The following is a 94,324-nucleotide window of genomic DNA, read 5'->3' as shown; positions in this document are numbered from 1 at the left end:
GCCGAGCCCGCACGCCCCGAGCTCTACCTCACCGCCTGACCATCACCCACCATCAGGATGCAACGGAATAACACCACACCACGGGACTTGACCGCCGTCCGCCGCGCGACCGGCTGGGAAGTGAGTCGCTGGGGCTGGGATCAGGCGCCGAGCTTCGCGTCCTTCGCCGCGCTCATGCGTCGGCTGCGCTTCACAATCTGACTGCTGTCCCCGCCCGGCCTCCCGCCGACATGGTTGCTTCTGCGCCGAGATGGTCGTTCTTCCCTCGAGATGGTCGTTCTTCCCCCGAGATGGTCTGCACGATCTCGAGGGGAAACCCACCATCTCGAGGGGAAACCCACCATCTCGGCGAGAAACCCACCATCTCGCGAGGAAACCCACCATCTCGGCGGGGAGGGGCGGAGGGGGGGACGTGGGGTGGAAACGCGACACGCCCGAGTTTGCGACACGCCCGGGGTGCACGTAGACTAATGAAGTTCCACACTCCGGGCCCCTTCGGGCGTGCCCGGATCACTGCCAGGCAGTGCATAGGCGGCGCGAGAGCGCAGGGTCCTAGGCCGCAGGCAGGAGAACGAAACTTCCCACACCAGCATCCCGGAGACGGGAGCGCATCCGTGCGCGGGCGGGCGGGGGAACCGGAGGCTCCGGCCGTCGGGTTGACAGCAGAACAGTGGTGCAGCATCACCGCCGCAAGACGGTGAGCGAAGTGCCCAGGGCGAGGGAAGAACCCTTCCACGCCTTCGTGCGTCCAATGCGGTTCGGATCCCGAGCACGTAAGACGCGTAAAGAGAGAGAGCAGACAATGGCGGGACAGAAGATCCGCATTCGCCTGAAGTCGTACGATCACGCCGGCCTGGACTCGTCGGCCCGCAAGATCGTCGACACCGTGACCCGTGCCGGTGCCACGGTCGTGGGCCCCGTGCCCCTGCCGACCGAGAAGAACGTGATCTGCGTGATCCGTTCCCCGCACAAGTACAAGGACAGCCGCGAGCACTTCGAGATGCGCACCCACAAGCGTCTGATCGACATCATCGACCCGACGCCCAAGGCCGTCGACTCGCTGATGCGCCTCGATCTGCCGGCTGACGTCAACATCGAGATCAAGCTCTGAGGTCCGACATGGCTGACATCAACTCCAAGATTTCCAAGGGGATGCTGGGCACCAAGCTCGGCATGACCCAGGTCTGGAACGAAAGCGGAAAGCTCGTTCCCGTCACCGTCATCGAGCTCGCGCCGAACGTGGTCACCCAGGTTCGCACCCCCGAGCGCGACGGCTACAACGCGATCCAGATCGCGTACGGCCAGATCGACCCGCGCAAGGTCAACAAGCCGCAGACGGCCCACTTCGAGGCCGCCGGCGTGACCCCGCGTCGCCACCTCACCGAGGTCCGCACCGCTGACGCCTCCGACTACACGCTCGGCCAGGAGATCACGGCCGAGGGCACGTTCGAGGCCGGCCAGCTCGTCGACGTCGTCGGCACGAGCAAGGGCAAGGGCTTCGCCGGTGTCATGAAGCGTCACAACTTCAAGGGCGTCTCGGCATCGCACGGTGCGCACCGCAACCACCGCAAGCCCGGTTCGATCGGCGCGTCGTCGACCCCGAGCCGCGTCTTCAAGGGCATGCGCATGGCCGGCCGTATGGGCGGCGAGCGCGTGACCGTCCTCAACCTCACGGTGCACGCCGTCGACGCCGAGAAGGGTCTGCTGCTCGTCAAGGGCGCCGTCCCCGGTGCTCGTGGCCGCATCGTCTTCGTCCGCAACGCAGTGAAGGGGGCTTGAGTCCATGGCTGACCAGACTCTCGCGCTCGACGTGCGAAGCGCAGACGGCAAGAAGGCAGGCTCGGTCGAGCTGCCCGCCGCGCTCTTCGACGTCAAGACGAACATTCCGCTGATCCACCAGGTCGTCGTCGCCCAGCGCGCCGCCGCCCGTCAGGGAACCCACTCGACCAAGCGTCGCGGTGAGGTCTCGGGTGCCGGCCGCAAGCCCTTCAAGCAGAAGGGCACGGGTAACGCCCGTCAGGGCTCGATCCGCGCGCCGCACATGACCGGTGGTGGCATCGTCCACGGGCCGAAGCCCCGCGACTACGCCCAGCGCACCCCCAAGAAGATGATCGCCGCAGCACTGCTCGGATCGCTCAGCGACCGCGCCCGCGGCGACCGCCTTCACATCGTCGACTCCTTCGGGATCGACGGTGCCCCCTCGACCAAGGCGGCGGCATCCGTCCTCACGGCGTTCGGCGCCGTGAAGAACGTGCTCGTCGTCATCGAGCCCGGTGACGAGATCACGGTCAAGAGCGTGCGCAACCTCGCGTACGTCCACGTGCTCCCCGTCGGCCAGCTCAACGCCTACGACGTGCTCGTCTCGGACGACATCGTCTTCACCAAGGCCGCCTACGACGCGTTCGTCGCTGCGAAGACGGTCACCGAGGAGGTCTCGGCATGAGCACCCTGCAGAACGCCCTGAACAAGGACCCGCGCGACATCATCCTCAAGCCGGTCGTCTCGGAGAAGAGCTACGGGCTCATCGACGAGGGCAAGTACACGTTCCTCGTGGACCCGCGCGCGACCAAGACCGAGATCAAGCTCGCGATCGAGAAGATCTTCGGCGTCAAGGTCGCCGCGGTCAACACGATCAACCGCGTGGGCAAGTCGCGCCGGACCCGCTTCGGCACCGGCAAGCGCAAGGACACCAAGCGCGCGATCGTGACGCTGCGCTCGGGCACCATCGACATCTTCACGGCCGTCGGCTGACGACCGGGACGAAGGACTAACAACAATGGCAATTCGCAAGTACAAGCCCACGACCCCGGGTCGCCGCGGCTCGTCGGTGGCGGACTTCGCTGAGATCACCCGATCGACGCCCGAGAAGTCGCTCCTCCGCCCGCTCGCCAAGACCGGTGGTCGCAACAACCAGGGTCGCATCACGACCCGTCACATCGGTGGTGGCCACAAGCGCCAGTACCGCGTGATCGACTTCCGTCGCAACGACAAGGACGGCATCGACGCGAAGGTCGCGCACATCGAGTACGACCCCAACCGCACGGCGCGCATCGCGCTGCTGCACTACGCGGACGGCGAGAAGCGCTACATCATCGCGCCGAACAAGCTGTCGCAGGGTGACGTCGTCGAGTCCGGCCCCGGTGCCGACATCAAGCCCGGCAACAACCTGCCGCTGCGCAACATCCCGACCGGTACGGTCATCCACGCGATCGAGCTCCGCCCCGGCGGCGGCGCGAAGATGGCCCGCTCCGCGGGTGCATCGGTGCGTCTGGTCGCCAAGGACGGCCCGTACGCCCAGCTGCGTCTGCCCTCGGGCGAGATCCGCAACGTCGATGCGCGCTGCCGCGCGACCATCGGCGAGGTGGGCAACGCCGAGCAGTCGAACATCAACTGGGGCAAGGCCGGCCGCAACCGCTGGAAGGGCATCCGCCCGACCGTCCGCGGTGTCGCGATGAACCCGGTCGACCACCCGCACGGTGGTGGTGAGGGCAAGACGTCCGGTGGACGTCACCCGGTGACCCCGTGGGGCCAGAAGGAAGGCCGCACGCGTCACGCCAACAAGGAAAGCGACAAGTACATCGTCCGTCGTCGCAACGCCGGCAAGAAGCGCAAGTAGGAGTAGAGGAAGATGCCACGCAGTCTCAAGAAGGGCCCCTTCGTCGACGATCACCTGCTTCGCAAGGTCGTCGCTCAGAACGAAGCGGGAACGAAGAACGTCATCAAGACCTGGTCGCGCCGGTCGATGATCGTGCCGGCCATGCTCGGCCACACGATCGCCGTCCACGACGGTCGCAAGCACATCCCCGTGTTCGTGACCGAGACCCTGGTCGGTCACAAGCTGGGCGAATTCGCGCCCACCCGCACCTTCCGCGGCCACGTGAAGGACGACAAGAAGGGCCGTCGCCGCTAAGGCGGCGCGAGAGGAGAGAGAAATGGTGGAGTCCATCGCACGTGTGCGACACATCCGCGTGACCCCTCAGAAGGCTCGTCGTGTCGTCGCCCTGATCAAGGGCAAGCAGGCTCAGGAGGCTCTGGCCATCCTGAAGTTCGCGCCGCAGAGCGCGAGCGAGCCGATCTACAAGCTCGTCGCCTCGGCGATCGCGAACGCTCGCGTGAAGGCCGACAAGGACGGCGAGTACCTGGACGAGCAGGACCTGTACGTGGCCAACGCGTACGTGGACGAGGGCACGACGCTCAAGCGTTTCCAGCCCCGCGCCCAGGGTCGCGCATTCCAGATCAAGAAGCGCACGAGCCACATCACGGTCGTGCTCGCAACGCCCGAGGTGGCCGAGTCCGCCCCGGCAGCCAAGACCAAGAAGGCGAGCAAGTAATGGGCCAGAAGGTAAACCCGTACGGCTTCCGCCTCGGCATCACCACCGACCACGTGTCGCGCTGGTTCTCCGACTCGACGAAGCCCGGACAGCGCTACGCCGACTACGTGGCCGAGGACATCAAGATCCGCAAGCTCCTGCAGTCGAACCTCGACCGCGCAGGCGTCAGCAACATCGAGATCGAGCGCACGCGTGACCGCGTCCGCGTCGACATCCACACCGCCCGCCCGGGCATCGTGATCGGTCGCCGCGGCGCCGAGGCGGAGCGCATCCGCACCGACCTCGAGAAGCTCACCGGCAAGCAGATCCAGCTGAACATCCTCGAGGTCAAGAACCCCGAGGCCGACGCTCAGCTGGTCGCGCAGGGCATCGCCGAGCAGCTCTCCGCACGTGTGGCGTTCCGCCGCGCGATGCGCAAGGGTCTGCAGGGCGCTCAGCGTGCCGGTGCCAAGGGTGTCCGCATCCAGGTCTCCGGTCGCCTGGGCGGCGCCGAGATGAGCCGGTCGGAGTTCTACCGCGAAGGCCGTGTGCCCCTGCACACCCTGCGCGCGAACATCGACTACGGCTTCTACGAGGCCAAGACCACCTTCGGCCGCATCGGCGTGAAGGTCTGGATCTACAAGGGCGATCTCACCGCCAAGGAACTCGCGCGCGAGCAGGCCAACGCTCCGAAGGCACCCCGTGGTCGCGATGACCGCGGTGGCGACCGTCGTCGTGGGCCTCGTGGCGACGCGCCCGTCGCAGAAGGAGCGTCTGCCTGATGCTTATCCCCCGCAAGGTCAAGTACCGCAAGCAGCACCACCCGGGTCGCTCGGGCCAGGCCACCGGCGGCACCAAGGTGACGTTCGGTGAGTTCGGCATCCAGGCGCTCACGCCCGCTTACGTGACCAACCGTCAGATCGAGTCCGCTCGTATCGCGATGACGCGTCACATCAAGCGTGGTGGAAAGGTGTGGATCAACATCTACCCCGACCGTCCGCTGACCAAGAAGCCCGCTGAGACCCGCATGGGTTCCGGTAAGGGCTCGCCCGAGTGGTGGGTCGCGAACGTCAAGCCGGGTCGCGTCCTCTTCGAGGTCGCCGGCGTCAACGAGGAACTCGCTCGTGAGGCCCTGACCCGTGCCATCCACAAGCTGCCGCTGAAGGCACGCATCATCAAGCGCGAGGAGGGCGACGCGTAATGGCGATCGGCACCAAGCAGCTCGCCACGAGCGAGCTCGACACGTTCGAAGACCAGCGCCTCGTCGAGGAGCTGCGCAAGGCCAAGGAAGAGCTGTTCAACCTGCGCTTCCAGTCGGCCACCGGCCAGCTCGAGAGCCACGGGCGCATCCGCGCCGTCAAGCGCGACATCGCGCGGCTCTACACCGTGATCCGGGAGCGCGAGCTCGGCATCCGTGCCACGCCCGCCCCTGTGGAGGTCGCGACGAAGGCGAAGAAGACGAAGGCCAAGAAGGCGGATGCCGCTGACAAGGCCGAGAAGGAAGAGGCCGAGTAATGGCTGAGACCAAGCCCGCCGCCCCCAAGAAGGCGGCCCCGAAGAAGACCGCTGCCAAGGCCGAGGCCGTCGAGGCTCCGGTCGCGGCCAAGGGTCACGAGTCGGCCGCGCACGACGTGCGCGACGCCGACGCCCGCGGGTACCGCAAGGCGCGCCGCGGTTACGTGACCAGCGACAAGATGGACAAGACCATCGTCGTCGAGGTCGAGGACCGCGTGAAGCACCCGCTGTACGGCAAGGTCATCCGCCGCACCTCCAAGGTGAAGGCGCACGACGAGACCAACTCCGCCGGCATCGGCGACCTCGTCCTCATCAACGAGACCCGCCCGCTGAGCGCCACGAAGCGCTGGCGCCTGGTCGAGATCCTCGAGAAGGCCAAGTAAGCCCCCGGGCCTACTTGGAACCCAAGGAGTAACAAGTGATTCAGCAGGAATCCCGCCTCAAGGTCGCCGACAACACCGGCGCGAAGGAGCTGCTCACCATCCGCGTGCTCGGCGGCTCGAAGCGCCGTTACGCGGGCCTCGGTGACACGATCGTCGCCACGGTCAAGGACGCGATCCCGGGCGGCAACGTCAAGAAGGGCGATGTGGTCAAGGCCGTCATCGTCCGCACCAAGAAGGAGACGCGCCGTCCCGACGGCTCGTACATCAAGTTCGACGAGAACGCCGCCGTGATCCTGAAGAACGACGGGGAGCCCCGCGGCACCCGCATCTTCGGACCCGTCGGTCGCGAGCTTCGTGACAAGAAGTTCATGAAGATCGTCTCGCTGGCGCCGGAGGTCATTTAAGTCATGGCGAAGATCAAGAAGGGCGACCTGGTTCAGGTCATCTCGGGCGCCAAGCCCGAGCGCGGCGGAGACCGCGGCAAGCAGGGCAAGGTCCTCGAGGTCCTGGCCGGGCAGAACCGCGTCATCGTCGAGGGCGTCAACTACGCCACCCGCCACAACCGCGTGGGCCAGACCCAGCGCGGCACCAAGACGGGCGGCATCGAGACCTTCGAAGCCCCCATCCACATTTCCAACGTCGCTCTCGTCGACCCCTCGACCAAGAAGCCGACCCGTGTCGGTCACCGCGTCGAGGAGCAGACGAAGGACGGCGTGAAGCGCACCGTGCGCGTCCGTTACGCGAAGAAGTCAGGCAAGGACCTCTGATGAGCACCACCACTGCCGTGGAGGCTGGCAAGATCCAGCCCCGCCTGAAGCAGAAGTACAACAGCGAGATCAAGAAGGCGCTGCAGGACGAGTTCGGCTACGCCAACGTCAACCAGATCCCGAAGATCGTCAAGGTCGTCGTGAACACCGGTGTCGGCGAGGCCGCTCGCGACAGCAAGGTGATCGACGGCGCCGTGGACGACCTGACCAAGATCACCGGTCAGAAGCCCGTCGTCACCGCCGCCCGCAAGTCGATCGCGCAGTTCAAGCTGCGCGAGGGCCAGGCCATCGGCGCGCACGTCACCCTCCGCGGTGACCGCGCGTGGGAGTTCCTGGACCGTCTCGTCTCGCTCGCGCTGCCCCGCATCCGCGACTTCCGGGGCCTCTCGCCCAAGCAGTTCGACGGCAACGGCAACTACACGTTCGGTCTGCAGGAGCAGTCGGTCTTCCACGAGATCGACCAGGACAAGATCGACCGCGTGCGCGGCTTCGACATCACCGTGGTCACCACGGCGAAGACGGATGCCGAGGGTCGGGCGCTGCTGCGTGCGGTCGGCTTCCCCTTCCGCACCGAAGAGAACCAGTCCTAATCGGGACACTCGCCACCACAGGTCGGCCGTCTTGTAAAGGCGTACGAAACCTGGTGAACAAAGGAACAACCTCATGACAATGACAGACCCGGTCGCAGACATGCTGACCCGTCTGCGCAACGCGAACTCGGCGCACCACGACACCGTGTCGCTGCCGAGCTCCAAGCTCAAGACCAACCTGGCCGAGATCCTCAAGCAGGAGGGCTACATCGCCGACTGGAGCGTCGAGGACGCCCGCGTCGGTCAGACCCTCTCGATGACGCTGAAGTACGGCCCGAACCGCGAGCGGTCGATCGCCGGCATCAAGCGCGTCTCCAAGCCGGGCCTGCGCGTCTACGCGAAGTCGACCGAGATCCCCACGGTCCTCGGCGGCCTCGGCGTCGCGATCCTGTCCACCTCCTCTGGCCTCCTCACGGACCGCCAGGCCGAGCAGAAGGGCGTGGGTGGGGAAGTCCTCGCCTACGTGTGGTGATCTGACATGTCGCGTATTGGACGCCTCCCCATCGACATCCCCGCGGGCGTGACCATCTCGGTCGACGGCCAGGACGTCGCGGTGAAGGGCCCGAAGGGCGAGCTGGTGCTCACCGTTTCGCGCCCGATCGAAGTCAAGGTCGAAGAGAACCAGGTTCTGGTCAGCCGGCCCGACGACGAGCGCGAGTCGCGGTCGCTCCACGGCCTGACCCGCACGCTCATCAACAACAACATCATCGGTGTGACCCAGGGCTACACGAAGGGCCTCGAGGTCGTGGGCACCGGTTACCGCGTCGCGCAGAAGGGCAGCTCGATCGAGTTCGCCCTCGGCTTCTCGCACCCCGTGCTCGTGGACCCGCCCGCGGGTATCACGCTCACGGTCGAGGGCAACAACAAGGTCACCGTGAGCGGCATCGACAAGCAGGCGGTCGGCGAGGCCGCCGCGAACATCCGCAAGATCCGCAAGCCCGAGCCGTACAAGGGCAAGGGTGTGCGGTACGCCGGCGAGGTCGTTCGTCGCAAGGCCGGAAAGAGTGGTAAGTAACCATGGCTGTCAAGACCAAGTCTCAGGCGCGTTCGCGCCGCCACGCCCGTCTTCGCAAGAAGATCGTCGGCACCGAGCAGCGTCCGCGTCTCGTCGTGACCCGCTCGGCCCGTCACGTCTTCGTCCAGGTGGTCGACGACGCGAAGGGTCACACCGTCGCCTCGGCGTCCACCCTCGAAGCGGACCTGCGTTCGTTCGACGGTGACAAGACCGCCAAGGCCCGCAAGGTCGGCGAACTCGTCGCCGAGCGCGCGAAGGCCGCCGGCATCGAGGATGTCGTGTTCGACCGCGGTGGCAACCGCTACGCGGGCCGTGTCGCGGCGATCGCCGACGGCGCCCGCGAAGGGGGACTGAACCTGTGAGTGAAATCAAGGAGACCGAAGTGACCACCGAGCAGACCGCTCCCGAGGCTCAGGCGGCCGCCACCGAGGCGCCCGCCGAGCGCGAGCGCGAGCCGCGCCGCGGTGGCCGCGAGCGCAACGCCAACCAGCGTGACCGTGGTTCGCGCGATGCCGACAAGAGCCAGTTCCTGGAGCGCGTCGTCACGATCAACCGCGTGTCCAAGGTCGTCAAGGGCGGTCGCCGCTTCAGCTTCACGGCGCTGGTCGTCGTGGGCGATGGCAACGGCGTCGTCGGTGTCGGCTACGGCAAGGCGCGCGAGGTTCCCCTCGCGATCTCGAAGGGTGTCGAAGAGGCCAAGCGCAACTTCTTCCGCGTGCCCCGTGTCGGCGTGACGATCCCGCACCCCGTCCAGGGTGAGGCCGCCGCCGGTGTGGTGCTGCTGCGCCCCGCCGCCGCCGGTACCGGTGTCATCGCCGGTGGACCGGTGCGTGCCGTGCTCGAGTGCGCCGGCATCCACGACGTCCTGTCGAAGTCGCTCGGCTCGTCGAACACGATCAACATCGTGCACGCGACGGTCGCGGCCCTGAAGCAGCTCGAGGAGCCCCGTGCGGTCGCCGCGCGTCGCGGCCTCGAGTTCGACCAGGTCGCTCCCGCCCGTCTCGTGCGTGCGGAGGCCGACGCCGCCGCTGCTGCGAAGGTAGGTGCCTGATGGCCGCGCGACTGAAGGTCACGCAGACGAAGTCCAAGGTGAGCGAGAAGCAGAACCAGCGTGACACGCTGCGTTCGCTCGGTCTGAAGCGGATCGGCGACTCCGTCGTCCGTCCCGACGACGCGCAGACGCGCGGTTACGTCAAGACCGTCGCGCACCTCGTCAAGGTTGAGGAGATCGACTAATGGCCGAGAAGGCTGAGAAGGCGACCGAAGAGGTCACCGAGAAGAAGGCGGCCCCCAAGAAGGCCGCTCCCAAGAAGGCTGCTGCGGAGAAGTCCGCCGCGCCGAAGGCCGCCAAGGCTGACTCCGCCGCGAAGGCGGACAAGGCTGAGAAGGCCGCGCCGAAGGCCAAGCCCGCCGCGAAGAAGGCTGACGCTCCGGCGTCGCGCCCCGGCGTGCTGAAGGTGCACCACCTGCGTCCGGTCCCGGGCTCGAACACCGCCAAGACCCGCGTGGGTCGCGGTGAGGGCTCGAAGGGCAAGACCGCCGGTCGTGGCACGAAGGGCCAGAAGGCCCGCTACCAGGTCAAGGCCGGCTTCGAGGGTGGGCAGATGCCCCTCCACATGCGTACGCCCAAGCTGCGCGGGTTCAAGAACCCGTTCCGCGTGGAGTACCAGGTGGTCAACCTCGACAAGCTCGCCGAGCTGTACCCGGCCGGTGGCGATGTCACCGTCGGCGATCTCGTCGCCAAGGGCGCCGTGCGCAAGAACGAGAAGGTCAAGGTGCTCGGCACCGGCGACATCGACGTGAAGCTCACCGTGTCGGTCGACAAGGTCTCGGGTTCTGCCGAGCAGAAGATCGTCGCCGCGGGCGGTTCGGTCAAGTAGTTCACCCAGCGGGGGCCGGAGAGAAGTCTCCGGCCCCCTCTGCGTTACCCTGGAGGTTGATGCGCCTCGTCGCATCGGCATCCCCTCTGGAGGCATCCTCTTGTTCAGCGCCATCGCGCGGGTCTTCCGTACACCCGACCTCCGTCGGAAGATCGGCTTCACTCTGGCGATCATCGCCATCTATCGCTTCGGCGCGCACATCCCGGCGCCGTTCGTCGACTTCCCCAACGTGCAGTCCTGCCTCCGGCAGAGCGCCGGCACCGAGGGGCTGCTGTCGTTGGTCAACCTCTTCTCGGGCGGCGCCCTGCTGCAGCTGTCGATCTTCGCGCTCGGGGTCATGCCCTACATCACCGCGACGATCATCGTGCAGCTGCTGCGCGTGGTCATCCCGCACTTCGAGACCCTCTACAAAGAGGGCCAGGCGGGCCAGTCCAAGCTCACCCAGTACACCCGTTACCTGACGATCGCGCTCGCACTGCTGCAGTCGACGACGCTCGTGACGGTCGCCCGCAGCGGCCAGCTCTTCGGCACCACCGGCATCCCCGAGTGCGAGCAGCTCCTCACGAACGACGTGTGGTGGGCGCAGCTGCTGATGATCATCACGATGACCGCCGGCACCGGCCTGATCATGTGGTTCGCCGAGCTCGTCACCGAGCGCGGCATCGGCAACGGCATGTCGATCCTGATCTTCACCTCGATCGCGGCGGCCTTCCCCGCGTCGATGTGGGCGATCTGGCAGTCGCGTGGGTTCGAGACGTTCCTGCTGGTCCTCGCGGTCGGCATCGTCGTGGTCGCGCTCGTCGTCTTCGTCGAGCAGTCCCAGCGCCGCATCCCGGTGCAGTACGCCAAGCGCATGGTGGGCCGTCGCACGTACGGCGGCACGAACACGTACATCCCGATCAAGGTCAACATGGCCGGCGTCGTGCCCGTGATCTTCGCGTCGTCGCTCCTGTACATCCCCGCGCTGATCGCGCAGTTCAACCAGCCGCAGGCGGGCCAGGCGGCGCAGCCGTGGGTCGCGTGGATCGCGCAGTACCTCACGACCGGCGACAGCCCGCTGTACATGCTCGTGTACTTCCTGCTCATCGTCGGATTCACGTACTTCTACGTCGCGATCACGTTCAACCCGGTCGAGGTCGCCGACAACATGAAGAAGTACGGCGGCTTCATCCCCGGCATCCGAGCGGGTCGTCCCACCGCGGAGTACCTGGACTACGTGCTCACGCGCATCACGCTGCCCGGTTCGCTGTACCTCGGCTTCATCGCCCTGCTCCCGCTCATCGCCCTGGCGGCGGTCGGCGCGAACCAGAACTTCCCGTTCGGCGGCGCCTCGATCCTCATCATCGTCGGTGTCGGTCTCGAAACCGTGAAGCAGATCGACGCGCAGCTCCAGCAGCGCCACTACGAAGGGCTCCTCCGATGACGCGTCTCCTCATCGTCGGCCCGCAGGGCTCGGGCAAGGGCACGCAGGGCGTGCGCATCGCCGAGGCGTACGGCATCCCCGCGATCTCCACGGGCGACATGTTCCGCGCGGCGGTCAAGAGCGGCTCCGAGCTCGGCACGAAGGTGACCGAGATCATCGAGGCCGGCAATCTCGTCCCGGACGAGCTGACGAGCGCCGTCGTGCGCGATCGCCTCTCGCAGGCGGATGCCGAGGGCGGCTTCCTGCTCGACGGCTACCCCCGCAACCTCGGCCAGGTCGCCGACCTCGATGCGTTCCTCGGTGGACGCGGCGAGAAGCTCGACGCCGTGATCGAGCTTCTCGTGCCGCGCGCGGAGAGCATCGAGCGCCTCACGCTGCGCGCGAAGGAGCAGGGGCGCACGGACGACACCGAGCAGGTCATCGAGAACCGCCTGGCGATCTACGAGCGCGAGACCGCTCCGATCCTGGATGTCTACCGCGCGCAGGGCATCGCGCTCGAGGTCGACGGCGTCGGTTCGCTCGACGAGATCACCGCCCGCGTCATCGCCGCCCTCGAGGGTCACGGTCTGACGCGCTCCGCCGCCGCGTGAGTCCGCTGCTGCCGGGGCGCCGGTCGATCTACAAGACGCCGGCGCAGCTGCGCGCGATGATCGAGCCCGGGCTCATCACCGCCGCCGCCCTCGACGCCGCCCGGGCGCTCATCGCCCCCGGGGTCACCACGCTCGAACTGGACGCCGCGGCATCCGAGGTCATCGTCGCCCGCGGCGCGATCTCGAACTTCCAGATGGTGCGCGGCTACCGCCACACCGTCTGCACGTCGGTGAACGAGCAGGTCGTGCACGGTATCCCGTCCGGCCGCGTCCTCGAACCCGGCGACATCGTGTCGGTGGATGCCGGGGCGGAGCTGCGCGGCTGGAACGGCGACTCTGCCTTCACGTTCGTCGTGCCCGATGACACGCGTCCCGAGCTCGTCGCGGAGCGCGAAGAGCTCTCCCGCGTGACCGAGGGGTCGCTGTGGGCGGGGATCGCGGCGCTCGCGACCGCGTCGCACCTCGGCGAGGTGGGCGCCGCCATCCAGGACCACATCGACGCATCGGGCCACGGGTACGGCATCCTTCGCGAGTACGTCGGCCACGGCATCGGGCGGAAGATGCACGAGTCGCCCTCGGTGTTCAACTACCGCACACCCGACCGCGGCGCCGAAGTGCGCCCCGGCCTCGCGGTCGCGATCGAGCCGATGGTCGTGATCGGCGACCAGGCGACGTTCGTGGAGGACGACGACTGGACCGTGTCGACCCTCGACGGCACAGCCGGCTCACACTGGGAACATAGCGTCGCCGTGCATGATGACGGTATCTGGGTGCTCACCGCGCCCGACGGCGGCGCAGCGGGCCTGGCGCCGTTCGGCATCACCCCGCGCGAGATCGGATAGGAACCTCCATGGCAGCCCCTGCACGCAAGACGAACTGGTTCGCGATCTGGGTGAGTGTCGCCGTGGTCGTGCTGCTGGTCGCGGTCGCCGGTCTCGTGGTGTGGATGAACAACACCGCCACCGCACCCGACCCGGTCAACACGCCGGACGCCGCCGTCATCAACCAGGAGACCGGTGCGATCACCGTCGGCGACGGCGCGGGGACGATGGACACGTACATCGACTTCATGTGCCCGGTGTGCAACCAGTTCGAGCAGGCGTACGGCGAGGCGATCCAGTCGCTCGTGGACGACGGCACGATCACTCTGAACATCCACCCGATCTCGATCCTGGACCGCGCGTCGCAGGGCACCGAGTACTCCACGCGCGCGGCGAGCGCGATGTACTGCGTCGCGGCCGCCGACGGATCGGCCGCGGTGCCGTTCATGCAGGCGATGTACGCCAATCAGCCCGCCGAGGGATCGACCGGGCTGACCGACGAGCAGATCCTGGCGATCGCCGCCGGTGTCGGCGTCACGGGCATCGACTCGTGCGTGAACGACGGCACCTATAAGGGCTACGTCACGGCGATGACCGAGAAGACCCCCGTCGCGCCGAGCGCACAGGGGATCGGCACGCCGACCATCGCGATCAACGGTCAGGTCATCGACAACTCCTCGCTGCCGGCGCCCGCCGACCTGGCGACGCTGTTCCCGTAGGACGGGAACCGCGACACGCCCGGTTTGCCGGGTGCTGCAATATCACGTATGCTTGATCTTTGGTGCGTTATGCCTTATCGGCGTGTCTGCGCACCGACTCCCACCCAAACCGCAGACCGACCGGTTTGCTGAGCGTTAGCGAGTGTATGGCGAAGAAAGACGGTGTCATCGAGATCGAAGGCGTGATCTCCGAGGCCCTGCCCAACGCGATGTTCCGCGTCGAGCTGAGCAACGGGCACAAAGTCCTCGCCACGATCTCGGGCAAGATGCGGCAGAACTACATCCGCATCATTCCGGAGGACCGCGTCGTCGTGGAGCTGAGCCCCTACGACCTCACGCGCGGCCGCATCGTCTACCGCTACCGCTAGGCCGGTCGAGAAGTAACACCCCAGGCTCCGGCCTGCCCGGTGAAGACAGCGAACAGGAAACATCATGAAGGTCAACCCCAGCGTCAAGCCCATCTGCGATCACTGCAAGGTGATCCGCCGTCACGGCGTCGTCATGGTCATCTGCAAGTCGAACCCGCGCCACAAGCAGCGCCAGGGCTAGTCCACAGATTTCATTCCGGATGCCGGTGCCCCGGCATCCGGAACATCACACAACTGAACACACACTCGGCAGGACCAGAACCTCTTCGGAGGGGACACCTCGGGCTGGAGGCCCGGGCACCGGCTCTGCTCCACACCTCCACTTCACTCTCAGGAGAACCGCATGGCACGTCTTGCCGGCGTTGACATCCCGCGCGACAAGCGCGTGGTGATCGCCCTCACCTACATCTACGGCGTTGGTCCGAACCGCTCGAAGGACATCCTCGCAGCGACCGAGATCAGCCCCGACATCCGGGTCAAGGACCTCACGGACGACCAGCTCATCGCGCTGCGCGACCACATCGAGGGGACCTACAAGGTGGAGGGTGACCTGCGCCGCGAGGTCGCCGCCGACATCCGCCGCAAGGTCGAGATCGGCTCGTACCAGGGCCTGCGTCACCGCCGCGGCCTTCCCGTGCACGGTCAGCGCACGAAGACCAACGCCCGCACCCGCAAGGGACCCAAGCGCACCGTCGCCGGCAAGAAGAAGGCGCGCTAAGCGCGGCCCCGGTTTAGGAGAACCAGAACATGGCACAGGCCAAGACCGCCGCGCGCAAGCCGCGTCGCAAGGAAAAGAAGAACATCGCGCTGGGCCAGGCCCACATCAAGTCGACGTTCAACAACACGATCGTCTCGATCACCGACCCCGCCGGCGCTGTCATCAGCTGGGCGTCCTCGGGCGGCGTGGGCTTCAAGGGCTCGCGCAAGTCGACGCCGTACGCGGCCGGCATGGCTGCGGAGTCCGCCGCCCGCCAGGCGCAGGAGCACGGCGTGAAGAAGGTCGACGTCTTCGTGAAGGGTCCGGGTTCGGGCCGCGAGACCGCGATCCGTTCCCTCCAGGCCGCCGGCCTCGAGGTGGGCTCCATCAACGATGTGACGCCGCAGGCGCACAACGGATGCCGCCCGCCCAAGCGCCGCCGCGTCTGACGCACTCCGCTGCGCCGGTCTGCTCGCGCCCGTTTCGGCTCGAGCAGGCCGCGCAGCGGTCATCATGCACGCCGGATGCCGCGCCGCCTGGCTGACGGCATCCCGAAGACAACTCAACACTCTCACCCATTGCACGTGTCATATAGCGGATACGTGATCGAAAGGAACACATAGTGCTCATCGCACAGCGTCCCACTCTGACCGAGGAGAAGATCGGCGAGTTCCGCAGCCGGTTCATCATCGAGCCGCTGGAGCCCGGTTTCGGTTACACGATCGGCAACGCGCTGCGTCGCAGCCTGCTCTCGTCGATCCCCGGCGCAGCCGTCACCAGCATCCGAATCGACGGCGTCCAGCACGAGTTCAGCACGATCCCCGGCGTGAAGGAAGACGTCACCGAGATCATCCTGAACATCAAGCAGCTCGTCGTCTCGAGCGAGCGCGATGAGCCCATCACCGCGTACCTGCGCAAGACGGGTGCCGGCGAGGTCACGGCCGCCGACATCTCCGCCCCCGCCGGCGTCGAGGTGCACAACCCCGAGCTCGTGATCGCGACCCTGAACGACACCGCGAAGTTCGAGCTCGAGCTCACGATCGAGCGCGGCCGCGGCTACGTCTCGGCGACGCAGAACCGCAACGAGTACGCCGAGTCGGGTCAGATCCCGATCGACTCGATCTACTCGCCGGTCCTCAAGGTCAGCTACCGGGTCGACGCCACCCGTGCCGGTGAGCGCACCGACTTCGACAAGCTCGTCCTGGACGTCGAGACGAAGAACTCGCTCGCCCCGCGCGACGCCGTCGCGTCGGCCGGTCGCACGCTCACCGAGCTGTTCGGCCTCGCCCGCGAGCTGAACGTCGAGGCCGAGGGCATCGAGATCGGCCCCGCGCCGGTCGAGACCGTCCTCTCCAACGAGCTGTCGATGCCGATCGAGGACCTGGACCTGTCGGTCCGCTCCTACAACTGCCTCAAGCGCGAGGGCATCAACACCGTGTCGGAGCTCGTCGCCCTGTCGGAGACGCAGCTGATGAACATCCGCAACTTCGGTCAGAAGTCGGTCGACGAGGTGCGCGACAAGCTCATCTCGCTCGGCCTGTCGCTGAAGGACTCGGTTCCCGGGTTCGACGGCGCGCACTTCTACGGCGGATACGACGACGAGACCGTCTGAGTTTCGGCTTTCGACCTTTAAGACACTGGAGTAACTGAGAATGCCCAAGCCCACGAAGGGTCCCCGCCTCGGCGGCGGTCCGGCCCACGAGCGCCTGCTGCTTGCGAACCTCGCCGCGGCGCTGTTCACGCACAAGTCCATCAAGACGACCGAGACCAAGGCCAAGCGCCTGCGTCCGCTCGCCGAGCGCCTCATCACGTTCGCCAAGCGCGGCGACCTGCACGCCCGTCGCCGGGTGCTGTCGGTCATCGGTGACAAGGAAGTCGTGCACGTCCTGTTCACCGAGATCGCGCCGCTGGTCGCGGACCGTGAGGGCGGCTACACCCGCATCACCAAGGTCGGCAACCGCAAGGGCGACAACGCGCCCATGGCCGTCATCGAGCTCGTGCTCGAGCCGGTGAGCCCGAAGCCGAAGAGCGCGAAGAAGTCGGCTGCGGCCGCTCCTGCTGCCGCTCCGGTCGCGTCGGAGGAGGCTCCGGCCGACGAGGCTGTGGCTTCGGAGGAGGCTCCGGCCGACGAGGCCGGCGCCGATGCCGGCGCCGAGTCGCCCGAGGAGGGCGCGGCGGCCGAGGCTGCCGCCGAGGACGCGGTCGTCGAAGAGAAGGCCTGACCCTCTCGCACCTGCTGTTCCCGAGACCCGCGCCCCCGAGGGGCGCGGGTCTCGTGCTTTCGGGCGCGCTTGGTCGGCGCCTGTGCGCACAGCTCCCGCAGTTCGATCGGCTGCACTCCGATGAGGCCCGGAATCTCGGTGCGCCGCTCCGGCGGGGACGGCGAAGTGCGGGAGTCATGATTCGCCGGCCGACGAGGAGTCCGATCGACGTGGATCTCGATCGGCGCTGAGGCGTTGATCTCCTCCTCCCCGGCGCCGCCAAAGCGGACGTTGTGCACAGATCGGGCCCCGATTCCTGATGGCGGGTGCGCCTGCCCGCACGCTGGCACGCATGACTACGATCTCCGCGCTCACGGTTCCCGATGAGCGGGTGCTGCACCGCCACGAACTGCTCGCACTCGGGTACACCCCGCGGCGCATCACGGCGGCCGTGCGTGACGGTTCCCTCGTGCGGGTGCGTCGGGACAGGTACGTCCGTCCCGGCACCGACCGTGCGGTCGCGGCGGCGGTGCGCATCGGTGGTCACCTGACGTGCGTTTCCGCACTCGCGGTCCTCGACCCCGAGATCTTCGTCTTCGCGCACGATCACGTGCACGTTCACGCCGATCGCCAGGCGTCGCGGTTGCGCGGACCCGGCGTGAGTCACAAGCACTGGCGGAAGTCGGAGGCGGGCGACGTGCGGCTGAGCCGCCGCAGGCTCACCGAGCCTCCGGCGTCGCGACACCTGCTGGCGGTCGGAGACATCGTCGGACAGCTCGTGCGGTGCCTCCCCGAGCGCGAGGTCATCGCGACGCTGGACAGTCTCCTGCACCGACGGATCGTCGATGAGCCGTTTCTCCGGGAAGTGTTCCGCGCGCTCCCCGCACGGTACCGGCGCATCGCGGAGCGTCTCGATGCGCGCGCCGAGTCGGGCACGGAATCGCTTCTTCGCTTGCTCCTCGTGGAGCTCGGCATTCCATTCGAGGTGCAGGTGCGGATCGCCGGCGTCGGGCGCGTGGACTTCGTGATCGGCGGGTTCCTGATCATCGAGTGCGACAGCAAGGCCCATCATGAGGGCTGGGAGAAGCAGCGCTCGGACCGCCGCCGCGACATGAAGGCGGCCGCCCGGGGCTACTGCACGCTTCGGATCCTCGCCGAGGACATGTTCCACCACCCCGAAGCCGTCCGCGAGGCTCTCCTGGGGCTGATGGCCGGGCACCCGCGCGCATAACTCCTGCTTTCCGGTCCGGGCCCGCCGCCGCCGACTCGGAGTTGCGCGGGACTCGGCGGTCGGGCCGGCAGAAAGCAGGAGTTGCGCGCACGGACGCGCAGAGACATGCGGCGACCCCCGCCCTAGGCTGGAGCGATGAGCCCGACGATCCCGCAGCACCCCGAGGTGACCTTCCGGCCGGCGACCGAGGCGGACATCGACGCGATCCACGCGGCGGTGGCCGCGGCGGACCGGGTGGACCACCCGAGCTGGGTGACACCGCGCGAGGACATCGCGGACATGTTCGAGCTCTCGCACGTGGATCCTGCGCGCGACACACTGCTCGCGGTCCTGCCCGACGGCGAGGTCGTCGCGATGGCCCATGCGATGCTCCACCCGAACACCGCGGAAGAGCGGCACGCGTATCTGCAAGGCACCGTCCGCCCCGACCACCGGCGCCGCGGCATCGGCACCGCACTCATCGCGTGGACCTACGCGCGCACGCGCGAACTGCTCGACGAATCGGGCTCGGACGCGCCCGCCGCGATCTACCAGTACGTCGACGAGGAGAACGCGGATGCCGCCACGCTCGGCGAACGCCTGGGCCTTGTGACCGAGCGCTGGTTCAGTTCGATGCAGCGCGATCTGGCCGAGCCGATCGACGCGCCGACGAGGCCCGACGGTGTCGAGGTCGTGGCCTACACGCCCGACCGCGCAGAGGATGTCCGCATCGCTCGCAACGACGCGTTCCGCGACCACTGGGGCAGCCTGCCCAGCCCGCCCGAGCGGTGGGAGCAGTTCGTCAACGGACCGTTCCTGCGGCCCGACCTGTCCACCCTCGCCCTGATCGACGGGCGGATCGTGGCGTTCTGTCTGGCTTCGGTGAACGAGGAGGACTGGGTCGCCCTCGGCGCGCCGAACACGTACATCGACCTGATCGGCGTCGTGCGCGATCAGCGCGGTCGGCGGCTCGCTCCGCTCGTGATCGCCGGCACGCTCGAGGCGGCGCGCGCGGCGGGGCTCGAGCAGGCTGTGCTCGACGTCGACACCGAGAGCAAGACCGGCGCGAACACGCTGTACGAGCGCCTCGGGTTCACCTCGACGCACCGCCAGCAGGCGCTGGTGCAGCGGCTCTAGAACCTACTGCGGCAGGGGCAGGTCGGGGTGCGCCCGCCGGTAGGCGCGCATGTCGACCTCGTACTCGGCGAGCGCCCGCTGCAGCTCGGCGGCCTCGAGCCCCTCCTCGACGGCGTCGGCGAAAATCCGCCCGCCCGCCATGCCTGGGTGGATCTGGTCGCCCGCGAGCAGATCGGTGTGCGGCGCGATCGCGCCGGACCAGTCCGCGACCACGACGCCCGGGTGGGACGCGGCGAAGGCCGCGAGGTCGGCGTTCACACCCGGGATCCAGTCGCGCGGCGCGAATGCGTTCACGAGCACGAGTTCGCGGTCGGGACCGACGATCTGCGCCATCTGCTCCATCGCGTCGGGGCTGAGCGGTCCGTTCGTGCCGAGCGCGACGACGACGTAGGGACGCAGCTGTCCGGCCGAGGCGAGGGACTGAAGGATGCCGGGCCCGGCATACGTCGAGCGCGAGACCTCGGCATCCACCTGGATCCCCGGCATCTCCTCCAGCAGCGCCGGCGCCGACGCGAGCATGACCGAATCGCCGACCGCGGTGACCTCGTCGCCCGTCACGGGATCGGGGGAGGGCACGGGCCGGGGGTCGCCGACCGGTGGGGGCGTCCGGGTCTCGGACTCGGCGGGAGCGGCATCCGGAGCGTCTTGCACCGCGTCGGCGCCGGCGAGAACCGCCGCCTGACCGGAGGAGACCTCGGGGGCGGCGGCGATCGCGGCCGTGGTCCCGCCGAGCAGCACGACACCGGCGGCGACCGCGCCGAGCGCCCGGACCCGCGCGCGGGGGGAGCCGGACAGGCGCGCGCCCAGACGCGCGAGGCATCCGCGGAAGCCGTGGCGACGCACGGGGGTCTCCAGCAGCCGGTACGACAGCTCGGCGATGACGAGGGTGAGGACGAGTGTCAGCACGCCGATCCAGATCGGGATGCCGGTCTCGGGGCCACCGCCGACGAACCCGGCGGTCAGAAGTACGAGCAGCGGCCAGTGCCAGAGGTAGATGCCGTACGACCGATCGCCGACCCAGCGCAGCGGCGCGGCATCCAGCGCCCGTCCGAAGCGGGACCCGGGCCACACACCCGCGACGATCGCGGCCGCGCTGCACAGGCTCGCCGCGAGCACGGCTCCCGGAAAAGTCGCCGGGGTGGGGGTCGGCGGCACGAGCGCGAGGGCCCCGAGCCCGGCAAGAGCCGCGCCGCCGACCCACGGCGCCCACCGCGGCGCCCGCGCGGGCGCGTGACCGGGCACGCTCTGCAGCACGAACGCGAGCGCGATGCCGAGCAGGATGCCGAACGCGTGCGTGTCGGTGCCGAAGTAGGCCCTCGTGACGTCGCCGCCGGTTGCGACGAGCGTTCCCATCCACACGGCCGACGCGCCGGCGAGGAGGAGCGCGGCACCGGCCCGCCCCCAGGCGCGGGGGAGCAGGAGGAACAGCGGCAGCACGATCGGCCACACGAGATAGAACTGCTCCTCGACCGCGAGCGACCAGAAATTGCGGAAGAGCTCCGGCGTCGCCGCCGAGAAGTACCCGCCGCCCGCGGCGATCGAGATCCAGTTGTAGCTGAAGGTCGCGGCCCCCAGCACCTGCGCGCCGAGGTTCACGAGCACGTCGCCTCCGATGACCCATGCCGCGCTCGCACACACCGTGACCACGGCGGCCAGCGCGGGGATCAGGCGCCGAGCACGGCGGCGCCAGAAGTCGCCGAGGGCGATGCGGCCGCCCTCGCGCAGCAGCAGGGTCGTGATCAGGAATCCGCTGATCACGAAGAACACGTCGACCCCGATGAAGCCGCCGCGCACCCAGGACTGCGGGAACAGGTGGTAGATCACGACGAGTGCGACCGCGATCGCGCGCATGCCGTCCAGTCCCGCATAGCGGGCGGCGGGGGCGGCGGCGGTCGTCGAAGTCATCAGGAGTCAGGAAAGGCGACGTCCATTGTAAGCGCGTGTATCAGCGCGGCCCCTTCGGGCCTCTATCCCCGAGAAGCGCCGCGGCGCTATCCTGGGCCCACCTCGCGCCGGGGGTTTTGCGCGCGGGCCTGGGAGTATCCGCGCACACCGGGGGGCGTGTATGGCAGGGGAATGGGTCGGCACTCCGCGCGCCCGTCGCCGCGGCGGTCTGTCGATCTACAGCATCCTGCTCATCATGCTGCTGTCGGTCAGCGTCCTCTCCAGCATCGTCGTCGGCATCATCGGCTACATCAACGGCACCGAGGCGCTGCGGGCGATCGCGTACGAGAAGCTCGTCGAGATCCGCGAGAGCCGCGCGCGCGAGGTCACCCAGCTGTTCACGACGATCGAGAACGCCGTGCGGCTCGGTGCGATGAACGAGACGAGCACGCGGGCGATCGTCGATTTCACGGCCGGGTTCGACGAGCTGCAGCAGACGAGCGTCGACTCGGCGGATGCCGCGGCCCTGGCGACCTATTACCGTGACACGTTCGCCGCCGATCTGTCGGCAGCGACCGGTGAAGAGGTGGAGGGGGCCGCGTTCGCCCCCAGGTCCCCGGCGGCGAAGTACCTGCAGGCGAAGTACGTCGTGCCGTACGACAGCTGGGAAGAGGCGATCCTCACGGATGACGCGGGCGACGGGAGCACCTGGTCGGCCGCGCACGCGAAGTACCACGACTACTTCCGCGCGATGACGCAGCTGCAGGACTTCGAGGACGTCCTGATGATCGACACCGACGGCGACGTGGTCTACAGCGCGTTCAAGGGCGTCGACCTCGGCACGAACCTGCTCGACGGGCCGTACCGGCTCTCGAACCTCGCCGTCGCGTACCGCGAGTCGATGAGCCGCAACATCGTCGGCGAAGTCGTGATCGCCGACTTCGCCGCCTACAGCCCGAGCCTCGGCAACCCCGCCGGGTGGGCCGTGACGCCGATCGCGGTGGACGGCGAGGTGAAGGGCGCTCTGGCGATCGAGCTGCCGATCGACCGGATCAACGAGGTCATGACCGCGGACGGCGAGTGGCGCATCAACGGGCTCGGGCAGACCGGCGAGACCTACCTTGTGGGGCGCGACGGGCTCATGCGGTCGATCTCGCGGCAGCTGATCGACGACCCCGACGGGTACGCCGACGCCGCCGTGTCGGCCGGGCTCTCGCCGACCGCGGCCGAGCTCAGCGTGCAGAACGGCAACACCCTGCTGCAGCAGATCGTGAGCGGCGCCGCCGTGACCGCCGCGCTCGCCGGTGACAGCGGCACGATGCTCGAGAGAAGCTACCTGGGCCGGGACTCGCTGACGGCGTTCGCTCCGCTGAACGTCGGCGGGCTCAACTGGGTGATCGTCGCGCAGGAGTCCTCGGCCGAAGCCCTGGTGCCGGTCGAGGACTTCACCCGCAATCTGATCCTCTCCACGGCCGGGATGATCATCTTCGTGTGCCTGCTCTCGCTCGTGCTCGCGCAGGTGTTCGTCCGGCCGCTGCGGCGGCTGAAGACCGCCGCCCGGCGGATCGCCGCGGGCGAGGAGGGCGTGCAGGTGGAGGCCGGATCCTCCGACGAACTGGCCGATGTCGCGAGCGCGTTCAACGACATGAGCCGGAGCCTGCAGGTGAAGTCGAACCTGATCGAAGAGCAGGAGAAGGCGAACGAGCGGCTCATCCTGTCGTTCATGCCGGAGGGGATGGCCGACCGCTACAAGCACGGCGACGAGGCGATCACGCAGGAGAACGAGGACGTCACGGTCATCTTCGCCGACATCGTCGGCTTCGAGGAGATGGCGCTGTCGATGACGTCCGAGGAGGCGGTCGCGAAGCTTAACGACCTGATCCGCACGTTCGACGAGGCTGCCGAGCGGTTCGGGGTCGAGCGGGTGCGCACGACCCGGCAGAGCTATCTCGCGAGCTGCGGCCTGGGCACCCCGCGCGTGGACAACGCCCGCCGCGCGGTGGAGTTCGCGATCGAGCTCGACACGATCCTCGAGCGGTATTCCGCGCAGCAGGGCGTGAAGCTCGACCTGCGCGCGGGGTTGGACTCGGGCCGGGTCACGAGCGGACTGATCGGTCGCGCGCGGGTCGTCTACGACATGTGGGGGGATGCCGTGAACCTGGCGTTCCGGGTGCAGGGCGACTCCGATGAGCCGGGCATCTACATCACGCAGCGCGTCGCGGACCGCATCCCGGACACCGTCCCGATCACGCCGGCCGGTGACGTGTCGACGCAGAGCGGGACGCAGCGGGTGTGGCGGGTGGAGTCGAACGTGCCGGTGCCGGAGGCGTCGTGATGGCCGACATCGTGTCGCAGCCGTGGTTCTGGCCGGCGGTGATCGTCTCGGTCGGACTCCCGCTCGTGCTCATCGCGCTCACCGAGATGCACAACGCGATGGCGCGGCGGGGGTCTCGCGCCGCGCCGATCGTGCTCATGGTCCGCAATTACCTCGTGCCGGTCGCCGGTGTCCTGGTGCTGCTGAGCCAGCCCGGCGCCTGGGAGGGCGAGGGCACATGGCCCAAGGTCATCTGGACGATCTTCGGGCTGCTCGTGATCGTCGTCACGATCAACGCGATCAACCACCTCGTCTTCCACCGCGGGGAGAAGGGGTCGTGGCGCGACCGGTTCCCGTCGATCTTCAGCGACCTCATCCGCTTCGTCTTCATCGTGGTCGGCATCGCGCTGCTGTTCTGGTGGGTGTGGGATGCCGATGTCGCGGGCGTCTTCGCGGCGCTGGGCATCACGTCGATCATCGTCGGACTCGCGCTGCAGAACGCGGTCGGGTCGATCGTGTCCGGACTGTTCCTCATCTTCGAGGCCCCGTTCCAGATCGGCGACTGGCTGGAGACCGGTGGGACGCGCGGGCAGATCATCGAGGTGAACTGGCGGGCCGTGCACCTGGACACCGGCAACGGCATCCTCGTGATGCCGACCGCAGAGCTCGCCGAAGGGTCGTTCACGAACCTGTCGCGCAGCCCCGAGCCGTACGCCGCGTCGGCGGAGTACACGTTCGCGACCGACGACCCGCCCGCGCGGGTGCGGGCGCTGCTGGTGGAGGTCGCCCGCGACATCCCGCTCGTGTCGCCCGACCGCGAGCCGGCCGTCACGACACTCGACGGCGCGCGTTACCGGGTCTCGATCCCGCTGACCTCACCGGGCGATCACGGCGGCGTGCTCGACGCGTTCGCGACCCGGCTCTGGTACGCCGCGCGGCGGGCGGGGTTGCACCTGGACGGCGACCTGACCGACGAGTGGAACTCGGCGAGCAGACTGCAGGACGCGCTGCACGAGATCGCGCCGATCCTGAGCCTGCGTCCCGCGGAGGCCGAAGCGCTCGCCAGTACCGCGCGGCTCGAGCGGTACTGCCAGGGCGAGGTGATCCTTCGGCCCGGGATGATCCCGATGGCCACGCGGTTCATCCTCGCCGGGCGCGTGATGCTCGGCATCCCGAGCGACGCGGGGTTCATCCAGGTGACCGAGCTCGGACGGCACGACGCGGTCGGGCTCACGGCGCTGACCCGGACCGAGACGATCTCGCGTGCGATCGCGCTCAGCGAGCTCGAGGTCGTCGCGATCCCGGTGCGGGCGCTCGATGACGTCGTCCGGGCGCACCCGGTGCTCGCGCGCGAGATCGTGCGCGAGAGCGAGAACCGCGTGCGGCTGGCCCGCAGCGCGATGGATGCCGCGGGGGAGCGGCTCGCGCCCGGTCGGAACGTCTTCGGCTGACGTCCCCTGCGTTCCCGCGAGAGGGCAGATATGTAGGGTCCGCGCGGCGTGTTGCCCTACAAAAGTGCCCTCTCGCGAGCGGCAGGGGGGTCAGGGGAGGCCGGCGGAGACCCAGGACTGGAGTTCGGAGATGAAGCGCGCGCGAGAGAACACGAGGGTGCGGGGACGGAACGCGCGCGGGTCCAGGGCCGTCGCCCGTTCGACGAGGGTCAGCCAGTCGGTGCCGCGATGCAGATCCGCGGTGACGCCGCCGCCGACGAGCGAGATGCTCTCGTGCACGCCGCCGGCGCTGTGCCCGATCACCGGCGTGCCCACCGCCATCGCCTCGACCGGCATGATGCCGAAGTCCTCGACGGCGGGGAAGACGAACGCGAGTGCGCGGGCGTACAGGGCGCGGACGAGTGCGTCCGAGGGGGCGATCACGAACGTGACGTCGACCCGCCCAGACGCCGCGCGGGCGCGGAGCGCGGCTTCGTCCGGCCCCTGACCGGCGATCACGACGGGCAGTCCGGTGGCCTCGCCCGCGGCGATCACCCGGTCCAGGCGCTTGTACGGCACGAACCTCGACGCGCCGAGGAGGAAGTCGGCGGGCAGGGTCTCAACGAGCCGGCGCTCGGCATCCGTCAGCGCTGTGAGCCAGTCCGTGGTCGAGGTGAGCGTCTCGGTGTCCACCGGCGGGTGGATCACGGTCGACGGCTGCTGCCACGCGGTCTCGACGCGCGCCGCGGTGAATGCGCTGTTGACCGCGATGTGCGAGGCTTCGGCGGCGCGGCGGCGGTCGATCGGCTTGAGCAGCGCGCTCGCCGCGCGGGCCGCGGGTCCGCTGCCGCGCCCGTCGCGGTCGGGCTCCCAGATGTACCGGGCGGGCGTGTGCGCGTAGACGAACTTCACGGTGTCGGTGGGGGTGCGCACGTGGTGGGCGAACAGGTGCGAGCTGACCAGGACCCAGTCCGGGTCGCCCGGCAGCGGCATCCGCCAGGTCGGCAGCATCGCCGGCAGTGCGAGCGGCTTGCTGCGCCGCAGCGGCGTGCGGGCGAGCCAGGACTCGCCGACCGGGCGGTCGAGCAGATCGGGCGCATCGTTCCACAGCACGCGCACCTCGGCGGACGGGAACGCCTCGCTCATCGCCTCGAGCACGCGCTCCGCGCCGCCCCAGCGCTCAACCCACTCGTGGACGATCACACCGGATGCCTCGGCACCCGCGCGCGCGGCGCGCGCGGGTGTGTGCGTGGACGTGGTGATGGCAGACTCCGGACCCCCGGATGGACGCGCGACGAGTCGGCGAGGACGCGGCTTCGGGTGCCGCGCGTGTCGTTCGTCCATCGGTGCACCGCTCCCCCAGGACCGGGTGCACGTCGGGCCAGGCTATCGTGCGCGGTCGCACGATGGGTAGTCGGGCGCCGGTCGGCATAGGCTTCGGGTGTGCCTGCAACCCTCCTGGTCGACGCCGTCGGCTCGTGCATCGCGATCGACCTGAGTGCCCTGTCGCCCGAGGATGCCGATGCGGTGCGGGAGGCGTGGGCCGACGCGCCCGCCCCCGACGGCGCGCAGCCGGTGCAGACGATCACGCCGCTGATCGCGGATCGGGTGGACATGCTCTCGGCGCTGTCGCAGCAGGTGACGCTCGCCGCGATCGAGGCGGCGCGCGGACGCGCGTGGATGCTGCACGCGGCGGGGGTCGCGACGCCGGACGGGCAGGTCGTGGTGCTCGTGGGTCCGTCCGGGCGGGGGAAGACCACCGCGTCCCGCGCGCTCGGTGCGGTGTACGGGTACGTCTCGGACGAGACGATCGCGATCGACGCCGACGGGCGGGTGTGGCCCTACCGCAAGCCGCTGTCGGTCATCGAGGACCCGGCGGCGCCGAAGACCCAGCTCGCGCCGTCGGCGGTGGGGCTCAAACCGCTGCCGGATGCCGATCTCCGCGTCGCGGCGATCGTGCTGCTGGACCGCGACCCCGAGCATCCGGAGGAGCCGGAGGTCGAGGTCGCCGATCTCGGCGACGCGCTCGAGGATCTCGTGTCGCAGACGAGCTTCCTGCACCATCAGACCGCCGGGCTGCGCTTCATCGCGGGCCTTGCGGAGGCGACCGGCGGCATCCGGATCGTGCGGTATCGGGAGGCCGCGACGCTGCCGGCGCTCATCCCCGCGCTCGCGCAGGAGGCTGGGCCGATCGTGGTTCCGGAGCCGGGCGTGAAAGCCCGGGGTGATTCCGACGTTTCCGGGGTGCAGGAGGGTCCGGAAGGCCCGAATCTCCCCAGATTTTCACGCGCCGTCGCCGAGGACGAGGTCGCGCTCACCGATCCGGACCGGATCGCCGTGCTCACGATCGTCCATGAGCAGGGACATGTGACGGTTCTGGGCGGGATCGCGCCCGCCGTCTGGCGCGCGGCCGATCACGCGACGCTCGCGGCGCTCGTGGCGGCTGCGGTCGACGCGTACGGCGAGCCGGACGGCGTCGACGCGGGCCCCGCCGTGCTGATGGCGGTCGGCCAGCTCATGGATGCCGGGCTGCTCACCTCGGACGAACCGCGGCTCGCGCGCCGCGAGGATGTCGCCTGGGTGGACAGCGGTGAGCGGATCGTCGCCCTCGCGCTGAGCCCCGAAGAGGACCAGACGCTCGCGCAGCCGGCGGCGCTCACGGGCTCGGCGGCGCTCATCTGGGAGTGGTTGGAGGAGCCGGTGGCCCTCACGCAGCTGATCGCACGCACGCTCGAGCTCGCCGGGGCGGATGCCGCCGACGAGGTGCCCGCGCAGGTGGAGGCCTTCGTGGCCGATCTGACGGCATCCCGGCTCGTCGAGACGCTGTGAGCACCCCCGTCACGGCGGAGCGGCTGCGGGTCCGCCTCGACATCGCGTACGACGGCACGCACTTCCGCGGATGGGCTCTGCAGCCAGGGCTCCGGACGGTGCAGGGCACGCTCGAGGAAGCGCTCGCGCGGATCCTCGGTGGTACGCCCCGCCTCGTCGTCGCGGGGCGGACGGATGCCGGCGTGCACGCCTCCGGCCAGGTGGCGCACGTCGATCTCGACGACGAGCAGGCCGCGCGGCTGCGCGGCGGGCGAAGCGCTGCCCCCGAGGATCCGACGGGGGCGACCCGGCTCGCGGCGCGTGTGCGCGGCGTGCTCGGCGGATACGCGGATGTCACGGTCCACCGCACCGCCGTCGCGCCGGACGGCTTCGACGCCCGGTTCTCCGCGGTGTGGCGCCGCTACGCGTATCGCATCGCCGACGACGCCGCCGGATACGATCCGCTCGAGCGTCATCGCACGACCCGCGTGCGGGGGATCCTCGACGCCGAGGCGATGGATGCGGCATCCCGTTCGCTCATCGGCCTGCACGACTTCGCCGCGTACTGCAAGCCGCGCGAGGAGGGAACGACGATCCGGACGCTGCTCGAGTTCGACTGGCACCGCGACGCGGAGGGCGTGCTCGTCGCGAACGTGAAGGCGGATGCGTTCTGCCACAGCATGGTGCGGGCCCTCGTCGGGGGGTGCGTCGCGGTCGGGCTCGGGCGGCTGCGGGCCGAGCACCTCGCGGTGATCCGCGACGAGGCCGAGCGGACGAACGAGTTCGCGGTCCTCGCGGCGCGGGGACTCACGCTGACGGCGGTGGGCTACCCGGACGACGGACTGCTCGGAGCGCGCGCGGAGCAGACCCGCAACCGCCGCGACCGCGAATGATGCGGCATGCGTGGAGCGGCATCCTCGCAGGTCTCGGCGGTCTCTGGCTGATCGTCCTCGCGGGGCTTCCGCTCTACGTGTTCCCCGCCGTCGACGATGTCGCGCCGAGCGATGTCGCACTCGTGCTCGGACCACCGATGGAGGAGCGGCTCGCGCTCGCCGCGCAGCTGCGCGACGACGGTGTCGTGCAGCGGATCGTGGTGTCGGTGCAGCCGTCGGGCGGGCAGACGGCAGATGACATCCCGATGTGCGACGAGGCATCGGTCACGTGCGCGGTGGCTGATCCCTATTCGACGCGCGGCGAGACGCAGCTCGTGGATGCCGGGGAGTCGGTCATCGTGATCACGAGCACGCCGCACGTGACGCGGGCGCGCTATCTGTTCGACAAGTGCCACGCGGGCGGGGTCGCGGTGGTCGCGGCCGGGGAACCGGAGACGTTCTCGGCGTGGGCGTCGCAGTACGCGTACCAGTCGGCGGCGTTCGTGAAGGCGATCGCGCAGCCCTGCCCGTAGGGGGTCCTTCGGCCCTACCGAGGCGCGGTATGCGGCGGGAGGCTGGATCCGAGAGATCGGAGCATCATGACCAGCACCCTCCTCGTCGCCGTCACCGAGGCGCCCGTCGCCCGTCGCGCGATCGACTGGGCCGTGCAGCGCGCGGCCGACCGCCACCAGTCCGTCGAGCTGATGGCCGTGATCGGCGGGGCCGTCGGCGCGGTCGGCGAGCACGCTGTGATCGAGGCCGCGATGGCCGCCCGGCAGTCCGTGCTCGAGGCCGAAGCGGAGCGGATCGCAGCGCGCGGCATCCCGGTGCGTGTGCGGGTGGAGCGGGGCAACCCGGTCGCGCGGCTGGTGGACGCGTCGACGGATGCCGCGCTCCTGGTGATCGGGAGCGATGACCGCGGGCCGGGCACGGGCTACGAGCGGGGCGTGCACGGCGTGCGGATCGCGGCCGGGGCGCACTGCCCGGTGGTCGTCGTGCCGGATCGCGATCTCGACGGCCGCACCGGAGTCGTGGTCGGGGTGGACGGGTCGGAAGTGTCCGAGCACGCGCTCGCGTTCGCGGAGGCGGAGGCGGATCGGCTCGGTGAGCCGCTCACGGTGGTCACGGCGTGGTCGCCGATCGTGACGCCGCACAACCCGGGCGTGTATCCGCCGGAATACCTGACGAACATGCAGGCCCTGTCCGAGGAGGCCATGGCGCTCGCGGTGGCGGGGCTGAGCTCGGACTACCCCGACCTGCAGGTCGTCCGGCACGTGGAGCAGGGGTATCCATCGGCCGTGCTGAACCGGCTCGGCGCGCACGCGCGGCTCGTCGTCGTGGGCTCGCACGGGCGCGGAGCGATCGCGCGGTTCCTGCTGGGGTCGATCAGCGAAGAGGTGCTCGCGCACCTCGCGACGGTCACTGCGATCGTGCGGTGAGCGTGCGACGCGTCTGCTCGTGCTCGAGTTCGGCGCGGAGCAGGTCGTGCTCGGCCCGCCGGAGGGCGGCATCCGTGAGGTCTTCGGCCGCGGTGGTGGGTTCGGCGTGCGCGGTGGCGGGTTCGGCGTGGGTGGTCATGCTGAGAGGAGGGCGTGACCCGCGTTTTCGTACATCGGGTCAGAGGCCGGTCCAGCGCGTGAAGGGCCAGAACAGCAGGACGGCCTTGCCGATGAGGTCTTGTCTGGTCGCCCAGCGCCAGCAGTCGCCGGCGGGGGCGTCGCCCCGGCAGAATGCGGCGGAGTCGGACGAGTTCGCGCGGTTGTCGCCGAGCATGAGGTAGGAGTCGGCGGGCACCTCGACGGCGTCGAAGCATCGCTGCGAGCGCGGGGTCGAGGTGCAGTCGAGGGTGCCGGGTTCGAACGCGTAGTCGTTGAAGACGTAGGGTTCGGCGAGCGGTTCGTCGTCGATCGTGAGCTGTCCGTCGGCGGTGCAACACGCGACGCTCTGGCCGGGGGTGCCGATCACGCGTTTGATGAGGGTGTGGGCGCTGGAGGGTCCGAAGCCGGTGACCTCGCCGATCCAGCGCAGTGCGGCCTTCAGAGGATTGGTCTCGGGGACCGCCTCGGTGTCCCATTCGTCGCCGGCGTCGAAGACGACGATGTCGCCCGTGCCGGGGTTCGCTCCCGTGTAGGCGAGCCGGTTGACCAGGACCCGGTCGCCGGGCTGGAGGGTGTTCTCCATGGATCCGGACGGCACCCAGTACGGCTTCGCGACGAAGCTCAGGATGAGTCCGGTGATCACGAGGGCGGCGGCGAAGTGGAACCACGTGCTGCCGGTGATGCGGCGCCAGGTGGGTTTCCGTGCGGGGGTTGCCGCCTCGGCGGGGGCGGCCGCCGCCTCGGCGGAGGTGGTTGCGGGCGTGGCGGTGGTGGTGGCGGTTGCCCGTTCGCCGGGGGCGTCTGCGGGCTCGCCGGTTGTATCGCCGGTTTCGCTCGTGTCGGTCACGCCCTCACGCTACCGGTGCGCGGGGGCGATGCTGTTCGCGCCGTCGACTCGTATCCGGGCGCCGATGCTTCGCGCCGGTGCTTCGCGCCGTCACGTCGCGCCCTCGAGTCCGGGCGCCCTCGAATCCGGGCCCCTTTGTATCCGCGCCCTCGAATCCGCGCCCCCTTGAATCCGGGCCCCCTTGAATCCACGCCCTCGCGCCTCGTGCCCCGCGCCGGTCATGCCGCGTAGTCGTATCTGGCGCGTCCGCCGAGTCGTGGGGTGCGGGCGGGGTCGACGTGTGGTGGGGGGAGGAACCATACTTTCGCGCGGACGCCGATTCCGTCGATCCGAATCTCCCACCCATTGTCGTGGATGCGGTGGTGACAGCTTTCGCAGAGACAGACGCCGTTGGCGAGGTCGGTGAGTCCGGCATCCCGGGCCCACCAGCGGATGTGATGGACCTTGACCTGTCCGGGTGGGACGCCGCACATCGCGCATCCGCCGTCGCGTTCGAGGAGGGCGAGGCGCTGGTTGCGGGAGAAGAGCCGTCGGGTGCGGCCCCAGTCGAGGATCTGCCCGTTGCCGTCGAGGACGCAGGAGATGATCTCGCCGGCGGCGGCCATCCGGCGGGCGGTGGCGACCGAGATCGGGGCGGTGATGCCGTCGATCGTGGCGAACCCGGTGTCGTTGACCAGGTTCTCGTGGTCGATACGCACCACCACAGTGGCGCCCTGCAGCGGGAGGTCGGTGCGGTCGCACCCGAGCGCGTGCTCGCACAGTCGCACGAGCGCGTCGGCCTGCATCTGCACGACGGAGCGGCGGGGGACGTCGGGGTCGGCGGTCCCGTCCCGCGCGGCATCCCGCGTCGCCCGCATCTCGGCCGACACCATCGCTTCGATCGCGACCTTCAGCGGCGCGCCGTGCTCCGGAGTGAGTCGGCCGGCGAACTCGAACATGCCGTCGACCTCACGCATCGTGAGCTGCTCGGCGCCGCGTTTCTCGTCTTCGCGGATCGCGACCCCGTCCGGGTCGAGCCACGCCTCGGCACGGACGAGCACTCGGGCGAGCTGGTCCATCGAGAGGCCGGGCGCTTGCTCGACGAGCGTCTTCTCGGCGACCTCGATCGCCTCCAGCCCGGCGCGGAACGCCACGCGGTCGAGAAGTGCCACGATCGCGGCAGCCGCTCGTTCGGTGATCGTCGCGCGGGCCATCGCCTCGGCGACGTGCGGGTGCCGGGCGGGTGCGCGTTCGCCCGACAGCAGCTGCCGCGGAGCGATCGCCTCGCCCACCTTGACCAGGCGGGCGGCGTCACCGGTGGACCCGCCGCTCGTCGCCGCGATCAGCGCTGTCGGATTGCGGAACCCCTGGGTCTTCGCCAGGCTCTCGGGACCCAGCTCAGGGCGTGAACGACGAGCGATCTCGGCGGCGAACCGGGCCTGATCGGCGGCGAGCATGCGCTGCATGCGGCAATACCGCTCGTTCGCGGCGACGAGATCGGCATCCGTCAGCGTCTCGACCTCGTCGTCCGGCCAGATCGCGCGCACGGCCTCGACCTCCGCGGGGAGGAGATCGAGGGTCCTGCTCATGAGAACAGACTAGGAAGGGCCTCCGACATTCCGTCGAAGATTCGTACGAGTTATCCACAGGCCCGATCATCCGCACGGACGCCCCGCTCGGCGCCACGGTGACGGCGCCACATCCCTGCAATGGCCCTACGAAACCTCAGGCGCTAACGCAGAACGGTGTCGCCAACGTGCCAACCGGACCCTGGGAGGTTGACAAGGGATCCGGCGAAAGACACCCGGGCGAAACCCGGCGGTCCTAGGCTGGGGTCGCTATGAAGGTCATCTCGTACAACCTGCGCAAGCACCGCGCCGTCGGAGAGCTGAGCGCCCTGGTCGACCGGCACGCCCCCGATGTGCTCTGTCTGCAAGAGCTCGACACGACCGACATGCCGGCATCCATCGGCGATCTGCGTCTGGCCGACGCGACCTCCCGCAACCGGCTCGGACTCGCGGTCTACTACCGCGAGAACACGTTCCGCCTCGAAGAGGTGCGGGCGCTCGCGCTGAAGAAGTCGATGCACGACCGGGTGCTCAAGCCCGCTGAAGAGCGGATGCTGGGAGTCAGACTCCACGACATCGACGCGAACCGCGCGCTCATCGTGGCCTCGTTCCACGCCGCTCCGCTGACCGCGCTGAATTCGCTGCGACGGCACCAGATCCGGACCGCTCTCACCGAGCTGCAGCGACTGGGCGAGGGGTTGCCGGTGCTCATGGTCGGGGACTACAACTATCCGGTCTTCAAGGAGAACCTGAGCCAGAAGGTCCGCGAGCACGGTTACGAGCTCAACCTCAGCGATGCGCGGACGTACACGCGGTACCGGTTCTTCCGCGGGCACTACGACTTCGCGACGTCGGTGGGGCTGCAGATCGACAAGGTGCGCACGCTGCCGCAGGGCCGCAGCGATCACCTGCCGATCCTGGTGACCGCGACGGTCTCGGCGCCGGCGAAGGCTCGCGCGGCCTGACGTCCGTCTCGCTGGATCGCGGGGCCGGATGCCGCGCTTCGCGCCCCGTGAGTGCGGGTTCGCCGTGCACAGCGGACGAACGAGACCGGGGAAAGCGTCAGGCGCCGCTCGGTGGACGGTTTTCGCTGAATCTCCAAGCGGATGTCGCGCTTCGCGCCCACTGAACCGGTGAGTCTTCGCGCGGGAGTACCGACACGTGGGCTCGGTCGGCGTGAGCGCGCACGTGCGGGGTGCCGGCATCCATCGTCGCGAACTCCGCCGAGGTGGTGCACTTTGCGCCGAGGTGGTGCACTTTGCGCCGAGGTGGTGCACTTCCCGCCGAGATGGCCCCACCATCTCGGCGGGGAACCCACCATCTCGGCGGGGAACCCACCATCTCGCCGGGGAACCCACCATCTCGGCAGGGAACCCACCATCTCGGCGGGAAACCCACCATCTCGGTGCACAAACCACCAGCTCGGCGAAAGAACAACCACCTCGGCGGAGGGCCAGGGTCCGAAACCCCCGGCCGCGCGGGCTAAGCCCCGGCGCCGACCCAGTCCTGCAGCTCGGCGATGAACCGGGAGCGCGAGAACATGTGGGTGCGCGGGCGGAACTGCGCGGGATCCAGTGAGATCGCCTGGTGGAGGATCTCGTCCCAGTCGTTCCAGCGATCGATCTCGCACGTCACGCCGCCGCCGACGGCTTCGACGGTCTCAGGGACGCCGCCGACCGAGTTCGCGATGATCGGGGTTCCGCAGGCCATCGCCTCGACGGGCATGATGCCGAAGTCCTCCACGGCCGGGAAGACGTACGCGGTCGCGTGGGCGTACAGTGCGCGCAGCATCGCGTCGGAGGGCGCCAGGATGAACGTCACCTCACCGCCGGAGGCGGCGGCGGCGGAGCGGAGCGCGACGTGGCTGGGTCCGGTCCCGGCGATCACGACGGGCACCTTGACCTGCGCGCCGATCTGGATGACCCGGTCGAGGCGCTTGTAGTCGACCATCCGCGACGCGCCGAGCAGGAACGTCGAGGGCAGCGCGTCGAGCTGGCGCTGCTCGTCGTCGGTGAGATCGCGGCGCCAGTCGGTGGTGGCGACCATCGTCTCGGTGTCGACGGGCGGGTACATGACCCGCGACTCCTGCTCCCAGGCGCGGGCGACGCGCTCGCCGGTGAACTTGCTGTTCACGGCGATCGAGGTGGCTTCGGCGGCGCGGCGGCGGTCGATCGGCTTCAGCACGGCGCTCGCGGCGCGCGCCCAGCCGGAGGCGCCGCGGTTGTCGCGCTCGGGCTCCCAGATGTAGCGGGCGGGCGTGTGGGCGTACACGAACTTCTTGGTGCCGGCCGGCGCCTTCACGTGGTGGGCGAACAGATGCGAGCTCACGAGCATCCACTCGGGCGTCGAGGCCATCGGCATCCGCCAGGTCGGGATCATCGCCGGCAGCGCGAGCGCCTTGTTGTTGCGCAGCGGCGTCTTCGAGATCCAGGTCTCGTGCACGTCGCGCCCGTCGAGCAGTCGCGTGTCGTCCCACAGGACCCGCACACCGGCATCCGGGAACGCGTCGACCATCGCCTCGAGCACGCGCTCCGCGCCGCCCCACCGCTCGACCCATTCGTGCACGATCAGGCCGGATGCCGTCGCCTTCGCCCGGCGCGTGTCGACGCCCGTTGTGGCAAAACCAGTCATGAATGACTCCCCAGGTCAGTGCGCACACACGTGGGCCCCCGCCCACCCAGGACCCTCGTGAATTCGGGTTTCACGAGGGCCCTGCTGCAGCCCCCAGAGCTGCACGGTGCACATCCGACGCTACTCGTCGGCTGGCGCCTGACAACCCCCTCGGAGGGATCCGGTGGAAAACTTGACGTTCCCTTGCGCTAACGCCGAGGGTCACCCGTTGCGCTGCCCCCGGGGCCGTTGCCGACCCCTCTTGACTCCCGCCACGAGCGGGTGAATGATGCGGCCACACGCTTCTGCCCGCAGTGCGGCGGGCTCGAGCGGCCCGAGTCGCCGTGGGAGTGGCCGGGCGGATGCCGAGGCTCTCATGCGCGTGCACACCCGAACCACGATCGCGGCGACGGCGCTCGCGGCCCTCTTGCTCGTCACAGCCGCCGTCGCGCCGGCGACGGCGGCGGAGCCGGCACCACCGGTGTGGGATCCGACGCCCGCGTCGTCGACCGAGACCCCCGACTACCGCGTGGACTTCTTCCTCGGCACCTCGACCACGGCTTACCTGGGCGGCCGCGAGTACGCGGCGCCTTCGCCGGTCTTCAAGGTCGAGGTCGAGAACACGTCGGCGGTGCCGATGCAGATCGGTCTCGCGATGGATCTCGACGTCGCCGGCGATCTCGTCCCGTTCTGGCAGCCGAGCACGTGGCAGATGCTCGGCGACGGCTTCGACGGCCTCACCACGAGCTTCGTCGTCACGATCGCCCCCGGCGCGACCTGGAAGAACTTCGACAGCGGCGATGACTTCTCCCTCCCTGCGTGGTCGGGCCGCACTCTCGGCGTCTATGCGGTGACCGAAGTGGCCCCCGTGCCACCCGCGACCGAGCCGGCGTACACGACGGGCGCGCTGCTCAGTTCCTACACGTTGCCCGGCCGGTTCGTGCCGGTGCGCTTCGGTGACCCCGCCGGCTATTTCAACGTCGGCATCGGATCGGCGACGAGTGTGTCCGCCCCGGACGGCGAACTCTTCCCCGGTGTCGTCGCCACGGTCACGGCGCCCGATCTCACCGCGGGCGACGAGCTGCAGATGTACTTCGTGCCGGACCTGGACTACTTCTGGTTCTACGTGAGCATGGCGGCGCTGCCTGTGGATGCCGTCCCGGTCGGCACCGGAACGGTGGGGCCGGACGGCACGTTCAGCGGCACGTTCGTCGTGCCGAGCGACCTCCCGCTGGGGGAGCGGTATCAGCTCCTGCTCGGGGATCCTGCGGACGAGTACTGGCCGGCCGGTGGGTACGAGTACTTCGCGATCACGGAGCCTTCGGCCTCGGCATCCGCGTCGACCCCGGCGGGGCCGTCCACCGCGACCCTGCCGTTCGCGGCGACGCAGGTGACGCTCGACTTCCCGGCGGGAACGACGGCCGGGACGACGACGGCCGCCGTCAGCACGACGGGTCCCGCGCCGAGCGGCTTCACCCTCGCGAGCGACCCGCCGCTGTACTACCACCTCGACTCGACCGCGACGCCGGGCGGACCGGTGACGGTGTGCATCACGTATGACACCGCGAACCTGCCGGGCACTCCGCCCTACCTCTATCATCACGAGCTGGCGGTGCCGGGCGGATACACGTGGACGAACATCACGACCTCGCGCGAGCCCGGCAAGGTGTGCGGGGTGACGACGAGCTTCAGTCCGTTCGCCCTCGGGGTGCCCGATGCGCCGCCGGATGACGGGTCGCTCACGGTGCCGGCACTGGGGGTGCTCAGCACGGACAACGGCTGGGACACCGGCCTGAAGGACGGCGACTACAACGTCGTCATGAACCTCTGGTCGGGAGAGAACGCCCGCATCGTGCGCCTGCTCGAGAACGGCGTCCTGATCGGCGAGCAGGAGCTCACGCGCAACTCGCCGAACGCGCAGAAGGCGACGTTCGCCGTGACCGGCAAGGCGAACGGCACCTATACCTACGTCGCCGAGCTCGAGAACTCGCGCGGCGTGACGACGACCAAGCCGCTCGCGGTCAAGGTGACGGACGCGAGTCCGGGCTTGCCGGTGCTCAGCGATGACAACTCCGACAAGAACGGCTCGTACGTCCTCACCGCGAACATGTGGTGGGGGACGAACGGGACGAGCTACACGTTCCGCGAGGGGACGACGGTGATCGGCACCGGTTCGCTCTCCGCCGCGACGCCGAACGCGCAGAAGGCGACGGTGTCCGTGTCCGGAAAGCCGAAGGGCACGTACGTCTACACCGTGCAGTTCACGAACGCCGCCGGATCCACGACGAGCAAGCAGCTGACGGTGAAAGTGACGAGGTAGTGACGGTCAGGGACGACCCATGCCGTAGTACGTCCAGCCGGCCGCCCGCCACGCCGCGGGGTCGAGGCAGTTGCGGCCGTCGATGATCAGCCGACCCCGAGCGAGCGTGGAGGCGTGCTCGGGCGCGAGCTGACGACGGTACTCGTCCCACTCGGTCACGACGACGACCGCGTCCGCGTCCGTCAGGGCCTCGTCGCGGTCCTGGACGTACCGCAGCTGCGGGTGCACACGCCGGGCGTTGGCGATGGCCTCCGGGTCGGTCACGGTCACATCGGCGCCGAGACCGCGCAGGCGCACGGCGACGTCGAGGGCGGGGGAATCGCGGATGTCATCGCTGTGCGGCTTGAATGCCGCGCCGAGGACGGTGATCTTCTTCTCGAAGACATTGCCCTCGAACGCGTCGATCACGAGCTGGGCGGCGCGGTCGCGCCGGCGCAGGTTGATCGCGTCGACTTCGCGCAGGAACGCGACGGATTCGCCGCGGCCCAGTTCCTCCGCCCGCGCGGAGAAGGCGCGGATGTCCTTCGGAAGGCACCCGCCGCCGAAGCCGACGCCGGCCCCGAGGAAGCGCCGGCCGATGCGCGCGTCGTGTCCGATCGCGTCGGCGAGCTGCGTCACGTCGGCTCCGGTGACCTCGGCGATCTCAGCCATCGCGTTGATGAAGGAGATCTTGGTCGCGAGGAACGCGTTGGCCGCCACTTTCACCAGCTCGGCTGTGGCGTAGTCGGTCACAAGGAAGGGTGTGCCCTTCTCGATCGCCGGGTGGTACACGGCGCGGAGGGTCTCGGTCGCCGCCTCCCCCGCCTCGCCCGCGGGGACACCAGCGACGAGTCGGTCGGGGTCGATCGTGTCCTTCATGGCGAATCCCTCGCGGAGGAACTCGGGGTTCCAGACCAGGGTGGCGCCGGTGGGAGTGACCCGCTCGGCGAGTCTCGCCGCGGTGCCGACGGGCACCGTCGACTTGCCCGCCACGATGTCGCCCTCGCTCAGATGCGGGAGAAGTCCGTCGATAGCCGCGTTGACGTAGGTCATGTCGGCGGCGTACCCGTCCTTCACCTGCGGGGTGCCGACACCGACGAAGTGCACTTTCGCACCCTTCGCCTGGCTCATGTCGGTCGTGAACCGCAGGCGACCGGAGGCGATGCCCTCGCTCAGGATCTCCGGCAGCCCGGGTTCGAAGAACGGCGCCTCGCCTTTGGAGAGTGACGCGATCTTGTTCTCGTCGACGTCGATGCCGACCACGTCGTGGCCGATCGACGCCATGGCGGCGGCGTGAACCGCGCCCAGGTATCCGCATCCGATGACCGACAGCTTCATGAGACTCCTCGTGGTGCGTGGGGGAGAGGTGTGCCGGCAGTCATCGGCGGCGGGGGAAGGGGCCAAATGCCCTCATCCTTCCTAGCACGCTCATGTTTCGGGCTCGTGGCACGCCGGCGCCGGCATCCCTCAGCCGGCTCTACCCGACGGAACGACGCGCTGTCGAACAGAGTCCGATCCGGTGGCGGCTTCCAGCCAGATCTCTTCGATTCTCGGGTAGACGGCGTCAGCCGAGAATTGCTCCTGGAACCGCTTCCAACCGGCATCGGCGATCTCGGTCCTGACACGCTCGTTCGATGTCGCAGTAACGAGGGCATCCGTCAGTTCATCGGCCGATCCCGCTTCGACGAGAAGGCCGCATCCGTCGGACAGCAACTCGGGGATTCCGCCGACAGTGGTGGAGATGACGCATGTATGCCGCGCCATCGCCTCGAGAAGAAACATCGGCATCGCTTCGTCTCGTGAAGGCAGGACCGCAACAGCGGCGGTGTCGAGCTTCGACATCAGCTCGTCGTGCTTGAGTCCCCCGACGAAGACGGCGTTCGGCAGACTTCGATCGACGAGGTGCTCGTCGCGGATGGGGCCGGCGACGACGAGCTGCCACGAGGGGTCGGGGGCCGCTTGTCTCCAAGCTTCTTGCAGCACGTCGATCCCTTTGCGGTGGGATACGACGCCGCCGAAGACGACGATTCGCTGCTTTTCAACCCGGTGCGCTCCGGGGACAGCATTGGGCACGAGCGAAACGCGGCTCGGATCCACGTGCCGTGCACAGATCGCGCTCGTCTCCTCGCTGAGAGTGATCACTTTCACGCAGGCCGCCAGCACCTTCGCCACTTGTTTCGGGCTCTTCTTCTCGTGCTGTGCGAATTCACTGCCGTGCATGTGGGCGATCACTGGGATGCCGAGCCGATTGGCGTAGCGCGCGATCGTCCCTTCTCGCACGAACGAGCCTCGTTCGCTGAGATGGATGACGAGAACAGGTGTGAGCTCGCCTCTCCGCCGAGAGATACGGCGCACCTGCGCCATCGCCCGGAGGAACTTGCGCGCTGCCGCCACGTGATCACCGGGATCGCCGCGCGACTCGATCACCTCGACATCCACGTGCTCGAAGGGCCAGTTCACGTAGGCATTGACGACCTGGGTCATCCCGCCGGGGATGTCTCCGGCACGTCCGACGTGATAGACGTGGGGGCGTGGCTCAGGCAACGGCTGCCGTCCGATCGTCGACGAGCTCCGTGCTCTTGGTCAGCAGCGCGCCAAGATCGGCCCGAACGGATTCCAGACGAGTTCGCGCTGCGAGCAGTTTCCGGATCTTCTCCTCTCGCCTCCCGCCGATGCGCCGAAGCGCGGTGCTCAGATCGATCGCGGACAGGCCGGCGGTGTTGATGGCCACATCATCGATCCCGATCGATGAGAAGTGACGCGAAACCTTATCCGAGTCGTCCAGCTGCAGCCCCACGGGTACCGCGCCCTCGGTGAACGCCGCGATGATCACGTGCAGCCGGTCGCTCGCAGCGACGCGAGTTCTGCGGTAGAGCGCGCGCAGGCGCCGCTCTTGAGCGGCATGATCGCCGAGCTGGTCCCACTCGAGCAGCTGTGCGCCGAGATCTGCGGCGAGTCTGCGAGATCGATCATTGTCGACGGAGACCTGCGTGACGACCCAGAGCTCTAGTGACTCCGACTGCGCGTACGCGCGCACTCCGTCGAACCACTCGGGTTCGGGGTACGGTCGCGGCGCGACCTCGGTGTCGTCGCGCAGAGAGATGACCATGACATCCCGCTCTGCGGCGGACTCGGAGATCGAACGTTCGAGAGTCGCGTCGTCGAGTCCCTCCGCGAATCCGAGGTCTGGCATCGCCTCGCCGAAGCCCATGTACTCCGCCGTGCGGTCGTCACGCCATCGGGTGTAGCTGCTCAGGGCATTGGACGGCCACATCAGTGCGCGAGGAGCTGCGGCGAAGTTTCGAGCTCCCACACCGATACGACTGACGCTGCCGCCCCTGAGCCGGATCAGTGCGACTGCCGGAAGCATGACGACGTGCTCCTTCATGCCGACGATGGTCAACTGGATCTCGCCCGGCTTGTAGATCGAACTCGCTGTGCCGCGAAGAGCGGCCGCCAGCAGAGCCACATACCACTTGCTGAGTGAGCGGTAGACGACGTCGTCTCCGCCGATGCCGAGCCCTTCGTCATACCCGTCCGGAGAATCGCCGACATAGACGTGGAGGCGACCGCCCTCACGCGCCCAGTCCAGCAGCGGTCGGCGCAGGATGATGTCGCCGATGTTCTCGTACTGGCCGCGGCCCACCGCGAACACATCCGTTGTCATGTCACTCCATTTCCAGAACGGCGGATCGGCCGTCGATGATGCGCCGGGACGCCGCCTGCCGCACGATGTCGGCCGTGAGATCGGGTCCTTCGACCGCGATTCCGATGTCGCTGGCCCTGACGAGCTCCGCGATCTCCAGTTGATGGTCGTCGACGTGCTCGCCGCGTGAAGCGCGGCGCACAGCCTGGATCGGGTAGATCCCGAGCGCCAGCAACTCCACCAGCGTGCCCACTCCTGCGTGGGTGATGACGACATCGGCTTCCGACGCGTGGCGCGCGAACTCGTCCGGCGCCATGTAGTCGTACACCTGGCCGGGAAGGACGTCCGACCGATTCGTTTCTCCCAGCTGCCACACGGTGTCCTCGTTCGCCAGGCCTGTGGCCAACAGAGCATCGATGACCGAGTCGAACCTGTAGCCCCGGATCGTGCCGAGCGTGACAAAGATTCGCAGCGGTTCGAGGGGAGACAAGCGCTCCTCACTGAAGAAGGAGTCGAGGATGCTGGGGTACGGCTCCCAGCGGCCGCCCGCCCACTCGGCGTGCTGCGTCTTCAGGTCGACGCCGGGGATTCGCATCAACAGCTTCCCGGTGGCCGATGGTCCGTGCAGTCGACAGACGCTCTCTATGTAGGAGCTCGGGATTCCGTGCATGCGTGCGAGGGGCAGGGCCGCCGCAGCGATCGCGGCACCGGTCGAGATCGCCGACTCGAAGTGCTCCGCTCGAATGATCCGCGTCAAGGCGGGGATCGCCGCTACCGTGCGCTTCAGGTCGCGAGGCCCCACGTAGGGCAGGAACTCGGTTCGCCGACCCGAGAGCGCGTGTCTGCTCTGAGGAGTGTCGAATGTCACCCAGACGGATTCCGGGTTCACGCCGCGCCGAGACTCGATTCTCAGCAACTCGGTGAGGTGCCCTCCGGTGGAGCAGACGTAGAGGGTCTTGGTGGGTGAAGCGTCGTTCTGTTCGGAAAGCGGTGCCTGCATCATTCGGGTCTCCGTCACACGGACGACCACGGGCATCGGCCCGTGTATCGGACTGATGGTGTCGGAACGACGCTGGCGACAGCCGGTACGATGCCCACGCTAGGGCGAAGGAGCCGCTGATATGCCGCACTGCAGAAGACGTTTACGCCGGCGTAACGACTCTTCACGCTCCGTTTACACATCGGCGCGGCCGGCGACCGAACTTAGGACATAGTGGGAACCAGCACGAGGTCCTTTTGGGGGAAAGGCACGAACCGACTGGAGTCTGCATGTCCGACAAAGCCCCTCGCCCGTCCACCTCTCGCCGCCGATTCCTTCAGACTCTGTCCGCAGGCACGGTCGGGGCTGCCTTATCAGGAGCCCTGCTGTCCCAACCCGCGCAAGCGGCCGTCGTCCGCACACTTGCCGGCGACGGCGTCACCGACGACGCGCCCGGCATCCAGGCAGCGTTCGACGCAGGAACTCTTCCCGTGTTCGAGCCGAACCGCACATACTTCCTGAACAGCCCGATCTTCCTCGACCGCGCTCCCTGGACGACGATGTACGTTCTTGATCTCAACGGTGCGACTCTGTTGCTTGGGCCGAATCTTCCGACGACGGATGCCTTCTATCGCGAACCCGCGGTCAAATGGGCGATCTTTCCGAACACCAAGCGAACGGCGTTCGCGAACGGCAAGGTCGATGTCTCGTTGGCCAGCCGGGCGAGCGGTCAGAATACCGGTGCGCTCATCAGCCTCATCGTCCGCAACGGCACGGTGGACGGCAACGGCGCCAACGTCGGATTCGCGTTCGCGAACCGGACGGCGCTCAGATTCGAAACCGTCATCCTCCGGCGGGCGAGGACGCTTCTCTCGTGGTTCGACTACTGCGACGCGAACGTCTTCCTTCAGTGCCACAATCGGGGCGGTGGACCGTCGTCGTCAGTGCTGGTCGAGCAGATCGCCTCGGGTGATGGGCTGCTGATGCAGTCATGCAAAGCCGACTCCACCGTGGGCATGGCTCGGCTCAAGTACTGCCGTGGCGCTGAGATCGTGTCCACGGTGACGGGACGGGTCGAGGTCGACTCGTGCTCGGCGGTGATCATTCGCGGCGGTCATCAGGAGACACCTCTGGCGAACGAGACCATGATTGATGTCAAGAGCTCAGAAGTCGTCATCGACACGACCGCGTTGTACTTGGCGAGAGCGTCGGTCGGGACCACGCTGCCGCCGGCCGTCCGTATTCGCGACTACGGAACCGTGCCGTCGTCCGTGACGCTGCGCGACTGCATCGAGATGAGAGCCCTCCTGGACTCGGACGATCAATTGGGGGCGCTCGTTTCCATCGAGACGCCGATCGCGGGCACGCGCGTGGAAGCGCGCGGTCTGACATCGATGGTGAGTGTGCGCTCCATCGGGGGGGTGTGGGATTCGTCCCCGGGACCGCACGTGGCGGGGGTATCGGGCGTGGCGACCGCTGTTGTCGCCTCACGCGCCGCAATCGCGAGCGGGGACTTCGAGGTGAGCAATCCCGGTGGGGGTTGGCAGGTGCGCCAGACGACCGTGCCGGGCACCGCGGCGAAGGGCACGCCGTCGGTTGTGGTCTCGACTCCCGTGGGGGGCCTGGTCGGGACGCTCACGTCCGCGAAGAAGCGATATCGGCTCCAGGCTTTGATGCCCGACGGGACGTTCACGAGCGCGTCCGCCTACACGTCGGCTGTCGCGCCATCCGGCGGAACACTCCTCTTGGTCGTGACCACGAAAGGCGGTCCGCAAGCTCTGCGTATCTGGCGGTACGCAGGAACGTCCACGACTGCCGAGGCCTATCTGGAACTGCCGGCGGGGCAGCCGAGCCAGACTCTGTACGACACCGGCGCGGCGCTGAGCGGATTCGCGTGGCTTCCGGGCAATTCAGCGGCAGTCAGGTAGGTCCGGCACCCAGCGACTGTTAGCGGGCCGGTCGATCACTCGAAACCTCGCGGTTACACTCGCGCGTTACGCTCGGCATACCTCACCGATGGGGGAGAGCAGCTGTCACTCCATCTCGGGAGACCTCTGCTCGCGACCGCAGAGGAAGCAGGGCGATCTGGTGCTGAAGACGGATGCCGCGTACCTCGAGCAGCTCAGACTCGACTCGATCAGCATCATGGGGCCGTTGCTCGGTGGCGCTGAAGTCGCTCTGCTGGACGCTCCGAACCAACGCAACGTGGGCGACTCCCTCATCTGGGCGGGCGAGATTGCGTACCTCGAGCGCATGGGTCTCCGAGTCCGGTATGTCGCCGACATCCAGGGCTACGACCCCTCGCGCCTGCGCAGGGCGATGCCGTCAGGCGTCATCCTCCTGCACGGCGGCGGGAACTTCGGAGACCTCTGGCCCGGGCACCAGACGCATCGCGAACAGATCGTCCGGGATTTCCCCGATTACCGCATCGTGCAGCTTCCTCAGTCCATCTACTTCCGCGATGAAAAGAAGGCGGCGACCGCGAACCAGATCATCGGTGCGCACCCGGACTTCTCGCTGCTGCTCCGCGACCACGAGTCGATCAAACGTGCGCGAGTTCAACTCCCCGATGTCGCCGTCACGTTCTGCTATGACATGGCGCTCGGATATGCACCACCCGCGGCGCCCGTCCCAGTCAACGATCGGAGGAATGTCCTCGTCATCGCCCGCGCGGACGTGGAGCGTTCCTCCGGTCTGCATGACATCGGAGCCGACTGGCTTCCCGGCGCCACGATCACCAAGACGGATTGGGGGCCGGGTGACGGCCCGGCCGAAGTGCTGTGGCAAGCCGCGCGAATGCTGACCAAGGCTGACCATCGCGTGGTCCGCACGCAGCGTCGCCGTCGGGTTCTGGGGGCCGGTGTGGCTCATTTCGGCGCGGAGCAGGCGATCGGTTTGTTGAACCGGATGAATGTGAGCGGCGCGGTCGAACTTTACTCACGCGCGGGGCTGGTCGTAGTCGATCGGCTGCATGCGCACGTGCTTGCGGCACTTCTCGGTCTGGACCACATCGTCCTCGACAACAACTACCGCAAGATCGGATCTGTCTACGACGAATACACCGGGCGCTTTTCAACGGCCAGCTATGCGACCGACATCGACGAGGCGAGAGAACTGGCGATGCAGGCGGTGACGGTCTGATGCTCGCCTTCATCACTTCGCTGCGCCACCCGCAGAACTCGGCGGATTACGGGCGCGTCGAAAGTCTCCTCCGGGAGACCCTCGTTTCGGTCACAGAGCAGACCAGCGACGACTTCGTCGTGATCGTCGTCGGCAACCAACGGCCGCAGTTCGTCCTCCCGGACAAGGTTCACTTCGTCCCGGTCGAGTTCGATCCGCCTGCGCCCCCGAACGGCCCGCGAACCGACCGCGCTCCCTTCGTGCGGGACAAGGGAACGAAGATCGGCATAGGTCTGCTCGCCGCTCGGGAGTTCTCACCCGATCACGTGATGATCTTCGACGCCGACGACTTCGTGCACGCGGAACTGGCGGAGTACGTCGGCGCTCGCAAGGGGCACTCCGGATGGATGATCGACCGCGGGTGGATGTACTCGAGGGCTCGGAACGCCTACCGACGTCAGAATGACTTCAATCGGACCTGCGGAACGTGCTACATCCTGCCGTACGAGGCGTATGAAGTGCCCACGGACCTCGATGTCTCCGCCACCCAGCAGGAGGTGGTCGACGGCTTCGGTGAGCGGCTCGAAGCCATGCTGGGTGCCCATCGCCACGCGGTGGAGTGGCATCGGGCTCGAGGGCGGACTCTCGAGCCGCTGCCGATGCGGGCGGCGGTCTATCACGTCGATACCGGTGAGAATCATTCGGGCAAGGCGATGACCGGGGTGGCGAGGCCCTTGGGCCCGCGGATCCGACGCAGTTTCCGCATCTCTCCGCAGCGTGGGCCGGTTTCGACGATCTGGTCGAGCGTGGGTCCGGTCGCGATCTGGGAAAGCGTCTCGACCCGGTCGAGGGTGACGGCTCGCCGTCTGCAGCGCGCGGTGAGGAAGACGCTCACGAAGCTATGAGCCTGGCTGATGACAACCTCGGTCGCAAGGCCACTCGATCCATCGGATGGGTGGTCGCCGAGCGCTGGACGTCCAGGCTGGTCACACTCGCCGTCTTCGCGGTTCTCGCGCGTCTGCTCGATCCGAGCGATTTCGGGGTCATCTCGCTTGCCACTGCCTTCATGGCCGTTCTGCAGGTCTTCGTCGACAGCGGCTTTAGCAAGGCCCTGATTCAGAAGAAGACGCTCGACGAGGCCGACGCGTCGACGGCATTCTGGACATCCCTCGGTATCGCCCTGGTCCTCTATGCGGGGGTCTTCTTCTCAGCCGACGCGATAGCCGGCCTCTTCACCGAGCCGGACCTCGCCCCCGTCCTTCGAGTTCTGGCGATCGCTCTACCGATATCTGCGCTCTCGCAGACACCGGCCGCGCTACTCGAGCGGGAGTTCCACTTCAAGGCTCTCTCGATCCGTCAGTCGATCGGCACCTTCGCCGGAGCGGCGGTGGCCATTCCCCTGGCGCTGCTGGGCTTCGGCGTATGGGCGCTGGTCGGCCTGGCGCTGGCGTCGGCGTCAGCCTCGGCGATCGCCCTATGGTCATCGTCGCCGTGGCGACCACGACTGGAGTACTCCCTCGCCTCGTTCAGATCGTTGTGGACCGTCGGCGCGAGCGTCCTCGGAATCGAGCTTCTGGACGCCATCCAGTCCAACATCGACAAGATCCTGATCGGCGCATTCTTCAGCGCAGACGAGCTCGGCTTCTATTACCTCGCGCAGCGGGTCGGCACCATCTTGATCGATCTCGTCACGTCGGTGATATCGAGGATCTCGTTGACGACCTTCTCTCGGGTCCAAGACGACCTACCGCGCCTCAACCGGATCTTCCGCCAGCTCACTTTCGTTGCGGCATCCGTGAGCTTCCCGATCTTCGCTTTCGTGGCGATCCTCGCCCCCCAGATCATCCCGATGCTCTTCGGGCCCGGTTGGGAGGCCTCGATTCCGCTGCTGTGGATTCTGGCGCCGGGCTGGGCGTTCGGCACGATCATGTATTTCGACCGTTCGGTCATGCTGTCGACGGGACATGCCCGCCCCGCGCTCGGGCTCGCGGTTCTGCAGAGCGTTGTCGGGATCGTGGCCGTGTTCCTGCTGCTCCCGTTCGGCGTCGCGGGCGTCGCGCTGTCGCGTCTGTCGCGTATTCTGCTCTGGCCGCTTCGACTGTTCCTTCTGCACCGCTACATCGCCTTGCAGGTGTGGCGCTATCTGGGACAGGTGGCGCGCTGCCTCGCGGCCATCACCGTTCCCGGCGTGGCCATGGCCCTGCTCCAGTTCTCCTCATGGGCGGACGCGCGCGCATCGTTCTGGACGTTCGCGCTGCCGGTCGCGGTCCTCGGCGGCGCAGTGTACGCCGGGACGCTCTGGCTCATCGCCGGCTCGGAGAACCGAAGCGTCCTCCGCCGTGCAGCGGACCCCGTGCTCGGGCGCCTCATCCGTCGTCGACCTCGGCCGGCGACATGATGAAGCGCACAGCTCGCGCCCTTCCGCCCGTGTCGTTGGGAGCGGCTGCATCGAGGGGCGCGGCGGTCACACTCGGCGCGCAGGGACTTCGCATCGTCATCCAGCTGGTCGGCATCGTCGTGCTCGCGCGTCTGCTGACCCCGGTCGACTACGGATTGGTGACGATGATCCTTGCGATCATCGGCATCGCGGACATCGTCCGCGATTTCGGTCTCGGTCAGGCTGCGGTACAGGCCAAGGAGATTTCGGAGCGCCAGAAGTCGAATCTGTTCTGGATCAACGCGCTGATCGGCCTCGCTCTGACCCTGATCGTCATCGCCGCATCCGGCGCGATCGCCGCGCTCTACGACACGCCGGAACTCCAGCCGCTGACGATCGCACTGGCTGTGTGCTTCTTCCTTCGAGGCGCTAGCGTGCAGTTCACCGCGAACCTGACACGGTCGCTGCAGTTCGGCCGCCTCGCGGGGGCCGAGACGGCCGGACAGGTCATCGGTCTCGTCCTCGCGATCATCCTCGCAGCGAACGGTGCAGGTGCGTGGGCGCTTGCGTGGCAGCAGGTCGCGCAGGTGACCGTCGTTCTCGTGCTGTGTGCGGCCTTCTCGCGGTGGGTTCCGCGCTGGTACGACCGACGCACCTCCATCAAGCCCTTCGTCTCCTTCGGCGCGGCGGTCGCAGGTTCCCATCTGCTGAATTACGCGAGCAAGAACGTCGACTCCGTGGTGCTGGGCATGCGATTCGGGGCGACGAGCCTCGGCCTCTACAATCGCGCCTTTCAGCTCGTGACGATGCCGCTCACCCAGCTTCAAGCCCCCGCGACGAGAGTCGCACTCCCGGTGTTGTCGAAGTTGCAGTCCGCGCCCGAGCGGTTCGCGCAGTTCATCCTCACGGGCCAGTTCGCCATGCTGGTGATCGTCGGAGTCGTCACCTCGCTCTGCGTGTCGGAGTCCGACGCGATCATCCGGCTCGCGTTGGGCAGAGAATGGCTGGCGGCCGCGCCCATCTTCCAGGTGCTCGCAATCGGCGGCGCCTTCCAGGCAGCGACCTATGCGAGCTACTGGGTGTTCCTTGCCCTCGGGTTGGTCAAGCAGAACCTGTACTACGCGCTCGCCACCCGACCACTCGCGATCGCAATGATCCTGATCGGCTCGAATTGGGGCGTCATGGGCGTCGCGTGGGCGTACACCGCCACCCTCGTCCTGTTCTGGCCGGTCAGTCTGATCTGGCTTTCGCGGGTGTCCGACGCGCCCGCGAAGCGCATGTTCGTCACGGGTATCCGCTGGCTGAGCGTGATCGGCGTCGCGACCGTGGGGGCGTATGCGGTGACCGAGTTGATCTCCGTGCACAGCTCGGTTCTGCGACTGCTCGCGGGTACCGCCGTCACGCTTCTGGTCATCGCCGTCGCGGGGGTCGCGCTGCCGGGACTGAGGGCGCAGTTCCGTGACGCGATCGCCCTGCGTCGTTTCTTCACCCGTCGCGCTCCGCGCGCCCGACTGGAGGGTGGTTCCGAGTGACCTCTGCGAACCCCGAGCCCGTTCGAGTTCTTCTGTCATTGCGACCTCCCGACGGGACGACGCAGTTCGTCGATCTGCTTCTCGACGGCAAGGCTGACGAGGTCGAGTACTCCTACTTCTCATGGAGAGCTGCGCTCTTCGGCGATTACGACGTCTTGCATATCCATTGGCCGGAATTGATGTTCCGCGACAGTCGATCCAGACTTCGGGCATTCGTCAAGCGGCGCCTCGTGGATCTCCTCGTCGCGCGACTCGATGTCAAGAAGATCCCCATCGTGCGCACTTACCACAACCCTCGACCACACGAGCGGGGCAAGAGTGCTGAGCTGCGCACTCTCGACAAGATCGACCACCACACGACACTCTTCATCGCGCTCAACGAGCACACGCGGCCAGACGCCCACCGCGCCTGCACCGTGATCCCCCACGGGCACTACGTCGAGCCCTTCGCCCGGCTGCCGCAGGTCGACCCCGTGGGCGGCCGGCTCGTTTACTTCGGCATCATCCGGCCGTACAAGAACGTAGAGACGCTCGTACGCGTCTTCCGCTCCCTGGAAGCCGATGACATGACTCTCCACGTGGTCGGCAATCCTCACGCGGGCCAACGTGAGCCCCTCGCCCAGGCCGCGCAAGATGACCCGCGAATCACGCAGATCCTACGGTTCGTCGACGACGACGAGATGGTGCGCGAGGTCCGCGAGGCCAGCCTTGTCGTGCTGCCCTATCGGGAGATGCGCAATTCCGGTGCCCTCCTGGTGGCGATGTCTCTGCGACGCCCGGCGCTGGTCCCTTCATCCGAGGTCAACAGGATGCTTGCGGACGAGTTCGGACACGACTGGGTGCGCATGTACGACGGCGAGCTCACCGCGGAGGCCCTCTCCCGTCATCTTCGCGAGGTGGAGGGATCCGGCCTCCTGGCCACGTCCGGGCCCGATCTCCGTGCGCGCGACGGAGAGAACGTCGGGCGACGGCACCTCGACGCGTACCGGATGGCGATCGCGGCTGTCGAGCGTGGCCCGAGTGCGCTGGTCACGGCGACGTGAACTCCCTGTTACGAATGCCGACTCGCGACAATTCGGCGCGCGACGTGACCATACGATCGGTTCAACTACCTGGAGAAATGCATGCGTGAAGAATTCGAGCCAGCAGCCGCGAGCGAGAAGGATCGGAAAGGAGGATTAAGTCGACGGTCCCTGTTGATCGGTGGTGCGGTCGGCGCCGCCTCTATCTTCCTGCCCACCGCCGGCGCGTTCGCCGCGCCCGACTATTCTGTGATCCCCAAGCTGCCCTATGAGGTCAGCCGCATGGACACCCAGGTCTCCAGCTCGGGCAAGAAGAAGTACGAGGTCATCGACATCCTCTTCTCCGGCGACACGACCCGACTCTTCGTGCCTCACACCGCCAAGCTCGGCAAGCAAGCGACCGCGCTGACGTTCGTGTGGTTCTACCACGCGTTCGGCAGCACGTACACCGCGATCTCGAGCGCATACAAATGGAGCGCGATGCTCGCAGTCGACAAGGGATGGGTGAGCGTGTGCCCGAACTACGGCGGCGATCAGTGGGTGAATGCAAAGGCCATTTGGCTGCAAGGGGAGATCTCTCGCTACATCAACAGCTACTTCAATGTGAAGGCGAGCTACATGCGGGCGAATTCCGGCGGAGGATCGCTGATGTCCTACGCCTACGGCAAACGCTACATTCCCAGCCCCAAAGGTATGTATCTCGCCAATGCCACGTATGACATGGAGGATCTGTACGCACGGGATCCCGCTCGCGTCGGCCCGGCGTACGGCGGAGACGTGACGAAAGTGGTCGCGACGAATCCGGCCAAGCTGTACGCACCGTCCGCCTGGGCGGGAACCCGTATTCGCGCCGTCGTCTCGGCGGCGGATGTGGTGGTACCGCCTGCTCAACATGGCGAGGCGCTGGTGAAGGCGGCATCTCCTTTCGCCGCCGAGACCTCGCTCGTATGGCACGCAGGAGGCCACACCGTGCCCGCATCCGCCGATTCGGATTGCATCTCGACCTTCGCGCGGTGGCAGAGCGCCTGAGGTCCACTCTGATGCCCCACCTGAAGACGCGAGTGCGCCGGTTGCTTCGCGATGCCGTTCTGCTGACCGGCATTCCTGCGAAGCGAGACGTCCGCCGAGCAGTAGGAGCCGCCGGAAGCGACCGTGGGCAGGAGGTCTCCGTGCTGGTGGCACCGCCAGGCGGGGGGAACATCGGCGACCAGGCGATGGTCGAGGCATACCTGGAGGCCGCCGAGGGCGTCGTCGTCATCGTGACTTCGGGCGCCGGCTCTGTTCTGGTGCCCGACGCCCACAGAGATCGAACCGAACTGGTCGACCTTCCCGGCCTCCTCTACGGCGGTGGGGAGACTCGCGCTGCGGCACTCGATCGGTTCGGACAGCTGCTGGGCAGGTCCAGGTCTCTCTCCGTCATCGGCGCGGACATCATGGATGGCTTCTACAACCCGCGCGCATCGGTGATGCGCGGGGTCGTCGCTGAAGCCGCCGCCCGGCTCGGCGTGGAGACCCGAGTGCTCGGATTCAGCTGGTCTGGCCGGCCGCACAGAGCGGCACGAGCCCAGCTTGCTGCCGCCTCGCGCGCAGGAGCTCTGCTCTTCCCGCGCGATCCCGTCAGTGCCGAGCGGCTCGAGTCAGATGGCATCGGCTACTCGAAAGCCGTCGCGGACATCGTCTTCACCACGACCTCACGCGACCCCGCGCTGCGCGAGCGACTGCGCATTCGTGGCCGCTACGCCGTGGTCAACGTAAGCGGTCATCTCGATCGGGGGGTCAAGCTCGCCGACGACTACGTGCGGATCGTCGAGTGGCTGCGGGAGCAGGACCTCGAGGTCGTCCTGCTCCCGCACGTCGTCACCGAGTCAGCGGACGATCGTGTGCCGTGCGGTGAGGTAGCGGCACACTTTCTCGACGGCGTTCATCTCGTGACGGAAACCGCCACTCCGGCGCAGGTGCGAGGTCTGACGGAGCGTGCGGCTCTGACCGTCACCGGGCGCATGCACCTTGCCATCATGTCCGTGATGTTCGGCGTTCCGGCTGTCACTCTTGCCTCCCAGGGCAAGGTCGAGGGCATGATGCAGTTGATCGGGACTCCCGAGATGTGCGTTACACCGATTGCCGGCATCGCGGACACCGTCATCCCTCTGATGGCCGCATCACTGCCCGATGACTCACGCCAGAGGGCCTCGATCTCGGCCAGCGCGCCGCACGTGAGGGACCTCGCGAGCCAGAACTTCGCGCCGAAGAGCCAAGTCGTCGAGGTGCCGAAATGAGCGCCGTCCGAGCCCTCACCGCGGCAGCAGCAGGGTCCGCGCTGTGGACGCCGCGACTGCGTCGTCTGATCCTCCGATTGTCCGGGGCGAACATCGACAGGGCACGCATCTATCCGGGCATCCGATTCATCGGATCGACGCGATTGTTCAGCGTCGGACCCGGCACCTTCATCAACGCAGAACTGCTGGTCGGGTCGAACGCACATGTTCGGGTCGGGGCGCGCGTCGCGATCGGGCCTCGCTGCATGCTCCTTCCTACGACCCACGAATTGGGTGACCCGCAAGAACGGGCGGGGCGCACCCGGGCCGCCGAGATCACGATCGGTGACGGGTGCTGGCTGGGCGCAGGAGTGACGGTGCTCGGCGGCGTGTCCATCGGCTCGGGGGTCGTTGTGGCCGCAGGAGCAGTGGTCACCGCCGACTGTGATCCGGACTCTCTCTACGCCGGAGTCCCCGCGCGTCTCGTCAAGCGGTTCGACGGGTGATCGTGCTCCGTGGCGCCGCCGTGAAGCCTGCGTTAAGTGTGTGTAAAGCGGTGGTCGGTCGTGTCCAGGTCCGCCTATTCTTGCGTAACCGGGCCGATGGCGTCCTTCTCGTGAAGACGAGGACCGAGGAGGCCACCAGATGAACCCCACTTTCCCTTACGCAGGAGTGCTCGGCACGTGAGCGCACGCGTCGTCCCGGACAAGCCGACGTGGGCGCCGGGGCGCAAAGCGTGGATCGACGTCGCGAAGGGTGCGGCGATCTTCCTCGTCGTGCTCTACCACTCGACGCTCTACGTCGGGGCGGCAGGCATGGCGGGTATGCCCGCGATCCTGAAGATTCCGCTCGAACTCTTTCCCATGCCGGCATTCTTCGTACTCGCCGGAATGACGTCGAGCCGGACAGTGACCTTCACTTTCGGTGATCTGTTCCGTCGACGGGTCCTTCCCATGTTGTATCTGTACGTCGTGTGGTCGACGATCAGGTTCCTCTTCTTCCTCCTGATCCCGGCAGCCAACAGCAATCTCGGTGACCTCCCGGCCAACAGCATCGTTGCGCTCGCGCTCATCTTCTTGTGGCCGTCGAGCAGCTATTGGTTCCTGTACGCGCTTGCGCTGTTCACGGTAGGTGCATGGCTTCTACGACGCGTTCCGGCGTGGGTGTCTCTCGGTGCCACCGCGCTGCTGTCGGCCTTCGTGACGTCGGGGTGGCTGCACACGGACAACATCGGCTGGGACCGGGTGCTCGGGCTGTTCGTCTTCTACCTCTTCGGCATTCACCTCGCGAAGCCGATCGCCGCCTGGGTGGAGCGATCGCGCCTCTGGGGTGGGGTCAGCCTGGTTGTGCTCTTCGCCGGCTTCGTGGGGTTCGCCGTGCTGTTCAGCATCCGTGGCGTCCCCGGGATCGCCCTCATCGGCCAAGTCCTCGCGCTGGCTGCCGGGTTCGCTCTCGCTCAGAGCATCTCGCGAGTGCGGGCGTTCGCCTTCCTTTCGACGTGGGGCGCGTCCAGCCTGCATATCTACCTGTACCACCTGTTCATCATCATCCCCATCGCCGCGGTGATCGGCTTGGTCGATTGGCAGGGCCCGCGCTGGGTGGGTTTCCTGATTCAGATCGCCGTCACGTTGGCCGCGATTCTGGCTTCGCTGATGATCATGCGCTGGACCGCGAAGGCGCGTTGGCTGCTCATACCGCCTCGCTCGTGGACCAGCGCCCGCGTGTCCAAGTCTTCGTCCATGAGGAGCCCGAAATGACTGAAGTCATTCAACGCACCACCCTCAGCACACGCGCACTCCCGCGCATCACCGCCGACTGGGCAACCGTGTTCGGAAGGATCCTGATCACGGCTGACCTCCTCGCCGTGATCACGACGATCACGCTGGCTGCTTCCGTCGCAGGGTTGTCGGCGCCGTGGATGAGCGGATCCTTCAACAGCCAGATGAACACCGAAGGCCTCATCGTGTGCTCGGCCTCGGCGGTGATCTGGCTGTTCTTCCTCGCAGCTACCGCCAGTCGGTCCCCGCGGGTGGTCGGCACAGGGGCGACCGAGTACCGCCGGGTCGTCCAGGCGACATTCCTTGTCTTCGGGCTGGTCGCACTGATCGCGTACGTGTTGGATGTGCCCGGCTTGCGGCTGTTCCTCGCTTTCGGCCTCGGCATGGGAATCCCTCTTCTCGTGACAGTGAGGTGGATCGCTCGCAAGTGGCTGGTCGGCCAGCGGAAGAGAGGCCGGATGTCCAGGTCCGTCCTGCTCGTCGGATCGCTCGACACGATCGCCACCGTCGCCTCCGATGTTCAGCGGAACCCCGCCGCGGGGTTCAAGGTGGTCGGTGCCTGCACCCCCAGCGGGGTAGTGGCCGGGACCGTGCCTGGAACGGGAATCCCCGTGTCGGGAAGCTTGGCGAGCCTCACGCAGGCGCTCGATGCGACGGGCGCCGATACCGTCATCATCACGAGTGCGAACGAGTTCTCGCCCGCACAAGTGCGCGAGTTGAGTTGGAAGCTCGAGCCGGGGCAACAGCACCTCGTCCTCGCTCCGAGCTTGACGGACATCGGTGGTCCTCGACTCCACACGAGGCCGGTCAACGGTCTGCCACTGATCCACGTCGAAACACCCCGCTACGAGGGCGGCAAGCTGTACGCCAAGCGACTCTTCGACATCGTCGCGTCGGGGGCGCTCATCCTCGTCCTCTCGCCGGTCCTCCTGGGTATCGCCATGGTCATTCGACTCAGCACACCGGGGACCATTCTTTTCCGCCAACCGCGGGTCGGACTCAAGGGCTCGGAGTTCTCGATGCTCAAGTTCCGCTCGATGTACGAGGACGCCGAAGACCGCCTCGCCGATCTCGCGCACGTCGGACGCGAAGAAGGCAACGCCGTCATGTTCAAGATGCGCGATGACCCCCGAGTGACGCCCATCGGCAAGTTCCTTCGCCGCTACAGCCTCGATGAGCTGCCGCAGCTGTTCAACGTCTTCCTCGGGTCGATGTCCCTCGTCGGTCCACGGCCCCCGCTCGAGCGGGAGGTCGTCCAATACTCAGATCACGTCCACCGTCGGTTCCTCGTGAAGCCCGGCATCACGGGACTTTGGCAGGTCAGTGGCCGATCGGATCTCGACTGGGATGAAACTGTGCGTCTCGATCTCTTCTATGTCGAGAACTGGACGATGATCGGCGACATCTTCATTCTGTGGAAGACGGCCCGAGCCGTGATCCGCGGAGAAGGAGCCTACTGACATGACCGTTGTTCGGGGTGTCGACGTCGTGCACTGGAACCCCCGCGTCCGTATCGGGACGGGGATCGTGGGGAAGGGCATCCGGATGCCCATCAGGGTGAACAACTTCGGCGACCTCCTCGGTCCGGTCATCGTGGAGCGACTCGCTCCACCGGTGACAGCTCCGTCAGACGCTCGCCGCCTCATCACGGTCGGATCGATCCTGCAGTTCGCTCGGGACGGGGACGTCGTCTGGGGCACCGGTGTCAACGGCAAGCTCCCCGAGACCTCGGTGAGTGCCCGGTCCTTGGACGTGCGTGCCGTCCGCGGACCCCTCACGGCGGCGATCCTGCGTCGCCGAGGGATATCTGTGCCCGAGGTCTATGGTGACCCCGGACTTCTCATCCCGTCGTTGCTCGGTATCTCCCGCGCAGAGGCGACCATCCCATTGACCTCTGTCCCGAACCTCAATGAGTTCGCGCAGTGGAGGGGCAGACCCGGTCTTCTCAACCCCCGGATGCCGTACCGCACCGTCATCGAGACCATCGCACGCAGTGCTCATGTCGTCGCCTCTTCGCTGCACGCCATCATCATCGCCGACGTGCTGGGTGTACCGGTTTCGCCGGTGCTGCCGCGGCACGAGACAGTCTTCAAGTACGAGGACTACTACGAGGGCACGGGTCGGAACGTGCCGCTCATGTCCGATTCCTTCGAGAGCGCCGTCGATCACGTTGCGCCTCCGCTCAGCTGGTCGGACGCGCAGCTGCGTGCATCCTTTCCCACTGACATGTGGGCGCGTCAACGGGAGCCGGATCCTGTTGAGGGATGAGCGTCGCCGACCCCTCGTCGTCCACGTCGTGTACATCACCCTCCTGGGGCTCTACGCGACGTTGATCGCGGTCATTGTTCTGTCCCCGAATCGAGTTGATGGCGACGGCATGGGGGTCTACCGCATCCTCTACGGGTTGTACGGCTGGGGGCTTCCCCGGTGGATCACCTACCAGACGGTCGAAGTCAGCGCAAACGTGATCGTCATGGTTCCTTTCGGAATGCTGATGGCGCTTCTCCTGCCTCGTCGGCTGTGGTGGGTGGCTGTCATCGTCTGCAGTGCGGTATCGCTGTCGGCGGAGGTCGTCCAGGCGCTCTTGCCGGGCCGGATGCCGAGCGCATCGGATTGGATCGCCAACACGGCCGGTGGTCTCGCGGGTGCGGGCATCGCTGTTCTTTTCCGCGCGCAGAAGGGCGCGAAGGTGAGCACGTGACCCGACGAATGCCCGGTCAAATACAACACGGCGTTAACACAAACGACATCCCCCCGAGAAGCAGCCTTCCTACGCTGGGGCTCGTGCACCATCCTCAGACCCACCGTCGTCGTCATGCAGCGGAGGGACTGATCCGCTCCGCCGGCGTCGTCCTCGTCATCGCGCTCACCGTGAGTCTCGCCGCCTGCGGCGCTCGACGTGACCCGACTGTAGCGCCAACGCTGTCGGCTCCTGCCGACAGCGGCGTGACCACCCGAACGGACATGGTTTACCGGGAGATCGACGGCCAGACGCTGGAAATGGACGCGTGTCTCCCCGCAGACGGCACGGCTCCGACCGCCGCGGTCATCCTGTTGCACGGAGGCGGCTTCACGCAGGGCTCTCGATCCGACGAGAGCATGACCAACCTCTGCGTCTGGCTGGCGACGAACGGATACGCCGCCTTCCCCATCAGCTACCGGTTCGCGCCGGACTACATCTTCCCCAGCCAGACGGAGGATGTCGCCGCGGCCGTGGAGTGGCTCCGCGACCCGGAGCAGGTCGCCGACTTCAACATCGATCCGGAACGCATCGGTGCCCTCGGATCATCTGCCGGCGCGATTCTCACGCTCGAGGCTGCGACCTCCGGTGAGGGGCCGACCACTGTCGGGTCGCGGCTCAAGGCCGTCGTCTCGCTCTCTGGAGTCGCCGACATGACTTCCGGCGCCGTCGCGCTCGGCACTCCGTCGGCCGAGGCTGTGACGATCATCCTCAACTATCTCGGCTGCACATCGCTCGCGGATTGCGACGGGTCGGCCGCATCACCCGTCACGCACGTCGATTCGAGCGACCCGCCCGCCCTGCTGGTCGGCGCCGAACAAGACCTCGTTCCCATTCAGCAGGCCCAGCGTATGGCGGCCTCCTTGGACTCGGTCGGCGTCGCGAATGAGGTCATTGTCGTTCCTGGTGCCGGCCACGGCGCGCAACTGATGAACCAGGACGTCCGCGACCAGACCTTGGCCTTCCTCGCAGAAAATCTCTGATCTGTCCCCCCGCATCACAGAAAGCAGCTCCCCTCATGCAGCTCTCGCAGTTCGGACGGATCCTCCGTCGCAATCTCTGGATCATCGTCGTGGCGACCCTTCTCGGGGCAGCGATCGCCTTCGCGCTGAGTTCGACCCAACGCCCCGTGTACAACGCGAGCTCTCGCACGCTCTTCTCCGCGTCCGGATCCGTGTCGAGCGCGGCCGAACTCACCGCAGCGAACGCACTTCTGCTCGGGCGGATCGAGACCTACACATCGTTGCTCACCACACCGCTGATCCTCGATCCCGTCATCCAGGAGCTCGGGCTCAACGCGACTTCCGCCCAGATCGCTTCGTCCGTCTCGGCCCAGACCGAAGGGCCGGGGAATGTCGTTTCCGTCTCGGCGAGCTCGTCCGACCCCGCTTCCGCGGCGAGCCTCGCCAATGCCGTAGCGGAGAGCCTGGCGTCTCAGATCACGAACGTGCAGCTGGCAGCCGGGGGAGGCGCCCAGAGTGCCGCGGCTCGATTCGAGTACGAGCTTGTCGATCAGGCGAACCCGCCGAGCCGTCCCGCGGCGCCTGACATTCCACTCATGGCGCTGGTGGGCGGCCTCGTCGGGTTCGCTCTCGGTGTGATCCTCGCCGGTATCCGGGCGTACACCGATCAGCGCGTGCGTGTCCGTGCGGACATCGCCGGCGTTACCAGCTCATCCCTGCCTGTGGAAGGCATCGCCCGTGCCGAGTCCAACTCGCTCGTGTCCATCGACCGTCCTGCGGATCCCGCGGCTGAGGCGTACCGGCGGCTTTTCGCGGAGATCGCCAGCCCCGCGACGCGAGTTCCGCGCCGCTTGCTCGTGACCAGCCCGCAGCCCCATTCGACGACATCCTCGGCTGCGGCCAACCTCGCGACGGTCATCGCGGAAGGAGGCAGTCGGGTGACCTTGATCGACGCCGACCTGCGCGGCGGCTCTCTCGCGGCCGCCTTCGGTCTGGACGCGGGCCCCGGACTGTCGGAGGTTCTCGATGGCAAAGCCGAACTGCATCAGGCCGTGCGGCCTACCGCGAGGCCGCTGCTCAGCATCCTCCCCTCCGGTTCGACGGCGGAGTCGGCCTCCGCGCTGATCGCGTCGCAGGCGACGGATGTCGTGTTCAGTGATCTGGAAGCGACGTCCGACGTGATCGTCGTCAACGCTCCGGCCGTCCTCCGCTTCGCCGACGCCGTGATCCTCGCGGAGAGGGCCGATGCCGCGGTCCTCGTCGTGGCCAGCGGGGACACCAGGAAGGCGGACGTCGGTGATGCGTGCGAGGCGCTGGAAACCGGCGGAACGGCTGTGCGGGGAGTGGTGCTGACGTCCGTGCCGAAGCGTGGCCCCGACGCTCGCTGGCGCTGAGCCGACTCGATCATGGATGGAGTGCGCGCATGAGTGACCCGCAAGTTCGCCCCCGTGTGTCGGTGATCATTCCCGCGTATCGCGCTGAAGAGTCGCTGCCTCGAATCGTCGAGCAACTCATGGCGCAGACTGTGCGCCCGTTCGAAGTGATCCTGGTGTGCGACGGAGTTGCCGACGAGACGCCTGATGTCGCCGCAAGCCTGTCGCGGTTGCACGATTCCGTCGTTGCGCTCGTGCTCCCCGAGAACGTGGGTGTCGCGCGAGCACGCGATGCGGGTGTCCGCAGCGTGCAGGGGGATTTCGTTCTCTTCCTCGACGCGGACGACACGATGCCTGAGACTGCGATCGAACACCTTGCCGGTGCCGCCGAGACAACGTCTTCTGATGTCGTGATCGGCCAGGCGTCGGCCCTTCTTCCTGACGGACGTCTGGACTATGCGATCGCTGCGCCCGTGGGCACGGGGACCGTTTCGGGGGTTGCTGCCTTCTCGCTCCTGTTGCGAGGTACCGTGACCGGCCACCTCTGGAACAAGCTCGTGCGACTCAGTGTCCTCGAGCAGTGTCTGCCCTTCGCCGTCAGCGAGGTGCACTCGGATCTGTCCATCGTCGCCCGCGTCATGTCCCGCGCGCGGACCGTCACTTTCGTCGATCAGCCCGTATACACCTACCACGCCACACCGGGCTCCATCCTCAAGAGCGGTCGGAGACGAGGCGCCTCGCTGGACGTGATCGCGGGTGTCGTCCGCGAATCGGCCGACCTGGTCGATGCTCGACTGGCCACGTCCTCGGACTACCGCTACTTCGTTCTCAAGCACATCGGTCTGTCACGCCTGAAGGATGCCGTGCTCGGACCGTACGATGCCGCCACGTCCGCGCGACTGGCATCTGATGCCCGCCGCGCGCTGAGCTGGCGGGACCTGCCGCCTGCGCTTCGCCTGAGGGATGCTCGAACCGCGGCGACGCTGATCATCGCGAAGATCTCGCTCTCCCTCTACCGCCGACTGATGACACGCGGCAGGGATAGCACCGGCTCTCGTTCTCACCGCATAATGGACATCGTTGCGAAGGAGAGCGTGTGACGAGGCCAATGCTCTCGGCGCCGATCGATCTAGAGCGCAGCGAGCGCGCGCGCTCACGTCGCGAGCATCTGATCTGGTGGGGTGTTCCCCTTCTCCTGGTGGCGGTCATCGTGCCGGGGGCAACCTTGGCGCCTGACGTGACCGCTCTCGCACTCCTGGGCCTTGTCGGCCTTTACGCGAGCTTCCGTTGGCCGTTCGTGATCGCCTTCGCCACCCTGATCGCCATTGTCAGCTCGTCGGTTCTCGAGTTGCTCCTCGGAACAGCAGGCGGACCGATCGACGAGGTCCTGACCGTGTTGTGCGTGGTGTCCTCCACCATCAGGCGCGTCTGGGTGGATCGCGCCGTCGTGCTTCCGCCCGGACTGCTGCTCTTCGCCGGATTTTTCGTCGTCGGGCTGATCTCGTCGCTGCTCAAGGATGTGCCGGTGTCGATCTGGACGCAGCAGGCGTTCCTCACGCTCAAGGGTCTGCTGATGGCCTTCGCGTTCGCTCAGCTGGGATGGGGTCGACGCTCACTTCACGCGCTCGCGACAGCGGGTGTCGTCTTCGCGGCGTTCTTCTTCGTCACGGCGACCCTTAACCTCGTCGTCACGGAAGCGTGGGTCGACTTCACGAAGATCCGCACCCCCGCGACGGTCTTCGGTATCCCTGCACTCAACGGGCCGTATTCACAGCCCGCTGCGCTCGGGCGTATCACCGCGATTATCGCGGTCGGTTGCCTTTGCTACCTTCTGGTCACCCGGAGCCGCGTCATTCCGGGCATCACGATGGCCGTCATGACCGTTGTGAGCGTTCTGACCGTTCGCGTGAAGACGCTCACGAGCATGGTCGTCGTCTACACTCTCTTCGCGCTCCGGGCGCGTTCGACCTGGCTTTTCCTCCTTGTTCTCGCGTTGGGGCCGATCGCGGCTCTCACCGTGGTCCCGGTCTTCGTCGATTTGGTCTCCTCGGACGTCACCACGTACTTCTTCGGTGAGACCGAATCAGCGCGGACACTTCTCACGAACGGCGCCTGGCACATCGCCCAACGCGACTTCCCGTTCGGCGCGGGCTTCGGTCGGTACGGGAGCTTCATCGCCGCGACCGAGTACTCACCCGAATACGTCGCGAACGGATGGACGCGGAAGTACGGACTGGGCGATGGAGAGCGCTGGGGACTGTTCCTCACCGATACTCAGTGGCCCGCTTTCCTCGGTGAGACCGGGTGGCTGGGCACCATCCTCTTCGCGGGCGGGCTTCTGGCGATGATGATCTCGATGGTCCGACCGATCGCCGACATGGAGCCTCCTCTCTACAAGTGGATTCGTTGGAGTGGAATCGGCTGGCTGCTCCTCATCACGATCGAGTCGATCGGCGCTCCCGTGTTCACGTCGCCGCCGGCGTATCCCTTCGCCTTCATCGGCGCGGGGATCGTCGCGGCGCTTCGCTACCGCGTCGCACGCTCGGGCGGCATCGTTCCACTGAGTGAGTTCCCCGTCGCGGGAGGGCGCATTCCGTGAGCAGACGGCACCCCGGCAGGCTCTCGGTACGACGCTGCGTAGCAGGGCCTCAGCTCTGCGCGCTCGCCACGAGCCGCAGGATGACGGCGGTGTTCTCGGGGGCGGGCTTGTCGTCCGACCAACCGTCCGGGCGGTGGCAGGTCACCAGGACGAGCCTGCCGGGCACGACCGCGGCGACGTCGGGATCCGAGGCGAAGTCGTCCTTGTCCATGCTGATGATCTCTTGCACCTCGTACGACAGGATGCCGGTCTCGGTGCGCAGGGTCGCGATATCGTCCGGCTGCACGGCCTTCAAACCGTTGAAGGCGGCGGGTTCGATCCAGGTGTGGCCGAAGATGTAGACGGTGTTGGTGGCGTTCGTCCCCGGCATGGGGTCAGGGACGCCGGTGTACCACGCGATCGAGTCGAGCGTGGGCGGATTGATGCCGCCGTCGGCGGTCGCCTGCTCGGCGGTGTACTCGTCGATGTCGCCGTCGATGGATGCCGCCGGAAAGGTGAGGTGCAGGGGTCGGGAGACCGGGACCGCGGCGCCGGTCGTGACGGCATCCGTCGACGCGGCATCCGGCGTCTGCGTCGCTTGGACGGCGCGCGTGAGAGTCGGGTCCGGCACGGCGGGTGCGCACGCGGACAGCGCCGCGGCGCTGATCAGGATCAGCGCCGCGGCGATCGTGTGGCGGGAGTTCACTCCGCTCGAGCGGAGTCCGAGCGACGGCGGCCGAAAAGGCCGGCGGCGACCGCGAGGAGTCCGACCGCGGCGATCAGGAGGGTGGGGCCGAACGCGGAGGCCGTCTCGTTCGAAGCGAGCAGCGCTCCGTCGGTCTTGCTCGGCGGGAGGACGTTGCCGCTGACCGAGGCCGGGGTCGTGGTCTCGCTGGTCGCGGGCGGCGAGGAGGGCGGCGGGCTCGTCGGCGGAGTGTCGCAGCCGATGACCGTCACCCGCTCGTCGGGGTACGTGACGACTCCCGTCGACCAGTCCGGCGTCGGGTCTTCGAGGTCGGCGAAGCCGAACGCGGCCGCGGAGACCGAGTACAGATCGTCGCACGTGTAGCCGGTCAGGAGCTTCGAGTACGTCCAGGTCTCACCCGGCGCGTACTCCCGCGGTCCCCACGTGTAGCGCTGTCCGTCCGGTGCGTCGACGTACGCGGCGCCGTACGCCGTGACGCCCGAGAGGTTCTGCGTGTTCACATCGACGTTCACCTCTCCGGCGACGCTGAAGTCGAGCACGACGGTCGCGGATCCGACGATCTCCTCCGCGGCGACGGCCGGCGCGGCGATCAGGATCGTCCCGGCGAGAGCACAGGCGATTCCCGCGGCCCCGACCGCGACCGCCGATTTCGGAACGCGTGAAATTCTGGTCATATCCCCACCCATTGACGGTTTTGCCGGGGCTTGCCGAATCCTCCAGGGGGGCGATTCGACATCGCAGCCCTGACGACGTTGCATTCAGGCTATCCACAGAAAAGACGCGAATTCGAACAGCAATGAAACAAACGCATTACAGACGCGCGGCTTCGCGGTGGGCGTGACTCCGTTTCCCCCCACGCGCAGAACCCCCGGCCCTTCGGCCGGGGGTTCTGCGACGTCAAGGAGACGTTCTGCGGGGGTCAGGCGCCCGCGTGCTCCTTGCGGTTGCGACGCACCGCAGCGGTCAGCGCCACGGCACCGCCGGCGAGGACGAGCGCGCCGCCGCCGACCCAGAGGCCCAGCAGCGCAGCGCTGTCGGAGCCGGTTGCGGGCAGCGAGCCCTCGCCGGAGCCGGAGCCGGTCGCCGAGATCGACACGGTCGAGGCGCCACCGGCGGAGGTCTCGGACGCGGCGGTGATGTTGTAGTTGCCCGAGGCGTTGCTCGGGAAGGTGATCGGCACCGAGATCGCGCCGTCGGCGGTGGCGGTCGTGCTCCCCGAGGAGGTGACGGCGAACTTCACGAAACCGACGGTGGCGTTCGTGTTGCCCTCGACCGTGACCGAGACGAACTCGGACGGGGAGAACGTGCCGTCGACGCACGAGAACGTGACGGTCGCACCCGGGGTGACGACGCTCGGCACGACGCTGCACGCGTTGGACGGCGGGTAGATGGTGTCCGCCTGAGCGGCGGCGGGAAGGGCCAATGCAGAGGCCGCGACGAGAGCGGCGACAGCGAGGCCTTGGATCTTGTGCTTCATGGTCAACTCTTTCGTGAGGCCGTCAGGCGCAGTTATTGGAGTTGGGGGGACACCCTGCGAAGCAAGGACAGTACGACATTGTTCAGCTGTTTTTGGGCAACAAAAAGCATCGCTTTTCGGAACGTTGGATCCGAGCGGCGATGCCCTATTGAGAGGGTAAGCACATTCACAGGCAGGCGCTAATCGGCCTCGTTACATTCGCGTTAACTCCTGGGGTGACGCGGGCTTCCAGCAGCGATCCTGTCGGGGTCGTGGACGCCGCCGCCACGCTCGCCGAGATCGATTCGCCGGGCGCGAGTACGACGTCGAAACTCAGCACGCGCCGGCCGTCGTGGATGCCGCCGCCGAAGCCGCCGCCGTTGGAAAGTATGGCGTTCGTGAGTTCGAATCCCTCGGGCAGGTACAGGTACCCCACGGTGTTCGCCGAGCCGGGGGCGACGCCGTACGAGCCGGCGCCGGTGACGTAATCGGGGAGCCCGGTCGCGGGGGCGGTGTTCGTGATGGTGACGGTGAGGTTCGCGGTGCCGGATGCCGTTCCCCGGGCATCGAGCGTGCAGCTCTCCCACAGAACCGAGGTGTCGACCGTCTGGTAGAAGTCCATCTTCGATCCGGTGCCGTCGTTCAGGAAGACGCCGAAGGAGGACGTGGTCGCATCCGTGACGGGCAGACCTCCGGCGAGTGTCGTCGCGGCGAGCCGGGCTTGGTCGTCGGGGTGCGCACTCCACAGGAAGATGCGCTGCTCGTCGCCGGCGCGGGCGAGCGCCGCGAGGAGCGCGCCCGGGTCGACGGCGCCGTTCGCGACGGCCGCGAAGACGGCGCTCGTGGCCGAGGCGAAGAATGCGTTCTGCGCGGCGGGGTTCGGGTAGCGCAGGTAGACGTCGTTCAGCAGCAGGCTCACGGCGTTGTCGCTCGTGAGGGTGTCGCCGCTCGGCAGCGCGACGGGTCCGGTCGCCTGCAGGAGGTAGGACAGCGCGACCGGGTCGATCGAGAGCACCCCGTCGACGTCGAGGCCGTGCTTGGCCAGCCACATCTGCTGTGCGAGCGGACCGGTGACGGCGAAGTCGGGCACCTGGGTGACGTTGTGGAACCACCGCGCGGGCGACTGCCCGTAGATCGCGGTGATCTCCGGGCCCAGGTCGGTGACTGGCGGGTCGAAGCGGGGGAATGCGGCGGCGAAGTCCTGCTGCGTCAGCTGCATCTGGCCGGCGTCGGTGTGGATGATCGCCGCCGCACCGGCGATGCCGCCGAGCGAGCGCCATTCGGCGTTGTTCTGGAACAGCACGAGGTAGTCGCGGGACCGTCTGCGCCCAGCATCGCCGGGACGAGGACGGACGCGTTCGCGAGCGCTTCGGTGGCGCTCGCGGTGTTGTCGAGTGCCGTCGCGACCTCGTCGACCACAGCCCGCAGAGGGGCGACGAGAGCGGTGTCGTTGATGTCGTCCAGTGCGGTGGTCGCGCGCGCCATCGCGTCGGCCGACGTGGCGGCGGCGTCCTGCACGGCGATGAAACCCGAGAGCTCGACCCGGCCGCCCGAGGGGCGGAAGGCATCAGCCGAGAGGGTCGATGCCACGTCTGCGAGGGGGGTGAGGGCGGAGGCGGCGACATCGTCCGCCGCGGCGGCGATCGTCGATACGGCGTGCAGCTGCGGGCCGATCCAGGGGGTGAGTTCGACGGCGCGCCAGATGGGGTCGCTCGTCAGCGCGTGCGCGGCGGCGGTGTCGCCGGCGATCTTGTCGATGGACGCGGCGGCGGCTTCGGGGTCGGCGATGTCGGCGACGACGTCGGATGCCGTGACCTTGGCGCTGCGGAGGAAGTCGGCGGCGATCGCCCCGCGGATGCCGACCCACACGAGCGCGAAGATCGCGAGGACGATGCCGATGCCGAGCACCCACGCGAACGTCGTTCCCGCGACGCGCAGCGACCGGGGGAGGGGGGAGGCGGTCACGGATCCACCCTACGTGCGTGCGATGGGCGGTCCGGAACGTCGCCCGGGGCGTGGTTGGCCGAGGGCGAGGCCGTCGCGGCGCGGTCCCTCGCGCGGGAGACGAGGGCTTCGCGCGCGGCTCGTTCGAGTCGAGGTGAGAACGCTGCGCGCCGGCGCGGGCGTCAGAACGGCGCGTCCGCCGCCCCGCCGTCGCTCGGCACGAAGTGCACCGCGGGCGGGTAGGACCGAGGGGTATCGAGATAGTTCACCCCGGTCGGCGATGTCCACTCGAGCACGCCATCTCGGAGTTGGCGCACTTTCCACGGCGCGAATTGCTTCATCGAATGATGGCGTTGACAGAGGTGGGCGAGGTTTGCGACATCGGTCGGACCGCCTCGGGCGAAATCGACGGTGTGATCGACTTCGCAGCGGATCGCCGGCTGCCGGCATCCGGGGAATCTGCAGTGTCGATCGCGCCCCCGCAGGTGCCGGTCGATCGCCTGTGTGCGCTGATAGGTGTCGGTGTGCAGGACGACCCCGGTGATCGGGTGGGTCAGGATGCGGTCCCATGGCCCGGGGGTGGCGACCGCGAGGCACCGGGCGGTCTCGGGGTCGACCGGGCCCGTCCCCGCGAGCGTCGCCGGCTCGTCCGACGCGCCCAGGAGCGACAGCACGGGCACGACGATCTGGACCTTCGCGCGGATGGCGCCCATCGTGCCGGGGCCGTCGTCGCTGCGGGTGGGGTCGGCCGTCGGGGACGAGGCCAGCAGCATGTCGACCGCGACGTCGGCGCGCACCTGATCGATCGTGCGGGTGTCGGTTGTGATCGCGGCCAGCGCGGCGTCATCGAGCCCGGCGGGCGGAGTCGTGCGCGCGTCGATGACGACGCGTGCCTGCTGGGTCAGCCGGTCGTAGATCGCGTCAGCGTAGAGGGAGGGGATCGGCATCATGAGCGTTGACATGCCCTCCGACCCGCGCACGACCTTGACGCAGCGCGTTGCGTGGGCGGCGTCGTGGCGCTCTTGGATGCTGATCGGGTGCAGCTGCTCGGCGAGGGCCTGCAGGCGCGGAGCGACGCGAGCGGGCGAGTCCTCCGTGCAGATCTCGGCGGCGGCGAGGTCGAAGTCGGCTCGATCGCCGATCGGGAGAATGGAACCGGCGTCTTGCACGACGCGCGTGTGGCTGCGGGTGATCTCGCCCGCCTCCCATGCGGCGAGAGTCGCCGGATAGTCGAAGGCAAGAGTCGCGGCGTCGCCGATCTGCCGCTGCATCGAGCGGTCGGACACGCGAGCGGCCACCGCGAGCTCGGCGGAGATCGAGCGCAGCACCATGTCGGCCTGACGCCCGCGCGTCGAGGTGCCCGCGATCAGCTCATCGACGAGGCCGGCGGCGCGGGCGAGAACGCGCACACGACCCGCCTCGGCCGCGGCGACGGCGCGATCGAACGCGGCCATCTCTTCGCGGATGGCGCGCAGGCTGTCGATCTGCTCATCGCTGAGACCGACCACCGCGTTCGAATGCATGTTCTAAACATAGCGACCCCCTCCGACATCGAAGGGGCCGAGGGAGCATTTGTGCACAACTCGGTTTTCCCCCGGTCTGGGGAGGAATCGATGCTCAAGAAGACCCCGCCCAAGACCGGCGAAAGCGGGCCTCAGGACTCCGCGTAGTCCCCGACCCACCAGTCCGAGATCTCGGCCATCTCCGCCGCGACCGCGACGTGAGCGGGGTGCGCGCGAAAGGCCGAGAAGGCACGCGCATCCTCGAACATGGCGTCTTCGATCAGCATCCGTCCCTTGCGCGTGTCGAGCGAGCGCTCGACACGCATCGACACCACGCCCGGCAGCGTCGCGAGCGACGCCAGCCGGGTGATCGCGGTGTCGATGCGGTCGTCGGAGACCTCGTCGTACACGCGGAACAGCACGATGTGCCGGAACATCACTCCCGCAGCGCGCCCACGTGCTCGCGGTACCAGGCGACGGTGCGCTCCAGGCCCTCCTCGAGCGAGATCTTCGAGGTCCAGCCCGCGTCGGCGAGCTTCGACACGTCGAGCAGCTTCTGCGGGGTGCCGTCGGGTTTGGTGGTGTCCCACTCCGTCTCTCCCGAGAAGCCCACGACCGAGGCGATCGTCGAGGCGATCTCGCGGATCGTGACATCGGAGCCGGTGCCCACGTTGACCTGCTCGGGGCCGTCGTAGTGCTCCATGAGGTGCAGCACGGCGTCGGCCATGTCGTCGGAGTGCAGGAACTCGCGGCGCGGTGTGCCCGTGCCCCAGTTCGTCACGACTCCGGCGCCCGAGGACGCCGCCTCGTCATAGCGGCGGATGAGCGCCGGCAGCACGTGCGACCCCTTCGGCGAGAAGTTGTCGTTCGGGCCGTAGAGGTTCGTCGGCATCGCCGAGATCCAGGGGAGCCCGTACTGGCGGCGCACCGCCTGCGTCTGCAGGATGCCGGCGATCTTGGCGATCGCGTAGGCGTCGTTCGTCTCCTCGAGGTGACCGGTGAGTAGCGAGTCCTCCTGGATCGGCTGCGCGGCGAACTTCGGGTAGATGCAGGAGGATCCGAGGAACGCGACCCGCTCGACGTCGTTTTTGAGCGCCGCATCCAGCACGTTCACCTGGATGCGCATGTTGTCGCTGAGGAAGTCGACGGGGTACGTGGAATTCGCGAGGATGCCGCCGACCTTCGCCGCTGCGAGGACCACGTAGCGGGGCTTGATCTCGGCCATGTACGCGAAGACCGCGTCACGGTCCTTCAGGTCGAGCTCGGCCGAGGTCTTGCCGACGATGTTCTCGAACCCCGACGCCTCGAGCTTGCGGACGATCGCCGATCCGACGAGCCCCCGGTGCCCCGCGACGTAGAACGTCGCGTCCCGGTCGAGCTCTCCGGGGGTGTAGTCCAGACCGTCGGAGGACGTCACGCCGCCTTCTTCCACGACGCCAGGTCGACCGTGTCGATCCACGGGGTGCCCTCGTGGCCGATGGCTTCGAGGTCGGCATCCACCATCAGCTTCGCCAGCTCGCGACCGTCGATCGTGGCCTTCCAGCCGAGCTCGTCGTGCGCCTTCGACGGGTCGCCGATCAGGGCGTCGACCTCGGTGGGGCGGAGGTAGCGCTCGTCGAAGCGGACGTGCTTCTCCCAGTCGAGGCCGGCGCGGTCGAACGAGATCTCGAGGAACTCGCGGACGGTGATGCCGACGCCGGTGGCGAGCACGTAGTCGTCGGGGTTGTCGGCCTGCAGCATCCGCCACATGCCCTCGACGTATTCGGCGGCGTAGCCCCAGTCGCGGATCGAGTCGAGGTTGCCCATGTAGAGCAGGTCCTGCTTGCCGGCCTTGATCGCCGCGACGGCGCGCGTGATCTTGCGGGTGACGAACGTCTCACCGCGGCGGGGGGACTCGTGGTTGAAGAGGATGCCGTTCACGGCGAACATGTCGTACGCCTCGCGGTAGTTCTTCGTGATCCAGTAGCTGTAGAGCTTCGCGGCGGCGTAGGGCGAGCGCGGGTAGAACGAACGCGGGATGGCGGATCGTGCGGGTCGGCAAGGGACCGTTCCTGCTCCATCGGCCACCGGGTGCGGCGGGGGAGCCCGTTCCGCTGCAGTCGAAGTCCGCGGTGAGGTGGGCCTGGGATCCGCCGCCACCCGGCGGGCGCGTCGGGTGGCGGGCGGCGTGAGTCGGAGGGGCGTGAGGGCGCCTCGGGTGGCGGGGGCGTGAGCCCGGCGAGTGGCGCTGGCAGGGTGATGGGCGGCGTGAGTCGGAGGGGCGTGAGTCGGAGGGGCGTGAGGGCGTGAGGGCGTGCGGGCGCGTCGGGCGGCGGGCGGCGTGATCCCGGCGAGTGGCGCTGGCAGGGTGATGGGCGGCTCGCCTGCATCGACGCGGCTGGACCGCGCCGCGAGAGTCACGTTCAGAAGTGTCGGTTCGAGTCGGCTCGAGCTCGGTCAGGCGACCCGGGCTGGCACTTTGAGCGCGCACCTCGGACGAAGGGATCAGGTCTTGTCACCTCAGACGTGCCGGGGTCGACCGACCACACGCAACAGAATCACTCCGGGAGGGTCGGCGCGATCTCCTTGATGAAGCCGGCAAGGCCCGGACCGAGGTCCTCCCGATCCAGGGCGAGGAGGATGCTCGACTTCAGGTAGTCGAGGCGATCACCGGTGTCGTAGCGGCGACCCGAGAAGATCACGCCCAGCACCGGGCCCGCGATCGACTCGTCGGCGGCCAGCTCCTCCAGAGCGTCCGTCAGCTGGATCTCGCCGCCTTTGCCGGGCTCCGTGTTCTCGAGCACCTCGAAGATCTCGGGCTTGAGCACATACCGGCCGATGATCGCGAGGTTGCTCGGGGCCTCCTCGGCGGACGGCTTCTCGACGAGCGCCTTCACCTTCACGACGTCGGACTCGTCCGTCGTGTCCACGTCGGCGCAGCCGTAGAGGTGGATCTGCGACGGATCCACCTCCATGAGCGCCACCACCGTCGCGGAGCGACCGAGCGACACCTCGATCATCCGGGACAGCAGCGGATCACGCGCGTCGATCAGGTCATCGCCCAGCATCACGGCGAACGTCTCATTGCCGACGTGCTTCTTCGCGCGGAGCACCGCGTGACCGAGACCCTTCGGGTCGCCCTGCCGGACGAAGTGGATGTCGGCGAGGGAGCTCGGCTCGACGACCCGCGCCAGCTTGCCGTGGTCGCCCTTCGCCTCGAGCGTGTGCTCGAGCTCCGTCACCCGGTCGAAGTGGTTCGCCAGCGCGTTCTTGTTGCGGCCGATGATCACGAGGATGTCATCGATCCCGGCGGCGACCGCCTCTTCGACGACGTACTGGATGGCCGGCTTGTCGACGACCGGCAGCATCTCCTTCGGCATGGCCTTCGTGGCGGGGAGGAAACGGGTGCCGAGACCGGCTGCAGGGATCACGGCCTTGATGGTGGGGGTGCTCATGAGAAGAACCGTACCGACCCTACGTGAATCGCATGTTTCACGACGGTGACGCAGAAAAGCGGTCCGGCCAGGGGCGATGCCCGTTCGGTGTCCCCCGAAGAGGGGACAGGGAACCGCCCCCCACCCGCCAATAGACTGGCCGGACCCGGTCGCAGATGCCTGGTGACGCAACATTCCGCTGACATCACCCCGTCGCACGGGGCACACGGGCACAAAGGGGCCGCACATGCGCATTGCACGACGAACGACAGCGCTCGCCGCGATCGCCGCACTCGCCATCGCCCTCGCCGGCTGCAGCACGCCGCCGTGGGCGACCCCGACGGCGTCGCCGACTCCGACGCCCACCTCCACCGAGGTGCCCCAGCCCGTTCCCAACGACCTGTCGTCGGGCTCCACCGAACGCGGGCTGGTCGCCGGACCCCTCACGATCACGATCGACTACTGGTCGACCCTGACGATGGATAAGTGGACCGCCGACGCCCTCAAGCCGGTCAGCCTCTCGATGATCACGCAGATCACGCCCAACGACGGCCAGAAGGTCTACCTCCAGCGCGCGACCATGATCGCCACCCCGATGTCGGCGACCGAGACCTTCGATCCGCTGAGCGCCCAGGTCGACAGCGCGACGACGAACCCGGGCTATCTGGTCCTCGACCCGTACAGCTACTCGCAGACCTTCACGGTCGGACCGACGCCGGCGGACGCGACCTACGTCTCGCTCGAGTTCACGTACGAATACCTCGTGCAGTCCACGCCGACCTCGAGCGACTTCGCGAAGCAGACCGCGACCGACACGATCACCGTCGCGATCGCGCAGAAGTGATCCCGATCAGGATGCCGAGAGATCGGCATCCGCTCGGCGCCAGCGATCGCCGCCGGCCTCCTGTGCCGCGGCCGTCTGAGCCGCCGCCGCCGCGGCGAGCTTCTCGTAGGTGTCGGTCGTGACGTCAACCGTCACGATGCCCGCGCTCGCCGTGATCCGCAGGCCCGTCGGTGCCTGATCGTCGGGCACCGAAACCTCGTTCAGGATGCTCCGCACGAACTCTCGCACCGCCCCCACCGGCTGCGACGCGAACACCGTGACGTGACCCGGCGTGACCCGGCAGAGGTCGGCCTCGGCCGGGAAGACCGCCGCGACGATTCCCTCGAACCGGCGGGTCATCGCGGAGAAGGTCGCCTCGCCGGTCGCTTCGCGCAGATCGGTCGCGTCATCGAGCCGGAGGTCGACGAACGACCAGGACTGCTCTCGACGATCGCGAGCCCGCAGCAGACGTTCACGCACGATCGCGCGCATCGCCCACTCGGGCAGGTACGCGTCCAGCGCCTCGAGCGCGTCGCGCGCGCCCGGTCGGCGGTTCGAGAGGAACAGCACGCTCACGGTCGCGCAGATCGCGTAGATCGTGAGCGCAATCACGATGCCCCGTACGAAGAACAGGTCGGTCGCCGTGTTCGAGCCCGCAACGGTCCCCGCCGCGCCGATCGCGGACAGCAGCAGCAGGGTCCCGGCGGCGACGACGAGCGGCATCCCGAATCGCGACCCGCGGTAGACGCCCCGCAGCACTTCGATCGCGCCCAGCACCGCCCCGATCGCGGACGCGAAGAAGAGCCAGCGGAAGACGGCGAAACCGGCGTCGGCATTCGTCGTGAGCAACAGGATCACGACCGACGCCGCCGACTGCAGGAACCCGATCCACGCGTACGGTCGCTTGCCCTGCGCCGCGCGCAGACCCGACCAGACCAGGGCCGGCATGCCGCACAGGAACCCTAGTCCGACCGGATGCAAGAGCACGTCGGCGCCCGCCGCGCCCGTCGCGAGCAGTGCGTAGGCGGCGAGCAGTCCGAGCCCGAACGCGAACGTCCACAGGAGCGTGGCGCGGCTCGCCCGTCCGAGCAGCCCCACCCAGATCATGAGGGCGGTGCACACCGTCATCGTCACGGTGAGCCCGACCACCAGGTCTCCGGTGGCGATCGTCGCGGTCGCGGTATCAAGCATCGGTGCGGGCCCTCCACGATCCGTCGGCCAGGAGGCCGGCATCCGGCGCGTCTTCGGCCGGCAGGCTCACCGTGGCGACCGTTCCGCGACCCGGCGCGCTCTGCATCGTCAGCTCGCCCCTGTGCTCGGCAACGAGCGAGCGGACGATGCCCATGCCGAGCCCGGTGCCGGTGATCGAGCTCGCCTCGGCGGCGGCGCTGCGGAAGTACGGCTCGTAGATGCGCTCGAGCTCGTCCTCGGACATGCCCATTCCGGTGTCGCTGATGACGAGCATCGCTTGATCGTTCGCCCGCGACGGGCCCTCCGGCCCCGACCGGAACACCTCGACGGTGACCCGCCCACCCTTCGGCGTGTACTTGATCGCGTTGCTGAGCAGGTTGTCGCACACCTGGCGCAGGCGGAACGCGTCACCGAGGACGCTCACATGATCGGACACGGCGAGGACCACGCGGATGCCGCCGGTCTCGGCGGCCGGCATGAACGACTCCACGGAATCGGCGACGACCTTCGCAAGGTCGGTGCTCGTCACGGTCGCCTCGGCCTTCTGCGCCTGCTTGCCCGACGCGAGGATCTCGTTCGCGAGCGTGAGCATGCGCTCGGCAGCCGACGTGATCGCCTCGACGCGCACGCGCGTCGGGTCGGGGAGGGTGGTGTCTTCCAGCAGGAGGTCGGAGAAGCCGAGAATCGTGGTGAGAGGGTTGCGCAGCTCGTGCGAGACACGCGTCGCGAGATTCGCGCGAGCGCGCTCGGCGCTGATCATCGCGGTGATGTCGTGCACGATCACGAGTCGGTCGCCCGAGGGGAGCCCCTGATCGTTCGGCAGCCGGATCGACGTCGCAGCCAGCGCCCGCCAGGTCAGGTCTGTCGTGAACAGCCAGGTGCGCTCGTCCTCGAACTGCTCGCCGTGGCGGGCGCGGGTGATCGGACGGCGGGTGGGGCTCAGCGGCGAGCCCTCGAACCCGTCGTACTCGACGGCACGCGGCGCGAAGGACGCGTCGCCCGGAGCGATGTCGTACAGCGCGCGGTACGTCGTGTTCGCCTCGACGATCTCGCCGTCCGCGGACAGGCGCACGACGCCGACGTCGAGGGAGCCGAGCACGCGCGAGAGCTCGCGCTCCTGCCGCGTCGAGCGGGTGAGCGTCTCGTTCAGCTTGTTCGCCTCGCGGCGCAGCAGCCGCTTGAACGCCCGCGTCTGACGCGCGGCGCTCTGCGTGCTGATCGCGATGAAGGTGAGCGAGAGCGTGATGATGATGAGGCGCAGCGTGCCGTTCGGGTTCTCGGGGTGGCCGAGCTCCTCGAGCAGCACGAGGACCGCGACCGTGCCGAGCGCCGTGCCGGTCGCCCACAGCGGGAAGTGCGACGCGATCCATGTCACCGGGAACACCCACAGGAACGCGAAGTCGATCGGGGTGTCGCGGGTCATGAGTCCCACGGCGATGATGTCCAGGAGCGGGACGAACAGCACCGCCCAGCGCGGCAGCTTCTGCCAGGGCAGGGCAAGCGCGAGTCCGGTGAGGATCACGATCATCGACACCCCGACCGTGAAGGTCCACATACCCAGCGTCTCGGGGGCGAGGGCCTGGACGAGCAGCACGACCACCACGACGACGATCGCAAGCAGGAGCTGCGACAGCCAGATCGAATGCGTGCGCGTGCCGAGCGGCAGGCTCGCGGCAGTGGTCATCTCGTTCACACTCCCTGAGAGTTCAGGACGCGCCGTGCCGCCGAGCGGGCGTGTCGGGCGAACCGGCGGACGTCGGAGGTCGCCGTGATGTTCAGCTGCGCGACCTCGAGGTCGGGCGGGTCCGTGGGCGCCGGGGCGGGCAGCAGCTTCTCGTAGGTCTCCTGCAGGGTCGCGCGGATCGCGGCGAGGTCGAAATTCGTGCCGAACTGCAGTGCGACGAGCGCGCCCGGGGCGGCCCGCCCGATCACGCTTCCGGTCGGCAGCACGTCGGCCGACGCGCGCGTCACCGCCGTCGCGATCGCCTGCGCCCACGCCCGGCCGAACGCGGCGCGATGCAGCGGGAGCGCCGGCACCGTCACGGTGATCGCGAGGACGACGCTGCGCTGGGCGAGCAGCGCCTCGATCCAGTTCGTGAGGGTCTCGTTGCTCACGATCGCTGTCGGATCGGGCCCCTGAGCGCGCCGGATGATCACGATCATGCCCCACGCGACCATGCCGACCGCCACGGCCGCCACGATCGTCGCGACGCTGCGGGACAGCCCGATCTCGACGTACGGATGCAGCTGCACCCGCAGGAGCGGCGCGCCGAATCGCACGAGGCAGTACGCGCCGTACGCGGTGAGCGTCCCACCCACGAGCCAGGCGCCGAGGTCGGGGAGTTTGCCGCGCACGCACGAGAACACCGTCAGGAAGCTGAGCAGGGCCAGCGCGACCAGCTTGACCGCCTGCCCGGTCTGGGGGGAGAGCAGGAGTGTCGTCGCCCCCACCGCGACCGAGACCGTGCTCGAGAGGATCAGCCAGGTCCGCGGCATCCCCCCGGCCACCCGGACGGCGGCGAGGATCAACCCGATCGACAGCGGCATCGACACGTCGCCGATCAGGAGCGGGATCAGGTGCTCGTCGTCGGGCCCCGACATCGCGTACGCGAGCGTCGACAGCGTCGCGCTGCTCGCAGCCAGCACGGACAGGGTGGATGCCGAGGCCCACGGCCCGTCGGTGGAGCGGGCGCGGCGCTCGGAGACGATCACCAGAGCCACGGCCACGCAGCACGCCACCGTGAGGGTGACCGTGTACAGGGTGATCATCCATTCACCTGTCGTCGGGTCCGCAGCCGGCGTCCCGGAGGGGGTTCGGGGGCGTTGCGCAAACCTTGCGGATTCGTTGTGGTCGCCTGGACGAACCACGGGTGCTACGTGGAGTTGAGCATAACAAGCTGGTCTCCAACGAGGTGCTCCGGCCCCCGTCCCCCCTTCGGGGGACACGCGGTGCCTCGAGAAGGACACGGACATGACCACGATCACCACCCCGGGATCCACCCGCAGCGAGCTGGCCCTGCGCGCCCACCACCGCGCCCCGGTCGTCGTGCCCGCCGAGCCCGTGTTCGACCACGCCTTCCCCGAGGACTTCGACTCGGTGTTCGAGGGCTCGACGACGCAGCGCTCCACGATCGGGTGCGTCATCCCCGCGTACAACGAGGAGGAGTCGATCGCCTCGGTCATCGAGGGGCTCCTCGCGCAGACCCGCGTCCCCGATGTCATCCATGTCGTCGTGAACAACACGACCGACAAGACGGTGCAGATCGCCTCGCAGTACGCCGGTGCGCACGAGATCACGACCGAGCTCGGCGAGCAGTTCACCGAGGTGTTCGTCCACGACATCGGCAAGAACCCCGACAAGAAGGTCGGCGCGCTCAACTACGGCTACGCCCTCGTCGAGGGGTACGACTACCTCCTCGGCGTCGACGGCGACACGATCGCCGAGGAGCACGCCGTGGAGTACCTCGAGACCGAGATCATCGGCGACAGCCGCATCGGCGGCATCTCGGCGATCTACTCGATCGACAACAAGCCCTTCAAGGGGCTCGCCTCGTTCCTCATCAGCGGCCAGCGCTCGCAGTTCGCCGCCTTCAACCTGCAGAACCTGCTGCGCGGCCGCAACATGGCCGTGCTCGGCGGACAGTTCTCGGTGTTCTCCACCCATGCCTTGCGCGAGGTCATGGAACAGAACCACCAGTCCACGCCGTGGGTCAAGGACAGCGAGGTGGAGGACTCGCTGCTCTCTCTGCAGATCAAGAGCGCCGGGTACCTGACGAAGATCAGCCCGGCCGCCCGCGCCGACGTCGGGGGGATGACGACGCTGCGGGCGCTGGACGCGCAGCAGGTCAAGTGGACCTACGGCGCGATCGAGCTGATGTGGCCGGGACAGCGGGGCGACACGAAGGGGCAGCCGCTGCACCCGAACCTGCGGATCCGCTGGGCGGAGAACTTCGGGATGCTCACGAACCTGTTCGTGCGCGTCGCGTTCCTCCTCCTGCTCGCGGCGTCGCTGTCGATCGGCGCGTTCGTGTTCTCGCCCGTCTGGCTGATCCCGATCGGCATGGCGGTGATGCTGAACCTGCGCATGGCGATGACGATGGCGAACCGCACCCGCAAGGACGTGCTCTTCGCGCTGCTGATCGTGCCCGCCGAGGTCTACATGTGGATCCGGCTGTCGCACTTCACCCGCGCCTGGTCGAGCTTCCTCTCCAAGAAGAAGGTCGACAACTGGGCGGCGCAGGCGAAGGCGGAGAAGGGCGGCGGCGGCCACGGACACTGGGTGCCCCTCATCGTCGCGATCGCCGTCATGGTCGCCGTCGCGGTGATCTGGATGATGCTCGGCCCGGTCGTGCAGTCCACGATCCTCTGGATCGGCTGGCCCATCGTCGGTGTCGTGACCGTCCTGCAGACGCTCCTGATGTTCACCAAGCTCGTCCGTCGCCAGCACGGATACAAGGTCTGAGTCGCCCGAACGGCTCAGGACCCCTCACTCACTCGGATTCGCAGCTGGGGAGCGCGATCCGAAGGTCACGCCGGGGGAGGAGTGACCTCTGAGGTGAGGCGGTACCCGACACCCCGCACGGTCTCGATGAATCGAGGCTGTGCGGGGTTGTCGCCGATTTTGCGGCGGAGGTTCGTCATGTGCGCCTCGACCGCCCGCTTGTCGGCATCCCCGACGAAATACGTCGTGACGTACGACTCGCCGCGCAGGAGCAGCGTGAGGTCGGCCTTGCTGCGTACGCGACGGCGGGATTCCAGCAGTGCGGCGAGCAGATCGAACTCGGTGCGGGTCAGGTCGACTTCGCTGTCGTCGATCAGGACGATGCGGCTGTCGAGGTCGAGGCGGAGGTTGCGGTGCGCGAGCCACTGGCCCTCGCCGTTGTGCAGCTCGAGCGCGCCGGTGCCGGTGGCTCCCGCCTCGTGCACGATGAGCTCCTGCGGTGCGGCGGGAGCCGCCGCGGGTGCGGGCGCCGGAGCGGGGGCCGGGCGAGCCGACGGGAACGACGGACCCGCGCTCTCCTGCGTGCGCACCGGCGCCGCGGGAGCCGCCGCGCGTCCGCGGCGCAGCATCGCGTCGATGCGCGCGCGGAACTCGCGGGGACGGAAGGGCTTCGTGATGTACTCGTCCGCGCCGGCGGTGAGTCCGAGGACGACATCCGCCTCGTCGCCCATCGCCGTGATCATCACGATGTACGTGTCGCTGTGGGCGCGGATGCGCCGCGCCGCCTCGATGCCGTCGATGCCGGGCATGTTGACATCCAGCGTCGTGATCATCGGCTGATACGACAGCACCGCCTGGATGCCGTCGATGCCGTTGCCCACCGAGACGGTGGAGAAACCGGCTGCTTCCAGGACGTCCACCAGCAGGTGCCTGAGCTCGGCATCGTCTTCGACGATGACCGCCGTGCGTCCGCTGTCGGTGGTTTCGGTCATTCACTTACTCCAGTCGTGCCGAGATCGGTACGGGTGCTCCGGATGCCGTGTGGCGTCGCAGGGAAACGACCGTCCGAAGACGACTGGAGTGGTGCTGGAGAGGCGATTCTTTCACACGCATATGTCACTCAAGCGACGCGCGTGTCAACTCGATCGCACTCTGCGGCCACCACTGCCCGGCGGCGGGTCCGCCGTTGCATTCGCCGTCGCTCTCGCCGGGCGGCTTGATCCACAGGTTCACATCGACCACGTCGTCGCCGAACGTGCCGCCGACATCGCCGACCAGCCGCTTCGGCGGGTTGCACCACTGCCCGTCCGACCCCGCGCCGTTGCGGGACGTGTCGATCACCGCGTGCGATCCGCCGAGCGCGTCGGCGAGGCGATGGGCGTAGTCGATCTCGGCATCCGAGTCGTAGTAATTCGACACATTCGTCGCGAATCCGCGCGCGTCCTGCACGCCAGCCTGCCGCAGCAGATCGGCCATCTGGTCAACCGGGAGCCAGTCCGAGTGCCCGGCGTCGAGGTAGATCCAGACGCCGTCGGCCTGCAGGTCCTCGATCGCGGCGCGCAGCTGCGCGGTGCGCTCGTCGACGTTGCCGCACTCCGGCGCGAGGGCGAGGGAGTCGGGCTCGAGGACGACGATCGCGTGCACATCGGATGCCGCGCGCAGCGCCTCGCCGATCTCGGTCGTCCAGACCGGGTAGTCCGCGGGCGGCAGCCCGCCCGCCGAGTACTGCCCGCAGTCGCGCTCGGGCAGGCCGTAGACCACGAGCGTGAGGATCGCGGACTGCTGCCGCGCCTCGTCGGCGAGGGCGGTGACGGCAGGGCCCACCTCGCCGACGCCGAACTCCTCGGGGGTCAGCCACACCGCGGTCGGCTGCGCGGCCAGGTACGCGGCCGCCTCGCGGGCGGCGGCGGAGCCGGAATCGGATGCGGCGGCCGCGGCGGTGTCGGCGGCGACGAGCAGCGTCGCCCCGGGTGCCGGGCCTGCGGCCGCGGGCTTGGGCAGGACCGCGATGACGACGGCGACCACCGCGACGATGAGGAGGACCGCCCCCACCGCGATGCCGGCGATGAGCACGCCGCGGCGCCTGTCGGTGCGGGTGCGCGGGCGCGTCGCGGACACGGGGACTCCTCCGGGGGTAGGACGTTGCTGTCATCTCTAGCACGGGCGGGCCCGGGTATCATGCCGTGAATCAGTCCGGTGCCGGTCGGCGCGGACATTCTTCAGCGGCAGCGACGCGGCGTCCGAGGGTGAGGAGTCGCGTGAACGCACAGCCGAACACACCGGCGGGGTCGATCCCGCCGCGGCCGCCGTTGCCCGGTGCGCCGGTCGTTCCCGGTGCTTCGGGTGCCCCGGTGCCGGCGCCTGCCGCCGCGGATGTGCCGGCGCCTGCCGCCGCGGGCCGGCACATCAACAGCGGTCGGCTCGGCGTCGCCGCGGCGCCGGTGGCGCGGCATCCGTCGATCCCTCCCCGCCCCCCGCGGCCCGCACCTCTGACGCGTCCCTCGCGGCTGCGCTCCGCGGTGCGGAACCCGCGTGTGCTGCTGGCCGCGTACCTCGTCGTGCTCACGCTCATCGCGGTGTGGCCGGTGCCGGTCGACAGCGGTGCGGGCGGGCTGCTGCGCCGCATCACGCGGGTCTTCCCGTTCGCCACGTACGCGCGCATCGAGTTCGGGGCCAACATCCTGCTGTTCGTGCCGCTCGGCATCCTGCTCGCCCTCATCCTGCGGCAGCGCTACCTGATCCTGCCGATCGCCCTCGTGTCGACGGTCGCGATCGAGTCGTTTCAGGCGCTGATGCTCGACAAGCGCACCCCCAGCGTGATGGACATCATCGCGAACCTCACCGGGGCGGCGCTGGGCCTGCTGATCGTCGCGTTCGTGCAGTGGCGTCGGGGTCGAGGCCGGGCCCCAGCGGCCCCTTGACATCAGCGCCCCGGTTCGGCGGGTTCGCGCGCCGGCTGCAGACCGTGTGCGGTGCGGGTTCCGGCCCACTTCGCCAGGCGGTGCGACGGCGCTTCAACGTACGAGGCGAACAGCTGCGCGACCAGGAAGGCGAGCGGCACGGAGATCGCGATGCCCACCCACGGTGCGAGCGGATAGGTGAGCACACGCGCGGCGATGATGAGCCAGGCGAGGTATCGATCGAGGTCGGCCGCGCCGAGGCCGCGGACGATCCAGGTGGCCTCAGGGGGACGCGGGATGCGAGCGGATCACAGGGACGCGAGATCCGCGCGGACGCCGTCGAGTGCGGAGAGGATCGGCGCGGCATCCGCTTGCGCGGGCTCTGTCCGCACGAAGGCATCGCGCAGCGCATCGGACTGAACGCGCAGGATGATGCGGCAGCGCCCCGCCGCGACCTTCTCGAGCCGACTCATCGCCTGCACGATCGCGCTCACCACCAGCGGATGCGGCACCGCATAGATCCGCAGAGTCGCAAGCACTTCTTGCATCACCTCGTCGGGGGTGGGCCACGCGCACAGCACCCGCAGATCGCCATCGGCGTCGGCGATCCGATTCATGCTGACCGGGCGGGTGCACAGCGTCACCAGCGCCGCGGTGAGCGCGTCGATCACCGATTGCGCCGTGTAGGGGTCGTTCGTGCCCGACGCGAGACCGCGCACACCGATCTCGGTGAGGTTGCGAGCGGCGAGCACGAGATCCTGGTGAGGCGTGCGGGGCGAGTCGATGGAGAAGGCGCGTTCCACGGCGTCCGCGTGGGCGTCGTGGTCCGGGTCGGACGCTGCCGACGCGGCGGGTGCGGTCGGCAGCAGGAACCATTCGGCGATCGGGTCGCCGTCGAGCACGTAGGTGCCCGGCGTCGCGGTCACCCGGAGGACGCCGTCACCGTTTCGTGCGCAGGACACCAGCCGGTCGATGTCGACGAACTGCACATAGCCGGTGCTGCGTGCTCGCACCACGTTCGTCCGCTGAAGGCCCGTGACGACGGCGGGAGGGGCGGACGGGCTTTCGGGGTACACGAGGTCGATCACGGCGCGCAGTTCGTCGGAGACTCGAGCCTGGAGGGTCGTGACCTGGACGGATCCGGCGATGTGGTGGATGAAGTACACCAGGACGGCCACATCGCCGACGGCAAGGATCACAGCAAAGCCGACCGCGACCAGCGGAACGAACGCCGAGGTGGAGTCCTGCTCGGTGCGCACGGCCCCCAGGACGACGAGCGTGTACAGGAAAGTGGACGTCAGCACGGCCAGCACGAGCTGGTTGCCGCGATCGGCCATGAAGTTGCGCACCAGTCGTGGCCCGTAGGTCGATGAGGTGGTGGCGAGCACCGAGATCGTGATCGAGAACGAGGTGGCGGCGACGCCGAGCATTGTTCCGCCGATCACGGTCAGGATCGCGCGTCCGCCCGTGGCCGAGAGCCCGGCCTCGAAGGGCAGGGCGACGGTGCCGTCGGCCTGGAGAAGGCGGTCGAGTTCGGTCAGCCCCCACGCCAGGCAGATGGCGGCGATCCCGAACAGAGTCGGCAGGAGCCAGAACGACTCTCGAGCACGGACGAACCAGGAACGCATCCTCGAAGGGTAGGGCGAAAGAGGCGCGGATGCCGGGCCTTGCTTTGCCGGCCGTCTTCGATCAGCGCTTCCTCCGTCGCGCGAACCACGCCCGGACGCTCGAGACGGCTCGTCTCCACCAGCCGCCGTCCGGTGGGCGGAACGGACGGCCGGCACGCATGTCCGCGGCCTGCTCTTCGTCTCGACTCTTCCGTCGCGCGCGTCGCTCGATCACCGTGTCATCTCGCATAGGCAGCTGGAGTGCGCTCTCGGCGGGCAGACCCGCCTGCAGCTGCCGGCCGCGCTCGAGTTCGGCATTCAGTTCGGCGCCGAGCAGCAGGGCGAGGTTCAGCAGGAAGAGCCAGATGAGGAACACGATGATCGCGGCAAGACCGCCGAACGTGCGGTTGTAGCTGGCGAAGTTCGCCGCGTAGAAGGCGAAGCCGGTCGAGGCGAGCCCCATGATCACGATCGCCAGCGTCGCCCCCACGCCGAGCCAACGGACGCGCGGCAGACGCAGATTGCCGGTGTTCTTGTAGAGCACGGTCACGGCGGTGACGACGGCGGCGAACAGCAGCGGCCACTTGACGATCTCCCAGGCGGTCAGGGCGGCGTCGGTGATCTGCAGGGCGCCGCCGACCGCGCGGGCGATCGGACCCGAGAGCACGACGATGGCGCCGACGATGGTCACGAGGATCATGAGCCCGACCGTGATCGCGAGTTGCATGGGCTTGCGACGGAAGTAGGGGCGCCCTTCGGTGACGCCGTGAATGCGGTTCATGGCGCGTCCGAAAGCCGTCACGTAGATGGATGCCGACCAGATCGCCGTCGCGACGCTGATCAGGAGCGTGATTCCGACGCCGGAGACGCGCGCGGCATCGGCGAGCGGCAGCCTCAGGATCTCGGTCACCTCGCTCGGCGCGACCTGGTCGAGGAGTTCGAAGACCCGATCCAGCGCCGCGGAGCCGTAGCCGAACACGCCGACGGTCGACACGATCGCTAGCAGCGCCGGAAAGACGGCGAGGACCGAGAAGAACGTCAGCGCGGCGGCGGAGTCCAGGCACTCGTCCCACACGAATTCGTGGAGGGTTCGGCGGAGCACGAGCCCCCACGTCCGCTTCCGGATGCCGGCGGGCGAGATCGCCTTCTCGTGCTCGTCGACAACCGGTGCGGTGTGGTCGGTCATAGTCCGATGGATCTTCTCACGAAGCGCGGATCCGACGGCCGGCGGGGGCGCGGTGGTGGCGATGTCTTCGCCCAGGGAGCACGGCGTTCAGTCCACGCCGACCAGGACGTCGTCACCCTCCCGCACGTCCCCGCGCCCATCGCGGTTGCTGGTGACCAAGAGCGCCGACCCGTCCGGCGCGCGCACGACGTCGCGGATACGCCCGTACTCGCCGACGAACCGGTCCGTCGATGCGCTCAGGTCATCCAGCGGCACACTCCGCAGTCGCTCTCCACGCAGGTTCGCGATCAGAAGATCGTCCCCGACGACCGCGATGCCGCTCGGCGAGGCGTCGGCGGGCTTCCACTGCTGGACCGGATCGACAAATCGGTCATCGTCCGCGATGCCCTCCACGATCGGCCATCCGTAGTTCTGGCCGGGTTCGATCACGTTGAGCTCGTCCCAGGTGTCCTGACCGAATTCGGCGGCGTAGAGGGTGCCCTCGGCATCCCAGGCGATCCCCTGCGGATTGCGGTGGCCCAGGCTGTAGACGAGCGACCCAGGCAGGGGGTTGTCGGCGGGCACCGCGCCGTCGGGGGTCATCCGCAGGATCTTCCCCGCGAGCGAGGCCGGATCCTGCGCGGCGGCCCGCTCCCCGGCATCGCCGACCGTGGCGTACAGCATCCCGTCCGGGCCGAACGCGATACGCCCGCCGTTGTGCGTGCGCGCAGAGGGCAGTCCGTCCAGCACCGTCTCGGGAGTGCCGAGGCGCAGCGGCGAGCCCGACAGCCGGAACCGCTGGATGCGGTTGCCACTCGCCGCGGTGGAGTAGGCGTAAAGGCGCTCCTCCGCATCGACGGCGAGGCCCAGCAGGCCGCCCTCGCCACCGGGAGTGACGCCCTCGACCGTGCCGACGACCCGCGTGGTGCCGTCGGGCAGCAGTTCGAGGATGCGCGCGGTGTCCCGCTCGCTCATGAGCGCGGTTCCGTCCGCGAGGAACGCCACGGACCACGGTGCCGCAAGGCCGGTGGCGATGATCTCGCTCTCGGCCGCAGCGCCGCGCGGCTCGGCCGATGCTGCGCAGCCGCCGATCATGAGCGCCGCGAGGGCGAGAGTCGAAACGATGAGGGGATGCCGCATGCTCGACAGCCTTGCCGGTCGAGGTGCGAGTCGCCTGAGTGGTGTAAGCTGATCCATTGGTGCCTGCGCCCTGCTGGCCCTGCACCGCGAACGTGAGCCCTCCACTGGCGTGTTCCGCCGGCCTTCTGGTCGGAGAACCACCCCGGAGCGGGATTCACGAACATCTCCGTTCGAACAAGAAAGCAGCACTACTGTGACGCGCACGTACACCCCCAAGGCTGGCGAAGCCCAGCGCGAGTGGCTGGTCATCGACGCCACCGACGTCGTTCTCGGCCGCCTCGCCTCGCACGCGGCAGCACTCCTCCGCGGAAAGCACAAGGCGACCTTCGCCCCCCACATGGACATGGGCGACTTCGTCATCATCATCAACGCCGAGAAGGTGGCCCTCACCGGCCAGAAGCTCCAGAACAAGAAGGCCTACCGCCACTCGGGTTACCCGGGCGGCCTGAAGTCGGTCACGTACGACGAGCTCCTCTCCAAGAACCCCGAGCGGGCCGTCGAGAAGGCCGTGCGCGGCATGCTCCCCAAGAACAGCCTGGGTGCGCAGCAGCTCACCAAGCTCAAGGTCTACCGCGGCGCCGAGCACCCCCACGGTGCGCAGCAGCCCAAGACCTTCACCCTCGACCAGGTCGCCCAGTAAGCGCCGCCCAGACTGACGAAGGACATACTCGTGGCGAACATCGAAGAATCCACCGAAACCTCCTACTCGACCGAGACCGCGGTCGACCAGGCAGCCGTTGCTGCTGAGCGCCCCGTGCTCAGCGTCCCCGGCGCCGCGGTCGGTCGTCGCAAGCAGGCCATCGCCCGCGTGCGCATCGTCCCCGGTACGGGTGTCATCACCGTCAACGGACGCACGTTCGAGGACTACTTCCCGAACAAGCTGCACCAGCAGCTCGTGAAGGACCCGTTCACGGTGCTCAACCTCACCGACGCGTACGACGTGATCGCGCGCATCTCCGGTGGCGGCCCCTCCGGTCAGGCCGGCGCGCTGCGCCTGGGCATCGCCCGTTCGCTGAACGGTGTCGACGTCGAGAACAACCGCGCCACCCTGAAGAAGGCCGGCTTCCTCTCGCGCGACGCTCGCGTCAAGGAGCGCAAGAAGGCCGGTCTCAAGAAGGCCCGCAAGGCTCCTCAGTACTCGAAGCGCTGATCGGGACCACCCTCCGTATGCCGCTCTTTGGCACGGACGGGGTGCGGGGGCTGGCCAACGGCCCCCTCACCGCCGATCTCGCACTCACCCTGGCCCAGGCGACCGCCGTCGTCCTGGGCCAGGGCCGTACTGCCGAAGCCCGCAAGGCTGCCGGCAAGCGTCTCACCGCCGTCGTCGCGCGCGACCCGCGCGTCTCGGGTGAGTTCCTCGCTGCCGCCGTGTGCGCCGGGCTCGCCTCGTCGGGCGTCGACGTCCTCGAAGCCGGCGTTCTGCCGACCCCGGCGGCGGCATACCTGATCGCCGACATCGACGCCGACTTCGGCGTGATGGTCTCGGCATCTCATAACCCGGCTCCCGACAACGGGATCAAGATCTTCGCCCGCGGCGGCGTCAAGCTCCCCGACGAGGTCGAGCAGCGCATCGAAGCGGCCCTTTCGGCCCCGAAGCTGCAGCCCACCGGCGCCGGAGTCGGTCGCATCCGACGGTTCGCGGATGCCGAGGACCGCTACGTCGTGCACCTCCTCGCATCGCTGCCCCACCGCCTGGATGGGCTGCACGTCGTGCTCGACTGCGCGCACGGAGCGGCATCCGGAGTCTCGCCCGAGACCTTCCGCGACGCGGGCGCCCGTGTCACGGTGATCGGTGCCGATCCCGACGGGCTGAACATCAACGACGGCGTGGGATCGACGCACCTCGACTCTTTGGCTTCGCACGTGGTGCGCGTGGGTGCCGATGTCGGCATCGCGCACGACGGCGACGCGGACCGCTGCCTCGCGGTGGACGCCCGCGGTCGGATCGTGGACGGCGACCAGATCATGGCGATCCTCGCGGTGTCGATGAAGGAGCGTGGACACCTCGTGGGCGACACGCTCGTCGCGACCGTGATGAGCAACCTGGGTCTGCACCGGGCCATGTCCGATCGCGGGATCACGGTCGAGCAGACCGGCGTCGGCGACCGCTATGTGCTGGAGCGCATGAACGAGGGCGGGTTCTCGCTCGGCGGCGAGCAGTCCGGGCACGTGATCATGAGCGAATACGCGACGACCGGCGACGGGCTGCTGACGGGGCTGCACCTCATGTCCGAAATGGCGCGCACCGGCCGATCGCTCGCCGACCTCGCCTCGATCATGACCGTGTACCCGCAGGTGCTGGTGAACGTGCGCGGCGTCGACCGGACTCGGGCCTCATCCGATGCCGGCGTCGCAGCCGCGGTCGCGGAGGTCTCGGCCGAGCTCGGCGATTCGGGCCGCGTGCTGCTGCGCCCGTCGGGCACCGAGGAGATGGTGCGCGTCATGGTGGAGGCGGCGTCCGCGGACATCGCGCAGGACTACGCCGACCGCCTCGCTGACGTCGTGCGCGAGCGCCTCGCGCTGTAGCTCATCCGTCACCCGCGCACGCGCATCGAGCCGTTTCGCGTGCGCAGGTGACGGATGAGCGTTGCAGGTCAGTTGGGCGCGGCCTCGTCCTCTTCGGGCTCGAAGGTCGACACCTCGCCGGTGTGACCGGCCGCGACGCCGCCCGGATGGTTCGGGATCGTGCCGTCCTGCCCGAGCCCGTCGGGCTTGGGCGCGGGCTCCGCGCCGCCGGTGGGGGAAGTCTCGACGTCGGGGCCTTCGAGCGCGCCGTCGTCGCTGGTGTTCGTGGTCTCATCCATAGCCGGACCGTACGCGTCCGCCCGCTCCGCGGCATCCCGTGGCGCGAAACGGGTGGTCGTGCTACGCGTCGCCGGGCTCCGGCGCGCATAACTCCCGCAATCTGCTCGTCGCGGTGCGCCGCAGCCGCAGACATCCGCGGCGCCGGTCCGTGCCTGCGCGCGGATTGCGGGAGTTATGAACCGCCGGCGGCTCTCAGCGCCCGATCCCGCCCTCGACGACGGCGATCCGGTGGTCCTCGCCGTGCGTGAGCTCGGTCGACAAGAACACCGGGTCGGTCGGCAGCCGCAGATCGAACCGCGCGTGCGCGGACAGCCGCAGTTCGGCGTCGGCGACCGTGACGTCGAGCACGTGGCCGCCGGAGCGGCGATCCTCGGCCAGGAAATGCATGTGCAGACCGGCGACCGTGATGCCCTGGTAGATCGCCGGCGCCCAGAACCCGACCACCGTGCCGCGAACCCCCTCGAGTACCGTCTCGATCTGGCTGCGGGTCACGTCGGCGAGGGGGCGGAACTGATGCCGCTGCCTCGGCGTCACGCGCCCGCGCACGCTCGCGAACTCTCCGTCGAGGCGCACCGCATGGAACAGGTTGCGGCTCGCCAGCCCTGCCTCCACCTGGGCGGTGAGGGCTGCCAGGTCGGCGTCGCGCACGGCCTCCACCGACGCGTCCGGCCCCGGGCACACGTCGACGAACGGCAGGATCTGCTCATCGGTCATCCGTTCGGGAGGTGCGTCGACCGTACACTCGAACACCTCGCCGTCCAGGACGATCACCTCGCCGCCCAGGTGGTCGACGCAGCCGATGCCGAAGTCGCCGAGCGCGCGCACCTCGCCGACGCCGATGCCCGACTCGTATGCGCCCACGAGGAGGGCGTCGAGGACGGCGAACTGCGTGACCGGGGTGTGCGAGATGGGCGCGCTCATCGGGCCACGCTATCGGTGGTGATGCGGATGTCCGCCGAACGGGGGACAGGAAGACGTATGCAGGGGCCGGAATGTCCCCCGAAGTTCCGACAGACAGCGTCCGATCGCGTCCGTAGGCTCGAACGTGAGCATCCCCCCGGCTGATGCTGCAGCCGCCGACATTCGGGTTGAGGCGGTTGGCATAACCCCCTAGCGGAAGAGAGACCCCCGGTTTCCCCCAGATCCGGGGGTCTCTGCTCGTCCAGGGAGCCTCAGGGCGTCGGGGCGTTCCAGTTCAGCGACTCGATGTAGCGCAGGAGCACGCCTTCGCGCAGCGCCCACGGTGAGACCTCGAGCTCGTCGACGTCCATGATCTTCATCGCCTGATGAAGGACGACCGCGCCCGCGACGATCTGGAACGTGCGGTCCGCGGTGATCCCGGGCAGCTCCTGCCGCGTCTCGGCGGGGATGCGCGCGAGGCGCGGGATCCACGCCTTCAGCTCCTTGCGCGGCAGGATCATCTTCTCGATGCTCGACCAGCCCGGCGCCGGGTATCCGGCGAGCTTCGCGAGAGACCGGATGGCCTTGGACGAGCCCACGACGTGATCGGGACGGGGGAGCCCCGCGAAGCGCTCGGCGACCGGCTGGAGCACGCTCGCGGCGTGGGCGCGCAGCGCGTCGATCGCATCGGGACCGGGCGGATCCTCGGGGAGGAACTGCACGGTCATGCGCCCGGCGCCGAGCGGGACCGACTCCGCGGCATCCGGAAGCTCGTCGGCCCCCGCCGCGATCTCGAGCGATCCGCCGCCGATGTCGAACAGCAGGATCTGCCCCGCCGCCCACCCGAACCAGCGCCGCACCGCGAGGAACGTGTACCGCGCCTCGGTCTCGCCGCCGAGCACCTGCAGCTCCTGTCCGAGGGCCGCTTCGATCCGGGCGATCACCTCGGGGCCGTTCGTCGCCTCGCGGACCGCAGAGGTCGCCGTCGCGAGCAGCTCGTCGACCCCCTCGGCCTCGGCCGTTCTGCGGGCTTCGGCGACGGCATCCACGAGCGCGCGAACGCCCTCCTCGGTGATCGCGCCGTCCGCGTCGAGGTACCGCATGAGCCGCAGCACGGTGCGCTGGCTCGTCGTCGCGAGCGGGCGGCCGCCCGGGTGGACGTCGGCGGCGAGCAGGTGGACGGTGTTCGAGCCGATGTCGAGGACTCCGAGGCGCACGGATCACAGGCTAGCGGCACGTGCCCCGATACGATGTCTCCGATGTCCGTCGACGCCGCCGCCCCCGCCCCCTCGCTGTACCGCGAGATCGACCGAGCGGAGTGGGCGCGCCTCGCGGCGGACATGGCGCAGCCGCTCAGCGAGACCGAGATCGTCCAGATCCGCGGCATCGGCGATCGGCTCGACATCGCCGAGGTCCGCGAGGTCTACCTGCCGCTCAGCCGGCTCCTCAGCCTGTACGCGAACGCGACCCAGCGCCTGGGCGCCGACACGAGCGCGTTCCTGCGCGATTCCGAGACCACGACGCCGTTCGTGGTCGCGGTCGCGGGGAGCGTCGCGGTCGGCAAGTCCACGATCGCGCGGCTTCTGCGCGAGCTCATGAGCCGCTGGCCCGGCACCCCGCGCGTCGAGCTCGTCACGACCGACGGCTTCCTCTATCCGAACGCCGAGCTCGAGCGCCGCGGACTCATGGAGCGGAAGGGCTTTCCCGAGTCCTACGACCGCCGCGCGCTCGTCCGCTTCCTCACCGAGGTCAAGAGCGGCGCCGCCGAAGCGCGGGCTCCGTTCTACTCGCACATGCGGTACGACATCGTGCCCGACGCGCACGTGACCGTCCGGCGGCCGGACGTCGTGATCGTCGAAGGCCTCAACGTCCTTCAGCCCTCTCCTTCCCCGGGGGACATCGCGGTGAGCGAGCTGTTCGATTTCTCGATCTACGTGGATGCCGACACCGATCACATCGCGTCGTGGTACGTCGACCGATTCCTCGCGCTCCGCCGCGGAGCGTTCGCGAATCCGAACTCGTTCTTCAACGTCTTCTCGCACCTCTCGGACGACGAAGCGGTGCAGACCGCGATGGGGTACTGGAACGACATCAACCTGCCGAACCTGCGCGAGAACGTGCTGCCCACGAAGCACCAGGCGCGGCTGATCCTGCAGAAGGGCGCCGGACACACCGTCGAGCGGGTGCTGCTGCGCAAATTGTGACGCCTCCGCGTCATTCGCAACCCGGCATTGGCGCCCGCGTCGGGGGCTGTGCTAGGTTCACCCTCGTACCGTCATTGGGGTGACGATACTGCGGCTGTGCACCCGAAGCGCACCCGTATCGCTTGTGAGATCTGGGGATGAACATGGCCATTGGCGCGCCCGAAAACGAAACGCCCACGGCGACCGGCGTCAGCCGTCGCACACTGGTGAAGGGTGCGGCCTGGGCCGTCCCGGTCATCGCCCTCGCCGCTCCCACGCCGGCCATGGCGGCATCCGTCTGCACGCCGAGCACGAACTTCGATGGGCTCGCCGTCGGCACGTCGCCCTCGAGCATCACGTTCTACAACTCGCAGGGCCAGCCGACCGGGGTCACCGCGACCCTCTCGTGGTCCTCGAACGGGCAGCCCAGCAGCAAGCCGGGCAACACCGGCCAGGTTCTCCAGACGACGCAGAACCCCATCTTCAACTTCATCGAGATCCAGATGGTGCAGGCGCTGAACAAGGGCGACTACGTCGAGCTCACCCTGAACATCGTCGGCGGGCCCGTCAAGGGGCTCTCGTTCAAACTCATCGACATCGACAAGACGGTGGCCCCGGGCAACATCGGGTGGGTCGACAACGTCTGGATCCGCACCGTGGGGTACACGTACACCACCGGAACCAACGTTCAGGGTGCCGGCACCGAGACGAACCCGTTCAACCCGGTGGTCTGGGGTGACAAGCCGATCGTGAGCGGTGAAGGGGACGTGCGGATCACGTACCCCGGCGCCATCAGCCAGGTCATCATCCGCTACGTCGCGGGCGAGAACGGCAACTCGCAGAGCCAGCACATCGGCCTCGGCAACATCAGCTACGACATCTGCCAGACCACGCCGACGGCAAGGACCGCTCAGCGCAGCGCCGCCGCGGTGCAGACTCAGTTCCCGGCCCCGCTGGCGGCGGACGAGTCCGCCTTCGTCGGCGACGGGACCGTCGACAACTAGCTTCCCGACTCGGAACGGGGTGCTGCAGTGGGGACCGCGGCACCCCGTTCCGACTCGACCCAAGCATCCCGGTCCCCTGTGAGCGCGGCATCCGCCCGCAGGTTCGTACCCTGCCGAGGCGGATGCCGCGCTCAGGATGCTCGCACGGCGGGCCCGGCAAGCGCCCCTCAGGTTGCTCGCACCCCGCCCCCGTAGGATTGAGCCCATGTGTGGAATCGTCGGATACGTGGGCCCTCGCGACAGCCAGGCCATCCTCCTCGCCGGGCTCTCGCGGCTCGAGTACCGGGGTTATGACTCCGCCGGCATCGCCGTGATCGACGGCGACGGCGACCTGGGGATGCGCAAGCGCGCCGGCAAGCTCAAGATGCTGCGCGACGACCTCGCGGCGCACCCGCTGCCCGACGGCACGACCGGCATCGGACACACGCGCTGGGCGACGCACGGCGGCCCGACCGACACGAACGCCCACCCGCACCTGGCCGACGACGACAAGCTCGCCGTCATCCACAACGGCATCATCGAGAACTTCGCCGAGATCAAGGCCGACCTGCTCTCGGAGGGCTACACGTTCCGCAGCGAGACCGACACGGAGGCGGCAGCCGTCCTGCTCGGTCGGGAGTACCGTGCCGCCGGCGGCGACCTGGAAGCCGCGTTCCGCGCGGTCGTCAGCCGTCTCGAAGGAGCCTTCACGCTCCTCGCGATGCACGAGGACCACCCCGGCCTCGTCGTCGGGGCCCGACGCAACTCCCCGCTCGTGATCGGTCTCGGGGAGGGCGAGAACTTCCTCGGCTCCGACGTGGCCGCGTTCGTCGAGCACACGCGCAATGCGCTGGCGATCGGGCAGGACCAGATCGTCTCGATCACCCCGTCCGGCGTCACCGTCACCGACTTCTTCGGCGACGAGGTCGAGGTCGAGCCGTTCGAAGTGCTGTGGGATGCCGCCGCCGCAGACAAGGGCGGCTGGTCGAGCTTCATGGCCAAGGAGATCAGCGAAGAGCCCGAGGCCGTCGCCAACACGATCCTCGGACGCACGCGCGACGGGCAGGTCGTGATCCCGGAGCTCGACGGTCTCGATGACCTGTTCGCCGGCATCCAGCGCGTCATCATCGTCGCCTGCGGAACCGCCGCCTACGCAGGCATGGTGGGCAAGTACGCGATCGAGCAGTGGGCGCGGGTGCCGGTCGACGTCGAGCTCGCACACGAATTCCGCTACCGCGACCCGGTGATCGGAGCGGACACGCTCGTGGTCTCGATCTCGCAGTCGGGCGAGACGATGGACACGCTCATGGCGGTCAAGTACGCCCGCGAGCGCGGAGCGCGCACGCTGTCGATCTGCAACACGCAGGGGGCGACCATCCCGCGGGAGTCGGACGCGATCGTCTACACGCACGCAGGTCCCGAGGTCGCCGTGGCCTCGACGAAGGCCTTCGTCGCGCAGATCACCGCGCTCTACCTTTTGGGGCTGCACGTCGGACGGGTCCGCGGCACGGTCGGCGCGACCGAGGCGGCCCAGCACGTGCTCGAGCTCGAATCGATCCCCGACAAGATCCGCCGGATCCTCTCGAACGAGCAGGAGCGCATCGAGCAGTTCGCGCACTGGATGGCCGACACCCGCTCGGTGCTGTTCCTCGGGCGGCACGTCGGGTACCCGATCGCGCTCGAGGGGGCGCTCAAGCTCAAGGAGCTCGCGTACATCCACGCCGAGGGCTTCGCCGCGGGCGAGCTCAAGCACGGACCGATCGCGCTGATCGAGGCCGGTCAGCCGGTGTTCGTGATCGTGCCGTCGCCGCGCGAGTCGGCGGAGCTGCAGAAGAAGGTCGTCTCGAACATCGAGGAGATCCGCGCGCGCGGTGCCCGCGTGATCGCGATCGCCGAAGAGGGCGACGCGGCCGTGCTGCCGTATGCCGACGAGGTGCTGCACATCCCGCTCGCCGGTCCTCTTTTCGAACCCCTGCTGGCCGTCGTGCCGCTGCACATCTTCGCGATGGGGCTGTCGATGGCCAAGGGTCTGGACGTGGACCAGCCGCGCAACCTCGCGAAGTCCGTCACGGTGGAGTAGCCCGCCCGGCCGGTGCCCTCGTCGCCGGGGTGGTGAGTTTCCTGCCGAAATGGTGGGTTTTGGTGTGACTTGCGGCGCTAAATGTCGCGATTCTCGCGTCGCTCTGAATCCAGTGAGGGGCTCTGTGTCTCGTCTCGAGACGCGCGTTATGCCGGTCACCGGCCAACAGATTGGCTGGAAGCACAGCGCTCCGGATACGCGCGCCGGTTCCTCCTCTTTCGTTTGCTGCCCGGCTGGTGTGGTCTATGACGCGATGCGTTCGTTATCTCGTATGAGGTCGATGATACGTTCGGCGCTCTCATGGCGTTGCTCAGTAGCGATGCTGGTGCTTCCAAGTACGTCGGTGACCCAGAGGCCATCGGCAGCCAAAAGTGCCAGGGCATATGCGGGATCATCTGTCGGTTGCGGTCGTGGTGCCCAGCGTTGGATAACACGATCCCAAGCGTCCTGGTTCTCAGTGTGATGACTATCGAGAATCATCTGCACTTCTGCTCGAGTGGCTGGTGTCGCCGCCATGCGGATGTAAGCGATGAGCCGTTCGAGCGCGGTGGTCTCGTCGGCCGGCTTACCGCAGGCAACTTCGAGCTGGCTCTCCCAACGGCATGCCATGTGCTCATGAATGGCCGCGATCAACTCCTCTCGGGAAGGGAAGTGGTAGATGATCCCTCCACGGGTAATGCCAGCTGCTGCCGCGACGGAATCGAAGGTGACGGCGGTAATCCCGTCAGACTCGATGACATTGACCGCGGCGTCCAAAATTACGGTCCGTTTGCTCTCTCGCACCTTGCTCCTCGGCCACGTCCCGCTGAGTGGTGGTCTTTCGTTTCCACGCGATGATCAGCTGGCTGCAGTCTAGGCGGCCGTGATCTCGGGCAGCATCACCGCGTC

The 94,324-nt window shown here is 68.2% G+C and carries 98 protein-coding genes and 1 pseudogene; 66 read left to right on the top strand and 33 right to left on the bottom strand.

Annotation, left to right across the window (positions count from 1 at the left end; genetic code table 11):
* The first annotated feature begins 802 nt into the window (after window positions 1-802).
* The 32 genes from rpsJ (at window position 803) to AB0P18_RS15540 (ending at window position 19,626) form a co-directional block, all read left to right on the top strand.
* Window positions 803-1,111 (top strand): 30S ribosomal protein S10, encoded by a 309-nt coding sequence (rpsJ, locus tag AB0P18_RS15695; RefSeq protein WP_091703640.1) that lies wholly within the window; start codon window positions 803-805, stop codon window positions 1,109-1,111.
* Between the two features lie 8 nt (window positions 1,112-1,119).
* The gene (gene rplC, locus AB0P18_RS15690; protein WP_344051764.1) at window positions 1,120-1,779 is read left to right on the top strand and encodes a 50S ribosomal protein L3; all 660 of its coding nucleotides are present in this window, start codon (window positions 1,120-1,122) and stop codon (window positions 1,777-1,779) included.
* A 4-nt stretch (window positions 1,780-1,783) separates the two neighbouring features.
* Window positions 1,784-2,443 carry a 50S ribosomal protein L4 gene (gene rplD / locus AB0P18_RS15685; protein WP_344051767.1) on the top strand — a complete coding sequence of 220 codons (660 nt, stop codon included), beginning with the start codon at window positions 1,784-1,786 and terminating at the stop codon, window positions 2,441-2,443.
* Entirely contained in the window at window positions 2,440-2,751 is a 312-nt protein-coding gene (gene rplW / locus AB0P18_RS15680; RefSeq protein WP_344051769.1) for a 50S ribosomal protein L23, read from the top strand. Before rplD ends, rplW begins: the two co-directional genes overlap by 4 nt.
* Window positions 2,752-2,776: 25 nt before the next feature.
* Window positions 2,777-3,616: a 50S ribosomal protein L2 gene (rplB, locus tag AB0P18_RS15675; protein WP_344051771.1), complete on the top strand. Its 840-nt coding sequence runs from the start codon at window positions 2,777-2,779 to the stop codon at window positions 3,614-3,616.
* Window positions 3,617-3,628: 12 nt separating this feature from the next.
* A complete protein-coding gene (rpsS, locus tag AB0P18_RS15670; protein WP_344051774.1) occupies window positions 3,629-3,910 on the top strand; it encodes a 30S ribosomal protein S19 in 282 nt (93 codons plus the stop codon).
* Between the two features lie 22 nt (window positions 3,911-3,932).
* Window positions 3,933-4,331 (top strand): 50S ribosomal protein L22, encoded by a 399-nt coding sequence (rplV, locus tag AB0P18_RS15665; protein WP_344051776.1) that lies wholly within the window; start codon window positions 3,933-3,935, stop codon window positions 4,329-4,331.
* The gene (gene rpsC / locus AB0P18_RS15660) at window positions 4,331-5,092 is read left to right on the top strand and encodes a 30S ribosomal protein S3 (RefSeq protein WP_344051778.1); all 762 of its coding nucleotides are present in this window, start codon (window positions 4,331-4,333) and stop codon (window positions 5,090-5,092) included. The genes rplV and rpsC overlap by 1 nt, the downstream gene beginning before the upstream one ends.
* Entirely contained in the window at window positions 5,092-5,511 is a 420-nt protein-coding gene (rplP, locus tag AB0P18_RS15655) for a 50S ribosomal protein L16 (RefSeq protein ID WP_344051780.1), read from the top strand. Before rpsC ends, rplP begins: the two co-directional genes overlap by 1 nt.
* The gene (gene rpmC, locus AB0P18_RS15650) at window positions 5,511-5,825 is read left to right on the top strand and encodes a 50S ribosomal protein L29 (RefSeq protein ID WP_344051782.1); all 315 of its coding nucleotides are present in this window, start codon (window positions 5,511-5,513) and stop codon (window positions 5,823-5,825) included. Before rplP ends, rpmC begins: the two co-directional genes overlap by 1 nt.
* Window positions 5,825-6,208, top strand: a complete 384-nt coding sequence (rpsQ, locus tag AB0P18_RS15645) for a 30S ribosomal protein S17 (RefSeq protein ID WP_344051784.1) — start codon at window positions 5,825-5,827, stop codon at window positions 6,206-6,208. The genes rpmC and rpsQ overlap by 1 nt, the downstream gene beginning before the upstream one ends.
* A gap of 35 nt (window positions 6,209-6,243) precedes the next feature.
* The gene (rplN, locus tag AB0P18_RS15640) at window positions 6,244-6,612 is read left to right on the top strand and encodes a 50S ribosomal protein L14 (RefSeq protein WP_045278746.1); all 369 of its coding nucleotides are present in this window, start codon (window positions 6,244-6,246) and stop codon (window positions 6,610-6,612) included.
* Between the two features lie 3 nt (window positions 6,613-6,615).
* Window positions 6,616-6,975, top strand: a complete 360-nt coding sequence (gene rplX / locus AB0P18_RS15635) for a 50S ribosomal protein L24 (protein ID WP_363360795.1) — start codon at window positions 6,616-6,618, stop codon at window positions 6,973-6,975.
* Window positions 6,975-7,565 (top strand): 50S ribosomal protein L5, encoded by a 591-nt coding sequence (rplE, locus tag AB0P18_RS15630; RefSeq protein ID WP_344051793.1) that lies wholly within the window; start codon window positions 6,975-6,977, stop codon window positions 7,563-7,565. The genes rplX and rplE overlap by 1 nt, the downstream gene beginning before the upstream one ends.
* Before the next feature lie 73 nt (window positions 7,566-7,638).
* Window positions 7,639-8,037 (top strand): 30S ribosomal protein S8, encoded by a 399-nt coding sequence (gene rpsH / locus AB0P18_RS15625; protein WP_344051797.1) that lies wholly within the window; start codon window positions 7,639-7,641, stop codon window positions 8,035-8,037.
* Between the two features lie 6 nt (window positions 8,038-8,043).
* Window positions 8,044-8,580, top strand: coding sequence for a 50S ribosomal protein L6 (rplF, locus tag AB0P18_RS15620; RefSeq protein ID WP_363360794.1), 537 nt, complete (start codon window positions 8,044-8,046; stop codon window positions 8,578-8,580).
* Window positions 8,581-8,582: 2 nt separating this feature from the next.
* Complete coding sequence (rplR, locus tag AB0P18_RS15615) at window positions 8,583-8,942, top strand: 50S ribosomal protein L18 (RefSeq protein ID WP_344051801.1); 360 nt, start codon at window positions 8,583-8,585, stop codon at window positions 8,940-8,942.
* Window positions 8,939-9,631 carry a 30S ribosomal protein S5 gene (gene rpsE / locus AB0P18_RS15610; protein WP_344051803.1) on the top strand — a complete coding sequence of 231 codons (693 nt, stop codon included), beginning with the start codon at window positions 8,939-8,941 and terminating at the stop codon, window positions 9,629-9,631. Before rplR ends, rpsE begins: the two co-directional genes overlap by 4 nt.
* Entirely contained in the window at window positions 9,631-9,816 is a 186-nt protein-coding gene (rpmD, locus tag AB0P18_RS15605; protein WP_039402995.1) for a 50S ribosomal protein L30, read from the top strand. Before rpsE ends, rpmD begins: the two co-directional genes overlap by 1 nt.
* The gene (rplO, locus tag AB0P18_RS15600; protein WP_344051807.1) at window positions 9,816-10,460 is read left to right on the top strand and encodes a 50S ribosomal protein L15; all 645 of its coding nucleotides are present in this window, start codon (window positions 9,816-9,818) and stop codon (window positions 10,458-10,460) included. Before rpmD ends, rplO begins: the two co-directional genes overlap by 1 nt.
* A 100-nt stretch (window positions 10,461-10,560) precedes the next feature.
* Window positions 10,561-11,883 carry a preprotein translocase subunit SecY gene (gene secY / locus AB0P18_RS15595; RefSeq protein ID WP_344051808.1) on the top strand — a complete coding sequence of 441 codons (1,323 nt, stop codon included), beginning with the start codon at window positions 10,561-10,563 and terminating at the stop codon, window positions 11,881-11,883.
* The gene (locus AB0P18_RS15590) at window positions 11,880-12,473 is read left to right on the top strand and encodes an adenylate kinase (protein WP_363360793.1); all 594 of its coding nucleotides are present in this window, start codon (window positions 11,880-11,882) and stop codon (window positions 12,471-12,473) included. The genes secY and AB0P18_RS15590 overlap by 4 nt, the downstream gene beginning before the upstream one ends.
* A gap of 8 nt (window positions 12,474-12,481) precedes the next feature.
* A complete protein-coding gene (map, locus tag AB0P18_RS15585; RefSeq protein ID WP_344055785.1) occupies window positions 12,482-13,315 on the top strand; it encodes a type I methionyl aminopeptidase in 834 nt (277 codons plus the stop codon).
* An 8-nt stretch (window positions 13,316-13,323) separates the two neighbouring features.
* Window positions 13,324-14,013, top strand: a complete 690-nt coding sequence (locus AB0P18_RS15580; protein ID WP_363360792.1) for a thioredoxin domain-containing protein — start codon at window positions 13,324-13,326, stop codon at window positions 14,011-14,013.
* Between the two features lie 146 nt (window positions 14,014-14,159).
* Entirely contained in the window at window positions 14,160-14,381 is a 222-nt protein-coding gene (gene infA / locus AB0P18_RS15575) for a translation initiation factor IF-1 (RefSeq protein ID WP_017201569.1), read from the top strand.
* 64 nt (window positions 14,382-14,445) lie between these two features.
* Window positions 14,446-14,562: a 50S ribosomal protein L36 gene (gene rpmJ, locus AB0P18_RS15570; protein ID WP_056224002.1), complete on the top strand. Its 117-nt coding sequence runs from the start codon at window positions 14,446-14,448 to the stop codon at window positions 14,560-14,562.
* A gap of 162 nt (window positions 14,563-14,724) precedes the next feature.
* Window positions 14,725-15,099 (top strand): 30S ribosomal protein S13, encoded by a 375-nt coding sequence (gene rpsM, locus AB0P18_RS15565; RefSeq protein ID WP_344051816.1) that lies wholly within the window; start codon window positions 14,725-14,727, stop codon window positions 15,097-15,099.
* A gap of 29 nt (window positions 15,100-15,128) precedes the next feature.
* Window positions 15,129-15,527, top strand: a complete 399-nt coding sequence (gene rpsK, locus AB0P18_RS15560) for a 30S ribosomal protein S11 (protein WP_150448852.1) — start codon at window positions 15,129-15,131, stop codon at window positions 15,525-15,527.
* 173 nt (window positions 15,528-15,700) lie between these two features.
* The gene (locus AB0P18_RS15555) at window positions 15,701-16,690 is read left to right on the top strand and encodes a DNA-directed RNA polymerase subunit alpha (protein WP_344051820.1); all 990 of its coding nucleotides are present in this window, start codon (window positions 15,701-15,703) and stop codon (window positions 16,688-16,690) included.
* 40 nt (window positions 16,691-16,730) lie between these two features.
* Window positions 16,731-17,300, top strand: a complete 570-nt coding sequence (rplQ, locus tag AB0P18_RS15550; protein ID WP_363360791.1) for a 50S ribosomal protein L17 — start codon at window positions 16,731-16,733, stop codon at window positions 17,298-17,300.
* Window positions 17,301-17,631: 331 nt separating this feature from the next.
* The gene (locus AB0P18_RS15545) at window positions 17,632-18,510 is read left to right on the top strand and encodes a DUF559 domain-containing protein (protein WP_363360790.1); all 879 of its coding nucleotides are present in this window, start codon (window positions 17,632-17,634) and stop codon (window positions 18,508-18,510) included.
* 135 nt (window positions 18,511-18,645) lie between these two features.
* Window positions 18,646-19,626 carry a GNAT family N-acetyltransferase gene (locus AB0P18_RS15540; protein ID WP_363360789.1) on the top strand — a complete coding sequence of 327 codons (981 nt, stop codon included), beginning with the start codon at window positions 18,646-18,648 and terminating at the stop codon, window positions 19,624-19,626.
* A 3-nt stretch (window positions 19,627-19,629) separates the two neighbouring features.
* Here the strand turns inward: AB0P18_RS15540 and AB0P18_RS15535 are convergent, their stop codons facing one another.
* Entirely contained in the window at window positions 19,630-21,531 is a 1,902-nt protein-coding gene (locus AB0P18_RS15535; RefSeq protein WP_363360788.1) for an acyltransferase family protein, read from the bottom strand.
* A 160-nt stretch (window positions 21,532-21,691) separates the two neighbouring features.
* Here AB0P18_RS15535 and AB0P18_RS15530 point away from each other — a divergent pair, with 160 nt between their 5' ends.
* Together AB0P18_RS15530 and AB0P18_RS15525 are read left to right on the top strand one after the other, a co-directional pair.
* The gene (locus AB0P18_RS15530) at window positions 21,692-23,845 is read left to right on the top strand and encodes an adenylate/guanylate cyclase domain-containing protein (RefSeq protein WP_363360787.1); all 2,154 of its coding nucleotides are present in this window, start codon (window positions 21,692-21,694) and stop codon (window positions 23,843-23,845) included.
* On the top strand, window positions 23,845-25,275 hold the full coding sequence (locus AB0P18_RS15525; RefSeq protein ID WP_363360786.1) for a mechanosensitive ion channel domain-containing protein: 1,431 nt from the start codon (window positions 23,845-23,847) through the stop codon (window positions 25,273-25,275). Before AB0P18_RS15530 ends, AB0P18_RS15525 begins: the two co-directional genes overlap by 1 nt.
* A 90-nt stretch (window positions 25,276-25,365) precedes the next feature.
* Here AB0P18_RS15525 and AB0P18_RS15520 read toward each other — a convergent pair whose 3' ends face one another.
* Entirely contained in the window at window positions 25,366-26,457 is a 1,092-nt protein-coding gene (locus AB0P18_RS15520) for a glycosyltransferase (protein WP_363360785.1), read from the bottom strand.
* 240 nt (window positions 26,458-26,697) lie between these two features.
* On the opposite strand from AB0P18_RS15520, the gene AB0P18_RS15515 reads away from it, so the two are divergent.
* From AB0P18_RS15515 to AB0P18_RS15500, 4 genes are all read left to right on the top strand, one after another.
* Window positions 26,698-28,083 (top strand): hypothetical protein, encoded by a 1,386-nt coding sequence (locus AB0P18_RS15515; RefSeq protein ID WP_363360784.1) that lies wholly within the window; start codon window positions 26,698-26,700, stop codon window positions 28,081-28,083.
* 23 nt (window positions 28,084-28,106) lie between these two features.
* Window positions 28,107-28,955 carry a tRNA pseudouridine synthase A gene (locus AB0P18_RS15510; protein WP_363360796.1) on the top strand — a complete coding sequence of 283 codons (849 nt, stop codon included), beginning with the start codon at window positions 28,107-28,109 and terminating at the stop codon, window positions 28,953-28,955.
* On the top strand, window positions 28,952-29,467 hold the full coding sequence (locus AB0P18_RS15505; RefSeq protein ID WP_363360783.1) for a YdcF family protein: 516 nt from the start codon (window positions 28,952-28,954) through the stop codon (window positions 29,465-29,467). The genes AB0P18_RS15510 and AB0P18_RS15505 overlap by 4 nt, the downstream gene beginning before the upstream one ends.
* Before the next feature lie 66 nt (window positions 29,468-29,533).
* Window positions 29,534-30,373: a universal stress protein gene (locus AB0P18_RS15500; protein ID WP_363360782.1), complete on the top strand. Its 840-nt coding sequence runs from the start codon at window positions 29,534-29,536 to the stop codon at window positions 30,371-30,373.
* Here the strand turns inward: AB0P18_RS15500 and AB0P18_RS15495 are convergent.
* From AB0P18_RS15495 to AB0P18_RS15485, 3 genes are all read right to left on the bottom strand, one after another.
* Window positions 30,354-30,512 (bottom strand): hypothetical protein, encoded by a 159-nt coding sequence (locus AB0P18_RS15495; protein ID WP_363360781.1) that lies wholly within the window; start codon window positions 30,510-30,512, stop codon window positions 30,354-30,356. The two genes, AB0P18_RS15500 and AB0P18_RS15495, sit on opposite strands and share 20 nt — an antisense overlap.
* A 39-nt stretch (window positions 30,513-30,551) precedes the next feature.
* Window positions 30,552-31,379 (bottom strand): signal peptidase I, encoded by an 828-nt coding sequence (gene lepB / locus AB0P18_RS15490; RefSeq protein WP_363360780.1) that lies wholly within the window; start codon window positions 31,377-31,379, stop codon window positions 30,552-30,554.
* Between the two features lie 218 nt (window positions 31,380-31,597).
* Complete coding sequence (locus AB0P18_RS15485) at window positions 31,598-32,947, bottom strand: DUF222 domain-containing protein (protein WP_363360779.1); 1,350 nt, start codon at window positions 32,945-32,947, stop codon at window positions 31,598-31,600.
* Window positions 32,948-33,198: 251 nt separating this feature from the next.
* On the opposite strand from AB0P18_RS15485, the gene AB0P18_RS15480 reads away from it, so the two are divergent.
* Window positions 33,199-33,891 carry an endonuclease/exonuclease/phosphatase family protein gene (locus AB0P18_RS15480; protein ID WP_363360778.1) on the top strand — a complete coding sequence of 231 codons (693 nt, stop codon included), beginning with the start codon at window positions 33,199-33,201 and terminating at the stop codon, window positions 33,889-33,891.
* A gap of 517 nt (window positions 33,892-34,408) precedes the next feature.
* Here AB0P18_RS15480 and AB0P18_RS15475 read toward each other — a convergent pair.
* Complete coding sequence (locus tag AB0P18_RS15475; protein ID WP_363360777.1) at window positions 34,409-35,557, bottom strand: glycosyltransferase; 1,149 nt, start codon at window positions 35,555-35,557, stop codon at window positions 34,409-34,411.
* A 361-nt stretch (window positions 35,558-35,918) separates the two neighbouring features.
* Between AB0P18_RS15475 and AB0P18_RS15470 the strand changes: the two genes are divergently transcribed.
* The gene (locus AB0P18_RS15470) at window positions 35,919-37,856 is read left to right on the top strand and encodes a chitinase N-terminal domain-containing protein (protein ID WP_363360776.1); all 1,938 of its coding nucleotides are present in this window, start codon (window positions 35,919-35,921) and stop codon (window positions 37,854-37,856) included.
* A gap of 6 nt (window positions 37,857-37,862) precedes the next feature.
* On the opposite strand, the gene AB0P18_RS15465 is transcribed toward AB0P18_RS15470, so the two are convergent.
* The 4 genes from AB0P18_RS15465 to AB0P18_RS15450 form a co-directional block, all read right to left on the bottom strand.
* A complete protein-coding gene (locus AB0P18_RS15465; protein ID WP_363360775.1) occupies window positions 37,863-39,173 on the bottom strand; it encodes a UDP-glucose/GDP-mannose dehydrogenase family protein in 1,311 nt (436 codons plus the stop codon).
* 129 nt (window positions 39,174-39,302) lie between these two features.
* Window positions 39,303-40,319, bottom strand: coding sequence for a glycosyltransferase family 4 protein (locus AB0P18_RS15460; RefSeq protein ID WP_363360774.1), 1,017 nt, complete (start codon window positions 40,317-40,319; stop codon window positions 39,303-39,305).
* Window positions 40,320-40,371: 52 nt separating this feature from the next.
* Window positions 40,372-41,502 carry a hypothetical protein gene (locus tag AB0P18_RS15455; protein WP_363360773.1) on the bottom strand — a complete coding sequence of 377 codons (1,131 nt, stop codon included), beginning with the start codon at window positions 41,500-41,502 and terminating at the stop codon, window positions 40,372-40,374.
* Between the two features lies 1 nt (window position 41,503).
* A complete protein-coding gene (locus AB0P18_RS15450) occupies window positions 41,504-42,151 on the bottom strand; it encodes a glycosyltransferase (protein ID WP_363360772.1) in 648 nt (215 codons plus the stop codon).
* A gap of 599 nt (window positions 42,152-42,750) precedes the next feature.
* Between AB0P18_RS15450 and AB0P18_RS15445 the strand changes: the two genes are divergently transcribed.
* From AB0P18_RS15445 to AB0P18_RS15365, 17 genes are all read left to right on the top strand, one after another.
* The gene (locus AB0P18_RS15445; RefSeq protein WP_363360771.1) at window positions 42,751-44,388 is read left to right on the top strand and encodes a twin-arginine translocation signal domain-containing protein; all 1,638 of its coding nucleotides are present in this window, start codon (window positions 42,751-42,753) and stop codon (window positions 44,386-44,388) included.
* Window positions 44,389-44,476: 88 nt separating this feature from the next.
* Entirely contained in the window at window positions 44,477-45,601 is a 1,125-nt protein-coding gene (locus AB0P18_RS15440; protein ID WP_363360770.1) for a polysaccharide pyruvyl transferase family protein, read from the top strand.
* A complete protein-coding gene (locus AB0P18_RS15435; RefSeq protein WP_363360769.1) occupies window positions 45,601-46,485 on the top strand; it encodes a hypothetical protein in 885 nt (294 codons plus the stop codon). The genes AB0P18_RS15440 and AB0P18_RS15435 overlap by 1 nt, the downstream gene beginning before the upstream one ends.
* A complete protein-coding gene (locus AB0P18_RS15430; protein WP_363360768.1) occupies window positions 46,482-47,978 on the top strand; it encodes a lipopolysaccharide biosynthesis protein in 1,497 nt (498 codons plus the stop codon). Before AB0P18_RS15435 ends, AB0P18_RS15430 begins: the two co-directional genes overlap by 4 nt.
* A complete protein-coding gene (locus AB0P18_RS15425; protein ID WP_363360767.1) occupies window positions 47,975-49,489 on the top strand; it encodes a lipopolysaccharide biosynthesis protein in 1,515 nt (504 codons plus the stop codon). The genes AB0P18_RS15430 and AB0P18_RS15425 overlap by 4 nt, the downstream gene beginning before the upstream one ends.
* Window positions 49,490-49,527: 38 nt before the next feature.
* Window positions 49,528-50,532, top strand: coding sequence for a glycosyltransferase (locus tag AB0P18_RS15420; protein WP_363360766.1), 1,005 nt, complete (start codon window positions 49,528-49,530; stop codon window positions 50,530-50,532).
* Between the two features lie 81 nt (window positions 50,533-50,613).
* A complete protein-coding gene (locus tag AB0P18_RS15415) occupies window positions 50,614-51,540 on the top strand; it encodes a hypothetical protein (protein ID WP_363360765.1) in 927 nt (308 codons plus the stop codon).
* A gap of 140 nt (window positions 51,541-51,680) precedes the next feature.
* Window positions 51,681-52,787 (top strand): polysaccharide pyruvyl transferase family protein, encoded by a 1,107-nt coding sequence (locus AB0P18_RS15410; RefSeq protein ID WP_363360764.1) that lies wholly within the window; start codon window positions 51,681-51,683, stop codon window positions 52,785-52,787.
* The gene (locus AB0P18_RS15405) at window positions 52,784-53,272 is read left to right on the top strand and encodes a DapH/DapD/GlmU-related protein (RefSeq protein WP_363360763.1); all 489 of its coding nucleotides are present in this window, start codon (window positions 52,784-52,786) and stop codon (window positions 53,270-53,272) included. The genes AB0P18_RS15410 and AB0P18_RS15405 overlap by 4 nt, the downstream gene beginning before the upstream one ends.
* Window positions 53,273-53,449: 177 nt before the next feature.
* The gene (locus AB0P18_RS15400) at window positions 53,450-54,523 is read left to right on the top strand and encodes an acyltransferase family protein (RefSeq protein ID WP_363360762.1); all 1,074 of its coding nucleotides are present in this window, start codon (window positions 53,450-53,452) and stop codon (window positions 54,521-54,523) included.
* Window positions 54,520-56,004 carry a sugar transferase gene (locus AB0P18_RS15395; RefSeq protein ID WP_363360760.1) on the top strand — a complete coding sequence of 495 codons (1,485 nt, stop codon included), beginning with the start codon at window positions 54,520-54,522 and terminating at the stop codon, window positions 56,002-56,004. Before AB0P18_RS15400 ends, AB0P18_RS15395 begins: the two co-directional genes overlap by 4 nt.
* A 1-nt stretch (window position 56,005) precedes the next feature.
* Entirely contained in the window at window positions 56,006-56,812 is an 807-nt protein-coding gene (locus AB0P18_RS15390) for a polysaccharide pyruvyl transferase family protein (RefSeq protein ID WP_363360759.1), read from the top strand.
* Entirely contained in the window at window positions 56,802-57,245 is a 444-nt protein-coding gene (locus tag AB0P18_RS15385; RefSeq protein ID WP_363360758.1) for a VanZ family protein, read from the top strand. The genes AB0P18_RS15390 and AB0P18_RS15385 overlap by 11 nt, the downstream gene beginning before the upstream one ends.
* Window positions 57,242-58,267, top strand: a complete 1,026-nt coding sequence (locus AB0P18_RS15380; protein WP_363360757.1) for an alpha/beta hydrolase — start codon at window positions 57,242-57,244, stop codon at window positions 58,265-58,267. Before AB0P18_RS15385 ends, AB0P18_RS15380 begins: the two co-directional genes overlap by 4 nt.
* 35 nt (window positions 58,268-58,302) lie before the next feature.
* Complete coding sequence (locus AB0P18_RS15375; RefSeq protein WP_363360756.1) at window positions 58,303-59,640, top strand: Wzz/FepE/Etk N-terminal domain-containing protein; 1,338 nt, start codon at window positions 58,303-58,305, stop codon at window positions 59,638-59,640.
* 29 nt (window positions 59,641-59,669) lie between these two features.
* Complete coding sequence (locus AB0P18_RS15370) at window positions 59,670-60,719, top strand: glycosyltransferase family A protein (protein WP_363360755.1); 1,050 nt, start codon at window positions 59,670-59,672, stop codon at window positions 60,717-60,719.
* A 137-nt stretch (window positions 60,720-60,856) separates the two neighbouring features.
* Complete coding sequence (locus tag AB0P18_RS15365; protein WP_363360754.1) at window positions 60,857-62,218, top strand: hypothetical protein; 1,362 nt, start codon at window positions 60,857-60,859, stop codon at window positions 62,216-62,218.
* Window positions 62,219-62,267: 49 nt separating this feature from the next.
* Here the strand turns inward: AB0P18_RS15365 and AB0P18_RS15360 are convergent, their stop codons facing one another.
* From AB0P18_RS15360 to galU, 10 genes and pseudogenes are all read right to left on the bottom strand, one after another.
* The gene (locus tag AB0P18_RS15360) at window positions 62,268-62,903 is read right to left on the bottom strand and encodes a class F sortase (RefSeq protein WP_363360753.1); all 636 of its coding nucleotides are present in this window, start codon (window positions 62,901-62,903) and stop codon (window positions 62,268-62,270) included.
* Window positions 62,900-63,577 (bottom strand): hypothetical protein, encoded by a 678-nt coding sequence (locus AB0P18_RS15355; RefSeq protein ID WP_363360752.1) that lies wholly within the window; start codon window positions 63,575-63,577, stop codon window positions 62,900-62,902. The genes AB0P18_RS15360 and AB0P18_RS15355 overlap by 4 nt, the downstream gene beginning before the upstream one ends.
* A gap of 245 nt (window positions 63,578-63,822) precedes the next feature.
* Window positions 63,823-64,380, bottom strand: coding sequence for a cell wall protein (locus AB0P18_RS15350; RefSeq protein ID WP_363360751.1), 558 nt, complete (start codon window positions 64,378-64,380; stop codon window positions 63,823-63,825).
* 166 nt (window positions 64,381-64,546) lie between these two features.
* On the bottom strand, window positions 64,547-65,662 hold the full coding sequence (locus AB0P18_RS15345) for a DUF4012 domain-containing protein (protein ID WP_363360750.1): 1,116 nt from the start codon (window positions 65,660-65,662) through the stop codon (window positions 64,547-64,549).
* On the bottom strand, window positions 65,569-66,324 hold the full coding sequence (locus tag AB0P18_RS15340; protein WP_363360749.1) for a hypothetical protein: 756 nt from the start codon (window positions 66,322-66,324) through the stop codon (window positions 65,569-65,571). The genes AB0P18_RS15345 and AB0P18_RS15340 overlap by 94 nt, the downstream gene beginning before the upstream one ends.
* Before the next feature lie 161 nt (window positions 66,325-66,485).
* Window positions 66,486-67,826, bottom strand: coding sequence for a DUF222 domain-containing protein (locus AB0P18_RS15335; protein ID WP_363360748.1), 1,341 nt, complete (start codon window positions 67,824-67,826; stop codon window positions 66,486-66,488).
* Window positions 67,827-67,957: 131 nt separating this feature from the next.
* On the bottom strand, window positions 67,958-68,242 hold the full coding sequence (locus AB0P18_RS15330; protein WP_363360747.1) for a Dabb family protein: 285 nt from the start codon (window positions 68,240-68,242) through the stop codon (window positions 67,958-67,960).
* Window positions 68,242-69,222, bottom strand: coding sequence for a GDP-L-fucose synthase (locus tag AB0P18_RS15325; protein ID WP_363360746.1), 981 nt, complete (start codon window positions 69,220-69,222; stop codon window positions 68,242-68,244). The genes AB0P18_RS15330 and AB0P18_RS15325 overlap by 1 nt, the downstream gene beginning before the upstream one ends.
* A pseudogene (locus AB0P18_RS15320) lies at window positions 69,219-69,812 on the bottom strand (GDP-mannose 4,6-dehydratase); the annotation flags it as partial. The pseudogene AB0P18_RS15320 and the gene AB0P18_RS15325, both read right to left, overlap by 4 nt.
* 530 nt (window positions 69,813-70,342) lie before the next feature.
* On the bottom strand, window positions 70,343-71,239 hold the full coding sequence (galU, locus tag AB0P18_RS15315) for a UTP--glucose-1-phosphate uridylyltransferase GalU (RefSeq protein WP_363360745.1): 897 nt from the start codon (window positions 71,237-71,239) through the stop codon (window positions 70,343-70,345).
* Between the two features lie 226 nt (window positions 71,240-71,465).
* Between galU and AB0P18_RS15310 the strand changes: the two genes are divergently transcribed.
* Complete coding sequence (locus AB0P18_RS15310) at window positions 71,466-72,062, top strand: hypothetical protein (protein ID WP_363360744.1); 597 nt, start codon at window positions 71,466-71,468, stop codon at window positions 72,060-72,062.
* A 6-nt stretch (window positions 72,063-72,068) separates the two neighbouring features.
* On the opposite strand, the gene AB0P18_RS15305 is transcribed toward AB0P18_RS15310, so the two are convergent.
* Genes AB0P18_RS15305 through AB0P18_RS15295 form a run of 3 tightly spaced genes read right to left on the bottom strand, consistent with a single transcriptional unit; the run spans window position 72,069 to window position 76,001 of the window.
* Window positions 72,069-73,232, bottom strand: a complete 1,164-nt coding sequence (locus AB0P18_RS15305) for a hypothetical protein (protein ID WP_363360743.1) — start codon at window positions 73,230-73,232, stop codon at window positions 72,069-72,071.
* Window positions 73,225-74,916, bottom strand: coding sequence for a PAS domain-containing sensor histidine kinase (locus AB0P18_RS15300; RefSeq protein WP_363360742.1), 1,692 nt, complete (start codon window positions 74,914-74,916; stop codon window positions 73,225-73,227). The genes AB0P18_RS15305 and AB0P18_RS15300 overlap by 8 nt, the downstream gene beginning before the upstream one ends.
* Before the next feature lie 5 nt (window positions 74,917-74,921).
* Entirely contained in the window at window positions 74,922-76,001 is a 1,080-nt protein-coding gene (locus AB0P18_RS15295) for a hypothetical protein (protein ID WP_363360741.1), read from the bottom strand.
* 202 nt (window positions 76,002-76,203) lie between these two features.
* On the opposite strand from AB0P18_RS15295, the gene AB0P18_RS15290 reads away from it, so the two are divergent.
* Window positions 76,204-77,694, top strand: a complete 1,491-nt coding sequence (locus AB0P18_RS15290; protein ID WP_363360740.1) for a glycosyltransferase family 2 protein — start codon at window positions 76,204-76,206, stop codon at window positions 77,692-77,694.
* Window positions 77,695-77,759: 65 nt separating this feature from the next.
* On the opposite strand, the gene AB0P18_RS15285 is transcribed toward AB0P18_RS15290, so the two are convergent.
* Together AB0P18_RS15285 and AB0P18_RS15280 are read right to left on the bottom strand one after the other, a co-directional pair.
* Entirely contained in the window at window positions 77,760-78,665 is a 906-nt protein-coding gene (locus tag AB0P18_RS15285; protein ID WP_363360739.1) for a response regulator transcription factor, read from the bottom strand.
* Window positions 78,666-78,789: 124 nt separating this feature from the next.
* On the bottom strand, window positions 78,790-79,791 hold the full coding sequence (locus AB0P18_RS15280) for a glycoside hydrolase family 6 protein (RefSeq protein ID WP_363360738.1): 1,002 nt from the start codon (window positions 79,789-79,791) through the stop codon (window positions 78,790-78,792).
* 140 nt (window positions 79,792-79,931) lie between these two features.
* On the opposite strand from AB0P18_RS15280, the gene AB0P18_RS15275 reads away from it, so the two are divergent.
* A complete protein-coding gene (locus AB0P18_RS15275; RefSeq protein ID WP_363360737.1) occupies window positions 79,932-80,594 on the top strand; it encodes a VanZ family protein in 663 nt (220 codons plus the stop codon).
* Window positions 80,595-80,596: 2 nt separating this feature from the next.
* On the opposite strand, the gene AB0P18_RS15270 is transcribed toward AB0P18_RS15275, so the two are convergent.
* The 4 genes from AB0P18_RS15270 to AB0P18_RS15255 all read right to left on the bottom strand — a co-directional run bounded on the left by AB0P18_RS15270 (window position 80,597) and on the right by AB0P18_RS15255 (window position 84,485).
* Window positions 80,597-80,779 (bottom strand): hypothetical protein, encoded by a 183-nt coding sequence (locus tag AB0P18_RS15270; protein WP_363360736.1) that lies wholly within the window; start codon window positions 80,777-80,779, stop codon window positions 80,597-80,599.
* A 102-nt stretch (window positions 80,780-80,881) separates the two neighbouring features.
* A complete protein-coding gene (locus AB0P18_RS15265; protein ID WP_363360735.1) occupies window positions 80,882-82,201 on the bottom strand; it encodes a DUF2254 domain-containing protein in 1,320 nt (439 codons plus the stop codon).
* Window positions 82,202-82,262: 61 nt separating this feature from the next.
* Window positions 82,263-83,366 (bottom strand): YihY/virulence factor BrkB family protein, encoded by a 1,104-nt coding sequence (locus AB0P18_RS15260; protein ID WP_363360734.1) that lies wholly within the window; start codon window positions 83,364-83,366, stop codon window positions 82,263-82,265.
* Window positions 83,367-83,453: 87 nt separating this feature from the next.
* Window positions 83,454-84,485 carry a PQQ-dependent sugar dehydrogenase gene (locus tag AB0P18_RS15255; RefSeq protein WP_363360733.1) on the bottom strand — a complete coding sequence of 344 codons (1,032 nt, stop codon included), beginning with the start codon at window positions 84,483-84,485 and terminating at the stop codon, window positions 83,454-83,456.
* Between the two features lie 193 nt (window positions 84,486-84,678).
* Here AB0P18_RS15255 and rplM point away from each other — a divergent pair, with 193 nt between their 5' ends.
* The 3 genes from rplM to glmM are packed head-to-tail and all read left to right on the top strand — an operon-like array spanning window position 84,679 to window position 87,011.
* Window positions 84,679-85,125, top strand: a complete 447-nt coding sequence (gene rplM / locus AB0P18_RS15250) for a 50S ribosomal protein L13 (protein WP_344051919.1) — start codon at window positions 84,679-84,681, stop codon at window positions 85,123-85,125.
* A 30-nt stretch (window positions 85,126-85,155) separates the two neighbouring features.
* Window positions 85,156-85,635, top strand: coding sequence for a 30S ribosomal protein S9 (rpsI, locus tag AB0P18_RS15245; protein ID WP_344051921.1), 480 nt, complete (start codon window positions 85,156-85,158; stop codon window positions 85,633-85,635).
* Between the two features lie 17 nt (window positions 85,636-85,652).
* A complete protein-coding gene (gene glmM, locus AB0P18_RS15240; protein ID WP_363360732.1) occupies window positions 85,653-87,011 on the top strand; it encodes a phosphoglucosamine mutase in 1,359 nt (452 codons plus the stop codon).
* Window positions 87,012-87,079: 68 nt separating this feature from the next.
* Here glmM and AB0P18_RS15235 read toward each other — a convergent pair whose 3' ends face one another.
* From AB0P18_RS15235 to AB0P18_RS15225, 3 genes are all read right to left on the bottom strand, one after another.
* A complete protein-coding gene (locus tag AB0P18_RS15235) occupies window positions 87,080-87,289 on the bottom strand; it encodes a hypothetical protein (RefSeq protein ID WP_363360731.1) in 210 nt (69 codons plus the stop codon).
* A 193-nt stretch (window positions 87,290-87,482) separates the two neighbouring features.
* Window positions 87,483-88,211 carry an acetolactate decarboxylase gene (gene budA, locus AB0P18_RS15230; protein WP_363360730.1) on the bottom strand — a complete coding sequence of 243 codons (729 nt, stop codon included), beginning with the start codon at window positions 88,209-88,211 and terminating at the stop codon, window positions 87,483-87,485.
* A gap of 251 nt (window positions 88,212-88,462) precedes the next feature.
* Window positions 88,463-89,407, bottom strand: coding sequence for a Ppx/GppA phosphatase family protein (locus tag AB0P18_RS15225; protein WP_363360729.1), 945 nt, complete (start codon window positions 89,405-89,407; stop codon window positions 88,463-88,465).
* Window positions 89,408-89,449: 42 nt separating this feature from the next.
* Here AB0P18_RS15225 and coaA point away from each other — a divergent pair, with 42 nt between their 5' ends.
* From coaA to glmS, 3 genes are all read left to right on the top strand, one after another.
* Window positions 89,450-90,394 (top strand): type I pantothenate kinase, encoded by a 945-nt coding sequence (coaA, locus tag AB0P18_RS15220; RefSeq protein ID WP_344051931.1) that lies wholly within the window; start codon window positions 89,450-89,452, stop codon window positions 90,392-90,394.
* 137 nt (window positions 90,395-90,531) lie between these two features.
* A complete protein-coding gene (locus AB0P18_RS15215; RefSeq protein WP_363360728.1) occupies window positions 90,532-91,377 on the top strand; it encodes a hypothetical protein in 846 nt (281 codons plus the stop codon).
* Between the two features lie 205 nt (window positions 91,378-91,582).
* Window positions 91,583-93,436, top strand: a complete 1,854-nt coding sequence (gene glmS, locus AB0P18_RS15210) for a glutamine--fructose-6-phosphate transaminase (isomerizing) (RefSeq protein WP_363360727.1) — start codon at window positions 91,583-91,585, stop codon at window positions 93,434-93,436.
* 243 nt (window positions 93,437-93,679) lie between these two features.
* Here the strand turns inward: glmS and AB0P18_RS15205 are convergent, their stop codons facing one another.
* Window positions 93,680-94,219: a helix-turn-helix domain-containing protein gene (locus AB0P18_RS15205; protein WP_332106597.1), complete on the bottom strand. Its 540-nt coding sequence runs from the start codon at window positions 94,217-94,219 to the stop codon at window positions 93,680-93,682.
* Window positions 94,220-94,324 lie beyond the last annotated feature (105 nt).

This window comes from Microbacterium sp. NPDC064584, from assembly GCF_040687315.1.
In the GTDB taxonomy this organism is placed as follows: domain Bacteria; phylum Actinomycetota; class Actinomycetes; order Actinomycetales; family Microbacteriaceae; genus Microbacterium; species Microbacterium lacus.
This window is presented reverse-complemented; position numbering and strand designations above follow the sequence as displayed.

Coding starts and splice junctions, on each gene's coding strand:
- rpsJ (WP_091703640.1), top strand. CDS start 803: ATGGCGGGACAGAAGATCCGCATTCGCCTGAAGTCGTACGATCACGCC.
- rplC (WP_344051764.1), top strand. CDS start 1,120: ATGGCTGACATCAACTCCAAGATTTCCAAGGGGATGCTGGGCACCAAG.
- rplD (WP_344051767.1), top strand. CDS start 1,784: ATGGCTGACCAGACTCTCGCGCTCGACGTGCGAAGCGCAGACGGCAAG.
- rplW (WP_344051769.1), top strand. CDS start 2,440: ATGAGCACCCTGCAGAACGCCCTGAACAAGGACCCGCGCGACATCATC.
- rplB (WP_344051771.1), top strand. CDS start 2,777: ATGGCAATTCGCAAGTACAAGCCCACGACCCCGGGTCGCCGCGGCTCG.
- rpsS (WP_344051774.1), top strand. CDS start 3,629: ATGCCACGCAGTCTCAAGAAGGGCCCCTTCGTCGACGATCACCTGCTT.
- rplV (WP_344051776.1), top strand. CDS start 3,933: ATGGTGGAGTCCATCGCACGTGTGCGACACATCCGCGTGACCCCTCAG.
- rpsC (WP_344051778.1), top strand. CDS start 4,331: ATGGGCCAGAAGGTAAACCCGTACGGCTTCCGCCTCGGCATCACCACC.
- rplP (WP_344051780.1), top strand. CDS start 5,092: ATGCTTATCCCCCGCAAGGTCAAGTACCGCAAGCAGCACCACCCGGGT.
- rpmC (WP_344051782.1), top strand. CDS start 5,511: ATGGCGATCGGCACCAAGCAGCTCGCCACGAGCGAGCTCGACACGTTC.
- rpsQ (WP_344051784.1), top strand. CDS start 5,825: ATGGCTGAGACCAAGCCCGCCGCCCCCAAGAAGGCGGCCCCGAAGAAG.
- rplX (WP_363360795.1), top strand. CDS start 6,616: ATGGCGAAGATCAAGAAGGGCGACCTGGTTCAGGTCATCTCGGGCGCC.
- rplE (WP_344051793.1), top strand. CDS start 6,975: ATGAGCACCACCACTGCCGTGGAGGCTGGCAAGATCCAGCCCCGCCTG.
- rpsH (WP_344051797.1), top strand. CDS start 7,639: ATGACAATGACAGACCCGGTCGCAGACATGCTGACCCGTCTGCGCAAC.
- rplF (WP_363360794.1), top strand. CDS start 8,044: ATGTCGCGTATTGGACGCCTCCCCATCGACATCCCCGCGGGCGTGACC.
- rplR (WP_344051801.1), top strand. CDS start 8,583: ATGGCTGTCAAGACCAAGTCTCAGGCGCGTTCGCGCCGCCACGCCCGT.
- rpmD (WP_039402995.1), top strand. CDS start 9,631: ATGGCCGCGCGACTGAAGGTCACGCAGACGAAGTCCAAGGTGAGCGAG.
- rplO (WP_344051807.1), top strand. CDS start 9,816: ATGGCCGAGAAGGCTGAGAAGGCGACCGAAGAGGTCACCGAGAAGAAG.
- AB0P18_RS15590 (WP_363360793.1), top strand. CDS start 11,880: ATGACGCGTCTCCTCATCGTCGGCCCGCAGGGCTCGGGCAAGGGCACG.
- AB0P18_RS15580 (WP_363360792.1), top strand. CDS start 13,324: ATGGCAGCCCCTGCACGCAAGACGAACTGGTTCGCGATCTGGGTGAGT.
- infA (WP_017201569.1), top strand. CDS start 14,160: ATGGCGAAGAAAGACGGTGTCATCGAGATCGAAGGCGTGATCTCCGAG.
- rpmJ (WP_056224002.1), top strand. CDS start 14,446: ATGAAGGTCAACCCCAGCGTCAAGCCCATCTGCGATCACTGCAAGGTG.
- rpsM (WP_344051816.1), top strand. CDS start 14,725: ATGGCACGTCTTGCCGGCGTTGACATCCCGCGCGACAAGCGCGTGGTG.
- rpsK (WP_150448852.1), top strand. CDS start 15,129: ATGGCACAGGCCAAGACCGCCGCGCGCAAGCCGCGTCGCAAGGAAAAG.
- rplQ (WP_363360791.1), top strand. CDS start 16,731: ATGCCCAAGCCCACGAAGGGTCCCCGCCTCGGCGGCGGTCCGGCCCAC.
- AB0P18_RS15545 (WP_363360790.1), top strand. CDS start 17,632: ATGACTACGATCTCCGCGCTCACGGTTCCCGATGAGCGGGTGCTGCAC.
- AB0P18_RS15540 (WP_363360789.1), top strand. CDS start 18,646: ATGAGCCCGACGATCCCGCAGCACCCCGAGGTGACCTTCCGGCCGGCG.
- AB0P18_RS15535 (WP_363360788.1), bottom strand. CDS start 21,531: ATGACTTCGACGACCGCCGCCGCCCCCGCCGCCCGCTATGCGGGACTG.
- AB0P18_RS15530 (WP_363360787.1), top strand. CDS start 21,692: ATGGCAGGGGAATGGGTCGGCACTCCGCGCGCCCGTCGCCGCGGCGGT.
- AB0P18_RS15525 (WP_363360786.1), top strand. CDS start 23,845: ATGGCCGACATCGTGTCGCAGCCGTGGTTCTGGCCGGCGGTGATCGTC.
- AB0P18_RS15505 (WP_363360783.1), top strand. CDS start 28,952: ATGATGCGGCATGCGTGGAGCGGCATCCTCGCAGGTCTCGGCGGTCTC.
- AB0P18_RS15500 (WP_363360782.1), top strand. CDS start 29,534: ATGACCAGCACCCTCCTCGTCGCCGTCACCGAGGCGCCCGTCGCCCGT.
- AB0P18_RS15495 (WP_363360781.1), bottom strand. CDS start 30,512: ATGACCACCCACGCCGAACCCGCCACCGCGCACGCCGAACCCACCACC.
- AB0P18_RS15485 (WP_363360779.1), bottom strand. CDS start 32,947: ATGAGCAGGACCCTCGATCTCCTCCCCGCGGAGGTCGAGGCCGTGCGC.
- AB0P18_RS15480 (WP_363360778.1), top strand. CDS start 33,199: ATGAAGGTCATCTCGTACAACCTGCGCAAGCACCGCGCCGTCGGAGAG.
- AB0P18_RS15475 (WP_363360777.1), bottom strand. CDS start 35,557: ATGACTGGTTTTGCCACAACGGGCGTCGACACGCGCCGGGCGAAGGCG.
- AB0P18_RS15465 (WP_363360775.1), bottom strand. CDS start 39,173: ATGAAGCTGTCGGTCATCGGATGCGGATACCTGGGCGCGGTTCACGCC.
- AB0P18_RS15460 (WP_363360774.1), bottom strand. CDS start 40,319: ATGACCCAGGTCGTCAATGCCTACGTGAACTGGCCCTTCGAGCACGTG.
- AB0P18_RS15455 (WP_363360773.1), bottom strand. CDS start 41,502: ATGACAACGGATGTGTTCGCGGTGGGCCGCGGCCAGTACGAGAACATC.
- AB0P18_RS15450 (WP_363360772.1), bottom strand. CDS start 42,151: ATGCACGGAATCCCGAGCTCCTACATAGAGAGCGTCTGTCGACTGCAC.
- AB0P18_RS15445 (WP_363360771.1), top strand. CDS start 42,751: ATGTCCGACAAAGCCCCTCGCCCGTCCACCTCTCGCCGCCGATTCCTT.
- AB0P18_RS15440 (WP_363360770.1), top strand. CDS start 44,477: ATGGGGGAGAGCAGCTGTCACTCCATCTCGGGAGACCTCTGCTCGCGA.
- AB0P18_RS15435 (WP_363360769.1), top strand. CDS start 45,601: ATGCTCGCCTTCATCACTTCGCTGCGCCACCCGCAGAACTCGGCGGAT.
- AB0P18_RS15430 (WP_363360768.1), top strand. CDS start 46,482: ATGAGCCTGGCTGATGACAACCTCGGTCGCAAGGCCACTCGATCCATC.
- AB0P18_RS15425 (WP_363360767.1), top strand. CDS start 47,975: ATGATGAAGCGCACAGCTCGCGCCCTTCCGCCCGTGTCGTTGGGAGCG.
- AB0P18_RS15415 (WP_363360765.1), top strand. CDS start 50,614: ATGCGTGAAGAATTCGAGCCAGCAGCCGCGAGCGAGAAGGATCGGAAA.
- AB0P18_RS15405 (WP_363360763.1), top strand. CDS start 52,784: ATGAGCGCCGTCCGAGCCCTCACCGCGGCAGCAGCAGGGTCCGCGCTG.
- AB0P18_RS15395 (WP_363360760.1), top strand. CDS start 54,520: ATGACTGAAGTCATTCAACGCACCACCCTCAGCACACGCGCACTCCCG.
- AB0P18_RS15390 (WP_363360759.1), top strand. CDS start 56,006: ATGACCGTTGTTCGGGGTGTCGACGTCGTGCACTGGAACCCCCGCGTC.
- AB0P18_RS15375 (WP_363360756.1), top strand. CDS start 58,303: ATGCAGCTCTCGCAGTTCGGACGGATCCTCCGTCGCAATCTCTGGATC.
- AB0P18_RS15370 (WP_363360755.1), top strand. CDS start 59,670: ATGAGTGACCCGCAAGTTCGCCCCCGTGTGTCGGTGATCATTCCCGCG.
- AB0P18_RS15355 (WP_363360752.1), bottom strand. CDS start 63,577: ATGACCAGAATTTCACGCGTTCCGAAATCGGCGGTCGCGGTCGGGGCC.
- AB0P18_RS15350 (WP_363360751.1), bottom strand. CDS start 64,380: ATGAAGCACAAGATCCAAGGCCTCGCTGTCGCCGCTCTCGTCGCGGCC.
- AB0P18_RS15335 (WP_363360748.1), bottom strand. CDS start 67,826: ATGCATTCGAACGCGGTGGTCGGTCTCAGCGATGAGCAGATCGACAGC.
- AB0P18_RS15330 (WP_363360747.1), bottom strand. CDS start 68,242: ATGTTCCGGCACATCGTGCTGTTCCGCGTGTACGACGAGGTCTCCGAC.
- galU (WP_363360745.1), bottom strand. CDS start 71,239: ATGAGCACCCCCACCATCAAGGCCGTGATCCCTGCAGCCGGTCTCGGC.
- AB0P18_RS15310 (WP_363360744.1), top strand. CDS start 71,466: ATGCGCATTGCACGACGAACGACAGCGCTCGCCGCGATCGCCGCACTC.
- AB0P18_RS15305 (WP_363360743.1), bottom strand. CDS start 73,232: ATGCTTGATACCGCGACCGCGACGATCGCCACCGGAGACCTGGTGGTC.
- AB0P18_RS15300 (WP_363360742.1), bottom strand. CDS start 74,916: ATGACCACTGCCGCGAGCCTGCCGCTCGGCACGCGCACGCATTCGATC.
- AB0P18_RS15295 (WP_363360741.1), bottom strand. CDS start 76,001: ATGATCACCCTGTACACGGTCACCCTCACGGTGGCGTGCTGCGTGGCC.
- AB0P18_RS15290 (WP_363360740.1), top strand. CDS start 76,204: ATGACCACGATCACCACCCCGGGATCCACCCGCAGCGAGCTGGCCCTG.
- AB0P18_RS15285 (WP_363360739.1), bottom strand. CDS start 78,665: ATGACCGAAACCACCGACAGCGGACGCACGGCGGTCATCGTCGAAGAC.
- AB0P18_RS15265 (WP_363360735.1), bottom strand. CDS start 82,201: ATGCGTTCCTGGTTCGTCCGTGCTCGAGAGTCGTTCTGGCTCCTGCCG.
- AB0P18_RS15260 (WP_363360734.1), bottom strand. CDS start 83,366: ATGACCGACCACACCGCACCGGTTGTCGACGAGCACGAGAAGGCGATC.
- AB0P18_RS15255 (WP_363360733.1), bottom strand. CDS start 84,485: ATGCGGCATCCCCTCATCGTTTCGACTCTCGCCCTCGCGGCGCTCATG.
- glmM (WP_363360732.1), top strand. CDS start 85,653: ATGCCGCTCTTTGGCACGGACGGGGTGCGGGGGCTGGCCAACGGCCCC.
- AB0P18_RS15235 (WP_363360731.1), bottom strand. CDS start 87,289: ATGGATGAGACCACGAACACCAGCGACGACGGCGCGCTCGAAGGCCCC.
- budA (WP_363360730.1), bottom strand. CDS start 88,211: ATGAGCGCGCCCATCTCGCACACCCCGGTCACGCAGTTCGCCGTCCTC.
- coaA (WP_344051931.1), top strand. CDS start 89,450: ATGTCCGTCGACGCCGCCGCCCCCGCCCCCTCGCTGTACCGCGAGATC.
- AB0P18_RS15215 (WP_363360728.1), top strand. CDS start 90,532: ATGAACATGGCCATTGGCGCGCCCGAAAACGAAACGCCCACGGCGACC.
- glmS (WP_363360727.1), top strand. CDS start 91,583: ATGTGTGGAATCGTCGGATACGTGGGCCCTCGCGACAGCCAGGCCATC.